This is a genomic window from Actinomycetospora lutea (genome assembly GCF_028737205.1).
GTDB lineage: Bacteria > Actinomycetota > Actinomycetes > Mycobacteriales > Pseudonocardiaceae > Actinomycetospora > Actinomycetospora lutea.
In genome coordinates this window covers 1-115,343 of the sequence record NZ_JAQZAL010000013.1, presented here as the reverse complement: position 1 = coordinate 115,343, position 115,343 = coordinate 1, and the positions used below count along the sequence as shown (strand labels likewise).

Below are 115,343 nucleotides of genomic sequence, written 5' to 3'. Positions count from 1 at the left end.
TCCCGTGCACGAGTGCCGACGTCACGTCGTCCGTGGGCCGGGCCTCCCGGCGAGCCGCCAGCTCCGTCATCAGCGCCGACAGCCCGGCGCCGGCGGCGAGGTAGTCACCGAGCGGGTTGTCCGAGGTCACGTACTCGGGATCGTCGCCGGCGAGGATGACGTTGGAGTGCGCGAAGACCTCGTCGCGGCGGGACTCGGGGATGCCCATCATCTCGCAGATGATCAACAACGGCATCGGGGCGGAGACGTCGCCGACGAGGTCGAACGAGCCGTCGCCCGCCAGGGCCTTCGCGCGCGCCGACGCGATCACCGACCGCGCCACACGCGTCACGTCGTCCAGCAGCGCCTCGGTCCGCCGGGGCGTGAACGCCTGCGCGGCGATGCGCCGGATCTTCGTGTGCCGCGGCGCGTCCATGCTGATCAGCGAGCCGAAGAACTCGCCGGCCTCGGGCGGCAGGTCGAGGATCGACACCGCGCCCCGCCCCGAGCAGAACAGGTCGGGGTGGCGGCTCACGTGCTCGACGTCGGCGTGCCGGGTCACCGCGCGGAACCCCGGCCCCGGCGGGAAGCCGGGGAACTCCGGCTCGGCGAACAGCGGCAGTCCCTCGCCGGCGCGCAGGGCCGCGAACGCCTCGTAGCGCTGCGCCCAGGGGGCCGCCCAGAACTCGCGGTTCCCGAGGTCCACCGAGGAGGCCGTCACCGTTGGCAGGCTGCCAGCAACGGGACGGCGGCGCCACGCGCGGGGACGTGACCGAGGCGACCCCCGAGGGGGTCGTGTTGTGCCCCGTGCCGGGCAGGCGGGAGGATCATCGCCGTGGTGCGGGCTGATCTCGAAGGGTTCTGGCCGAGTCGTCGTGTCGACGCGTTCGACGAGTGGTGTCGCTGAGGGGCAGCACCCCACCGGACGGCGAGCACGATCCGACATCCCCGAGTCACCGACGATGGAGAGCACCTCATGACCGACGCGAGCACCGGCTGGTCGTTCGAGACCCAGCAGGTCCACGCCGGCGCGGCCCCGGACACCGCCACGGGCGCCCGGGCCACGCCGATCTACCAGACGACGTCGTACGTCTTCCGCGACACCCAGCACGGCGCCGACCTGTTCAGCCTCGCCGAGCCGGGCAACATCTACACGCGGATCATGAACCCGACGCAGGACGTGCTCGAGCAGCGCGTCGCCGCGCTCGAGGGCGGGGTGGCCGCCCTCGCGTTCGCGTCGGGCAGCGCCGCCACCACGGCCGCGATCCTCAACATCGCGCAGTCCGGGGACCACTTCGTGTCCAGCCCGAGCCTCTACGGCGGCACGTACAACCTGTTCCACTACACGCTGCCCAAGCTGGGCGTCGAGGTCTCGTTCGTCGAGGACCAGGACGACCTCGAGCAGTGGCGCAACGCGGTGCGGCCGAACACCAAGCTGTTCTTCGCCGAGACGATCGCGAACCCGGGCTCGAACGTCCTCGACGTCGCGGGCGTGGCCGGGGTGGCGCACGAGATCGGCGTGCCGCTGGTCGTCGACAACACCGTGCCGACGCCGTTCCTGCTGCGCCCGATCGAGCACGGCGCCGACATCGTCATCCACTCGGCGACCAAGTACCTCGGCGGGCACGGCACCACGATCGCGGGCGTCGTCGTCGACGGCGGCACCTTCGACTTCGGCGCGCACGGCGACCGCTTCCCCGGCTTCACCGAGCCCGACCCGAGCTACAACGGGCTGAAGTACTGGGAGGCCCTCGGCCCGGGCGCCTACGCCGCGAAGCTGCGCGTCCAGCTGCTGCGCGACACCGGCGCGGCGATCAGCCCGTTCAACGCCTTCCTGATCATCCAGGGCGTCGAGACGCTGTCGCTGCGCCTCGAGCGCCACGTGCAGAACGCGCAGGCCCTGGCCGAGTGGCTCGAGGCGCGCGACGAGGTCGAGAAGGTGTACTACGCCGGCCTGCCGTCCAGCCCCTGGTACGAGGCGGCGAAGAAGTACCTGCCCAAGGGCGTCGGGGCGATCGTCTCGTTCGACCTGCGCGGCGGCGTCGAGGCCGGGCGCGCGTTCGTGGACGGCACCACCCTGCACTCGCAGCTGGTGAACATCGGCGACGTCCGCAGCCTCATCGCCCACCCGGCGTCGACGACCCACAGCCAGCTCTCCGAGAACGAGCAGGAGTCCGCGGGCGTGACCCCGGGCCTCGTGCGCCTCGCCGTCGGCATCGAGAACATCGAGGACCTCAAGGCCGACCTCGAGGCGGGCTTCACCGCGGCGAAGTCGGCCCAGTGAGAGATCTGGCGGCGTGACGGACACAGTGCAGACGGTCCCGGTCCTCCCTCCCGCCACCGGTGCGTGGCGGGAGGGGGACCCGGTCGGTGACCGGCTCTTCCTCGACGTCGGCGCCGTCACCCTCGAGAGCGGCGAGACGATCCCCGACGTGCGCGTCGCGTACGAGACGTGGGGCCGGTTCGACGGGTCGAACGCCGTGCTGGTGCTGCACGCGCTCACCGGCGACAGCCACGTCACGGGGGAGGCGGGGCTCGGGCACCCGACGCCGGGCTGGTGGTCCGGCCTCATCGGGCCGGGCCGGGCCGTCGACACCGACCGCTGGTTCGTCGTCGCGCCGAACGTCCTCGGCGGCTGCCAGGGCACGACCGGCCCGTCGACGCCCGCGCCGGACGGGCGGCCGTGGGGGTCGCGGTTCCCGCGGACGACCGTGCGCGACCAGGTCGTCGTCGAGGAGAAGGTCGCCGACGCGCTGGGCATCGACCGCTGGGCCGCGGTGCTCGGCGGCTCGATGGGCGGCATGCGGGCGCTCGAGTGGGCCGTGATGTACCCGTCGCGGGTGGAGCGGCTGCTGCTGCTGTGCTCGCCGGCGGCGGCGTCGGCGGACCAGATCGCCTGGGCGTCCCCGCAGATCGCCGCGATCGTCGAGGACGCCGGCTGGCACGGCGGCGACTACCACGACCTCGCCCGCGGCGAGGGCCCGCACCGCGGCCTGGGCGTCGCGCGGCGGATCGCGCACAACACCTACCGGACCGCCGAGGAGTACGACACGCGGTTCGCGCGGCGCCCGCAGCCGGGCGAGGATCCGGACGCCGGCGGACGCTTCGCCATGGAGAGCTACCTCGACCACCACGCCGAGAAGCTCGTGCACCGCTTCGACGCCGCCAGCTACGTCGAGCTCACCCGCGCGATGAACGGGCACGACGTCGCCCGCGGGCGGGGGTCATCGGCCGAGGTGCTGGCGGGCGTGACGGCGCGGACGGTCGTCGCGGGGTCGATCTCCGACCGGCTCTACCCGCTGCACCAGCAGGAGGAGCTCGCCGCCCTGATCCCGGGCGCGGGCGAGGTGTGGCGCATCGAGTCGCCGTTCGGGCACGACGCGTTCCTCATCGAGGCGCGCCGGCTCACCGAGATCCTCGGGGAGCTGTTCAGAGCCTGACGGGGTGCTCGACGACCTCGTGCAGCAGGGCGTGCACGGTCTCGTCGGCGAGGCGGTAGCGCACGACCCTCCCGGCGCGCTGCGTGGCGACGAGCCCCTGGGCGCGTAGCAGCCGCAGCGCCTGGGAGGTCGTGGTGTCCTTGAGCCCCGCGGCCACGGCGAGGTCGGACACGCAGATCTCGCCGGCGGCGTGGATGCAGAGCAGCAGCGTCAGGCGCGTCGGGTCGGCGAGCAGCGCGAAGCGGGTGACCCACGCGTGCATGGTCTCGCCGCTCGGCAGGGCGGCGATCGCCTCGCACACACCGTGGTTCTCGTTCAGCGCGCGGTGGCGCTGCTCGAGACGGGCGGCGTCCTCCGACGTGCCGTCCGGGGGTTCGGTGAGGTGCACCGAACCATGGTGTCATCCTCACGCCGCTGCCGGTCGGCGGCACGGATCACGGCAGGAGGTTCCCGGGTGACCGGACCGACCGGGCTGGCCACGCGGAAGACCACCCCGGACCTCGCGCGCGGGCTCCTGCTCGTCCTCATCGCGGTGGCGAACGCGCACCTCTACCTGGTCGACCGCCCCATCGGCTACCGCGGCTACCCCGCCGGGCTCAGCGGCGCCGACGCCGTCGTCGCCGTGGTGCAGATGGTGCTCGTCGACGGGCGGGTCTTCCCGTTGTTCGCCGCGCTGGTCGGCTACGGCGTCGCGCGGCTGGCCGAACGGGCGCCGGAGGCGGTGGTGCGCCGGCGCGGGCTGGTGCTGATCGGGATCGGGGCGCTGCACGGCCTGCTGCTGTTCCCCGGCGACATCATCGGCGCCTACGGGCTGGTGATCCTGCTGATGGCGCCGGCGGTCGCCGTCGGGGCGTCCTCGTCACGGGGTCTGCTGGCGGTCGCCGGCGCGATCGCCGCGTTCGCGGTGCTGCTCTCGTCCGGCGCGAGCGGGCCGCAGGGGGTCCCGACGGTGCCGTCGATCGCGGCGCCGACCCTCGGCGCGTTCCTCGCCGCCCACCCGACGGAGTGGCTCGCGACCACGATCTTCTCCGCGCTGCTCACGGCGCCCGCGGTGCTGGTGGGCGTCGTGATCGGGCGCTCGGGGACCCTCGACGACCCGGCCGCTCACCGGCGCCGGCTCGCCCTGTGGGCGGTCGGCGGGCTGCTCGCCGGCGTCGCGCTGGGGCTGCCGCTCGCGCTCGCCGTGGCAGGGTGGTGGGCACCGACGGGCGCGGTCGGCGCGGTGGTCGCGGCCGCGCACGTCGCCGGCGGGTACGCGGGCGCGCTCGGCCTGCTCGGGCTCATGGGGCTGCTGGGCAGCGTGTCCTGGCCGGGGCGGGACCTCGTCGCGGCGGCGGGGACGTGGTCGATGACGCTGTACCTGTCGCAGTCGGTGGTGTTCGTGGCCGTGTTCGCGACGATCGCCGGCGGGCGGGGGTCCACGGCGAGCCTGACCACGGCGACGCTGGTGGGGCTCGCGACCTGGCTCGTCGGCGTGCTCGTCGCGGGCCTGCTCGCCCGCGGCGGGCACCGCGGCCCCTTCGAGCTGCTCGTGCGGCGCCTGACCTATCCGCGGGCCGCACCCGGCTAGGCCGTTGGGGTGATGGGCCCAGGTCTCTTCTCGGCCCGCGTTCGGCTTCCTACGTTGCTCCCCATGACCATGTCATCGGCGCGGCGAGGGTCCGCGAGGCCGGGCCTGCTGGCGCGGCACCCGGTCGTGGCGTTCTTCGTCATGGCCTACGCGTTCTCGTGGATCGTGTGGTCGCCGTGGGTGCTCGGGCAGGACGGCGCCGGGCTGCTGCCGGTGCGGATCGATCCCGGACTGGTCGGCTACCTCAACGCGGCGGCGATCCTCGCCGGCCCGACCGTGGCCGGGCTGGTCATGGCGACGGTGACCGGCGGTCGCGGCGGGGTCCGCGCCCTGCTCGCGCGCCTCGTGCTGTGGCGGGTCCCGCCGGTCTGGTACCTGGTCGCGCTCGTCGGCGTCCCGGTGATCATGCTGCTGGGCACGATGGTCTACGCGGGCACCGCGCCGTCGTCCGGCGCCCTCGGTGGTCCCTCCTACCTGCTGAGCTACCTCGTCTCGTTCGTGCTGGTGACGGTCCTGGGCGGTCCGCTGTTCGAGGAGATCGGCTGGCGCGGGTTCGCCCTGCCGCACCTGCAGCGCTCGCTCGGTCCGCTCGGGGCCTCGCTGCTGCTCGGGGTGCTGTGGGCCCTGTGGCACCTGCCCGAGTTCCTCGTCCCGTCGTGGGCGGCATCCTCCGGCGGCGGCGGGCTGTCGGGCATCGTGCTGTTCACGATCACGGCGGTCACGTTCACCGTCGTCATCACCTGGGTCTTCAACAACACCCGGGCGAGCGTGCTGCTCGCGGTCCTCGTGCACTCCTCGATCGACACCTTCACCGGCACCCTGGGCGCGATCTTCCCGCCCGAGGCCGTGGCCAGCGCGTTCCCGTACATGATCGGCTTCGGGGTCGTCGCGCTCGTCCTGATCGCCGTGACCCGGGGCCGGTTGGGCTACCGACGTCTCGAGGAGACCGCTGACGTGCCGTGACCGTGCCGGAGCCGCCGGTCACGGCCTCCGGCGCGGTCTCGACCCGCATCCGGCGGCGTGCCACCGTGATCACGTGGACCTCGGGGGGCGACGGTCGAGCGCGGCGACGCGCACCCTGCGCCTGGCCCTGGTCGCGCTCGTCGGCGCGGTGGTGCTGTGCGCGGCGATCGAGATGGTGCTGCTCGTCGGCAGCCCGGAGGGTCCGTACGGCGTCCTCGTGCTGCTCCCGCTCACCGGCGTCGTGTACGCGGGGGTCGGGGCGGTGGCGTGGGCGCGGCGCCCGAGCAACCGGACCGGCGCGATCCTCGTCGCCGGCGGGCTCGCGTGGCTCGCGGCGGCCCTCGTCAACACCCTCGTCCCGGCGCTGATCGCCGTCGGCCAGATCACGGCCTGGATCCCGATCGCGATCGTGCTGCACGCGCTGCTCGCGTTCCCGTCCGGGCGCCTGGGCGCCCCGGGCCCGCGGGCGCTGGCGGCGGCCGGCTACCTCGTCGCGGTCCTGCCGCAGCCCGCGCGCTACGCGTGGCGGCGCCTGGCCCCGCCCTACGACCCGCTGGTCGTCGCCGACCGGCCCGACCTCGCGGCGGCGGCGACGCTGGCCCAGACCGTGGCGGCCACCGCCCTGCTCGCGGTGGTGGCCGCGGTGCTGGTGCGGCGCCTGGTCGTCGCCGACCGCGACCGCCGCCGGGCCCTGCTGCCGGTGTACGCCTACGGCGCGGTGGCGGTCCTGGGCATCTCGGTGCTCAGCGCGCTCACCCGCTACGCCGGCGCCGACCCCCTGCTCGCCCCCGTGCTGCAGCTGCTCGCGCAGGCCGGGGTGCCGGTGGCCTTCGCGGCGGCGATGCTCCGCGGTGGGTTCGCGCGCACCGGGGAGCTCCAGGAGCTGGCCGCCTGGCTGGCCCGTCCCGGGCGCGAGGGCGATCTGCGCGGCGCGCTGGCCCGCGCGCTCGGCGACGAGTCCCTGCGGCTCGCGTTCCCGGTGGAACGCCCCGAGGGGCCTGGCGGGTCGTGGGTCGACGAGGCCGGCACCCCGGTGACGCTCCCGCCGCCGGGCGGGGACCGGGTGGCCGTCCCCGTCGTGCTGGGGGAGCGCGAGGTGGCCGTCGTGATCCACGACCGCGCGCTGCACCCCGACCCCGAACCGGTGCGCGCGGCCGGCAGCATCGTCGCGCTCGCCGCGGACCGGGAGCGGCTGACCGCCGACCTGCTCGCCAGCCGGGAGGACCTGCGGGCCTCGCGCGCCCGCCTCGTCACCTCCGGCGACCGGGAACGCCGTCGGCTCGCCCGCGACCTGCACGACCGCCTGCAGAGCCGGCTGGTGCTGCTGGGCGTCGCCGCGTCGCACGCCTCGGTGGCCGAGGAGGGGTCGCTGGCCGCCGTGCGCCGGGGGATCGAGGACGCGGTCACCGAGCTGCGCGACCTCGTGCAGGGGGTGCTACCGGCGCTGCTGATCGAGCGGGGCCTGGTCGCGGCGGTCGAGGATCTCGCGGAGCGCAGCCCGCTGCCGCTCGTGCTGACGGCCGAGACGGGCGCGGACGACGACCTCCTGCCGGCGGTCGAGAGCACCGCCTACCACGTGGTCGTCGAGGCGGTCACCAACGCGGTCAAGCACGCCGGGGCCACGAAGGTCGCCGTGGACGTCGCCCGGGTGGCCGACCGGCTGCGTGTCGAGATCGCCGACGACGGGGTCGGCGGCGCGGAGCCCGGCCGGGGCGCCGGCCTGCGCGGCGTCGCCGACCGGGCCGGGGCGCTGGGCGGGGCCGTGGCGCTCGACAGCGCCGAGGGGCGGGGGACCCGGCTGGTCCTGGAGGTGCCGTGCGGGTCGTGATCGGCGAGGACGAGGCCCTGCTGCGCGAGGGTCTCGTCCTGGTGCTGGAGCGGTCCGGGATCGCGGTGGTGGGCAGCGCCGGGGACGCCGACGAGGTCGTCGCGCTCACCCGGCAGTGCCGGCCCGACGTGCTCGTCACCGACATCCGGATGCCGCCGACCGGCACCGACGACGGGCTCCGCGCCGCGGTGCGCGTCCGCGCCGAGGTGCCGGGCACCGCGGTCGTCGTCCTGTCCCAGCACGTCCAGCGCCGCTACGCGCGCGAGCTGCTCGGGGACTCCGCGGCGGGTGTGGGCTACCTGCTCAAGTACCGGATCGCCGACGGCGCGGGGTTCTGCGACGACCTCCGCCGCGTCGCCGCGGGCGGCACGGCGCTCGACCCCGAGGTCGCCGCGGCGATGATGTCCCGCCGCGACGACGTCATCGCCGACCTGGGCCCCCGCCGGCGGCAGGTCCTCGCCCTCATCGCCGAGGGCCGCACCAACAGCGGGATCGCCCGCCGGCTCGGCATCAGCGAGAAGGCCGTGGTGGCGCACTCGTCCGGGATCTACGACGCCCTCGGGCTGGCGGTGACCGACGACGACCACCGCCGCGTCCTGGCCGTCGTCCGTTACCTCACGTGCTGACGGTTATGCCGAACGAGTGATGCTCGCCGCCGTCGGACCAAGGGGCGACCACACTGGGCGACCCGTGGCGTCACCAGCCGCGGAGAACAGGAGACCCGCAGAGGAGATCGCGATGCCCGCCATCGAGCACCGGAACATGGGCGCGCCCGACGAGACCCGGACGCCCGACAAGACCACCCTCGAGGTCGTGCAGCTGGGCGACGCCAGCGTCGCCCGCCTCACCCTCCAGCCGGGATGGCGGTGGTCGGAGTGCATCCGTCCGGTGGTCGGCGGGGAGAGCTGCCAGGCGGCGCACCTGGGCTACCTGGTGTCGGGCACGATGCACATCGTCGCCGACGACGGCACCGAGGCGGACATCACGGGGGGCGAGACCTACCGGCTCACGCCCGGCCACGACGCCTGGGTGGTCGGTGACGAGCCCGCCATCGGCCTCGAGTTCGAGACCAAGACCGCCGAGACCTACGCCCGCAGCTGACCTGGTCATGTGAGCGGACTTCGGGGCTATAGCCCCGAAGTCCGCTCACATAGGGTCGGGTCGTGAGGGAGCTGCCGCCGCCCGTGCGCTGGTGGGGACGTCCCTTCGGCGAGGCCCGGCTGCACCTCGAACTGACCCGCCTGCTCCTGTCCGGCGTCTGGCGCGGCGAGGACGTGCCCCACGGCACCGGCGCACCCGTCCTGCTCGTGCCGGGGTTCCTCGCCGGCGATCTCTCCCTGGCCGTCCTGCACGACTGGCTGCGCCGCATCGGCCACCGCTCCTACCGGTCGGGCATCGCCTGGAACGTCGACTGCTCCGAGGCCGCCGTGCGCCGCCTCGAGCGCCGTCTCGAGGAGGTCGCCGACCGGGCCGGCGCGCCCGTGACCCTGATCGGGCACAGCCGCGGCGGCCTGTTCTCCCGCGCGCTCGCCGCCCGGCGTCCCGACCTGGTCCGGCGGGTCGTGACCCTCGGCAGCCCGCTGGCCTCCCAGCTCGACGCGTCGGTCCTGACCCTCGCCGCGGTCAGCGGGGCGCGGGTCGCGCAGAACCTCGTCCGCCCGCACCGGCCGCACTGCCTGACCGTGCGCTGCCCCTGCGCCTTCTCCGCGGACCTGGTCGCCCCGGCGCCGCCGCCCGTCGTCGCGATCTGGAGCGCGCAGGACGGCATCGTGCGCCCCTCCTCGTGCCGCCCCGACGACGCCGAGGGGATCGAGGTCCGCGGCAGCCACGTCGGGCTGGGCGTGAACGTCGAGGTCTACCGCCGGCTGGCCGAGATCCTCGTGCGACCGTGACCACCGTTTGGATCAGCAGGGCGCCGGGCACTGGACCGGCATGACCGCGTGGACCCCCGCCGACATCGGCGACCAGTCGGGCCGCACCTTCGTCGTGACCGGCGCCAACTCCGGGATCGGCCTCGAGGCCTCCCGCGACCTCGTCCGGGCCGGCGCGCGCGTCGTGCTCGCCGTGCGCGACACCGAGAAGGGCGCGCAGGCCGCCGCCGAGATCGGCGCGGGTGCGCGCGGCACCACCGACGTCCGCCGCCTCGACCTCGCCGACCTCGCCTCGGTGCGCGCCTTCGTCGCCGACCTCGACGGCCCGGTCGACGTGCTGATCAACAACGCCGGGCTGATGGCGGTCCCGGAGCGGCGCACCGCCGACGGCTTCGAGATGCAGGTCGGCACGAACTTCCTCGGCCACTTCGCCCTCACCGGCCTGCTGCTCGACGTCCTCACCGACCGCGTGGTGACGCTGTCGAGCGTCGCCCACCGCCTGGGCAGCATCGACCTCTCCGACCTCAACTGGCGCCGCCGCCGCTACCAGCGCTGGCTCGCCTACGGGCAGTCGAAGCTCGCCGACCTCATGTTCGCCTACGAGCTCGAGCACCGGTTCGTCGCCGCCGGCTCGCCGCTGCGCTCGATGGCCGCGCACCCCGGCTACAGCGCCACCAACCTGCAGAGCCGCACCGAGTCGGTGCAGGACGCGGTGATGGGCGTGTTCAACAAGATCGTCGCGCAGGGGCCGGCGATGGGCGCCCAGCCGACGCTCTACGCGGCGACCATGCCCGACCTGCCCGGCGGCACCTTCGTCGGCCCGAGCGGGTTCCAGGAGATCTCCGGGCCGCCGGTGCCGGTCGGGTCGACGGTCGCCTCGCACGACCGCGAGACCCAGGCCGGGCTGTGGGACCTCGCGGTCGAGCTCACCGGGGTGACGCCGCGCATCCGCGCCGGCGCGCGGTCCTGAGCACCGCCCTCGAGGCGCCGCTGGCGCAGCTGCAGCGCTGCGTCGACGACGACCTCGCGCTCGCCCCGGTGCACGCCGTCGTCGGCGCGCGCCTGCGGGCGATCACGCCCGGTCGCGCCGTGGCCACCGTGCCCGCGCCCGACGTCGGTGATCTCGACGCCGGGGGTCTCGACGCGGCGCTCTGGCTGCTCGCCGACTTCGTCTCCGGGCTCGCGGTCACCGGCACGCTGGCCGCGGGGGAGCGGATCACGACGCTGCGGCTGACGGTGCACGTCCTGCCACGGCATGCCGTGACGGGCGGACTGCACGGCGTCGGCACCCTCGACGAGAAGGCCGACGGCCCCGGGAGCACGGCCCTGAGCACCGCGGTGATCACCGACGAGGCCGGGCGGACGGTCGCGCGCGCGGTCGGGCGCAACGCCGTGCTGGCCGACGAGGTGGCCACGGCGACCCGGCCCGGAGCCGCGCCGGACTGGTCCGAACCGCCCCGGCGCGCCGCCGACCTCGTCGTCGACGGCGCGCCGCCGGACCCCCTCGCGGTCAACTACGCGGGCGTCGTGCAGGGCGGCGTCCTCGCGTCGCTGCCCGTCGCGGCGCTCGGCGACGTGCTCGGCGGGCCCCCGGACGAGGCGACGGCGACGTTCCTGCGCGCCGTGCCCGCCGACGGCCGCGCGGTGCACGTCACCACCGAGGTCGAGCACGGCGGGCGGCGCCTGCGCAGCGGCCGCGCCGTGCTGCGCAGCGCCGGCAGAGGGGACCGCGACCGCACCGTGCTGACCGTGACCGGCCTGCGCTATGCCGCCGGCGGGTGACGTTCCTCCCGGCGACGCACGGCGGCCCGCATGATGAGGTGGCGCGGTGAGCGTGACCGTGGTCGGCATCGGTGCCGAGGGCTGGCCCGGGCTGGGTGAGCCCGCCCGCCGGGCCCTCGAGAAGGCCGACGTCGTGCTCGGCGCGCCCCGCCAGCTCGCGCTGCTGCCCGCGCTGTCGGCCGAGCAGGTCACGTGGCCCACGCCGCTGGTGCCCGCGCTACCCGGCCTGCTCGCCGAGCACGCCGACCGGGAGCTCGCCGTCCTGGCCAGCGGCGACCCGACGTTCTACGGGATCGGATCGTCGGTCCTCGCGCACGACCCGACCGCATCGGTGATCCCGGCGCCGTCCTCGGCCGCGCTCGCCTGCGCCCGCCTGGGCTGGGCCGCCCAGGACGTCGAGGTGCTCTCGACGGTCGGGCGCCCGCTCGCCGCCGTCCGCGCGGCCCTGGCTCCGCGCCGGCGCCTGCTCGTGCTCGTCCCCGACGGCGAGGCGCCCGCCGCGCTCGCCGCCGCCCTCACCGCCTGGGGCTACGGCGCGGCGACCCTGACCGTGCTGGCGTCCCTCGGGGCTCCCGGGGAGAGCCGGGTCGACGGCCGCGCCGACGCCTGGGCCCACCCGGCCGGCGACCCGCTCGCCGTCGTCGCCGTCGCGTGCCCCTCGGCTCCGCAGGACGCGCTGCTCGGGCGCGCGCCCGGCCTGCCCGACGACGCCTACGCCCACGACGGCCAGCTGACGAAGGCCGAGGTCCGCGCGCTGACCGTCGCCGCGCTGCGCCCGGTGCCCGGCGCGCTGCTCTGGGACGTCGGGGGCGGGGCGGGCAGCGTCGGCATCGAGTGGATGCGCCACCACCCGGCGTGCCGCGCGGTCAGCGTCGAGGTCCGCGAGGACCGGGCCGCGCGCATCAGCGCCAACGCCGGGACCCTGGGCGTGCCCGGGCTGCGCGTGGTGGTCGGGCGGGCCCCGGAGGCGCTCGCGACGCTCGACCCGCCCGACGCCGTGTTCGTGGGCGGCGGTGCCTCGGCACCCGGCATGCTGGACGCCGTGTGGGCGGCGCTGCGCCCCGGCGGGCGCCTCGTGGTCAACACCGTCACCGTCGAGGGCGAGGCGGCGCTCGTCGCGTTCCGGAGCGCGCACGGCGGGGCGCTGCGCCGGATCGGCGTCGAGCGCGTCGCCCCGGTCGGGCGCTTCGGCGGCTGGCGGGCGCTGGCCGGCGTGACCCAGCTGATCCACCGGAAGGACGCCTGAGTGACCGTCCGCTTCGTCGGTGCCGGCCCCGGCGCCCCCGACCTCATCACCGTGCGGGGGCTGCGGGCGCTCGCCACCAGCCCCGTCTGCCTCTACGCCGGCTCGCTCGTACCCGAGGAGCTGCTGGGGCAGTGCCCGCCGCACGCGCACAAGGTCGACACGGCGCGGATGACCCTCGACGAGATCACCGCCGAGCTCGTCGCCGCCCACGAGGCCGGGCACGACGTGGCCCGCCTGTGCTCCGGCGACCCGGCGGTGTTCTCCGCGGTCGCCGAGCAGACCCGCCGCCTCGACGCCGCCGGCGTGCCGTGGGAGATCGTGCCCGGCGTCCCGGCCTTCGCGGCCGCCGCGGCGGCGCTGCGCACCGAGCTGACCGTGCCCGGCGTCGGGCAGTCCGTGGTGCTCACGCGCGACGCGGCGAACGCGACGCCGATGCCGGCGGGGGAGTCGCTCGACGTGTGGGCGGCGGCGGGCGGGACGCTGGTGCTGCACCTGGCCGTGCAGCGCTGCGCCGCGGTGGTGGAGGCGCTCCGGAGGCACCGCCCGGCGTCCGAACCGGTCGCGGTCGTGGCGCGGGCGTCCCGCGACGACGAGGTGGTGCTGCGGGGGACCCTCGCCGACATCGCCGAACGGGTCGAGGCCGCCGGGGTGCTGCGCACCGCCGTGATCGTCGTCGGCCCCGTGGTCGGCGTCGCCGAGGGCTGCGACTCGCACCTCTACTCCGCGACGCGCGCCCGGCCGTGAGCCGCCGGGTCCTCGTGCTCGGCGGCACGGCCGAGGCGCGCGAGCTCGCGACGCGGCTCGCCGGGCGCGGCGACGAGGTCACGACCTCGCTCGCCGGGCGCACGCGCCACCCGCGTCTGCCCGGCGGCGAGGTGCGCACCGGCGGCTTCGGCGGCGTCGACGGGCTCGCCGCGGCGCTCGGCGACGTCGACGTGCTCGTCGACGCGACCCATCCCTTCGCGGCGACGATGACCGCGCACGCGGCGGCCGCGGCGGCGCGCACCGGGACGCCGCTGCTCGTGCTGCGCCGGCCGGGCTGGACCGCCGGGCCGGGGGAACGGTGGACGCGGGTGCCCTCGCTCGCGTCGGCGGCGCGCGCGATCCCGGCGGGCGCGCGGGTCCTCCTCGCCACCGGCCGCCAGGGTGTCGAGGCGTTCGTCGACGTCAACGCCTGGTTCCTCGTGCGCGCGATCGAGGCGCCCGGCGTGCTGCCGGCGCGCGCCGAGCTGGTCCTCGCCCGCGGCCCGTTCGCCCTCGACGACGAGCGCGCCCTGCTCGACCGCCACGCCATCACCGTCGTCGTCGCCAAGGACTCCGGCGGCCCCACCGAGGCCAAGCTCGTCGCGGCGCGCGAGCGGGCGCTGCCGGTGCTGCTCGTGGACCGCCCGCCGCTCCCGGACGGTGTGGACGTCGTGACCTCGGTCGAGGCGGCGCTCTCGAGGACGGCGCCCTAGAACGCCAGCCCGACCGCGAGGATCGCGGCGACGACGAGCAGCAGCACGAGGTCGCGGCGCCCGGGACGCTGGTCGGGGCCGGCGATGGCGCCCAGCCCGCCGCGCGCCGTGATCGCCTCGCCGGTCTCCGCGGCCCGGCGGGCGGCCATCGCGCAGGCGAGCATCGCCGTCCGCACCCCCTGGCGGAGCTGCTCGCGGGCCGGGACGGTCGCGCGTCTCACGGGGCGGCGCTGGCCCAGCAGCAGCCAGGCGGTGCGCCCCTCGGCCAGCAGCAGCGGCACGAGGCGCAGGCCCAGCGCGATCCCCGTCGCCGGCGTCCGCAGCGGGATCCGCAGGCGCCGCCCGGCCCGGACCACGCGCTCGAGCAGCGGCGGGAACGCGCCGAGCGGCGTGGTGGCCACGAGCAGCGCCGCCCCGAGCAGCGAGACCAGCGTGGTCGCGAGGAACAGCACGACCCGTTCGAGCCCGCCGATGCTGAGCTCGGTGCCGAGCACGTCGACCAGGGGCGGACGCGTGCCGAGCGTCGACAGCACGATCGCTGGCAACCACAGCAGCAGCCAGCGCGGCGGGCGCGGGACGGCGCCCCGGGGCAGGCGGGCCGCCACCGCGCCGACCAGCAGCACCGCGGTCGCGGCGCCCAGCGTCGGCCAGGTCGGATCGATGAACAGCGCCCCGGCGACCCCGACCAGCGCCGCGATCTTCGTGCCCGCCCAGGCCCGGTGCAGCGGCGACGGCCGGGGCAGCGTGCGCACCGCACCGAGGGCGCCGCGGACCCGGCGCTCGGGTGCGGCGCGGTCGACCGGCGAGGTCCCCACCAGCGACGCCGGGCCGTGCACGACCCCGTCCTCGACGCGCAGGACGGCGTCGGCGAGGTCGGCCACCGGCGCGGTGTCGTGGGTGACGATCACGAGCGTGGTGCCGGCCGCGCTGGCGGCGCGCAGGGCCTCGCGCACCGCGCTCGCCGCGTCGGCGTCGAGGCCCGCGAGCGGCTCGTCGAGCACCAGCACGCGCGGCCCGGCCCCGAGCAGCCCCGCGAGCAGGACGCGGCGCTGCTCGCCGCCGGAGAGCTCGTCGACGGGGCGGTCGCGGTAGACGGCCGGGTCGAGCCCGAGCGCGGCGAGCGTGGTGTCGGCGGTGCGCGGGCCGACGCCGGCGGCGTCCTCGACCTCCTCGCCGACGGTGGGGCGCAGCAGCGCCGGGCGGGCGTGCTGGACCGCGAGCAGCGCCCCGTCGCGCCCGTTGCGCAGCGGCGCGCCGTCGAGCGTGACGGTGCCGCGCGCCGGGGTGGCGAGCCCGGCCAGGAGCCACGCGAGGCTCGTCTTGCCGGCGCCGTTCGGGCCGGTGACAAGCACCGTCCGCCCGGCGGGGATGCGCAGGTCCACGCCGTGCAGCACGGGGCGCCGCCACGGCGTGCCCGCGTCGTGGACGACGTCGACCCCGCGCAGGCGCACCGCTCCCCCCGATGGCGGGCGGGGCGGGCCCCACGAGCCCGGCGCGGACGCGGGCGGCAGGTCGGGTCCGGGCAGCGCGACGGTGACGTCCGCCGAGCCGGGGTCGTGGTGGGTGATGTGCAGGGCCGCGACGCCCTCGGTGCGCGTGAGGCTGCGCAGCAGGTCGGTGACCTCGGCGCGGCCGTCCGGGTCGAGCATCGCGGTGCTCTCGTCGCTGACCACGACCGCCGGGCGCCGGGCGAGCAGCGCGGCGACGGCGAGGCGCTGGAGCTCGCCGCCCGAGAGCGTCGCCGTCTCGCGGTCCCCGGCGCCCTCGAGCCCGACGCGCGCGAGCAGCTCGTCGACCGGCACGGGATCGCCGGGCGGGAGGCCCCAGCGCAGGTCGTCCGCGGCGCGCACGCCGAGCACCTGGCTGTCGGGGCGCTGGAACACCATCCCCGTCCCGCCGACCACGCCGAGCCCCGCGTCCCCGGGCCGCTCGGCGGTGCCGCCGGTCGGCGGGCGTCCGGCGACCACGCGCCCGAGCGTCGACTTGCCGGCCCCGTTGGGCCCGGTGACCACGGCGAACGTGCCGGCGTCGAGGTCGAGGTCGACCGACGGGCCCGACGGCAGCACCACGCCGCGCAGGTGCAGCGGCAGCGGGGCGACCGGGTCGGTGCCCCGGCGGGTCGGCAGGCGCCCGGCGAGGTCGGTGGGCAGCAGCCGCTGCACCGCGCACAGCGGGCGCGCCAGGACGAGGGCCGCGATCGCCACCCCGAGCAGCGTGCTGACCACGGCCAGCGCGGGCAGGGTCACCCACCAGTAGTCGGTGATCGCCTGCACCGCGCGGTCGCCGTCGGCGACGAAGCCGGGAGCGACGCCGCGCAGCAGGCGCGCGATCCCGCCCCACGAGGTGCGCAGCTGGTCGAGGACGAGCTCGCGGTAGTCGGCGAGCAGGGCCAGCAGGAGCATCCCGACCGCCGAGGTCGGCAGGGCGAGGACGAGCACCCCGGTCAGCGCGGTGCGCACGGTCGACCACCCTCGCCGCGTCCCGACCCCCAGCAGCCAGCCCAGCGACGCGGCCGTCGCCGCGGCCCCGGCGGGCCCCACGCCGCCGGTCAGGAACGCGACCACCACCGCGACCAGCACCCCGATCGGCCCGGCCCGCCCGGGCCGGCGTGCGGACAGCACCGCCGCCGGGAAGGCGGCGATCACCGTGCCCAGCGGGCCGATGGGGAACAGGCGGGTCAGGACGCAGACCACCGCGACGAGGTCCCCGAGGGCCGCCGCCTCGGCGAGCTCGACCGCGTCGAGGGGCCGGCGCGGAGGCGACCGGCGGAAGCGCCGCACGCGTCGAGTATGCCCGCCCCAATCTGTCGGTTGACGCTAACGAAAGCTATGACTAACGTTAGCGTCGTTCCGCACACCACCACCGAGGAGATCACCATGGGCCGGCCCGTCGCCTACTTCGAGATCACCAGCACCGCCCCCGAGAAGATCCGCGACTTCTACACCGCGCTGTTCGGGTGGACCGCCCACGCCGACCCCTCCATGGAGGGCTACGCGATGGTCGACACCGGCGCCGGGCCGGACGCCGTCGGTGGCGGCATCGGCCCCTCGCAGGCCCCCGGCGACACCGGCGTGAAGATCTACGTGCGGGTCGACGACCTCGAGGAGGAGCTCGCGCGGGCCGGCGAGCTGGGCGCCGAGACCCTCGCGCCCCCGATGGACCTGCCCGAGGGCTACGGGCGCATCGCGGTCGTCGCCGACCCCGACGGCAACCCCGTCGGCCTCTGGGCATGAGCACCGAGCGCCGCGTCCTCGTCGCGCTCTGGGGCGCGGCGCTCGAGACCGCCCGTCAGCTCGTCCACAGCTCACCCCGAGGAGGAACCGTGTCCCGCGTCCTGTTCCAGGTCGTCCACTACCCCAAGCCCGAGTACCGCGACGACATGCTGGAGGCGATGTCGGTCATCCGCGAGACGTCGGCGCGCATCGACGGGCTCGACGAGATCGGCGCGTTCGAGGAGCCCGACCGCTCCCGCATCGTCGCCATCTCGGTGTGGGCCTCGCCCGAGGCCCTGCAGGCCGGCGCCGCCGAGCTGTTCGCCTCCATCGCCGACCTCCCGTTCGACGTCTGGGAGACGCGCCCCGCCGAATCCGCGACCCTCACCCAGGTCGCCTGACACGATCGTGTCCATGGCTGACGATCGGTGGCTGTGCCTGGGCGGGCTCCAGCACGCCTGGGTGGTGACCAGCTGGGACAGCGGCAACGAGTTCATGGCCGCCGACGAGCTGTTCTGCCCGACCTGCGGACGCCTCGTCGCCCGCGACCGGCCCGACCAGGACTGGAACTGGATCCCGCTCGAGGGCGATCAGCCGTAGCGGCGTGGCGTGTAGACCGTGCCCGGCGCGGGCCAGCGCGACGTCGACGCCCCGACGATGAGCAGGGTCCGCATGTCGACCTCGGCGGGCACCAGGTCGGCCAGCCGCACCACGCGCACCGACTCCTCGGGGCCGTCGACGTCCCGGCCGACCACCACCGGCGTCGACGGGTCGCGGTACTTGAGCAGCAGATCGCGGGCGGCCTCGACCTGCCAGGTCCGCGAGCGCGACGCCGGGTTGTACAGCGCGATCGCCATGTCGGCGTCGGCCACCGCGGCGAGCCGGCGCTCGACGACGTCCCACGGCTTGAGCCGGTCGGACAGCGAGATCATCGCGTAGTCGTGGCCCAGCGGGGCGCCGACGCGGGCGGCGACGGCCTGGGCCGCCGACACGCCGGGCACGACGCGCACGGGCACGTCGGGGTAGTCGGCGGCGGCGACCTCGACCACCGCCGACGCCATCGCGAACACCCCGGGGTCGCCGGACGACACCACGGCCACGCGCCGTCCGCCGCGGGCGAGGTCGAGGGCGAAGGCGGCGCGCTCGGACTCGACCTTGTTGTCCGAGCCGTGCACCCGCTGGCGGGGGTTGGGGGGGACCCGCGCGGTGTAGGTCGTGTAGCCGACGACGTCCTCCGCGGCGGCGAGGGCCGCGGCCGCCTCCGGGGTCAGCCGCTCGCGGGCGCCGGGACCGAGCCCGACGACGACGACCTCGCCGCGCCGGGTCCCGTCGATGGCCGCCGCGGTCTCGGCCCGCGCGGTCGGCTTGGTCTGTGCGTGCACCCGCGACGGGACCAGCCCGACGCTGAAGTAGGGCACCGAGGCCGGGTCGACGTCGGCGAGCGGGGCCGTGCGCTGGTCCGCGGTCGAGGCGCGCTCCACGTAGTGCGCCTCGTCGAGCCGGCCCGACGTCGCGAGGGCGGCGCGCACGCCGGTGAACGTGCGCCCGAGCTTCATCACCGCGGCGGCGTCGGTCGCGGCGAGGCGGGCGGCGAGCTCGTCGGGCGGCAGCGTGCCGGGCAGCACCGTGAGCACCTCGTCGCGCTCCACCAGCGGGCGACCGAGTGCGGCCGCCGCTGCGGCCACCGAGGTCACCCCGGGCACGACCTCGGTGGGGTAGCGGTCGGCGAGGCGCTTGTGGAGGTGCATGTAGGAGCCGTAGAAGAACGGGTCGCCCTCCGCGATCACCACGACGTCGCGGCCGGCGTCCAGGTGCGCGGCCAGGCGGGCGGCGGCCTCGGCGTAGAAGGCGTCGAGCCGGCCCTGGTAGTCGTCGGTCTCCTCGGTCGTGACCGGGTAGGTGAGCTGCTCCTCGACCTGCTCGCCGAGGTACGCCGCGACGATCGCCCGCGCGTTCGAGCGGCCGTGCCGCGCGCAGTGGTAGGCGACGACGTCGGCGCCGCGGACGAGGTCGACCGCGCGCACGGTCATGAGCGAGGGGTCGCCCGGGCCGACGCCCACGCCGTAGAGGGTGCCGGTCACGCGCCGGCTCCGGGGGTCGAGCTCCGCTGCGCTGCGTCTCCCGCTCCGAGGGCCAGCGCGTTCACGGCACCCACCGTCATCGCCGAGCCGCCGCGGCGGCCGTGCACCACGACGTGCTCCAGCCCGGCGGGGTGGGCCACCAGCGCCGCCTTCGACTCCATCGCCCCGACGAACCCGACGGGCAGCCCGAGCACGACCGCGGGCCGCGGCGCGCCGTCCTCGATCATCTCGAGCAGCCGGAACAGCGCGGTCGGGGCGTTGCCGATCGCCACGACGGCGCCGTCGAGGTGTTCGCGCCACAGGTCCAGGGCGGCGGCGCTGCGGGTGGTGCCCGCCGCCGCGGCGAGGTCGGGCACACGCGGGTCGTTCAGCGTGCACAGCACCGCGTTGCCCGCGGGCAGGAAGCGCCGGGTGATCCCGCTGGCCACCATCTCCGCGTCGCAGAGCACGGGGGCGCCCGCGCGCAGGGCGCGGTGCGCGGCGGCGATCGCGCCGGGGGAGACCTCGGTGTCGGCGGCCAGGTCGACCATCCCGCACGAGTGGATCATGCGGATGACGGCGTCGTGGGCGTCGGCGGGCAGGTGCGCGAGGTCCGCCTCGGCGCGGATGATCGCGAACGACCGCCGGTAGATCTCCGGTCCGTCGGCGATGTAGGAGGGGACGGCGGACGATCTCGTCCCCGTTCCCGTCGGACCGGCGCTCACGGGCACACCTTCCCTGCTCGGACGATCGTGCGATAGGTGCCGCCGGGCGTGCCCTCCACCACGGCCACGGGGCCGGCCGGCGTGCCGCAGGCCCGCGCGCAGCCGACCCAGTGGGCGGGCAGCGACCCCCCGGCGCGCCCTGCGGCGACGGCGCGGGCGAGGTCGCCGCGGACGTCGGTGTGCGACTTCGCGCAGCGGGGCGCGCCGACGCAGGCCGAGAGCGTCGACCACGGCGACGGCCCCGTCTCGACGAGTCCCGCGAGGCGCCGGCGGGCGTCGGCGGGCGCATCGCGCAGGACCACCGTGCGCCAGGGCGTCACGCGCAGCACCGCGCCGGCGTCGCCGAGCTCGGCGAGCACCGCGGCGGTGCTCGTGTCGACCTCGCCCAGTCGCGGGAGGACCTCGAGGGTCTCGTCGCACTCCGGGGCCGCGATTACTGGCTGGTATCGCTCGCTCGGCGAGCGATACCAGCCAATAACCGCCTCCGCGACGGCGGCGGCGCCCACCTCGGCCACGCGCCAGGCGTCACCGCGCACGGCGAGGAAGGCCTCGACGGCGGCGAGGGCGAGGGCGGCGGGCTCCCCGGTCAGCCCGGTGGGGGTACCGGCGAGGTGGAGGGTCCCGCCGAGGACGACCGTCACGTCGGCGTCGAGCCCGAGCACGTCGCCGGAGCCGTCGTCGAGCGCGACGAGCAGGCGTCCGGGCACGTCGGTGCGCCCGCGCAGGGCGTCGGCGACCGTCCGGGCCGGCGCGTCGAGGGCCGGCGAGCGCGGGGACGCCACGACGCTGCACGGGACGTCGCGGCCCCGGGCGTCCAGCAGGGGAGCGGCGCCGCCGACCCGGGAGAGCGCGGCGGCGAGATCGTCGGCACCCTGGTCCGACAGGCCCCGTACCTGCCACGATCCCCGGGAGGTCACCTCCAGCGGAGCGGTGCCGGCAGCCGTGCCAGCGGCACGGGCCAGCAGGCGCAGCTCCGCGGGTGCGATCGCCCCGCCCACCGGGCGGAACCGTGCGAGCGCGCCGTCGGCGGCCTCGTGGCGCCGCCAGGCACCGGGGCACGCGTCCGGACGGTCGCGGACCGCGGCCGGCGAGGCGGCGTCACGTCGTCGGGCTGCGGACATCCGTGACAGAGTAAGGGTGTTAAGCCCTCAACATCTATCTAGGTGTTCAGACATTCACGCCTGGAGGCGCGGTGCTCCTGCTGCTCTCGACCTCGGACACCGACCTGCGCTCGGCGCGCGCCGGCAGCCCCGAGGAGGGCGGTGGCTGGCGCTGGGCCAACCCCGCGCGGGTGGCGGTCGGCGACGAGCTGGACGCGCTGCTCGACGGCGTCGACCTCGTCGTCGTGCGCCTGCTCGGCGGCCGGCAGGCGTGGGAGGCCGGGCTGGACGCGCTGCTCGCGCCGTCCCAGCCGCGCCCGGTCGTCGTCCTCGGCGGTGAGCAGAGCCCCGACGCGCAGCTGATGGAGTCGTCGACGGTGCCGGTCGGTGTCGCCACCCAGGCGCACCTCTACCTCGCGCAGGGCGGGCCGCAGAACCTCACCCAGCTCCACCACTTCCTCTCCGACACCGTCCTGCTCACCGGCCACGGGTTCGAGCCGCCGGCCGAGATGCCGAGCTGGGGGCGCCTCGAGGGCTGGGACCCCGCCGGGGACGCAGCGAACGGCGCGTCCGCCGCGCACGAGAGCCGCCCCCGCGTCGCGATCGTCTACTACCGCGCGCACCACATGGCCGGGAACACCGCGTTCGTCGACGCCCTGTGCCGGGCCGTGGTCGAGGCCGGCGGCGTGCCCGAGCCGGTGTTCTGCTCGTCGCTGCGCAGCCCGGACGACGACCTGGTCGCCGTGCTGCAGCAGGCGGACGTCGTGATCACCACCGTGCTGGCCGCCGGCGGGTCCAAGCCCGCGACCGCCAGCGCGGGCGGCGACGACGAGAGCTGGGACACCGGCGCGCTCGCCGCGCTCGACGTCCCGATCCTGCAGGCCCTGTGCCTGACGCGCAGCCGCGACGAGTGGCTCGCCGACGACGACGGCGTGAGCCCGCTGGACGCCGCCAACCAGGTGGCCGTCCCGGAGTTCGACGGCCGGATCATCACCGTGCCGTTCAGCTTCAAGGAGACCGACGCCGACGGGCTGCCGGTCTACGTCGCCGACCCCGAGCGGGCCGCGCGCGTCGCGGGGCTCGCGGTGAGCCACGCCCGCCTGCGCCACGTCCCGAACGCCGAGAAGCGGATCGCGCTGGTCCTCTCCGCCTACCCGACCAAGCACGCCCGCATCGGCAACGCCGTCGGTCTCGACACCCCGGCGTCGGTCGTGCGCCTCCTGGGCGCGATGAAGGACGCGGGCTACGGGATCGGCGACGTCCCGGGGCTCGCCGAGGGCGACGGCGACCTGCTCATCCGCGCCCTCATCGACGCCGGCGGCTACGACCAGGACTGGCTGACCGAGGAGCAGCTCGCGGCGAACCCGGCGCGCGTGCCCGTCGAGGAGTACACGCGCTGGTTCGCGAGCCTGCCCGACGACTTCCGCGAGGGCGTCGAGGAGCACTGGGGCGCCGCGCCCGGCGCGATGTTCATTGACGACTCCTCTGGCAACGACCGCGCGATCACCGTGGCGGCCCTGCAGCGCGACAACGTCGTCGTGATGATGCAGCCACCGCGCGGGTTCGGCGAGAACCCGAACGCGATCTACCACGACCCGGACCTGCCGCCCTCGCACCACTACCTGGCGGCCTACCGGTGGCTGCAGACGACGTTCGGCGCGCACGCGCTGGTGCACGTCGGCAAGCACGGCAACCTCGAGTGGCTGCCCGGCAAGACGGTCGCGTCGAGCGCCTCCTGCGCGCCCGACCCGATCCTCGGGGACCTGCCGCTGGTCTACCCGTTCCTCGTCAACGACCCGGGCGAGGGCACGCAGGCCAAGCGCCGCGCGCACGCCACGCTCGTCGACCACCTCGTCCCGCCGATGGCGCGCGCCGAGTCGTACGGCGACCTCGCGCGGCTCGAGCAGCTGCTCGACGAGTACGCGTCGATCCAGGCCATGGACCCCGGCAAGATCACCGCGATCCGCGGGCAGATCTGGCAGCTGATCCAGGCCGCGAAGCTCGACAGCGACCTCGGCGTCTCCGACCAGCCCGACGACGAGCGCTTCGACGACTTCGTCATGCACCTCGACGGCTGGCTGTGCGAGATCAAGGACGCGCAGATCCGCGACGGCCTGCACGTCCTCGGGCGGGCGCCGTCCGGGCAGGAGCGCGTGGACATGGTGCTCGCGGTGCTGCGGGCGCGGCAGCTGTGGTCGGGCACCCAGTCGCTGCCGGGGTTGCGCGAGGCGCTGGGGCTGGTCGAGAACGAGGCCCCGCGCGCCGAGGTCGACCGGGTGGAGGAGCTCGCGCACTCTCTCGTGCTGGGCATGGAGAAGCGGGACTGGGCCCTCGACGTCCCCGCGCCGGTGACGCTCGAGGTGCTGGGGCGCGCGGACCCGACCGTCACCGACATCCTGACCTTCGCCGCCACCGAGGTCGTGCCGCGCCTCGACGCGACCACCGGTGAGATCGACAGCGTCCTGCACGCCCTCGACGGCGGGCACGTGGAGGCGGGGCCGAGCGGGTCGCCGCTGCGCGGGCTGGTCAACGTCCTGCCGACCGGGCGGAACTTCTACTCGATCGACCCGCGCGCGGTGCCGTCGCGGCTGGCCTGGGAGACCGGGCAGATGCTCGCCGACTCGCTGCTCGAGCGCTACCGCGCGGACCACGAGGGGGAGTGGCCGACCAGCGTGGGGCTCTCGCTCTGGGGCACGGCGGCGATGCGCACGAGCGGCGACGACGTCGCCGAGGCGCTCGCGCTGATGGGCGTGCGGCCGGTGTGGGACGAGGCCTCGCGGCGGGTGACGGGACTCGAGGTCGTCCCGTCGTCGGAGCTGGGGCGCCCGCGCGTCGACGTCGTGCTGCGCATCTCCGGGTTCTTCCGCGACGCGTTCCCGCACGTCGTGGCGACGATGGACGACGCGGTGCAGCTGGTGGCCGGGCTCGAGGACGAGGCCGACGAGGACAACTTCGTCGCCGCGCACGCCCGCGCCGACCGGGCGGCCGGCTCGGACTGGCAGGCCGCCACGACCCGGATCTTCGGCTCGCCGCCCGGGGCGTACGGGGCGGGGCTGCTGCAGGCGATGGACTCGCGCGAGTGGCGCGGCGACGCCGACCTCGCCGAGATCTACACGACGTGGGGCGGGCACGCGTACGGGCGCGGGCGCCAGGGCGAGTCGGCGGTCGACGAGATGCGCGCGGCGTACCGGCGGATCGCGGTGGCGGCCAAGAACATCGACACCCGCGAGCACGACATCGCCGACTCCGACGACTACTACCAGTACCACGGCGGCATGATCGCGACGGTGCGGGCGCTGACCGGGGCGGCGCCGGCGGCCTACGTCGGCGACTCGACGCGCCCGGAGAACGTGAAGACGCGCTCGCTGATCGAGGAGACGGCGCGCGTGTTCCGGAGTCGCGTCGTCAACCCGCGGTGGATGGCCGCCATGCGCCGGCACGGCTACAAGGGCGCGTTCGAGATGGCGGCGACCGTCGACTACCTGTTCGGCTGGGACGCGACGGCGGGCACGGTCAGCGACTGGATGTACGGCTCGCTGACCGAGAACTACGTGCTCGACCCCGAGAACCGCGCGTTCCTGCGCGAGGCCAACCCGTGGGCCCTGCACGGCATGGCGGAGCGCCTGCTCGAGGCCGTCGACCGCGGACTGTGGGCGTCGCCGGACCCGGCGATGGTCGAGCAGCTCCGCGAGGCGTTCCTCGAGGCCGAGGGCGACGCGGAGGGTTAGCCCGAACGTCGTATGTGAGCGATATTCCGGGCTATAGCCCGGAATATCGCTCACATACGCTGAACGGCTCAGTAGGGGGCATAGGCCCATCCCAGCGGGCGGCGGAAGCGGCAGCGGACATCGGTCACCTCCGTCGCCGGCCCGGTCGGGGAGCGGGGGAGCGTGACCGGGCCGTGATGCGGCGGAGATCAGCCCACCATTCTCGGTGCGCCACCGCGAGATATCATTCTTTCCGCCATCGCGGGCGACGCTTGAACAGTTCTTGAGAATTCAGGCGCGGGCCGCGGTGTCCCGGTTGACCCAGCTCATGTCGCCGGTGCGGTTCCCGGTCGGCACCAGCGAGGACAGGGTGGCGACGTCGTCGGCGTCGAGCGCGACGTCGCGGGCGCCGAGGTTCTCCTCGAGATAGGTCCGGCGCTTGGTGCCCGGGATCGGGACGACGTCGTCCCCCTGCGCCAGCAGCCACGCCAGCGCCACCTGCGCCGGCGTCGCGCCCCGACGCTTCGCGACCTCCCGGACCTGCTCCACCAGCGCCAGGTTCTCGTCGAGGGCGCCCTCGGCGAAGCGGGGCAGGGTGCGGCGGAAGTCGTCGCTCGCGAGGTCGCGCACCGACGCGTCGGTGAGCATCCCGCGCCCGAGCGGGCTGTACGGGACGAGCCCGACGCCGTGCTCGCGGGCGGCCGGCACCACCGAGTCCTCGATGTCGCGGCTGAACAGCGACCACTCCGACTGCAGCGCCGCGATCGGCGCCACCGCCGCCGCCCGGTGCAGGGTCGCCGCCGACGCCTCGGACAGCCCGAGGTGGCGCACCTTGCCGGCGGTCACGAGCTCGGCCATCGCGCCGACGGTCTCCTCGATCGGCGTCGCCGGGTCGGGCCGGTGCAGGTAGTAGAGGTCGACGTGGTCGACGCCGAGACGCGCCAGCGACGCGTCGATCGAGCGCCGGACGTACGCCGGCGACCCGTCGACCCGGCCGTCGGGGTAGCCGGTGGTCGGGTCGGTCTGGATGCCGAACTTGGTCGCCAGCGTGACCTCCTCGCGGCGCCCGGCGATCGCCTCGCCGACGAGGCGCTCGTTCTCGCCGCCGGCGTACACGTCGGCGGTGTCGAGGAACGTGACGCCGAGGTCGAGGGCGCGCCGGACGGTCGCGATCGACTCGTCGCGGTCGGCGGGCCCGTAGGCCCAGTTCAGGCCCATGCAGCCCAGGCCCGGTGAGGGCACGGACAGCGGGCCGAGACGGCGGTCGGACATGTTTCTCCTCCGGGGCGGCGGGCGCCTACGAGCCGCAGGCCCCGCCGTAGGTCGTGATCTTGTAGTCGACGACGGCCAGCGCGGCCTGCAGGTCGTGCAGGCGGTTGAGGATGTCGTCGCGATGGGCCTCGAGCAGCGCCAGGCGCTCGGGCTCGGTGTCCCGGCCACGCTTGACCAGCTCGACGTAGCGGGCGATGGCGGCGATCGGCATGTCCGAGTCGCGCAGCCGCGTGATGAACACGACCCGCCCGACGGCGTCGCGGTCGTAGAGGCGGCGTCCCGCGGCGTCCCGCGGCACCTCGACGAGCCCGATGCGCTCGTAGTAGCGCAGCGTGTGGGCCGACAGGCCGGTCAGCTCGGCCACCTCGGCGATCGTCATGTGGTCGGGGATCTCGAGGTCGCGGACCAGCTCGACGGTGAGCGGGGGGAGCTCGCCCTCCGTCGTCTCGATGAGGCCCCGCAGCCGGTCGGTCGTCACGCTCACGACAGCGACCGTAGGACTTCGAGCGCGCTCGAAGGCAAGCGTGCCCGGGCAGGATGGTGCCCGTGAGCCAGGCCACCGCGGTCTTCACCGAGCAGCGCCCCCGCCTGTTCGGCCTCGCCTACCGGATGCTCGGCTCCGCGCACGACGCCGAGGACGTCGTCCAGGACGCGTGGCTGCGCTGGGCCGGGCACGGCGACACGGTCGACAACCCCGCGGCCTGGCTCACCACCGTCGTCACCCGGCTCTGCCTCAACCGCCTCGACTCCGCCCGCGCCCGCCGCGAGACCTACGTCGGTCCGTGGCTGCCCGAGCCGATCCTCACCACCGACCCGGCCGCGGGCCCGGCGGCCACGGTCGAGGAGCGGGAGTCGGTGTCGCTCGCCCTGCTCACCACGCTGGAGCGGCTCACCCCGCCCGAGCGTGCCGTCTACGTGCTGCGCGAGGCGTTCGGGCACAGCCACGCCGAGGTCGCCGCGGTCCTCGACGTCACCGAGGCCGGGTCACGCCAGCTGCACACCCGCGCGCGACGGCACCTCGCGGCCGTCCCGACGGTGTCCACGGTGTCCACCGCCCCCGCCGACGTCGGGCCCCTGCTCGCCCGGTTCGTCGCCGCGGCCCGCGAGGGCGACCTCGCCGGTCTCGAGGACCTGCTGGCCGCGGACGTGACGGTGTGGTCCGACGGCGGCGGCAAGGTTAGCGCGGCGCGCCGGCCAGTCCGCGGGCGCGACGCGGTGGCGCGGTTCCTCGTCGGCATCCTCGGGCCCGGCCGATGGCGCGGGACCGGCGCGGCGGTCGAGATCAACGGCGCGCCGGCCGTCGTCGCGTTCGTCGACGGCGAGCTGGCGGGCGTCCTGACGATCGAGGGCGACGGCGCCGTGCAGACCGTCCGCATCCTCCGGAACCCCGAGAAGCTGGCGTTCCTCGCCGGGCAGCTGTCACGTTCGGCGGGGCTGTCCGGTCGACCCTCCTGACGGGCGCCGCCGGGGCGCTCCAGACACCGGGAGGACGTCGTGACCGTGCTGGTGACCGGGGGGACGGGGACGCTGGGACGCGCGCTCGTGCCGCTGCTCGAGGAACCGCGGGTGCTGAGCCGCCGGGACGGGCCCGGGCGCGCCGTCGGCGACCTCGACACCGGCGAGGGGCTCGACGCCGCGATGGCCGGGATCGAGACCGTGCTGCACCTGGCCGGCCGCCCGAGGCGGGACGCCGCGTCGACCGGGCGCGTCGTCGCGGCCGCGCGGCGCGCCGGGGTGGGGCACCTCGTGCACATCTCGATCGTCGGCGCGGACCGCATCCCGCTGGGCTACTACCGCGAGAAGGTGCGCAGCGAGCAGGCGGTCGCGGACTCGGGGCTGCCCTGGACGATCCTGCGCGCCACCCAGTTCCACGACCTGCTCGCGGCGCTGTTCGCCACCACCGCCCGCGCCGGGTTCCTCCCCGTGCTCGCCGGGGCGTCGTTCCAGCCGGTCGCGGTCGCCGACGTCGCCGCCCGCCTCGCCGCGCACGCCGTCGGCCCGCCGCAGGGCCGGGTGCCCGACCTCGGCGGACCGCGGATCCGGACGATGGCCGACCTCGCGCGCACGTGGGCGCACGCCACCGGGCGCCGCCGCCCCGTGGTGCCGCTGCGCGTGCCCGGCGCGGTCGCGCGCGGGTTCCGCGAGGGCGCGAACCTCGCGCCCGCGCACGCCGACGGCGTCGGCACCTTCGAGGAGTTCCTCGCCGCGGAGGTGGCCCGGTGATCACCCGCGCGCTCCTCGCGGTCCTCGCGGCGTTCCAGGTCGTCATCGGCTCCTGGGCGCTGCTCCTGCCGCAGGCCTTCTACGACGCCTTCCCCTACGGCGGCACGCCCTGGGTCGCCCTGCTCCCGCCCTACAACGAGCACCTCGTGCGCGACCACGGTGCGGGCACCCTCGCGCTCGGCGTCGTCCTGGTGTTCGCGGCGTGGTGGCCCGAGCGCCGGCTGGTCATCGCGGCGGTCGTGGCGTTCCTGGTGTTCGCGGTGCCGCACGCCGTGTTCCACACGTTCCACCTGGCGCACTTCCCGCTGATCGACGCCGTCCTGCAGCAGGGCGCGTTCGCGGTGGAGATCGTGCTGGCGGTGGCGGTGCTCGTGCTCCTGGGCCGCGAGCGGGTCAGGACGCGGTGAAGCCCCGGACGACGTCGCCGATCGAGGCCCGCAGGCCGGCATCGTCGCGCGGCGGGCGCCCGGCCCCGGCGAGCTGATCGAACGCGAGGCCGTCGAGGCAGGCGACGAGGTCGTCGGCGCGGCGCCGTGGCTCGGCGATCCCCAGCGCGGCGAGGGTGTCGGCGACGCGCTCGCGGATCGTCGCCCCGGCGGCGCGCAGCGCGGTCTCGAGCTCGGGGCGCCGGGTCGACTCCAGCGCGAGCTCCCAGCGCGCGAGCAGCCGTTCCCGGTCCTTCGCGAGCCAGTGCCCGACGGTCGCGACGCAGGCGCCGACGAGCTGATCGACGGTCGTGACCGCGGGCGTGCCCGTGGTCATCTCCTCGAGCGTGCGGGCTGCCATCCGCTCCACGCAGGCCTGCAGCAGCGCCGAGCGGGTGCGGAAGTAGTACGAGCTCGTGCCCTCGGCGAGGCCGGCGGCGGCGTCGACCGCGCGGTGGGTCAGGCCCCGGCTCCCGGCCCGGGCCAGCACGGTGATCGCCGCGTCGGCGAGGACGTCCCGACGGTCCACGGCGGCCCTTCCCCTCGTTGCTCTACAGTCGTAGAGTACAAACTACTACAGACGTAGAGGAGCGTGGGGTCATGGCGCGGGCCGTCGTGGTAGGAGCGGGGCTGGGTGGTCTGGCGAGCGCGATCGCGCTGCGCCGGCGCGGCTGGGACGTGACGGTCCTCGAACGGCGGGCGCACGCCGCCGAGGCCGGCGCGGGCATCGCGCTGTGGCCCAACGCCCTGCGCGCGCTCGACGTCCTCGGGCTCGGGGCGCGGACCCGCGAGCTGGGCACCGTCGAGATCGGCGGCGGCATCCGCACGTCGTCGGGGCGCTGGCTCGTGCGCACCGACGCCGCGGACCTGGCCCGCCGCCAGGGTGACGGCGTCGTCGTGCTGCCGCGCCCCGAGCTCCACGCCCTGCTCCGCGCGGCCGCCCCCGACCTCCGGGAGGGCCTCGGAGTCCGGCGGGTCGATCCCGGGGGTGCGGGGGCGCCCGCCGTGGTCCACGACGAGGCGGGCGGGCGGCACGAGGCCGAGCTGGTGGTCGCCGCGGACGGGGTGCGCAGCACCGTGCGCGCCTACTGGCCCGAGGCGACGGTGCGGGACACCGGGCACACCGCGTTCCGCCTGGTCGCCCGCCACCGCCTCGACGCCGGGGGCGAGAGCTGGGGACGCGGCGACCTCGTCGGGCTCGCGCCGCTGCCGCGGGGCCGCACCTACCTCTACGCCATGGTCCCCACCGCCGACGTGTCCGCGGGCGACCCGCTGCCCTGGCTGCGCGCGCGCCTGGCGGGCTGGCACGACCCGATCCCCGCGGTGCTCGACGCCGTCGACGGGCGCGTCCTCGTGCACCGGCTCGAGGACCTGCGCCCGCCGTCGTCGTGGCACCACGGCCGGGTCGCCCTGCTCGGCGACGCCGCCCACGCGATGACCCCGAACCTCGGGCAGGGCGCCGCGCAGGCCTTCCTCGACGCGGTCGTCCTCGCCGAGGAGGCCACCGCCGACCCCGCGTCGCTGGCGGCCTACGAGCGTCGGCGGCGCCCGGTCGCCGAGGCCGTCGCGCGCCGGTCCCGCGCCGCGGGCGACGTCGCGGCCTGGCGCTCGCCGCTCGCCGTCGCGCTGCGCAACGCCGTCGTCGGGGCCCTGCCCGCCGCCGCGTCCGCACGGGCCCTCGACCACCTGCTCGGCACACCAGCGACCACGAAGGAGATGGCATGACCAGCACGCACGTCGTCGTCGGCGCCTCGGGCGGCATCGGGCGCGCCGTGTGCGCGGAGCTCGTCCGCCGCGGTCTGCCCGTCCGGGCCGTGACCCGGTCCGGCACGCCGGTCCCGGGCGCCGAGGCGAGCGCCGCCGACGCCACCGATCCGCCGGCGATGCGCGCGGCCTGCCGCGACGCCGCGGTCGTGTACCACTGCGTGAACCCGCCGTTCGCGATGTGGCGCTCGGCGTTCCCGGCAGCGACGCGCGCGCTGCTCGAGGCGGCCGGCGCGGCCGGGGCCCGCCTCGTCCTCGCCGACGACACGTGGATGTACGGGCTGGTCGACGCCCCGATGCGCGAGGACACGCCCGTCGCGCCCGTCTCCGGCAAGGGCGTGCTGCGGGCCTGGCTCGCCGAGATGGTCCTCGCCGCCCACGCCCGCGGCGACGTCGAGACGGTGATCGGCCGGGCGCCGGAGCTCTGGGGGCCGGGCGTCGAGTCGCTGATCGGCGCGGGCATCTTCGCGAGCGCCGCCGAGGGCCGGACCGCGCGGTGGCCGGGCGACCCCGACCTGCCCGTGACCGCCGGCTACACCCCCGACGTCGGCGCCGCCCTCGTCGAGCTCGCCCTCGCGCCGGCGAGCGCGACGGGCCGCGTCTGGCACACCCCGGTGCCGCCGCCGACCACGGGGCGCGCGCTCGTCGAGCGGGTGTTCGCGGCGGCCGGCCACCCGCCGCGCCTCGGGCGGATCACCCCGGCGATGGTGGCGGGCCTGCGCCTCGTCTCCCCGGTCGCGCGGGAGGGCGCGGAGCTGCTCTACCAGTTCGAACAGCCCTTCCTCGTCGACGACTCCGCCTTCCGTGCGACGTTCTCGACGCGCGCCACCGGCTGGGACGAGGGGATCGCGGCGACGCTCGCCTGGTACCGCGCCGACCCCGCCCGCCGCCGCCTGGTGCCGGCGTGAGCGGCGTCGGCGCGCGCGTATCCGAGCGAAGGGCACCTTCGTTCGGATGGACGGGCGAGGGGCGCCCTTCGCCGGATGCCCCCGGCGACCGAACAGCCGGCGAGAGGCGCATCGCGCATGATCGACACGCGCCGCGACCTGCGCACCGTGCCCCTCGACCCCCGTCGCGTTCGCGAGGGGTGGCGGCTCCTGGTGCCCGCCGCGCGGGCGCCCGCCGGGTCCCGGAAGGCCGCCCCGGGGTGGGCGAGGACAATCGACACCGTGAGCACGCCCCTGGTCCTCGGCATCGAGACGTCCTGCGACGAGACCGGCGTCGGTCTGGTGTCCGAGGGCCGCCTGCTCGGCGACGCGCTGGCGTCGAGCATGGAGGAGCACGCACGGTTCGGCGGGGTGGTGCCCGAGGTCGCGGCGCGGGCGCACCTCGAGGCGATGGCGCCGATGGTGCGCACGGCCCTGCAGCGCGCGGAGGTCGACCTCGCCGACGTCACCGCCGTGGCCGTCACCGCCGGGCCCGGGCTGAGCCCGGCGCTGCAGGTCGGGCTCGCCGCGGGCAAGGCGTACGCGCTGGCCGCGGGCGTCCCGCTCTACGCCGTGCACCACCTCGCCGGGCACGCCGCGGTCGACGTCCTCGACCACGGCCCGCTGCCGGAGCGCTGCGTCGCCCTCATCGTCTCGGGCGGGCACACCTCGCTGCTCAGCGTCGGCGACCTGGCCCGCGACGAGGTCGTGCACCTCGGCGACACCGTGGACGACGCCGCCGGCGAGGCGTTCGACAAGGTCGCGCGGCTCATCGGCCTGCCCTACCCGGGCGGCCCGGCGATCGACCGCGCCGCGCGCGAGGGCGACCCGCACGCCATCGCGTTCCCGCGCCCGCTGACCGGGCCGTCCGACCCGCCGTGGACGTTCTCGTTCTCGGGGCTCAAGACCGCGGTCGCGCGCTGGGTGGAGCGCCGGGACGGCCCGCTGCCCGTGCCCGACATCGCGGCGTCGTTCCAGGAGGCGGTCGCCGACACGCTGGCGCGCAAGGCCGTCGCCGCCTGCGCCGACCAGGGCGCCGACACCCTGCTCATGGTGGGCGGGGTCGCGGCCAACTCGCGGGTGCGCGGACTGGTGGAGGAGCGCTGCGCGGCCGCCGGGATCACCCTGCGCGTCCCGCCGATCCGGCTGTGCACCGACAACGGCGCGATGATCGCCGCCCTCGGTGACCTGCTCGTCCGCGCCGACGTCGAGCCCGACCCGCTCGACGTCGCGGCCGACCCGCGCGCGCGGCTCACCGGCGCGCTGCTCCACGGGACACGGGCGTTAGCCGTCGGCTGAGATCGACGTTGTCGGACCCCTCACGTTGTCCCCCGCACGGTGCACCGGTACCCGTGGAGGCGTGCCCGGTTTCCGCGCGGTCCTCGACGAGGAGCGCTTCCCGCTGCGGCGGTGGCAGATCCTCGCGGTCGCCGACGACTACGGCGTCGACGCCCGCACCCGCACCAAGCTCGAGCAGATCCCGGACCGGGACTACGCCGACGCGGGCGACGTGATGATCGCGCTGGCGATGACCCCGGCCCACCTGGCGGCGCGCACCCCGCTGTAGAGCTAGCCGGCGGGGGCGAGCGCGAGCAGCACCGCGGTGGCGTTGTCGTGGCCGCCGTCGTCGAGGGCCGCCTCGACCAGCGCGCAGACCCCGGCGTGCACGCTCTCGGCGTCGGTCGGCATGCCGTCGAGCAGGGCGGCGAGCACCGCGGGGTCGGGCAGGTGGTTCCACACCCCGTCGCTGCACAGCAGCAGGACGCCGTGCTCGTCGAGCTCCCAGGTGCGGTGGCGCGCCACGACGTCCGGGGCGTCGGCGGCGAGCCAGCGCGTGATCACGTGCGCGCGGGGGTCGGACAGCGCGTCGTCGGCACCGACGATGCCGGCCGCGACCATCTCGGCGGCCCACGAGTCGTCCTCGGTGAGCACGGCGGACTCGTCCGGCGCGCCCGGGCACAGCCAGTACGCCCGGCTGTCGCCCGCCCAGCTCACGACCGCGCGGCCCGCGTCGAGCACCGCGGCGACGTAGGTGCACGCCGGCGACTGGCCCGTGGCCGGCGCCAGCGCGGCGACCGCCGTGCGGGCCGCCTCGGCGGCGGTGGCGGCGGCGTCGTCGAGGTCCTGGCCCCCGGTCAGCGCCTCGTGCCCGGCCGCGACGGCGACGTCGCACGCGGTGCGCGAGGCGGTGTCGCCGCCCGGGACCGAGGCGACCCCGTCGCAGACGACCGCGACGACCGTCGCCGTGCCCTCGGGCGTGGTCGCGCGGGTGAGCGCGAAGGAGTCCTCGTTGCGCCGGCGGCGGTGCCCGCGGTCGGTGACGCCCGCGCCCAGCACGACCGGCCCGTGCGACGTCTCGGGCGCGTCGAGGACCTCCTCGGCGTGCTCGGCACCCGCGAACGACGGGGACGACGCGGGTGATGCGGACGCGGGCTCGATCGGCACGGGCACTCCCTACACCCTCGGGACCCGGTGCACCGGGACGACGCGGTGGGGTGGGCCGGGCGTTGCGCCCAGCGGGTGAGTGACGACGGGGCCCGGTCGCCGGACGGACGAGCGGGACGGCGAACCGATCACGGACGCCCCCTTCCACCGGCGGCCCGGCCGCGCCGGGTCGCTGCATCGGAGGGTAGCCGTTCCTGCGAACGGGTGGAGGGGCGCGGGGCGGTCAGTTCCAGCCGTAACCGCTGCGCAGCTCCGCGGCCACGCGCTCGAACCGGTCGGCCGGGATGACCGCGCCCTCCCGCCGGATGCCGTGCTCCGGGATCTCCAGCACGCGGTCGAGGCGGACGAACGAGTCGCGGCCCTCGCGGTCCCACGGCCCCGAGCCGACGGGCAGCCAGTTCTCGTCGTCACGCCGGTGCTCCTGGCTGGAGAGCATGAGCCCGAGCAGGTCGCCGTCCTCGGCGCGCGCCACCACCAGCACCGGACGGTCCTTGCCCTGCGAGGCGTCCTCCTCGTAGGGCACCCAGGTCCAGACGATCTCGCCCGGGTCGGCGGCGCCGTCGAGGTCGGGCTGGTAGGAGACGGTGCGCGCCCGGTCGCGGGAGGGCGCCGCGCGGACCCCGCCGTCCGGCGCGGACGGTCGCCCGCCCGCGGGACGGCGCTGCCGGCCGTCCACCTGCTTGTTCAGCAGGTCCAGCCCGGCCTGCAGTGCCCGCCCCACGACATCCCGGAATCCCGCCACGGCGCACAGCTTGCCGGGCCGCGTCGGCCGGCGGCCGCCGGGGTCTGCGGCGCCCGGGTCCTCCCGGCGACGAGGAGACGGCCCGACAGCCCTGCCGCGACGCGGGGGACCGCGCCGACTACGAGCAGCGCCTCGAGACCCTGCGGGCCGGTGGGGCCTCAGCGCCCGAGCACGCCGCCGAGCGCCTCGACCGCCGGGCCGAGCACCTTCCTCGGCGCGGTGGTCGTGGTGGTGGTCGTCGTGCCGCCGGCGGCGGACGACGTGGCCTCGGACGTCGCCGCATCCGAGGTCGCGGCCTCGGAGGTGGTGGCCTCGGAGGTGGTGGCCTCGGAGGTGGCCTCGGAGGTGGTGGCCGGCGACGTCGTGGGGCGCTCGGACTCGGTGGCGCCGGGCGTCGTGCGCGTGGTGCCGCCGGGTACCGGCACGGTCGGCAGCGACGGCACGCCGGGCAGGAGCGGCTGCCGGGAGGCCGAGGTCGAGGTCGAGCTCGGGGTCGGTGAGGACGACGAGGACCCGGTGGGGGAGGTCGTCGACGACGTCGGCCGGGGCGTGGTGCTGCTCGGCTCGGGAGGGGCGCTCGACGCGGACCCGCCGTCGGTGACCGGTGCCGTGCTGGGCGCGCGCTCGGCCATCGCCTGCCGATCGCTCCGGGCGTCGTCGGAGCTGCGCGTCCGGTCGCCGTCGTCGTCGGAGGAGCTCGAGGATCCGGAGGACGAGTGCCCGCCGCCGCCCACGGAGCCGCCGCCGGGGTCGGCGACGACCTCCGCGGTCGGCGGCGGCACGGTGGCCGCCGGGGGCGTCGCGGTGTTGACGCGGTCGACCGTCCAGGCCGAGGCCACGACGACCCCGCCCGCGAGCAGCACCGCGGCGGCGACGGACGCGGCGACCATGAAGCCGCCGGCGTCGGCCAGCCGGCGGCGACGGCGCCGCTCCGGGACCGCGGTGAGGTCGAGCGGCGTCTCGGCGTCGAGGGCGCGGGCGGCGTCGCCGGCGGTCGCGGCGACGGGGCGCAGGTTCGCGGTGGTCGCGTCCGGGGTCCCCGCGCCGACGATCGGGGCCATCGCGTACGGCGGCGTGGCCGTCTCGGCGGCCAGAGCGGCCCGGCGCAGGCCGATGCAGACGTTCTCGGCGGTGGGCCGGTGCGCCGGGTCGTCGGCGGTCATCGCCTCGAGGAGGGCGACCACCTCGAACTCCAGGCCCGCCGGCATCTCGGGTCGGCGCTCGAGCCGGGCGCGGGCGGCCTCCAGCGGCGCGCCCCCGAAGGCCGGGCGGGCCGTCAGCGCCTCGATCATCACGAGCCCGAGCGCGTACACGTCGGCCGGCGCCCCGACCGTCTCGCCGCGCACCTGCTCGGGCGCGAGGTAGGGCGCGGAGCCGACGACGATGCCGGTGTCGGTGATCCGCGGGGCGTCGGCGACGAAGGCGACGCCGAAGTCGGACAGGTGGGCGCGCCCGTCGCCGTCGAACAGGACGTTGCGCGGGGTGACGTCGCGGTGCAGCACCCCGCCGCGGTGGACGTGGCTCAGGCCGTCGGCGACGGAGGCGACCGCGAGGAGCGTCTCGCCGACCCCCAGGGGGCCGTCGGCGAGCCGGTCGGCAAGGCTGCCGCCCTCGAGCAGCGCCATCACCACGAACGCGCGGCCCGCGTCGTGGCCGACGTCGTAGACCGGCACGAGGCTCGGGTGGTCCATCGACGCCATCAGCCGCACCTCGCGCCGGATGCGCGGGTCGTCGGCCACCGGGAAGATCTTGACGGCGGCCTCGCGGTCGAGCAGCAGGTCGTGGGCCCGGAAGACCTCCGAGCACGTGCCGCGGCCGATCAGCTCACCGAGCTCGAAGCGCTCGCCGAGACGGTCGGGGAGCGGGCCGGGCGCATCGGACGCGGGCAGGGGCGGTCGGACGTCGGTCATCGACTCGATCCCCCCTCCGCCTTCCGCAGATCACCATCCTTCCACCTCTCATACCCGGATCGGGGCACAACGACATACCGGATTCCTGAATTCGGGTGATCGACCGGTGATCGACGACCGGGCGTCGCCACCCGGTCGCGCTGGGCTCATCCCCGGGTGGCCCACCACGCTCCGGTGAACCCGGTCGCACGCCCTGCGGGAGCATTGACAGAAATTGCAGTCGCGAGTAGAACTTCGGGACGTCCGCCCTGCTCATGGTGGGTCGGACTGTGCAGAGCACGAACGCAAGGACGCGACGGAAGCCGTGGGCGCCGAGAGCCTCGACGACGAGGAGACCCCCGCTCTGACCACCGGTCGGGCGGCGGAGTTCCTCGGGGTTCGACCGGCGTTCCTCCGGAGTCTCGACGCGGGTCGGATGGTTCGCCCGGAGCGCTCCGCAGGCGGACATCGGCGCTGGACGCGCCGGCAGCTGGCCCTCGCCGCCCGGATCCGCGAGCTCTTCGACGAGGGCCTCACCCTCACCGCGGCCGCGATGGTCGTGACCCTGCAGGACGAGGTGGCCCTGATCACGCGCCAGCGCGATCAGGCCCACGACGAGCTCGAGCGGACCCGGCGCGAACTGTCACGGGTGCAGCGAGAGCTCGCCGCGGCCCGGGAAGAGCAGACCGTTCGACCCGTGCCGTCCGCACGCACCCACCGTGCGTGCGGGCCCGGAGTGCCCACGACCGCTCTTCGACCGCCCTTGCCGACCCCTCCACCTCAACGGACTCCTTCGACATGAAGCTCATCGACCACCGTCGGTCCCACCGTCCCCTCCTCCGCGCGCCGATGCCGCCCTCGCTGGCCCGCGTCCCGCTCGTGGACCTGTGCAGCTGCAAGCACCCGCGCGAATCGCACGAGCACTACTACCTCGGCGACGACTGCGCCCAGTGCGAGTGCGCGCACTTCCGCCGGGTCGACCCGGCCCGCGCCTGAGCCGCGCCTCCCGCGCCACCGCCACCGGCCCCGCCACCTCCCAGCAGGTGGCGGGGCCGCGTGCTGCCGGCGTGCGACTGAGGGCCAGCCCACGCCCGGTGCGGCGGCCGGACCCCCGGTCCGCGCTTACGCTGGAGATCGTGGAGCGCACCGGGCGTGAGGGACAGCCGCGGGCGCTCGTCGTCGGCGCCGGCGTCGCCGGCCTCGCCGCCGCCACCTCGCTGCACCGGGCCGGCTGGTCGGTGGTCGTCTGCGAGCGCGCCGGCGCCCGCCGCACCGGCGGGTACTTCGTCCGGCTGGCCCCGGAGGGTCTCGCCGCCGCCGACCGCCTCGGGGTCTCGCACGCGCTGCGCACCCGGCTGCCCGCCGACGGGATCATCACCGGGGTCGACGGCCGCGGCCGCACGGTCTCGCGCGTCGAGGCGTCCCTCGCCGAGGACCCGGACGCGCTCGCCCTGGTCCGCGGCGACCTCGAGGCGGCGCTGTGGGCCGCGCGCCCCGAGGAGGTCGCGGTGCGCTTCGCCACCGTGCCCCGCCGCCTCGACCTGCGCCGCGACGGCGTGGACGTCGTCCTCGACGGACCCGACGGGCCCGCCCCCGAGCGCTTCGACCTCGTCGTCGGCGCCGACGGGGTCCGCTCGGCGGTGCGCGGCATGGTGTTCGGCCCCGAGTCCGAGTTCCGTCACGAGTTCGACCACGTCGTGATCTCCGCGGTCCTGCCGCGCCTGCCGGGCGGGCTGCGCGAGGGCGACTACGTCGTGCCCGCCGAGGTCGGGCGCACCGCGCACCTCATGGCCGTCGAGGAGCACGCCCCGGTCGTGTTCTTCACGTTCCGGGCCGACCTGCTGGGCGCCGACTGGCGGGACGCGGCGGGCCGGGCGGCCGCCGATCCGGTGGGCGCCCTGCGGCGCGTGTACGGCGACTTCGCGGGGCTGATGCCCGAGATCCTCGACGGCGTCGAGGAGGCGGGCACCACGCACGTCGACACCGTCGCGCAGATCCGTCTCGGGTCGTGGCGCCGCGGCCGGGTCGTGCTCGTGGGCGACGCGGCATGGTGCCCCACGCTGTACTCCGGGCAGGGCTCGGCGCTCGCGCTCGTCGGCGGCGAGACGCTGGGCACGCACCTCGCCGCCCACCCCCACGACGTCGAGGCCGGGCTCGCGCGCTGGGAGGAGGCGCACCGCCCCGCCGCGCTCGCCGCCGGCAGCGCGGCGCGGCGCTCGCGGCACTTCTTCCTGCCCGGCAACCGCCTCGTCGCGGCCGTGCGCCGCGCCGCCCTGTCCGTCGCCTCCTGGCGACCGGCGGGGCGCCTGCTGCACTCGCTGGCGTCCCGGGCCGCGGGGCCCGGCGGGCCCGGGTCCGGCGGTGGTTCCGGTGCGGGTTCCGGTGCGGGCTCCGGTGCGGGCTCCGGAACGCCACCCGATCGGCGCGACGTTCACCCGACGGCCACGTCCGGGACGGGCTCGCTACGACCTTCGAGCGTGGCCCGACCGTAAGCTGTGGCACGCCGGGTACCGGATACTGCGCTGTCCGTACCCGCGGGTGTGCACCCGGCGAGCCGAGATCGGGTACGTCGTCGCGTACCCCCGGTCCACCCAGCCCGAGCCGACGAGAGGACCACAGCCACCCCCATGGCTTCCCACCCCGCACCCCGTCCGTCCCGCGGCCTCCTCGCCCGCGTGGTGGATCCGCTCGGCATCGCGAGCGGCGTGCTCGACCGCGTCGATCCGTCACGGCACCGCGGGCGCCGGGTGTGGCGTGGGGCGGGGCGGGTGCAGATCGGGGTGCCGGCGGCCGTCCGCGAGTCCGGGACCGAGCTGGCGCGCGCCGTCGAGAAGGCCCTGGCCGCGCACCCGCAGGTCGAGTGGGCCACGGTCAACGCGACGCTCGGTGCGGTGGTCGTGGGCCTGCTGAGCGAGGGTGACGGTCCCGCCGGGCTCCCCGACGACGCGGTCGTCGACGACCTCGTCGACCTGGTCGAGATCCTCGAGGAGCGCGAGGGCGACCACGCCGTCGCGCTCGCGGGCACGGCGTCGATCGGTCCCGCGCAGCAGGCGTTCACCGTGCTCGCCGCCGACATCGCCGGGCTCGGTGTCGCCGCGATCGGCCGCGTCCTGCGCCGCACGCCGCTGCCCACCGAGCTCGCGTCCTCGGCCACCTTCGTCGACCACCAGCCCCGCCTGCGCGCGGCGGTCGAGCGCGCGCTCGGCGAGGACCGCGCCAGCGTCCTGCTCGCGCTGTCCAACGCCGCCGCGCAGGCGCTCGGCCAGGGCACCACGGGCCTGCTCGTCGACGCCGCCTACCGCGCCCTGCAGGTCGCCGAGGCCCGGGCGCGCACCGGCACGTGGTCCGGCGCGGAGCCGCGCCTGCTCGAGACCGCCGACCACGCCGCCGCGCCCGCCGACGACGACCTGCTCGACGAGCGCCCGGTGCCGCTGCCGTCCGGGCCGATCGAGCGCCACGGCGACCAGATGGGCATGGCGGCCGCCGGCGGGTTCGCGGCCACCGCGGCCGCCACCGGCGACGTGCGCAAGGCCGCCGGCGTCGCGCTCTCGACGCTGCCGAAGGCCGGCCGGCTCGGGCGCGAGGGCTTCGCGACGACGTTCGGGCGGGTGCTCGCCAAGCGCGGCGCCGTCGTCGTCGAGCCGAGCGCGCTGCGGGCCATGGACCGCATCGACACCGTCGTGCTCGACGCCGAGGCGCTGACCACCGGCGTGCTCATGCTCGGCGACCTCGTCGCGCTGCCGGGTCCCGACGGCACCGCCGACCCGCTCGACGAGCTCGTCCCGCGGGTCCACGAGCTGTTCGACCCGGACGAGGCCACCGCGCCGCACCGCCTCGTCGCGGACGACGGTCACTGGCTGCTCGCCGGGCTCGACGACGTCCCGGACGGCGACACCGTGGCGGCCGTCGAGGCCGCGGGGGCGCTGGTCGAGGACGGCGCCACGCTCGTGCTGGGCCTGCGCCGCGACGACCGGCTCGCCGCCGTCGTCGGCGTGCTGCCCGAGCCCGCCTCGGCCGCCGAGGCCCTGGCCGCGGCCGCGCGCCGCGCCGGGGTCACCCTGCTCGTCGGGGGCGAGGGAGGGGGCATCGGCGATCGCGCGATCCCCGGTGGCGAGGCCCTGCGCTCGTCGGTGCGCGACCTGCAGGCCGCGGGCTGCGGCGTGCTCGTCGTGTCCCGCGACCGGCGCGCCCTCGCGGCCGCCGACCTCGGCGTCGGCGTCTCCCGCCCGGACGGCGTCGTCCCCTGGGGCGCGCACGTCCTCGTCGGCGACGACCTCGGCACGGCCGCGCTGCTCATCGAGGGCGTCAAGGTCGCGCGCGGGGTGTCGCGCCGGTCGGTGAACCTGGCCCGCGCCGGCACCGTGCTCGGCGCCGTCATGGCCACCGCGGGCACGACGCCGCGCGGGCCCGGGCTCGCGGGCCTCGCGGTCAACGGCGCCGCGGGCGTCTCGCTGGGCGCCGGTGCGTGGTCGGCGACCGAGCTGGGTCGCCGTGTCGTCGTGCCCGGCGTGAGCCGCACGCCGTGGCACGTGATGCCCACGAGCACCGTGCTCGCCCGCCTGGACGTCACCGAGCGCGGCCTGACCAGCGCCGAGGCCCACCGGCGCCACCGCGACGACCCGGCCGCGGCCGAGACCTCCACGACGCTCGGGCGCGCGTTCCTCGACGAGCTCAACAACCCGCTCACCCCGGTGCTCGCCGGTGGCGCGGTGCTCTCGGCCGCCATCGGCGCGGTCGTCGACGCCGCGATCGTCGTCGGCGTCACCGCGTTCTCGGCGCTGATCGGCGGCGTGCAGCAGGTCGCCACCGACCGCGCCGTCGCCGGGCTGCTCGAGCGCTCGTCGATCCGGACCCGGGTGCAGCGCGACGGTCACGCCCGCGGGATCGCCGCCGACGAGGTCGTCGTCGGCGACGTCATCGAGCTCGGCCCCGACGACGTCGTGCCCGCCGACTGCCGTGTCATCGAGTCCGACGCCCTCGAGATGGACGAGTCGTCGCTGACCGGCGAGTCGCTGCCCGTGCTCAAGACCCCCGCGCCGGTGATCGCCCGGACCGTCGCCGACCGCCGCTCGATGGTCTACGAGGGCGCCACGGTGGCCACCGGCCGCGGGCGCGCCGTCGTCGTCGCCACCGGCTCGAGCACCGAGGTCGGCCGCTCCACCGCGGCGGCGAGGGCGAGCGCGCCGGTCGCCGGCGTCGACGAGCGCCTGGCGGGGCTGACCCGCATCACCACGCCGCTGGCGGTCGGGTCGGCGGCCGCGGTGGTGGCCGCCGGCGCGCTGCGCGGGCTGCCGTTCCAGCAGAACCTGCACTCCGGGGTCGGCCTGGCCGTCGCCAGCGTCCCCGAGGGCCTGCCGTTCGTCGTGTCCGCCGCCCAGCTGGCGTCGGCGCGGCGGCTGTCGGCGGAGGGCGCGCTGGTGCGCAACCCGCGCACCATCGAGGCGATCGGGCGCACCGACGTCCTGTGCTTCGACAAGACCGGCACGCTCACCGAGGGCCGCCTCGCGCTCTCGGCGATCTCCGACGGCATCAAGCTGCGGCCCACCGACCGGCTGCGCAAGCGCCAGCGCCGCGTCCTGGCCACCGCGCTGCGCGCCACCCCGCGCCCGGCGCCGGGGGAGCGGCTCGCGCACCTCACCGACCGCGCGGTGGTCTCCGGCGGCCAGCAGTTCGACGTGGACCCGGCCCACAAGCGTGCGGGCTGGTGGCCGGTCGCCTCGCTCGACTTCGACCCGTCCCGCGGCTACCACGCCACCCTGGGCGAGATCGACACGCCGGAGGACGCGAGCGAGGGCGACGGGCCGTTCCGCCTGGTGTCGGTGAAGGGCGCGCCCGAGGTGGTCATCGCCCGCGCCACGAGCTGGGCCGGCACGCCGCTCGACGAGCAGGCGCGCCAGGGCCTCGTCGAGCACACCGAGCTGCTCGCCGGTCAGGGCATGCGCGTGCTCGCGGTCGCGGAGAAGGTCCTCACCGCCGAGGAGCACGCCGCCCGCGCGGCCCAGCGCGGTGCCGACGGGGCCGACGGTGGCGACGAGAACGACGTCCTCGACGACGACGACGTCGCCGACCTCGAGTTCACCGGCTTCGTCGGGTTCACCGACCCGGTGCGCGCGGGCTCGCAGGCCACGGTGCGCGACCTCCGCGACGCGGGCGTCCAGGTCGTCATGATCACCGGCGACCACCCGAGCACCGCGGAGGCGGTCGCCGAGGAGCTCGACGTGCTCAACGGCGGGGTCGTCGTCACCGGCACCGAGCTCGACGAGCTGGACGACGACGCGCTCGACGAGCTGCTGCCCAAGGTCCGGGTGGTGGCGCGCGGCACGCCGTCGCACAAGGTCCGCATCGTCCAGGCCTTCCAGCGCCTCGACCGCACGGTCGCGATGACCGGCGACGGCGCCAACGACGCCCCGGCGATCCGCCTGGCCGACGTGGGCATCGCGCTCGGCCGCCGCGGCACGCCCGCGGCCCGGGCCGCCGCCGACCTCGTCATCACCGACGACCGCCTCGAGACGATCCTCGCCGCGCTGGTCGAGGGCCGGGCGATGTGGGCGTCGGTGCGCGAGGCGCTCGGCGTGCTCGTCGGCGGCAACCTCGGCGAGATCGCGTTCACGGTGCTGGGCGCGACGACGACCGGCACCTCGCCGCTCAACGCGCGCCAGCTGCTGCTGGTCAACCTGCTCACCGACCTCGTGCCCTCGCTCGCGCTGGCCGTGCGCGCACCCCAGCCCGAGTCGGCGGCCGAGCTGCTCGCCGAGGGTCCCGAGGCCTCGCTGGGCGAGGCCCTCAACCACGAGATCGGCCTGCGCGCCATGGCCACGGCGGGCGGCGCCAGCCTCGCCTGGCTGCAGGCCCGGGCCACGCCGTACGGCAGCCCCGCCCGGGCGCGCACGGTGGCGCTGACCGCGCTCGTCGGCACCCAGCTCGGCCAGACCATCGTCGCCGGCGGCGGCCGCAGCCCGCTGGTGATCGGCGCCAGCGTCGTCTCGGCGGGCGCCCTGGTCGCGGTCGTGCAGACGCCCGGCGTCAGTCACTTCTTCGGCTGCGTGCCGCTCGGGCCGGTGGCGTGGGCGCAGGCGGCGAGCTCCGCGGGCGTCGCCACCGCCGCCTCGGTCGTGGGCCCGGAGCTCGTGCGGCGCTACGGTCCTGTGGTGGTGCCGGAGGGGTCGCCCCAGGCGGGGTGGATGGAGCGTCTGGGCGAGGTCCGCGACCAGGCGACCCAGCGCTACCTCGAGCTGCAGCACCGTGCGGCGGATATGCTGAACGGGTGATCGAGGTGTCGGTTACTGGTGCGTTTGTGCAGGTCGTGGCCTGGGCATCAGATCCGTCGAAGACACCGTCGAACAGGAGTTGAGACCGTCATGGCCGACCGGTACGTCGTTCCCACCGAGGACGGCTGGCAGGTACAGAAGAAGGGTGCCCAGCGAGCCAGCGCCAAGGCGGCGACGCAGGGCGAGGCCGTCGAGCGCGCCACCGAGATCGTCACCAAGGACGGTGGCGGCAAGGTCGTCGTGCACGGCACCGACGGGAAGGTCCGCGAGACCCGCGAGGTGAAGGCCGGGACGGACAACCCTCCCGCCGAGGCGGCCAAGGCCACTGCGAAGGCGAACGCCGAAGGTGCCCGCGCGAAGGCGCAGTCGGCGTCGGACAAGGCGTCCACCAGCGCGAAGAAGGTCGGCGACGACGCCAAGGCCACCGCGCAGAAGGACGCCGACCGGGTGCAGGAGTCGGCGAAGAAGGCCGCCGCGCAGGCCGAGGCCGGTGCGAGCGGAGTCGCCGACCAGGCGTCGAAGGCCGCGTCCGGCGACAAGTCGCCGTCGGCGGCGGCCAAGGACGCCGCCACCGTCGCGCAGGTCTCCGGCGAGCAGGTCGCCACCACCGCCTCGCGGGCCGGCGAGCGCGTCGCCAAGGACGCCACCCGCGTCGCCCAGCACGCCGGCTCGGAGGCCAGGGCCCGCGCCGACGAGGCGGGCGCCTCGGCCGCCGAGGCGGGCGACCGCGCCGCCACCGTGTCCGCCGGCGTCGCCTCGGAGCTCGAGGGCGCGGGCGACACCGCGGCCCAGCGGGTCAACCGGGCGAGCGAGGCCGCCGCCCAGCAGGTCGACCGGTCCGTGCGCGAGGCCGCCGACCAGGTCCGCGACAACGCGCCGACCTACAACCCGGTGCGCATCGTCGGCAACGCCGCCTCGATCGCGGTGAAGACCGGCTTCAGCCTCGCGGGCGCCGTGATCTCCACCGGGGGCCAGGTGCTGCAGTTCGCGGCCCGGAAGGTCACCGGGCGGGGCTGAGTCCGCCCGCACGCCGTCACGACGAAGGGCCCGCCCCCCGGGAGGGGGACGGGCCCTTCGTGTGTGCGCTGCGGCCGTCTCAGGCGGCGTGCGGGCCCGCCACGGAGCCGACGCGCGCGGCGCGGCGCATGGCCCGCCGGTCGTCCTCGCTGGTGCCGCCCCAGATGCCGGCCTCCTGGCCGGTGTCGAGGGCCCACTGCAGGCAGCCCCGCTGGAGCGGACAGCTGTGGCACACGGCCTTGGCCTCGGCCACCTGGGCGGAGCCCGGGCCGTGGGTGGTCAGGGGAAAGAACAGTTCGGGGTCGTGGTCGCGGCAGGCCGCGAGCTCCCAGTCCATCGTCGTGCTCGTCCAATCTCGCTCGTCGGGGTCAGCTCGGCCGTGCCTGCTCGGGCGAGCAGGGCGGCCGTGGTGCCGCCGGGCCCGACGCGGGACGCGCACGCGCGCATCTCGCGACGGCCCCTGCGGCACGGGTCGTGCGCCGGGCGTCGGTTCGTATCCGGGGGTCGTGCGGGTACGGTCCTCGGAGCGGCCCGGGGAGGGCCCGCGCCCCGGGGTCCGGAGCACCTCGTTCGCGCCTCTGGGTACTCATCTATGACGTCGAGGCGACCGGAACGGTTCCCCTCGGCCCGCGACGTGTCGTCACGGACACGGCCTCCGGGCATGCCGGTGCCGCGTATCAGCGAGCCCCCATGATCTATCCGTACAGCGCGTCGGGCAAACGCATTTGATCCGCGCCACCCTGACGAACGTGTGTGTCGTTTGTCACAGTGTCTGCTCACGTTCCGCCAACAGATCCTCGCGAACGGGTGGGGACCGATGTCCTGTGGAGCGATGCGCTGCGATTCCGTCCCCTGCGCGCGACACTGGAGCGGTCGGTTTCCCCGATCGGGCGACGGTCGGGCCGAGACCTCTGCGGGAGGGCGGACCGGTGAAGACAGCGCGACGGGCAGCACGCGACATCGTCATCTGGGTGACGATGACCGGCGGGATCGTCGCCCTGGTCCTCGGCCAGACGGTGATCGGCCTCATCGTGCTCGCCTTCGCGATCTGGCAGCTGGTGCTCGTCACCCGGCGCGGCGGCGGGCTGTTCGTCGACCAGCGTGCGGCCGACCGCCCGGGCAAGCCCACGGTCAGCTAGGCGGAGAGGTCACCCGGGGGTGCCGGGGTGATCGGGCGCGCTCCAGGATGGCGGCATGCGCTGCGCGGTGATCGGGGGGACGGGGTACGTCGGCGTGCGCCTCGTGCGGCGCCTGCTCGAGGAGGATCACGACGTCGCCGTGCTCGTCCGCGACCGCGCGAAGCTCGCGGCCACCGGGTGGGACGAGCAGGTCGACGCCGTCGACGGCGACCTGGCGGACCCGGCGGCGGTCGCCGCGCTCGTCGCCGGCGCCGACGCGGTGGTGCACCTCGCCCACGCCCTCGAGCGCCCCGACTTCCCCGAGCGCGACCGCGCCGCCGCCTGGACGGTCAGCACGGCGGCCGCCGACGCGGGGGTGCGCCGCCTGGTCTACCTCGGCGGGTTGCGGCCTGCATCCCCGGACCCCTCGCGGCACCTGTCCTCCCGCGCGGAGGTCGCCGACGTCTTCCTCGCCGGGGACGTCCCCGCCGCCGCGCTCGAGGCCTCGATCGTCGTCGGATCCGGCTCGGCGAGCTTCGAGATGATCCGCTACCTCGCCGAGCGCGTCCCCGTGCTGCCCGCGGTCCCGTGGCTCGCCCACCGCACGCAGCCGATCGCGATCGCGGACGTCCTGCACTACCTCGTGGGCGCGCTCCACCTGCCCGCCGACGTCAACCGGCGCTTCGACGTGGGTGGCCCGGACGTCCTGAGCTACCTGGAGCTCATCCGCCGCTACCTGCGCCTCGCGGGGCTGCCGCAGGGCGTCGTGGTGCCGGTCCCCGTCCCCGTTCCGCCGGGCGGGCCCGCGCTCGCCGGCCGGGTCGTCGAGGCCCTCACGCCCCTGTCGCGGCAGCTGGCGACGCCGCTGATCGAGTCCCTCGCCGACGACCTGGTCTGTGCCGAGGAGGACGTGCTCACCGTCATCGGGCCGCCGCCGGGCGGGCGCACGACCTACGACGCCGCGGTGCGCGCGGCACTCGGCCGGCGTGACGAGCCGCCGGCCCCGGACGACGACCCCGCCCTCGCCGGACCCACCGACCCCGCGGGCTCCGGGGGCACGGTGTACCGCTGGAGCACCACGGAGCCCTCGCCCGCCGACGTCACGGAGCTGTGGGCGGTGGTGGACGGCATCGGCGGCGAGGCGGGCTGGTTCGTGCCACTCGGCGTGTGGACGGTGTGGGGCTGGACCGACCAGCTCCTGGGCGGCGTCGGCGGGTACCGCGGACGACCCGCGCGCCGGGCGCTGGCCATGGGCGACGTGGTCGACGGCTGGTGCGTCGAGGTCGTCGAGCCGCGCGTGCGCCTGCGGTTCCGCTCGGAGATGCGCGCGCCCGGCCGGCTGACCCTCGAGCTCGCCGTCGACCCCGACGTGTCGGGCCACGGCTCGCACCTGCGCCTCGCCGTGCGCTTCGTCCCGACGGGCCTCGCCGGCCTGGTCTGGGGTCGCGCGCTGCTCGCCGGCGCGCCCGCCGTCTTCGGCGCCATGGCCCGCGGTATCGCCGCCCGCGCCGCCGTCATCCCCCTCGCGCCCCCCATGTGAGCGAAATTCCCGGCTATAGCCGGGAATTTCGCTCACATACGCCGAACGACCTACCCGGGCAGGAAGCGCGCCACGGCGTCGTGGACCGCGGCCGCGGGGTCGCCGCCGGCCCGGCCCGTGGCCGCGCGCTGGCGCGCCGCGCCCGTGCCGTCGGCGAGCAGGCGCGCGAGGCCGTCGCTCGCGCGCTCGTGGTCGCCGGCGTCGGTGAGCGCGTCGGCGACGTGCTCGCGCAGCGCCTCGAGCACCGCGGCGGCGGGCGCCGGGCGGCCGGTGCGCGGGTCGACGAGGTGCTCGCCGAGCCCCCGGCGCGACGCCCGCCAGTGCGCCAGCCGCAGCGCCTCGACCGGCGTGGCGGGCAGCGGGCCGCCCTCGCGGTGCTCGCGCGCCGCGGTGAGCACGAGCGCGCGGGCGAGCACCGCCACCAGCACGGCGTCGTCGACCTCGAGCGCCACGTCGGTCACCCGGATCTCCACGGTGCCCAGCTCGCGGGACAGGCGGGCGTCGAAGTAGACCATCGCGTCGTCGAGCACCGTGTCCGTCGCGAGCATCGCCGCGACGGCCTCGTCGTACGCGGCCAGCGACCCGAACACCCGCGTCGGGCCCGCGGACGGCCAGCGCGACCACACCACCGACCGGTAGCTCGCGTAGTCGGTGTCGTGGCCCCGCCAGTGCGGGGAGTTCGCGGCGAGCGCCCGCAGCGCCGGCAGCCAGGGACCCACCCGGTCGAGCACGCCGACGCCCTCCTCCGGCGAGGCCACCTCGACGTGCACGTGCTGCCCGCTCGTGAGCTGGGAGGTCGCGATCGCCCCGAAGCGGTCGGCGATCCGCCCGTAGCGCCCCTCGGAGACCGCGCCGGGCTCGCTCTCGACGTCCGGGGCGACCGGTGAGGTCGCGAGCCCCACGACGTCCACCCCCGACGCGCGGGCGGCCTCGCGGGCCTCGCGGCGGCGCCGGCGCAGGTCGTCGGCGAGGTCGTCGGCCTTGTGGTGCGGCGCGGTGGCCGTCTCGACCTGCTCGGTGCGCATCTCGCCGTCGAGGTCGCCGTCGGCCTCGTCGCGCACGGTGCCGGCCCGCCCGCGGGGCGCGCCGCTCGCGGGGTCGACGAGCAGCAGTTCTTCCTCGGCCCCGAACGGGGGCACCTCGGTCATGGTCTCCGTCTACCCGCTGGCGCTCGCCCGTCCTGCCCCCGCACGCCCGACGGCCTAGCGTGATCGGTGTGCGGGGAGACATCGAGGGGAGCACGCCGATCGGGGAGCGGAGCTCGACCCGTGGACGGGGTGACGGCGACGGCTGGGTGGTCTGCGACGCCGGGCACCGGCACTGGGGCCGGTACGGCGCGGCCGGGCTGCTGCTGCGCCACGGCGACTGCGTCCTGCTCGCGCACCGCGTCTGGTGGAGCCACCACGGCGACACGTGGGGCATCCCGGGCGGTGCGCGCGACAGCGGCGAGACGGCGCACGACGCCGCCCTGCGCGAGGCGGTCGAGGAGACCGGCGTCGACGCCTCCCGGGTGCGCACCACCGGCGAGACCGTCGACGACCACGGCGGCTGGTCCTACGTCACCGTCCACGCCCGGCTCGAGACCGGCGACCCCCCGGCGCTCGCCCCGACCGACGGCGAGGCGACCGAGCTGCGCTGGACGCCGGCCGACCAGGTGTCGGACCTGCCACTGCACCCCGGATTCGCGGCCTTCTGGGCCGGTGAGGACGCCGTCGACCGCCTACCGTGAGGGCATGGCGCCCGCAGCTCCCGCCCCCAGCGACTTCCTCGCCGTCGACGCCGACCTGAGTGCCGAGGAGCGCGACATCCGCGACGCGGTGCGCGACTACGCCGCCGCGGAGCTCTCCCCGCGCATCGCGGAGTGGTACGAGTCGAACACCCTGCCCCGCGACATCGCCAAGGGCCTGGGCTCGCTGGGGCTGCTCGGCATGCACCTCGAGGGCTACGGGTGCGCGGGCACCAACGCCACGAGCTACGGGCTGGCCTGCCGCGAGCTCGAGGCCGTCGACTCGGGTCTGCGCTCCTTCGTCAGCGTGCAGGGCTCGCTCGCGATGTTCGCCATCCACCGCTGGGGCTCCGAGGAGCACAAGCAGCGCTGGCTGCCGTCGATGGCCACCGGCGACGCGCTCGGCTGCTTCGGGCTCACCGAGGCCGACGCGGGCTCCGACCCGGGCTCCATGCGCACGCGCGCCCGCCGCGACGGCTCCGGACCGGACGCCGACTGGGTGCTCGACGGCTCCAAGATGTGGATCACCAACGGGACGCTCGCCGACGTCGCCGTCGTGTGGGCCCAGACCGACCCCGACGCCGGCTCGGCGGGCAGCAGTGGCATCAGGGGCTTCGTGGTGCCCACCGACACCCCCGGGTTCACCGCCAATGAGGTCAAGCACAAGCTCTCGCTGCGCGCGTCGCTGACCGCCGAGCTCGTCCTCGAGGGCGTCCGGCTGCCCGCCGACGCCGTGTTCCCCGAGGTCAGCGGGCTCAAGGGGCCGCTGTCGTGCCTCAACGAGGCGCGCTACGGCATCCTCTGGGGCGCGGTGGGCGCGGCCCGGGCCTGCTTCGAGTCGGCGCTCGCGTACGCGACCGACCGCGAGCAGTTCGGCCGGCCCATCGCCGGGTTCCAGCTGACCCAGCGCAAGCTCGCCGACATGGTCGTCGCGGTCAACCAGGCCGGGCTGACGGCCGCGCGGATCGGGCGGCTCAAGGATGCCGAGCAGCTGCACCCGGCCCAGGTCAGCTTCGGGAAGATGGCCAACGTCCGGGCCGCCCTCGACGTCGCCCGCACGGCGCGCACGGTGCTCGGCGGCAACGGGATCACGCTCGAGTACCCGGTGTTCCGGCACATGACCAACCTCGAGACCGTGCTGACCTACGAGGGCACCGAGGAGATGCACGCCCTGTCGATCGGGCAGGCGCTGACGGGCATCGCCGCGTTCCGCTGAGCCACCGGACCTAGCGCGGGGGAGCGCACTCCACGCGGTTGCGCCCCCCGTGCTTGGCGGCGTAGAGCGCGGTGTCGGCGCTGACCATGAGGCCGTCGAGGTCGTGCGAGGCCTCCGGGTACGACGCCGTGCCGATCGAGGCCGTCAGGCCCCGCACGACGCCGCCGCCGAGCGTGGGGGAGACGGCGACCTCGCACTCGCTGATCCGCCGGCGCAGGCGTTCGGCGGTGGCGCCGACCTGCTCGCGCCCGGCCTCGGCCACGAGGACGACGAACTCCTCGCCGCCGAAGCGCCCGACGGCGTCGTAGGGACGGACCTCGGTGCGCAGGGTGTCGGCGACCGCGCGCAGGACGGCGTCGCCGACGAGGTGCCCGTACCGGTCGTTGATCGCCTTGAAGGCGTCGATGTCGACCATGATCACGCCGAGCTCGCCGCCGCGGCGCCGCAGGCGGGCGAGCTCGCGGTCGGCCTGGTCGCGCCACGCCGACGCGTTCGCGAGCCCGGTCTTGGGGTCGGTGCGCGCGGCGCGGGCGAACTGCTGGATGAGGAAGCCGCGGTGCATGCCCATCACCGGGATGAGCAGCACCGGCAGCAGCCACGGCGTCGTCAGCGCCACGACGGCCAGCGCGGCGCCGAGGGCGAGCGCGCCGAGACCGATGAGCGTGTCGGTGGGCGCCCCGAGCCGCTTCCACCACGGCGTGCCGGGGGCGTTGAGGCAGATCATGAACACGACGAGGCCGTGGTTGACGACCCAGCGCGTCAGACCGGCGGCGACGAGCACGGCGAGCCCCACCGGGCCCGCGACCTTGGCCAGCAGGCCGCCGGGCATCAGCTCGAGCACGCCCCACGCGGCGACCGAGGCGATGAGGACGGTCGCCGCCGAGTAGGTCCACCGGTGCACGACGGGGCGTTGGCTGACCCGGAGCCACCAGTACGCGAACGTGATGACGACCAGGGCGAGCGCGAGCCCGAGGGGGAGCAGCAGCAGGCCGGCGAAGCTCCACACCGACTTGAGCTCGATGTAGGGCTGCCCGTCGGCGACGATCTCGCGGCGCCGCTCGATGCCGCGGGCGGTCTCGACGTGGACGACCAGCCCGAGGACGAGCAGGGCCAGCGCGCGCCAGTCGGCCGTGCCGATCGGCTCGAGCCCGGCGACTGCCACCGAGAGCGCGACGGCCAGGACGTCGATGACGAGCACGGCGACGACGACCCGGCGGGGTGCCTGCCACAGGCTCCAGCGCCGGGGGTCGAGGCGACGTCCCGGTGTGGTCTGCGCGACATCGGGCGTCGCGGACGAGCCGGACCCCGTGCCCGACCCGGTGGCGCCGTGACGGTGCCGACGAGCGGGACGCCAGGGACGCACCGACCCGCCCGGACCGGCCGGGAGGTCGGCGTCGGTGACTGCGCGTACCGAACGATCGGGCGGGACTGCTCCGGGCGCGGGAGTGAGCGCGGACCCGGGGTCGATGGGACCCCTCCAGGGTTCACGCGCCGTCACGATGAGTGACCTCCTCCCGGTCCGGCGGCACTCGCCACCGGTGGTGTCCGCGTGCGGAACACGGTACCGACGACCTGTGGATCTCGGCAGGAGGCGTCACCCATTGGGAAGAGATCACTCCGATGGTTGACGCCCAGTCGCCGTCTGGTCACACACCGCTTCTTTGACCAACATCGAGGGGCGGACGTGACGCGGAGTGCGGCCGGATGTGACAGTGCGGTCGCTCTCCGTCAACGCTGCGCGACCTGCGCACGGCGCTCGACGCCGTACTCGGGTTCACCACTCAGCGTGTGCGTTGGGCCACTTCCGTGTCGGCGGGACGACCCGTCCCGGCCGGCGCCGCGATCCCGACGAAAGGAACTCCCGTGGCCGACTCGAACTGGCACCGCGACTCCAACTGGCACTACGCGGACTCGAACTGGCACCGGGACTCGAACTGGCACTTCGCCGACTCCAACTGGCACTAGGAGTCGTGGCAAGGCCCCGCGTCGCGCGCCCCTCGGGCGACGCCGGCCCACCGTGGGAGCGAGGGACGCCCTCACTGCGCCCGACGCAGCGAGGGCGTCCCTCGCGTCACCCGGCCCGGGCACGCGCCCACGCCCTGGCGCACCCGAGCGCGACGAGCACGCCCAGCGCGCCGGCCAGGGCCACCGCGACCGCCGGTCCCGTCGCCTCGGCGAGCACGCCGGCGAGCAGGACGCCGAGGCCTTGGGTGACGCGCAGGGCGGTCACCGCGAGCCCGAAGGCCTGCCCGCGGTGGGCGTCGGGGACCGCCGCGACGAAGGCCGCGTTCGCCGGCACCTGGTAGGCGCACGCCAGCCCCGACACCACCCACAGGGCCACGACCCCCGCGAGCGGCGGGTCCAGCGCCGAGGCGATCAGCGGCACGCACGAGGCGACCGCGAGCGGGCCCAGCAGACGGTCGCGACGCCCGGGCGGCACGAGGCGCGCGAGCAGCACGATGCCCAGCGCCGCGCCGAGCGGGTTCGCCGCGAGCAGCAGCCCCACCGCGACCGGGCCGCCGCCCAGCGCCGCCGCGTACGGCGCCGCGAGCCCCTCGATCGTCACGACGAACGCCGACACGCAGGCGAGCGCCACCAGCGCCCGCAGCTTCCGGTCGCCCACGACGATCCGGGCGCCGTCGCGCAGGCCGGCGGCGCGCTCGGAGGCCCCGGTGGCGCGCTGCTCGCTCACCCCGAACTGCAGGATGGCCGCCGAGACCACGAACGTCAGCGCGTCGCCGAGCAGCGCGACCGGGACGCCGACCAGGGCCACCAGCGGTCCCCCGAGGGCGAAGCCGAGGACCTGGCCGCTCTGGTACGTCGTGCCCGAGACCGCCGAGGCGACGACGTAGCGCTCCCCGGTGAGCACGTGCGGCAGGATCGCCGCGCGGGCCGCCGCGAAGGGGGCGGCGATGAGCTGGCCGGCGACCACGAGCAGGCACAGGGCCCAGAACGGCACGCCTGGCACGGCCATCAGCGCGAGGATGCCGGCGCGCAGGAGGTCGCTGACGACCATCGTCAGCCGCCGCGGCGCCCGGTCCGCGATCCCGGAGAGCAGGGGGCCGGCGACGAGGTCGGGGAGGAAGGTCAGCGCGTAGGTCAGCGCGGTCAGGCCCGCCGACGCCGTCTCGGTGAAGACGAGCACCGCGAGGGCGACCCGCGCCACCTGGTCGCCGAGCACCGAGAGCAGCTGGGCGAGCCAGAGCGCGAAGAACTGGGGGTCGGTGAGGACGTCCCGGAACCGCGCACCGCCCGTGTGCGGACCGTCATCCTCGGTCACGGTGGGACGACTCTACGGTTCCCGGCGGCGACACGCCCGGAATCCGGTGACACTGGCGCCACAACAGCATCACGGTGCACACTGCACGGCGGTTGCGATCAGTTCGATCTCTGCCCGCGGACGAGGACGTTGGGGAAGACGCTTCTCGTCGAGTCGGAGGTCAGCAGTGAGCACCCGTGGCGTGATCTACGTCCACTCGTCGCCGTCTGCGGTCTGTCCGCACGTCGAGTGGGCGATCTCGGGCGTCCTCGACGCCCGTGTCGTGCTGGACTGGACCGCCCAGGAGGCGGCGCCGGGGACGGCGCGTGCCGAGGTGTCGTGGGCCGGGCCCGTGGGCACCGCGGCCCGTGTGGCGACCGCGCTGCGCGCCTGGGGCATGGTCCGCTTCGAGGTCACCGAGGACCCCTCGCCGGGCACCGACGGCGAGCGCTTCAGCCACGTCCCGGGGCTCGGTCTCTGGCACGGACGCACCAGCGCGAACGGCGACATCGTCCTCGGTGAGGACCAGGTCCGCGCCGCGCTCGCGGGCGCGAGCACCCGCGAGGCGCTCACGCGACGCATGGACGACATGCTGGGCACACGCTGGGACGACGCCCTCGAGGAGTTCCGTTTCGCCGGTGAGGGCGTGGCGCCCGCGCGGCTGCACCAGGTCGGCTGACCACGCGGCGCAGGACGCCCACCGATCGTGTCGGGGGAGGCTGGCAGGCTGGACGGCATGCTCGGGCGGCTCCGTGACGGTGCGCTGGCGGACCGCCTGCGCCCGGGAGTCGTCCTGCCGGTGGTCCTCGCCGTTGCGCTCGTCATGATCGTGATCGCCGGCGCCCTGCTCGGGGCCCGTGCCGCGGCCGTCGGCCGGGCGGCGGTGGGCGACACCGGGCCGGTGCTCGTGGGCGCCGAGCTGCCCGCGGACGGCTCGGCGGGCTCGCCGGCCGTGGTGCTCTCGCCGGCCGCCGCCGTCCACCCCGACTCGGCCGCGGTGCGCGACCTCCTCCAGCGCTGGACCGACGCCCGCAACGCCGGCGATCTCTCGGCCTACCGCGAGACGCTCGTGCCGGACGCGCGGATCGACCCGACGACGTTCGCCGACACGGCGCGCACCCAGCGGGTGGGCTCGGTCGTGATCCGGCGCATCGACCCGGTCGCCGGCGGCGAGCTCGTCGTGCCGCTGGGCTACGTCACCACCCAGGACCCGGCGGTCGCCCCGCCGGACGTGCGCGTGCCGCGCCTCTGCTGGCAGATCAGCGCCGTCGTCGAGACCGCGGGCGGCCGGCCCCGCCTGCTCGACCCGCGGCCGGGCAGCCAGCTGCGCTCGCCCTGCTAGCCGTCGGGCGGACGCAGGACGAGCGCAGCGAGCTCGGGCGAGGCCTCAGGCCGGCGTGATCGCCAGGCAGACGTTGTGCCCGCCGAAGCCGAAGGAGTCGCTGATCGCGGCGTCCAGCGACTGCTTGCGGGCCTCGCCGGCCACGACGTCGAGGGTGACGTCGGGGTCGAGCTCCTCGAGGTTCGCGGTGGGCGGGATGAGCCCCTCGCGCACCGACAGGATCGTCGAGATGGCCTCGACCGCCCCGGCGGCGCCCAGGAGGTGACCCAGCGAGCCCTTCGGCGCCGTGAGCACCGGGTGGTCGCCGATCGACTTCTTGACGGCCACCGTCTCGGCCACGTCGCCCACGCTCGTCGCGGTGGCGTGGCAGTTGACGTGACCGACGTCGGAGGGCTCGAGGCCCGCCGTGCGCAGGGCCGCGGCGATGGCGCGGGACTGCCCCGTGCCCTCGGGATCCGGGGCGGTGATGTGGTACGCGTCGGCGCTGGTGCCGATGCCCGCGAGACGCCCGTGCACGGTCGCGCCGCGGGCCTGCGCGAACTCCTCGCGCTCGAGCACCACGATGCCCGCGCCCTCGCCGAGCACGAAGCCGTTGCGGCCGGTGTCGAACGGCCGCGAGGCGCGCTCGGGCTCGTCGTTGCGCAGCGCCATGGTGCGGGCCTGGCTGAAGCCGGCGAGCGTGATCGGGTGGATGCACGCCTCGGTGCCCCCGGCCACGACGACGTCGACCTCGTTCGCCATGAGCATGCGCCAGCCCCAGGCGATGGCCTCGGCGCCCGACGCGCAGGCCGAGACGGGCGCGTGCACGCCCGCCGCCGCCCCGAACTCCAGGCCGACGTGCGCGGCCGGGCCGTTGGGCATGAGCATCGGGATGGTCAGGACCGCGACCTTGCGCAGGCCCTGCTGCTCGAGGATGTCGTCCTGGCCGAGCAGGGTCAGCGCCCCGCCGATGCCGGTGCCGACGATGACCGCCAGCCGCAGCGCGTCGACCTTGGGCGACCCGTCCTCGGCGTTCGGGTAGTCACCGAGGTCGGCGTGCTGCCAGGCCTCGCGCGCCGCGATGATCGCGGTCTGCTCGCTGCGGTCGAGGCGGCGGGCCTCGACGCGCTTGATGACCTCGGTGGGTTCGACGGCGAGCTGCGACGCGATCTTGACGGGCAGTTCGAACGTGTCGACCCAGTCTTCCTCGATCTTCGAGGCGGCGCCGCGACCGGCCAGGAGGCCGTCCCAGGTGGTCGCCACGTCGCCGCCGAGCGGGGTCGTCGCGCCCATACCGGTGACGACGACCCCCTGGCCGGTGCTGCTCACGAAGTCGCCCTCTCTCAGGAGTGGTTCGAGATGTAGTTGACGGCGTCCTGGACCGTCGTCAGCTTGGCCAGCTCGTCGTCCGGGATCTTGACCCCGAACTTGTCCTCGGCCTGGACCGCGATCTCGACCATCGAGAGCGAGTCGATGTCGAGGTCGTCCACGAACGACTTCTCCGCGGTGACCTCCGCGGCGTCGACGCCGGCGACCTCCTCCACGATGCTCGCGAGGTCGGGCAGGATCTCTTCGTTGGTCGCCACGGGCTCCCTTTCTTCGTGCGGACTTCTCAGGACGGCAGTGCTCGGGTCGGCACCGTAGGGCAGATCAGGGCAGGACGACGACCTGTGCCGCGTACGACAGGCCGGCGCCGAAGCCGACCAGCAGCGCGACGTCGCCGGACTTCACGCGGCCGGCGCCGCGCATGTGGTCGATGGCCATCGGGATCGAGGCCGACGACGTGTTGCCGGAGTACTGGATGTCGTCGGCGACGCGCAGGTCGTCGCGGCCCCCGACCTGGCGCAGGCGCTTGGCGATGGCCTCGACGATGCGCAGGTTGGCCTGGTGGGGGACGAGCACGTCGATGTCGGAGGGCTGCAGGCCGGCCGCCTCGACCGCGCGCAGGGCCACCGGCGCGATCTTGGTGGTGGCCCAGCGGAACACGGCCTGGCCCTCCTGGCGCAGCGCGTCGGTCTCGTCGATGTGGATCGTCGAGACGAGGTCGCCCGCGGCGCCCCAGATGACCGGGCCGACGCCGACCTCCTCCTCGGTGGCCGCCGGTCCGATCACCGCCGCGCCCGCGCCGTCGGCGAAGATGATGCAGGTCGAGCGGTCGTTCATGTCCAGCCAGTCGGAGAGCTTCTCCGAGCCGATGACCAGCACGTGCTTCGCGGTACCCGAGCGGATCATGTCGCCGGCCAGCCCGGCGCCGTAGCAGAAGCCGGCGCAGGCGGTGTTGACGTCCATCGCGCCGATGCCGTTGACCCCGATGCGGTCGGCGGTCTGCGCGGCGGCGTTGGGGATCGGCTTGGACATCGTGCAGGTCGCGACGATGACGGCGTCCAGGTCGGTGGGGGCGAGGCCCGCGTCGGCCAGGGCCTTCGACCCGGCCTCCACGCCCATCGACACGACCGAGTCCTTCTCGGAGCCGAACCGCCGCTCGACGATGCCGACCCGGCTCTGGATCCACTCGTCGTTGGTCTCGACGATCTTCTCGAGGTCGTGGTTGGTGATGACCCTGTCGGGCTGCATGCTGCCGAGCCCGAGGATGCGGGCGCCGGGCGCCTGCGGGGTGAGCTGGAGCCTCACGAGTGCTCCCTGATCAGTTGCACGGCCTTCTCCAGGTCGTCGGGCGTGTTGATGTTGTGGGTGGGCGTCCCCTTGACCTGGCGCTTCACCATGCCGGACAGCGTGCCGGCGGGGGTCAGCTCGATCGCCGCGCCGAGGCCGCGATCGCGCATGGTGTCCATGCAGGCATCCCAGCGCACCGAGCGCGTCACCTGGGCGACGAGGCGGTCGAGGAACTCCGACCCGCTGGTCACCACCGCGCCGTCGGCGTTCTGCAGCAGCGGGTGCAACGGGTCGGCGGGGGCGAGCTCGCCGCGGTGCTCGGCGACCCACTCGCCGAGCGCCTTCTCGGCGGGCTCCATGAAGCGGGTGTGGAAGGCCCCGGCGACCGACAGCGGCCGGACGCGGGCGCCCTCGGGCGGCTCGGCGACCAGCTGGTCGACCGACTCCTGGGGGCCCGCGGCGACGACCTGCCCGGAGCCGTTGCGGTTGGCCGGCTCGAGGTCGAGCTCGGCGAGACGGGCGAGCACGGCGTCGGCGTCGCCGCCGAGGACCGCGGCCATCGTGGTCGGCTCCTGCGCGCACGCGGCGGCCATCTCCCTGCCGCGCACGGCGGCCAGGGCGACGGCCTGCTCGGCGTCGATGACCTCGGCGATCGCGGCCGCGGCGAGCTCGCCCACGGAGTGCCCGGCGACCAGCGCGTCGTCGGGGACGGTGACCTCCAGCCGCAGCTGGTCCCAGGCGAGCAGCGCCGAGGCGACGAGCAGCGGCTGGGTCACCGCGGTGTCCTCGATGGCGGTCGCGTCGGCCTCGGTGCCGAGGTGGACGAGGTCGAGCCCGGCGGCGTCGGAGAAGGCCTCGAGCCGCCCGCGGGCCTCGGGGCGGTCGAGCCACGGGGCGAGCATGCCGGGCTTCTGGGCGCCCTGACCCGGGGCGAGGATCGCGATCACGTAGGCCACCTCATCACGGCTCGGGGTCGGTCCGAAGGTGTCGGGGCGACGAACTCCGGTCCGTCGCGGTTGTCGAGTTCCCACAATGCCCTGGCTCACACACCTCGCGCGAGACCTCCGCCCGCGCCGTGTCCGCCCTGCTCAGGGCTCATTCGGGGTGTCCGTCCGGGTGGAGACGGTCGAGCCCGATCGCCAGTCGCAGGACCAGCGCACCGCGCGCCTCGCCGGGGTGCACGCCCGTGAGTTCGGCCACGCGGCGCAGGCGGTAGCGCACGGTGTTGGGGTGCACGAAGAGCGCCCGGGCAGCTGCCTCGAGCACGCCGGCGACGTCGAGGTAGCACTCCACGGTCGCCGCGAGCTCCCCACCGGCCTCGCGCAGGGGCGTCGCGACCTCGCGCCGGAGCTGCTCGACGGCCTGCGCGTCGCCGTCGAGCACGCGCTCGGGCAGCAGGTCGTCGGCGGCCACCGGACGCGGCGCGCCGGGCCACGCCCGCACCGCGCGGTGCCCGGCGAGCGCGGCGGCGGCGCTGCGGTGGGCCTCGGTGAGCCCGGCGACGGTCGGTCCGGTGACGACGGCACCGGGCCCGAACGACGTCGAGAGCTGCGCCAGCGGCGCCCCCGGCCCGGCGATCATCACCAGGCGCGCGCCGTGGGTGCCGAGCAGGACCGTCGCGCCCGCCCGGTGCGCCGCGCGCCGCACGGCGTGCAGCGGCTCGGGCGGCTCCTCCGACGGCGGTTCCCCGACCACCACCGTCGCCTCGGCCGCCGGGTCCCAGCCCAGCGCCGAGGCGCGGGAGAGCAGCGTCGCCTCCGCCTCGCCGAGCACCACGGCGTCGACGACCAGTGCCTCGAGCCGGGCGTCCCACGCGCCGCGGGCCTCGGCGGCGCTCGCGTAGACCGTGGCCGCGGAGAACGCCACCTCGCGCCCGAAGCGCAGCACGGCGTGCACGAGGGCGGCGCGCTCGGCCTCGTCGGCACCCAGCGGCGGGATGCTCTCCTCGAACACCTCGATGGCGATGCGCACCAGCTCGACGGTCTGGCGCAGCGTCACCCGGCGCGCCAGGTCGAGCGGGGCGGAGCGGAAGGCCTCGGCGGTCAGGCGCGGGGTGGCATCGGGGTCGCGCAGCCAGGCGGCGAAGTTGCCGGCCCCGGTCTGGGTCACCAGCAGGACCCCGGAGCGCTGCTCGGCGGTCAGCCGGCCGAACCACGCCAGCCGCTCGGCCATCGCGGCGACCCCGGCGGCGGCGATGTCCCCGGACGCCTTCTCGACGCGCCGCAGGGTGGTCAGGCGGACGCCCGCCCGCGCCGCGGCGCTGTCCATGACCGGGGAGCATGGCACGGATGCCGACCGTGCGACGCCTCCCGAGCAGCGAGCGCCCCGTCACCGAGGGGGGCGGCGTGTGCTCGCGGCACGGGCTGTCGTTCGGGCACCACTACGACCCCGCGCGCACCTCGTTCGGCGCCCTCGTCGCGCACAACGACGACGTGCTCGACGCCGGCGTCGCCTACGGCGCCCACGAGCACCGCGACGTCGAGATCCTGGCCTGGGTGCTCGACGGCACGATGGTCCACACGGGCCCCGACGGGACCGAGACCCCGGTGCCCGCCGGCACCCTGCAGCACCTCGTCGCCGGCACCGGCTGGCACCACGACGAGCGCGCCGCCGACACCGGCCCGGCGCACCTCGTCCAGGTCTGGGTGACGCCGGGGATGGACGACCCGCCGCCCGGGGAGCCGTCGCTGACCCACCACCGCGTCGACGGCGACCTCACCCTGGCGCTGCGCCGCCCGGGCGTGACGGTGACGATCGCCCGGATCGGGCCGGGGGAGTGGAGGCCCGGCGACGGCACCTTCCGGCACGTGCACGTCACGCGGGGCTCGCTGGGCGACGCCGTGGCCGGCGACAGCCTCGAGATCACGGGCGCCGGCCCGGTCGCGCTCGACGCCGGCCCCGACGGCGCCGAACTCCTCGTCGTCACCACCGCCTGACCGCGCGGGGCGGGGGCGGGGCGAGGTCACCCTCGCTGCGTGCCACGCACTCAGGGAGCCCACCACCCCGAGCGCGCCCGCCACCCCGAGCGCGCCCGACCCCGGACACACGACGGGGGCGGTGCGTCTCCCGACGCACCGCCCCCGTTTTCGAGAGGTAACTCCGCTGGTTCTGCTTACAGCGGCGTGACCTGAACGGCCTGCAGGCCCTTCTGGCCCTGCTCGACGTCGAACGAGACGCGCTGACCCTCGTCCAGGGTGCGGAAGCCGCGGGCCTGGATGGCCGAGTAGTGGACGAACACGTCAGCGCCACCACCGTCGGGAGCGAGGAAGCCGAAGCCCTTCTCGCTGTTGAACCACTTGACGGTGCCTTCTGCCATTCCTGCTCCTCATACCGATGTCACGAGGCGATGTTCTTCCGCCCCGACCTTCAGATCCGCCGCCGGAGCCGTGGCTCCCTACGTCGGAGTCCCGCTGCTCGGATCGTCCGGGGACGTCCGAGCGACGTGACGCCGACAGCCTATCCGGAAGGACGGGGGCCTCTGCCAGCCCCGATCGCCGATCTCGCGACGAACGGTCACCGCACGATCACCGCTCGCCCCACGAGGGGCCTCAGGCCACCCCCGAATCCGAGGTCTGCGGACCCGCGGCCTGCGGGTCGTCGATCTGGTACTGCTCGGCGGCGCGGATCACCGTGTCGCGGCCGACCTCGCCGCGGCGGGCCAGCGCGGCGAGCACGCCCACCGTGATGTTCTGCGGGTCGACCCCGAAGTGGCGCCGGACCGCCGGGCGGGTGTCGGAGAGCCCGAAGCCGTCGGTGCCGAGGACGGAGTAGTCGCCGGGCACCCACTTGCGGATCAGGTCCGGCACGGCCTTCATCCAGTCCGACACGGCGAGCACCGGGCCCGCGGCGTCGGAGAGCGCCTCGGTGACGTACGGGGTGCGCACGTCGGCCTCGGGGTGGGAGTGGTTGTGCTCGTCGCACTCGACGCCGTCGCGGCGCAGCTCGCCCCACGACGTCGCCGACCACACGTCGGCCTGCACGCCCCACTCCTCGGCCAGCATCCGCTGCGCCTCGAGCGCCCACGGCATCGCGACACCCGATGCGAGGATCTGCGCGCGGGGACCGGGGCCGCCCGGGGCCTGGGCGTAGCGGTAGAGCCCGCGTAGCAGGCCGTCGACGTCGAGGCCCTCGGGCTCGGCGGGCTGCCGGTAGGGCTCGTTGTAGACGGTCAGGTAGTAGATGACGTTCGGGTCCCGGTGAGGGTCGGCCTCGCCGTACATGCGCGCCAGCCCGTCGCGCACGATGTGCCCGATCTCGAAGGCGTACGCCGGGTCGTAGGCCACGACGCCGGTGTTCGTGGCCGCGAGCAGCAGCGAGTGCCCGTCGTTGTGCTGCAGGCCCTCGCCGACCAGCGTCGTGCGCCCGGCCGTGGCGCCGAGCAGGAAGCCGCGCGCCATCTGGTCCGCGGCCGCCCAGATGCCGTCGCCGGTGCGCTGGAACCCGAACATCGAGTAGAAGATGTAGATCGGGATCATCGGCTCGGCGTGGGTGGCGTACGACGTCCCCACCGCGGTGAACGAGGCGACCGACCCGGCCTCGTTGATGCCCTCGTGCAGCAGCTGGCCCGCCTCGGACTCGCGGTAGGCGAGCAGCTGGTCGTGGTCGACCGAGGTGTAGAGCTGGCCCTGCGGGTTGTAGATCTTCAGGTTGGAGAAGAACGAGTCCATCCCGAAGGTCCGCGCCTCGTCGGGGATGATCGGCACCACGCGCTTGCCGACCTCCGCGTCGCGCGTGAGCTCCTTGACCAGGCGGACGAACGCCATCGTCGTGGCGATCTCCTGCTTGCCCGAGCCGCGCTTGACGACGTCGTAGACCTTGTCGCCGGGCAGCACGAGCGGCTTGTTGCGCAGGCGGCGCTCGGGCAGCGGGCCGCCGAGCTGGCGCCGCCGGTCGAGCATGTACTCGATCTCCGGCGCGTCGGCGCCCGGGTGGTAGTACGGCGGCAGGTAGGGGTCGCGCTCGAGCTCGGCGTCGCTGATCGGCACGCGGACCTCGTCGCGGAACGTCTTGAGGTCCTGCAGCGTCAGCTTCTTCATCTGGTGGGTCGCGTTGCGGCCCTCGAACGTCGGGCCGAGCGTGTAACCCTTGATCGACTTGGCCAGGATGACCGTCGGGCGGCCCTGGTGCTCCATCGCCGCCTGGTAGGCCGCGTAGACCTTGCGGTAGTCGTGCGCGCCGCGCTTGAGGTTCCAGACGTCGGCGTCGGAGAGGTCCTTGACCAGGTCCTTCGTCCGCGGGTCGCGGCCGAAGAAGTGCTCGCGGACGTAGGCGCCGTTGTTGGCCTTGTAGGTCTGGAAGTCGCCGTCCGGGGTGGTGTTCATCAGGTTGATCAGGGCGCCGTCGCGGTCGGCGTGCAGGAGCCGGTCCCACTCGCGGCCCCAGATGACCTTGACGACGTTCCAGCCGGCGCCGCGGAAGAACGACTCCAGCTCCTGGATGACCTTGCCGTTGCCGTGCACCGGCCCGTCGAGGCGCTGCAGGTTGCAGTTGATGACGAAGGTCAGGTTGTCCAGGCCCTCGGCCGCGGCGACGTGGATGGCGCCGCGCGACTCGGGCTCGTCCATCTCGCCGTCGCCGAGGAACGCCCAGGTGTGCTGCTGGGAGGTGTCCTTGATCCCGCGGTTCTCGAGGTAGCGGTCGAAGCGCGCCTGGAAGATCGCGTTGATGGGGCCCAGGCCCATCGAGACCGTCGGGTGCTCCCAGAACGCCGGCATGAGGCGCGGGTGCGGGTACGACGGCAGCCCGCCGCCGGGCCCGGCGTGCGAGAGCTCCTGGCGGAACCCGTCGAGGTGCTGCGCGCCGAGGCGGCCCTCGAGGAACGCGCGGGCGTAGATGCCGGGGGAGGCGTGGCCCTGGATGTAGACGTGGTCGCCGCCGCCGGGGTGGTCCTTGCCGCGGAAGAACCAGTTGAAGCCGACCTCGTAGAGGCTCGCCGCGCTCGCGTAGGTCGAGATGTGGCCGCCCACGCCGACGCCCGGCCGCTGCGCGCGGTGCACCATCGCCGCCGCGTTCCACCGGATCCAGGCCCGGTAGCGCCGCTCGGTGTCCTCGTCGCCGGGGAACCAGGGCTCCTGGTCGGTCGGGATCGTGTTGACGTAGTCGGTGGAGTACAGCGACGGGACCGAGACGCGGCGCTCGCGGGCGCGCTGGAGCAGCTGCAGCATGATGTAGCGGGCCCGCTGCTCGCCCTGGCCCTCGAGCATCGCGTCGAACGACTCGATCCACTCGGAGGTCTCGTCCGGATCGATGTCCGGCAGGTGGGACGAGAGCCCGTCGCGGATGATGTGGACCCGGCCGGTGTCCGCGCCTGCGGAGCCCTTGTGGGTGGTCACGGATCGCTCTCCCTGTCGCTGGTTCGTCGACGGCGCGCGGCCGAGCCCGGATCGCGGGCTCCGGCCGGATTTCGGAACCGATTCTGCCCGGTGGTCCCCGGTGGCGCCGCGCCGCTGATGGTCGTGCTGACGTGCCTGGTCACCCCATCGTCACCCGCGATGACCTCCGCGTCACGTCTACCCGCGAGTAGCCCGGTGCGGGTCGTCGGCGGTGGTTCCGCGGCACGGACACGGGCACCCGACCCGCGTGGCTGGTTGCGCCCGCTGCGGCAGCCGTGTTCGCTGGGCGCTTCACACGGGTGACGTGCACCGCACGTGACCCCCGGACGAGGAGGAGGCACCGCGCGTGGTGGCGGCCACGGGGGATTCGGACAAGTCCGATCTCGCCGGCAAGCTCGGCATCGAACCGGGCATGATCGTTCAGGAGCTGGGCTGGGACTCCGACGTCGACGACGAGGTCCGGTCCGCCATCGAGGACCGATGCGGTGAGGACCTCCTCGGGGAGGACGCGCAGGAGGTCGTCGACGTCGTCCTCCTGTGGTGGCGCGACGGGGACGGCGACCTCGTCGACACCCTCATGGACGCCCGCTCGCCGATCACCGACGACGGCGTGATCTGGGTGCTGACGCCCAAGACCGGCAACGACGGACACGTCGAGCCCTCCGACATCGCCGAGGCGGCGCCGACCGCGGGGCTCTCGCAGACCTCGAACATCAGCCTGTCCGAGGGCTGGGTCGCGACCCGTCTCGTCGCACCGAAGGCCTCCGCCCAGCGCCGTCGCTGACCTGCGCATCTCGTAGGCTGTCCGGCCGGTGACCCGGACGGACAGGAGACAGGTCGACATGACCGTCGAGGTGGGCGCGCAGGCCCCCGACTTCACGCTCAAGAACCAGGACGGCCAGGAGGTCTCCCTCAAGGACTTCCGCGGCGAGCGGGCCGTGCTGCTGGTGTTCTTCCCCTTCGCGTTCTCGGGCATCTGCACCGGCGAGCTGTGCTCGGTGCGCGACGACCTCCCGTCCTTCCAGAACGACGACGTCCAGGTCGTGGGCGTCTCGTGCGACACCACCTGGTCGCTCAAGGTCTGGGCGCAGCAGGAGGGCTACGAGTTCCCGCTGCTCTCGGACTTCTGGCCCCACGGCGCGACCGCCGAGAGCTACGGCGTCTTCAGCTCCGACCTCGGCTTCGCCTTCCGCGGCACCTTCCTGATCGACAAGGACGGCGTCGTGCGCTTCGCGGAGCACAACGGCCCCGGCGACGCCCGCGACCAGCAGGGCTGGCGGGACGCGCTGGAGCAGCTGGCGGGGTAGAACTCGCTCGCCTCCGGAGCGGACGTGGGGTTCGCTGCTCCTGTACAGCGGAAACCCCCATTTGCTCCGGACCGGGGCGCGTAGCTCAGCGGAAGAGCACCGGCCTTACAAGCCGTCGGTCGCAGGTTCGAATCCTGCCGCGCCCACGCAGGTCAGAGGCTTATCAGCCTCTGACGATCAAGCTTCGTGTCATCAATCGTGGTGCGAGCCGGCGCCAGGGTCGCATCATGACGTCCTCCTCGGCCCCGGCGCGGCGCCGTCGCGGGACAATCCAACAGCTGCCGAGTGGGTCGCTCAGGGTCCGGGTCTACGCGGGCTATGACTCGGTCACGAAACAACGGCACTACCTCACCGAGGTCGTGCCGGGCGGTCCGAAGGCCGCGACGCAGGCGACGCAGGAGCCGGTCACCGGGCCACCGGGCGGCGCGCTCGGTGGCCCACCGGCTCTGGTTCGTGCTCGTCGCGGCGCCGCTGTGCCTGACCGGCCTGCTGCTGGTGGCGACCGACCTCAGCCGCACCGTGCTCATCGTCGGGGCCGCCGCGTACTTCGTCGGGCACTTCGCCTACCTCACGCCGTACGAGGCGCTCTACCCCGACCTGGTCCCGAAGGAGGTCAGCGGCCGATCCCGGACCGCCGCCTCCTCCTGGCGCTTCGCCGGGTTGGGCGCGGCCCTGGTCGGCGGTGGTTTCCTGCTCGACCTCTGGGCGCCGGCGGTGTTCCTCGTGGCGGCGGGCGCCGTGGCGATCGGCACGGTCGCGCTCCTCGCGGGACTGTGGTCCTCCCGTCGGGAACCGCTGGCGGGCGCGGCGCCCTCGTCGGGCGGGCTGCGGGCGGTCGTGCGGCTTGCGGGACCGGGAGGTCGCCGTCGTCCTGGGGGCGACCCTGCTGTGGAACGTCGCGCTCCAGGGCCTCAAGGTGTTCGTCGTCCTGTTCTTCACCGTCGGGCTCGGGCGTAGCGCGAGCTTCGTGTCCGGGGTGGTGTTCCCGCTCGTCGCCCTGGGTCTCGTCGTCGCGGTGCCCCTGGCGGGGCGGGTCGCCGACACCATCGGGCACCGGCGGGTCCTCGCCGTCGCGTCGGCGGTCTACGGTGCGGGGCTGATCGGCGCGGGGCTCTCCCACAGCGCGTGGATGATCGTGCTGGTCCCGCTGCCCGCAGCCGGTGCGGGTGTCGTGATGACGCTGAACTACTCCGCGCTGATGCAGGTGCTGCCCGCCGAGCACCACGGTGGCGCCGCCGGCCTCTTCCTGCTCAGCCGCGGCACGGGATGCCTGGTCGGGCCGCTCGCGGTCGGCGCCGCGGTGTCGCTGGCGGCCCCGTTGTTCCCCGCCACCCAGGGCTACAACGCGATGTGGTTCGTCATCGGACCGGCCGTGCTGGCCGCCGTGCCGCTGCTCCTGTGGGCGCGCGGGAGCCGGACGTGACCGGCGGCGTCGAGGACCCGGGGCGGGAGCTCGTCCCGCGATGGTTCCGCCGTGCCGTCGTCGTCTGCGCCGGCCTGTTGGTCATCGGTGCGACGGTGTGGGTGCTCGGGTGAATCGCCTGCAGCTGGCCCTGGTCACGCTGTCGGTGGCGACGGCGCTGCTCCTAGACCGTATGGAGGCCGGCGCCTCCGCTCGTAAGTTGGCGCGGGTCACCGTCGCTGGTGGCGGTGCCGCATTTACGGGGAGGCGCCGGTGCCTGGCAAGGGTAGTTGGGGCGGGTTGGACGTTCACGCGCGTTCGGTGGTGGGCTGCGCGATCGACGAGTCGACCGCTGAGATCCGGACCGCGCGGATCGGAGCGCGGACCGAGCAGATCGTGGACTGGGTCAGAGCCCAGCCCGGCCCGGTGGTGGCCTGTTACGAGGCCGGGCCCACGGGGTTCGGGCTGGCCAGAGCGCTGAGCGCCGCCGGGGTGCATTGCGATGTGGTGGCGCCCTCGAAGCTGGAACGCCCGGCCGGGGACAGGGTCAAGACCGACCGCCGCGACGCGGAGCGGCTCGCCCGGCTGCTGCGCATCGGTGAGGTTCCGGGGGTGCGGGTGCCCACCGAGGCCGAGGAGGTCGCCCGGGACTTGGTGCGGGCCCGCGAGGACTGTCGGTCGGACCTGATGCGCGCGCGCCATCGGCTCTCGAAGCTGCTGCTGCGCCAGGGCCTGATCTGGGACCGCTGCGCCTGGACCGGCGCGCTGAAGCGCACCGGGTCTGGTGGAGGCTCTGATCCCACGGGAAGGTGGCGATCGTGCCGGCGCCGAGGAAGTTCAGCGAGGAGATGCGTCAGCGGGCCAAGCGGTTGGTGCGCGAGGCCCGCGAGCAGGAGCCCGGCCTGTCGGTCAACGAGGCCTGCAAGCGGATCGGGTCGCAGCTGGGGATCGTCCCGGACACCCTGCGCGGCTGGTGCAAGCAGGCCGACATCGACGACGGGCTGCGCCCAGGTCCGACGACCAGCGAGCACGACGAGCTCAAGCGGCTGCGCCGGGAGAACGCCGAGTTGCGGCGGGCGAACGAGATATTGAAGACCGCGTCGGCGTTTTTCCGCGGCGGAGCTCGACCGCCATACCCGTTGATCGTGGACTACATCGATCAGCACAAGCACCGGTTCGGGGTCGAGCCGATCTGCGATGCCCTGCAGGCTCAGGGCGTCGCGGTCGCTCCGAGCGGCTACTACGCCCACAAGTCCCGCCCGCCGGCGCCGCGGACGCTGTCCGACGCCGCCCTGGCTGAGGTCATCGAGGCGACGTTCTGGGACCGCGGCAAGGGCCGCGGGGTCTATGGGGTCCGCAAGATGTGGCACCAGCTGCGCCGCGACGGCGTCACCGGCCCCGACGGGAGCTCGGTCGCGCGCTGCACCGTCGAACGCCTGATGCGCACGCTCGGGCTGCGCGGCGTGCGCCGAGGCCGATCCACGATCACCACCCGACCGAACCGCCAGTCCGAGCGGGCCCCGGATCTGGTCGACCGGGACTTCCACGCCCAGCGCCCCAACCAGCTGTGGGTGGTCGACCTGGAGCGCCACGAGGCGCTGTCGAACCGAGTGGAGGTGGGAGACCTTCGCCGCCGTGTCGTCGCAGCGGCGCGGTGAAGCTGGGGGCAGTCCTGCTCTCCGGGACGGGAAAGCAGGGCGGTAAGCAGCCCCAACAACGACGAGACGGACCAGCACTGCCAGATGGTCCGGGCTCGGCAAGCAGGACGGGACGGTGTACGTGAGGAACCAGCGCCTGAACGCCTCTCAAGCGCACCCACCAGCTCCAACCTGGCGGATATGGGCTGGTCAGCGGTTTGTCCCCGCGGTGATGTCGCGGCGGGGAACTCCTGGGGCGGGTCAGATCGCCGCCCGGGAGACCACGGTGAAGGTCTGCGGCGTAGCCGTGGCAGGGCCGCAGGGGCATAGCTGGGCACCTCGCCCGTCGAGCGGTTCGACAGTGAACGTGGGAACCCATCGGGCGGTCCCCGACCCGCGTCGCGGCCAGCGGCGTGGAGGGAAGGCTCGTCGTCGGCTGATGCCGCCGGGTGGGGGCGGAGGACCCGTAGTAGTCCGAGGTCGGGAAAGCCGGCCACATGGCGAAGGGGTCCAGCGGATTCGCGGTAGGCAACGCATCGCCGGGAGGCCGCTGGTGAATACCGGCGCGTCGTGGCCGGACCTGGATCAGGCGTGGCTGCGGGTACGGCAGATGCAGCGCAAGCTGCACCAGTGGGCGACCGAGGACTCGGGTCGCCGGTTCGATGATCTGTTCAACCTCGTCTATGACCCGTCGTTCCTGGTGGTGGCCTGGGACCGGGTGCGCAGCAACCGCGGCAGCCGTTCGGCCGGGATCGACGGGGTCGCACCCCGCCAGGTCGGTCTTCGGTCGGGGCGGATGCTCGCCGAGCTGCGCGAGGAGCTCAAGACGCGGCGGTTCACCCCCGTGGCGGTGCGGGAGACGATGATCCCGAAGGCGAACGGCAAGACCCGCCGACTGGGCATCCCGACCGCGACCGACCGGGTGGTGCAGGCCGCGCTCAAGTTGGTGCTCGAGCCGATCTTCGAGGCGGACTTTGCGCCATCGTCGTATGGCTTCCGCCCGAGGCGCCGGGCCCAGGACGCGATCGCCGAGATTCACTACCTCGCTTCACCCACCCGTAGCTACGAGTGGGTGTTCGAGGCCGACATCGCGGCGTGCTTCGACGAGATCGACCACAGCGCCCTGATGAGACGGGTGCGGGACCGTGTCTCCGACAAGCGGGTCCTGGGGCTGGTCAAGGCGTTCCTGGCCGCCGGGGTCCTCGGTGAGGACGCCGTCCGGCGGGACACGATCACCGGCACTCCGCAAGGCGGGATCCTCTCGCCGCTGCTGGCCAACATCGCCCTGTCCGCCCTCGACGAGCACTTCGCGCGCAAGTGGGAAGCGCTCGGCCCGGAGTGGACGCGCGCCAAGGCGCGTCGCGCCGGTCGCCCGGTCATGAAGCTCGTGCGCTACGCGGACGACTTCGTGGTCATGATCGGGGGCCGTCGTGAGCACGCCGAGGCGCTCTGGGACGAGGTCGCGGCGGTGCTCGCCCCGATGGGCCTGCGCCTGTCGGTCGAGAAAACCAGGGTCTGCCACATCGACGAGGGCTTCGAGTTCCTGGGCTGGCGCATCCAGCGCCAGACCAAGCCGGGAACCATGAAGCGGTACGTCTACACCTGGCCGTCGAAGAAGTCGCTGACCTCGATCACGGCCAAGGTGCGCACGTTGACGCGCCGGAACCGTCATCGCACGCTCGCCGACCTGCTGCGGCAGGTCAACCCCGTCCTGCGGGGATGGTGCAACTACTTCAAGCACGGGGTGTCCAAGCGCACGTTCAGCTACGTCGACCACTTCACCTGGTGGCGCATCGTCGGCTGGCTACGCAAACGACACCTCGGCCTGAACTGGGGAACCCTGATTCGCCGGTTCCTTCCCGGATGGAAGATCGCCGACGGTCAGGTCGAGCTGTTCCGACCACCCGCGGTCGCGGTCACCCGCTACCGCTACCGGGGCACCCGAATCCCCACACCATGGGCGAGCCCGGCCACCGAACCCACCGCCACACCGGCATGAACCCGTGGAGAGCCGGATGCGCGGAGACGCGCACGTCCGGTTCGGAGGGCGGGCCGCGGAAACCCACCGGCCGAGAGACCGGCAGGGCGCCGCGGCCCGACCCCTACACCTACGTGCCCACCTGGTCGGGGACGGTGTTCACCGCGTTCGTCTCCGACGTCTACTCCCGGCGCATCGTCGGGTGGCGCTGCGCGGCCACGATGCCCACCGAGCTGCCCCTCGACGCCCTGGAGATGGCGCTGTGGACCCGCGAACGCGCAGGCCACACCACCGCCGGGCGCCTCGAGGGGCTTGTTCATCACTCGGATGCCGGCAGCCAGTACACCGCGATCCGCTACGGCAACCGGCTCGCCGAGGCCGGCGCCGTCGCCTCGATCGGTTCGGTCGGCGACAGCTTCGACAATGCGATGGCCGAGTCGGTGATCGGGCTCTACAAGACCGAGTGCGTGCGCCGCGACGGTCCCTGGCGCACCGTCGACGACCTCGAGCTCGCCACCCTGTCCTGGGTGCACTGGTTCAACACCCAGCGCCTACACACCGGGATCGGCAACATCCCGCCGGTCGAGCACGAACAGACCTACTACCGTCAACAACAAGCCCGAGAAGATCCGATCTCGGGAGAACCCAGCCTCCACTGAACCCGGTGCGCTTCACTCGGGAGAGCCCGCCGGCCACCGCGGCGTCCCTGCTCGCCGACGCGCTGAACCTGTGGCGCGGCGAGCCGCTGGGTGACGTCGCCGGCAACCTGGCGTTCGCCCCCGATGTGGCGCGCCTCGGGGAGTGGCGCGCCCACCTGCTCGCCGACTGGCTGGAACTGCGCCTGTCGCTCGAGCCCGTCGCCGAGCTGCTCCCGGAGCTCGAGCACGCCGCTCGCACGCACCCGCTGCGCGAGCGGATGCAACTGCTGCTCATGCGCGGGCTCCACCGCGACGGGCGGACCGCTGAGGCGTTGGCGGTGGCCGACGGCTACCGGCGCGCGTTGGCCGAGGAGTCCGGGCTCGATCCCGGCCCGGAGATGAGGGAGTTTGCCCAGCGCTTGCGCACCGAGGACGCCAGGACGCCCCGCACCCGGCCGACGGCCTCGCCGACCACGCCGATCGTTCGACGCCGGCACGCGCCGCTGAACCGGTTCGTCGGCCGGTCCGCGGAGCTCGAGCGGCTGGCGGGGGCTGTCGGGTCCCCAGGGCTGGTGACGATTACCGGCCCGGGTGGGGTGGGCAAATCCCGGCTCCTGCGGGAATTCCTCGACCGGCGACCCCACGGGGAAGCGACGGTCCTGGTTGCGCTGGGCGAGGTGCTCGCGCCCGGCGACGTCGCGACGGAGGTCGCGGCGGGGCTCGGGCTGCAGGCGGCGATCGGCGGTGCGGCCGTCGCGGTCGCCGAGGTGATCGGCGCGCAGCCGCTCGTGCTCGGCCTGGACAACTGCGAGCACGTCCTGGCTGCTGTCGGCCGGTTGGCCGGGCACCTGCTGGCGTCGTGCCCGCAGGTCCGGTTGGTGGCGACGTCCCGCCGGCGCCTGGGCGTGCCCGGTGAGCGGGTGCAGCGGCTCGGACCTCTTGCCCCCGCCGAGCAGGTGGAGCTGTTCGTCGACCGGGCGACGCGGCTGCGCAGCGACTTCGACGCCGCCCGTGCGTCGCCCGAGGTGGAGGCGGTGTGCGCCCTGGTCGACGGCCTGCCGCTGGGGGTCGAGCTCGCGGCCGGGCGCGAGGCGGTGTTCGGCGTGACCGCCCTGCGAGAGCGGCTGGCCGGCGGGCTGGCGGTCCTTGAACCCGCGTCCGGCGGGGACAGGGCGACCGCGCTCGGAGCCACCGTGGAGTGGTCGTACCGGCTGCTCGGGCTCGATGCCCGGGCGCTGTTCGATCGCGCGGTCGTCTGCCGCGGGGGTTTCGGGTTCGAGGCCGTCGCCTTCCTCGCTCCGGGCGGCCACGCCGAGGGCGCGCTCGCCGAGCTCGTCGAGGCGTCGATGGTGGTGGTCGACCACGATGTCGACCCCCCGCGGTACCGGGTGCTCGAGACGATGCGCCGGGCGGGCCTGGGGCACCTGGATCCCGGCCGGCGTGAGGACGCGGTCGACGCGCACACGCGGTGGATGCAGGCGCACGTCGAGACCGTTCGCGCGCGACAGGACGAACGCTCTCCCGACGCGGCGCGCCTGCTGCGTCGGGAGAGGGCGAACCTCGCGGAGGCGTTGGCCCACTCGATCGAGCTGCGGGATTGGGACGCCGCGGGCCGGCTCGGGGCGCCCCTGGCGGTCGCGGTGTCCGACGACCCGCACCTTGATCTATTGGCGCAGCTGTCCCGGCTGGAGTCCGCGCCGAGCGACGTGGCCGGGGACGCGGCGCTGTGTCCCCTCGCGGCGGGGGCCGCGGCGTGGCTGGGCGGCGACACCGGGCGCGGCGAGCACCTGCTCACCGCCGCTCTGGAACGGTTGCCGCGGGATCATCCACAGCGCTGGGCCGGGCGGTGGTTCCGGGCGATGACGAGGGTCTACGCCGGCGACACGGCGGCGGTGGAGGCCGACACGGACGAGCTGCTGGGGGATCCGGCGGCGCCGGGCTGGGTCCGCGCCACAGCGATCTGCAACGCGGCGCTGATCTGCCTGTTCACCGGCGACCGCGCGGCCGCGGAGGCGTGGCTGCAGGCCCATGCCGGGCTGCTGGCGGAGGTCGGGGAGGTGGACGGTTTCGTCGCGTACACGCGCGGTGAGCTCGCCGCCGAGACCGACCCGGACGCGGCGTTGGCCTGGTTCGACCTCGCCCACCGCCGCAACGACGAGCGCGGCGACACGTTCAACCGTGAGGTCGCGGGGATCGGACGTGCCGCGGTCCTGCTGCGGCTGGGCCGACACGATGAGGCGGCGGCCGCGCTCCGGGAGCTCCTCGAGTCGCTGCGCCGCCTCGGGATGTGGCCGCAGGTGTGGACCACGCTGCGGTTGGCCGCCGAGCTCCTGGCCGAGCTCGACCATCCCGGGCGAGCCGCGGCGCTGCTCCTGACCCTCGAGCAGCTGGCAGCTGCCTTCCGCGGGTCGGGCGGCATCGACTACGCCACCCTCCCGGCCTCGATGTTCGAGGGCGTCGAGCGCTTCTTCCGCACGGCCTACACCCACGAGATGGCCTCGGTGTGGTTCCCGGCCGTGGAGGGGCTCGTCGAGCGGTTGGAGAGCGGGGCCCGGGTGGCCGACGTCGGCTGCGGCCACGGGCAGTCGAGCCTGCAGGTCGCCGGGCACTGGCCGGCGTGCACCGTCACCGGCTTCGACGTCCACAGGCCGTCGGTCCTCATCGCCCGGGCCGCGGCGATCGAGGCCGGGGTGGACGACCGGGTGGGCTTCGTCGTCGCCGACGCCTCAGAGATCGGCCCGGGGCCCTTCGACGTCGTGCTCTTCTCCGACGCGCTGCACGACATGGGCGACCCGCCGGCGGCCCTCCGGCGCGCCCGTGAGGTCCTCGCCGACGACGGCGTCCTCGTCATCGTCGAGCCCTGGTCGGTCGACCGGCTCATCGACGGCATCGGCAACCCGTCGGTGCGCCTCGACTACGCGATCTCGACGTCGGTCTGCACGCTGGGCTCACTGGCCCAACCCGGGGCCTACGGGCTCGGGACCCAGGGCGGTCCGACGGTGCGACTGCGGCTGCTGAGCGACGCCGGGTTCCGCGACCCGCTGCTCTCCGCCGACACCGGGGCCAACCTTGTCCTCGCGGCGAGGAAGTGAGATGACGACCGTGGACACCGAGACGATCAATCCCGCCGTGGGCGCCCGCGACCTCGCCGTGGTTGCCCGCGGGCTCACCTTTCACGTCCGTGAGCTCGGCAATCCTGCCTCCCCACCGGTCCTGGTTCTTCACGGCATCATGGGCCACGTCCGCGAGTGGGACCCGCTCACCGACGCCCTCGCTGCCGATTTCCACGTCCTCGCGGTCGACCAGCGCGGCCACGAGGAAACCCCCTGGGCTGCCGATTACACCGCCACCGCACTGGCGGACGACGTGGCAGAACTGATCTGCGCGCTCGGCGTCGGTCGGGCCCACTTGGTCGGGCATTCGATGGGTGCCATGGCCGCCTCGCTCTGCGCGGCGCAGCATCCCGACCTCGTCGACCACCTGGTCCTGATCGAACTCCCACCCGACGTGCCCGACACGGAGTTCGCGACGCGAGAGCTGCCCGCGATGCTGACCGCGTTGGCCGGCGCCTCCTACGCCGGCGTGGAGGAGCCGTTCGAGGAGTGGCTCGCCGCGAACCCGCTGGCGAACCCCGGCCACCTGCGCCACTACCTGCGGCACGGCCTCGCGCCTCGGGACGACGGCCGGCTCGCATGGCGCTTCGACGGGCACGGCCTCGCTCGCTTGGTCACCGACGGGGTGACCTCGGCGCAACTGTGGGCTGGTCTCGACCGGCTCACGGCACCAACGTTGTTGATCCGCGGAGAGCACAGTCCCCTGCTCCCGTGGAGCACCGCGCTCGGGATGGTCCGGCGGCTCGGCGGGGGCAGCCTCGTCGAGATTCCAGGCGCGGGCCACGACCTCGGCGTCGAGCAACCGGCGGCGGTGGTCGCGGCAACCTGCGCCTTCCTCCCCGGGCGCACCTGAGAAGCGTGGTCGGGCCCCGGGGCGAACGGCGATCGTCGCCGAGGCCGAGGACGCGCACGGCGTCGCCATCATGGCGGTCGACCCCGACGACCCGACGACCGTCGAGATCCCGGCCTCGGTCGGTGCCATGGAGCCGTGGTCCGGGCGGCGCATCCCGCGGAAGAACTCGATCACCCACGAGGTGGTGGCGAGCGGTCGTCCGTTGGTCATCGCCGATGCCGTGACGGACCCGCGCGCGGCGGGGTGCCGAGCGAGTCCCTGAGGTCGGCCCGGTCGCGGCCGACCCGTCATCGATGGCGACGGAGGGACGCTCGAGGCGGCGCTGATCGTCGCGCGGACCCACGAGCAGGCTCCGTTCGATGACGCGGAGACCGAGATGGTGGGCGTCCTCGCCGCTGAGGCCGGCGCAGCGCTCGCCCTGGTCCGAGCGCGTCACAACCGTGCGCAGCTGCGGCGGTTCGAGGAGAGGGAGGAGCTCGCCACCGAGCTCAACGAACGACGTGCAACGACTCATAGGGGGTCGAGGTCGCCCTGTCGGGCCTGCTGGCCACCTGCCCGGCGCCGGAGACCACCACCGACGACTCACTCGCCAAGTTCGAGGAGGTCAGTGACCTGGTGAAGGACATACGCAGGACGGTCTTCGAGGCGATCAACCACCGGGACCCGCCCGGCACCTCGTTGACAGGCTCCGCTGTCTCCGGCTCCTGCACTGAGCGTGGAGGGCCCGTGCGCATCGGTTTCACCCGTTCGGGACAGGCGCCGGCGCCAGGAAGCGCACTTGGTGCCGTTCGACCAGGTCCAGGAAGGACGCGGGCTCGACGTCCGAGTCTCCTCGCGGCGCCTGCGCTCGGCGGCCAGCGGTACCGCCGACCGATCGGGCGGTGCCCGAAACACAACTGGCGCCTGGTCGATGTTGACCGGCGCGACGAAGGCCATTCGCGACCCGACGCCGCCATTCGGGGTCGACGCGGAGGGCGGCCGTTCGTAGCCTCGCCAGCACGCCCGACGATCCGGCCTCGGAACGAATCGTCCGGTTTCCGGGCTGAGGGGAGCGCGGCTTGCGGGTGGGGATGGCCCTGCTGCTGGCCCGCGCCGGCGCGCGGGTGCAGCTGGTCGAACGCGAGACCTCGCCGGGTGGGGTCTTCCGCGGCGAGGGCCTGATGCCCCTCGGGCTCGACGCTCTCCTGCAGATGGGACTGGCCGAGGTGCTCTCCTCGGCGCCGCAGCGTGTAGTGCGCAGCTGGCGGATCTAGATCGACGGCGAGGAGGTCCTGCGCGTCCCGGAGACCGCCGAGCTCGGTGACCGCGCCTTTCGGGTCGTCTCGCCGAGGGCGCTGCTCGAGGGGGTCCTCCGCGAGGCGTCCTGTCACCCGGACCTGGCCTACGATCCCAGCACGCGATTCACCGGGGTCCTGCGGGACCCGACGGGCCGGGTCGTCGGCGCCCGAGTGGTCCGCAACGGCGGCCACCTGGAGCTGCCGACCGACCTTCTGGTCGGGTGCGACGGGCGCGGCTCCTCGGTCCGCACGCACGCCGGGCTGGCCCTGGCGCCGGCCCGCGAGGCCTACGACGTGCTGTGGTTCAAGGTCTCGCCCCCGCCGGATGAGCTCGAAGCCTGTGACTTCCACATCAGTGTCCGCAGCGGGCAGCACCCGTTGGTTGCCTACACCTCGTGGGACGGCCAGTGGCAGTGCGGGGTGATCATGCCGAAGGGCGGCATGGCCGAGTTCCGAACGGCTGACTGGCTCACACCGGCGCTACGGGCGGCTCCCACCGCGTTCGCCGAGCACGTGCTGGCCCACCGCAACGCGGTGTCTCGTCCGGTTCGGCTGAACGTGACGGTGGGACACGCCCCGTCATGGAGCGCGCCGGGGGTGTTGGTCCTCGGCGACGCCGCGCACCCGATGTCGCCGGTCCGGGCTCAGGGCATCAACCTCGCGCTACGGGACGCCGTGGTGGCCGCGAACCACCTCGGGGGCTTGGCGGCGGGTCGTCCGACGCCCGATGCGGTCAACCAGGCGTGCGCGGCGATCCAGGCCGAGCGCGAGCCCGAGATCCTGCGCGCGCAGCGCCTACAGCGCCGGGAGGCGAGGGGACAGGGCGACGCCCGGGCGGGCACATGGAGATTCACCCTCGCCAAACGGGGCGCACGCGCCGTCGGCCGATACCGGTGGGCCCAGCGCGCGTGGCTGAGCCGCCAGCGCGGTCTGCGCTTCGGGACGACCCGTGTGGTGCTCGACGCTCTGCCCGACACATGAGCCACGTGCCTGCGCCCCGGCCGCGTGCCAAGTGTCGTACGCGACGACCTGGCTCGCGCCGCACCTGCCCCGGCTCCAGGCCGAGCACCCGAGATCGACCTCCGACTGGTGTGCTCGGTCTGGTGAAAGCCTTGTAAGAAGCCTCGTCCCTGGCGATGGTCGACATCCACCAGGGCGGCGGGGCCTGGCCCGGCGTCCACGCCCAGCTGTGCATCACTACGACGCCGTCGTCGTCTACGGACCCGGCCACCTCGAGCGCTGGGGGCCGATCGGCGACGCCGCCGACCGCGCTGCACGACCCCGCATCCAGGTCCTCGGCGTCGACGACGTCTGGCAACGCCTGCTGCGCGCGAACCGACGAGCCCTCCGCCGGGCCGGGCGACCACCGTCGACTCCACCATCGCCGCCCTGGAACTGGTCATCGCGGGTGAAGCGTGCGCCGTGGTTTCCGAACGCTTCGCCCGCACGCCGTGCCGTGCGGGGCGGGTCGTTCTGAGCCTCGCGCAGTCCTTCCCCATGCGTCAGGCCCACTACCTGCTAAGACCCTCGGCGCCCCCGCTCCCCATCGACGCACGCGCGGACCTTCGTCGCCTGGCTCGCCCGCCTCGGCCGGGAGCACCCTCGTCCTCGTACCGTCCGCTCCCTCGCTGTTAGGGAACGGGCCGGTCAGCACAGGTCCCGCCGTGTGTAGCCGACGAGGCCGGCCAGACCGAGGATGACCCCGATGCATGTCAGGATGGCCACCCCCGCCCGGTCCGGCGGCTGGTCGGGGACGGCGGCGAGGTGGGCGAACGGGGAGATCGTGGCGACCCAGGCTGGAGCGCCGGAGCTCTCCGCGGTGACGTGCAGGAGGAAGCCGCCGACGGCGGGCAGCGCGCCGAGCGCGGCGACCGCTCGCGGGACCCACCCCAGGGCGGCGACTGCCGCCCCGAGGCAGAGCACCGCCACGGGGAGGACGTTGAGCGTGCCGGAGAGTGCGGCGGGCCACGTGAGAGGCGCACCGACGATCGCGGCACCGAGCGTGCTCGCCGTCGCGGCCGTGACCGCGAGCCCCACCGCGCCGAGCAGGGTGGCGACCACCTCGGCGAAGAGCAGGGTGAGACGGCGGACCGGTCCGGTGAGCAGCAGCCACAGCCGCCCGGCCACCTCGTCGTGGGCGAGCGCGGCCATCCGCACCGCGACGAACGCCCCGAGCGGGATGGCCAGCAGGGCGAACAACGAAGCGACGTAGCCCTCGACCCTCACGAGCCCCCCGAACCCCGCGGCGTCGGCCAGGGCGGCGAACCGTGGGTTGTCGCGCAGGAACGCGGGCATCGACGCCGCGAGCAGCCCGATGAGCAGGAACCAGGCGGCGATGCCCGTCGCCCACCCGAGGAACGGTCGTGTCGCCCGGCGCAGCGCGAACGTCCACAGGGAGCCGAGCAGCCACCGACGGGGGCGACGGTGGGTGGGCGTGGAGAACCAGGCGCCGCGGACGTCGCGACGCGCGGCGAGCACCGGGGCCAGGCCGATCGGGACCACGGCGAGGACGCCGAGCACCACCAGCGGGAGCGGATCATCCTCGCTGTAGGGACGGGTGAGAGCGACCAGACCAAAGGGCGTCGCCCACCGCGCCCACGCCAGGGCCTCCACACCGTCACCGACGACGCGGGCGAGCAGGGCGAGGCCGAGGACCGCCGCACTCGCCCCCGCGGCCGCGCCGCGGGAGGACAGCAGCTGGGCGGTCACCGCACCCGTGCCCGCGAAGACGGCCCCCACGAGCGCCAGCCCCAGGCCGTGCAGCACAGCTCCGGTCGCTGCGGTGCCTGCGGCCACCAGGGCGCCAGCCGCCGCCGCACCGGCGAGGACGTCGGCGGCCACGAACACCGCGAGGTGGCGCGACACGATCGCGGGTAGACTCACGCGGCCCGCCAGCAGGAGGTCCCAGCGTCCGGCGTCCTCCTCGCCGCGGGTCACGCTCACGACACCCAGGAAGCTCCACGCGGCGAGGACGACCGCCAGGGCAGTCCCGGTGCGCCAGACCGTGAAGCCGCCGGCGCTGTCCAGAGCCACCGGCTCCCCGAACAGGGTGCGGATCGCCGGGCTCCCGGCGAGCGCGGCCAGGGCCTGCGCGTCGAGGTCGTCGCCGACCGTCGCCCGATAGCCGGTCGCCACCACGGCCGTCATCGCCCCGGCGAGCAGCACGACGACCAGCGCGCCGCGCCAGGTCTGTCGCACGGCCAGGTGGACGACCGCGCGGGCGGCGCCGCGCCCGGCGCGGGTCGTGTGCCGGGGCGAGGCCGAGGGCGCCGACACAGTCGTGGCGGCGGCAAGGTCGGTCACGACCCACCGGTCCCGTAGTAGGTGAGGAACACGTCCTCGAGGCTCGGTTCCGTGATCCGCAGCGTCGTCACGTCGGTCGCGGCGAGGGCGGCCATCGCCGCGCCGGGCGGACCGCTGAGCAGGAAGCGGACCCGGCCCTCACCGAGTGCCTCGAGGCCGTCCACCCCCGGGACCGCCTCGAGGGCGGGCACGACGCCGGCGAAGCTCGCCTCGACCTCGCTGCGGTGCAGGCGGCGCAGATTCGCCATCCGGGCGACCTCGACGAGCCGGCCCGACCGCAGCACTGCGACGCGGTCGCAGAGGGCCTCGACCTCGTTGAGCTGGTGGGAGCTGAGCAGCACGGACTGCCCGTTCTCCCGTGCTTCGCGCACCACGGCGCGGAACACCTGTTCCATGAGCGGGTCGAGCCCGCTGGTGGGCTCGTCGAGCAGCAGCAACGGCGCCCGGGTGGCGAACGCCGCGACCAGGGCGACCTTCTGACGGTTGCCCGTCGAGTAGGTGCGCGCCGGACGGTCGACGTCCAGCTCGAAGCGGGCCACGAGCTCGTCACGGTAGGCGCGGTCGGTGCCCGGCCCGATACGGGCGAGTAGCTCCAGGCACTCCGCGCCGGTCATCCCCGGCCACAACGCCACGTCCGCCGGCACGTAGGCCAGCAGCCGGTGCGCGGCCTCGACGTCGCCGGCGGCTCGATCGAAGATCCACGCGCGTCCCGACGTGGGCCGGGCGAGGCCGAGCAGTAACCGCACGGTGGTCGACTTGCCGGCACCGTTCGGACCGAGGAGCCCCAGCACCTCACCGACCGCGACCTCGAGGTCCAGCCGGTCGAGTGCTGTGATGCGCCCGTAGCGCTTGGAGAGGTCCACCGTGCGCAGCGCGGGTCCGGACATGGGGTGCTCCCTGGTCAGCAGGATCACGTGTGCCGACCAGGCTTCCCGGCGCTCCACCGAGGACGGTACGCCCGCCGATGACGGGCGGGAAGACTCCTCGGCGCCGCGCCGGGCCGCCCCGAGGAGGCCTTGACCAGCGGTCGGCCCGGAGTACCGTCCGCCTCGGTGTGCCGGGAAGCCTGGTCGGCGTCCCTGTCGGATATCCCGGACGGAGCGCACCATGGGCACCCTCACCGTCGGCCGGACCGTCGTGGATCTCGCCGAGGTGGACTCGACGCGAACCGACCTCGTCGGCGGCAAGGCCGCGGGGCTGGCGGCGCTGGTCCGCGCCGGCGAGCGCGTGCCGTCCGGGTACTGCGTTACGGCTCCGGCGCAGGAGGGCGCAACGGAGACCGTCGGTGTCGCGGTGCGCCGGGAGATTGTGGAGGCCTACCGGCGTCTCGGCGCGGGACCGGTCGCGGTGCGGTCGAGCGCCACCGCCGAGGACCTGCCGCACGCCAGCTTCGCCGGCCAGCACGAGACCGTCCTGGACGTCCGGGGCGAGGCCGCGCTGATCGACGCCGTGGAGCGGTGCTGGGCGTCGTTGACCGGTGAACGCGCGGTCGCCTACCGCGAGGCGACGCCCGTCGGCGGGCCGGTGGCGATGGGTGTCGTGGTGCAGCGCATGGTCGAGCCGGCCGCGGCCGGCGTGATGTTCACCGCCAACCCGATCACCGGGTGCCGCACGGAGATGGTCATCGACGCCGTGCCCGGGCTCGGTGATGCCGTCGTCGACGGCAGCGTGAGCGCGGACCACTACGTCCTGCCGGAGGGGCGGCCGGTCGAGGAGGCGGGCGGTTGCCTTGACCCGCACCGGCTCGCGGAGCTGCGGGCCGCCGGCGAGCGGCTGCAGCGCCTCGCCGGCGCCCCCCAGGACGTCGAGTGGGCGTTCGACCGCGACGGCGTGCTCTGGCTGCTCCAGAGCAGGGCGATCACCACGTTGTTCCCGCTGCCCCGGGCACCCCGCCCCGGCGACCGCGTCTACCTCGAGGCCGGGCACATGCAGGGCATGCTGCGGCCGTTCACGCCGATGGGCATGTCCGCGATGCGGGTCGCGACGGCGCAGTACCTGGAGAGCATCGGCGTCCCGAGCGACCCGTTCGGCCACCCCCTGATCGTCGACGTGGCCGGACGCATGTACCTCGACATGACCAGCGTGGTCCGTTGGGGCCGCGTCCGGACCCGGCTCCCGGCCGCCATGACGATCTACGGCCCACGCGTGACCGCGGCCCTCGAGCGCGTGCTCGAGGACCCCCGTTTCGCTCCGGTGCGGGGCCGGCCCTTCCGGTGGCGGGCGGTGGCGCCGGTCGCCGCCCGGGTGGCGCCGGGCCTCCTCGTCGGGTTGGTCGGGGCTCTCGCCCGGCCACGTCGCGCCCGGGCCCGGGCGATGCGCGCGGCGGCGCAGGTCCGGCACGACAGCCGGCCGCCCGCGGGCCTCGCCGACGCCGCCGACCGCGTCCGCTTCGCGATGGCGGTCCAGGGCGCCTTCCTGCGGGCTGGGATGGGCGACATGCTCGGGCCGATCTACGCGATGATGGTCTGCCGATCGGCGGCGCTGGCCCTGCTCGCGGGCGTGGCCACCGAGAGCGAGGTCGACGAGACATTGCGGGGGATGTCGCACAACGTCACCACCGAGATGGACCTGGCCCTGTGGCGGCTGTCCGCGGACGCGGGCGAGCACCGCGACCTGCTCCTCGCGACCACACCCGCCGAGCTCGCCGCCCGTTACCGCGCCGGGGCGCTGCCCGACCTCGGGCTCGACGAGTTCCTGGCCCTGTACGGGCACCGCAGCGCCGCCGAGATCGACGTCGGCGTGCCGCGCTGGAGCGAGGACCCGACCCCCGTGTTCGCCGCGATCGCGAACTACCTGCGCCTCACCGATCCCACCCAGGCACCGGACCGGCGCTTCGCCGCCGCGTCCCGCGAGGCGGAGGCGAAGATCGACGAGCTGGTGCGTCGGGCCCGCCGCACCCGCCCGGTCCGGGCCGTCGGTGTCGCGTTCTTCCTCCGCCGGTCCCGGGCCCTCGCCGGGCTGCGTGAGCTGCCCAAGTTCACGTGGCTCCATGCCTTCGCCGAGATGCGCCGCCAGCTCCTCGCGGTCGGGGAGGAGCTCTACGGACGCGGGCTGCTGGATCGGGCCGACGACATCGTGTTCCTCGATCTCCGGGAGGCCCGCGACGCCGTGGACGGCGTGGACCTGCGGGCGCTCGTCGGCGACCGCCGCCGCGAGTACGCGCGGGAGAGCGGGCGGCGGAGCGTCCCCGGGCTCCTGCTGTCCGACGGCACCGTGCCCGAAGCCCTCGCCCCGGCCGGCCCGGCCGCGGACGGGAGCCTGGTCGGGGCCGCCGCCGCGCCAGGGGTCGCGGTCGGACGGGCGCGCGTCGTGCTCGACCCCGGCGAGGCGCACGTCGAGCCAGGGGAGATCCTCGTCGCCCCGACCACGGACCCCGGCTGGACGCCCCTGTTCATGACGATCGGCGGCCTCGTCACCGAGACCGGGTCACCCATGGCTCACGGTCCGACGGTGGCCCGGGAGTACGGCATCCCCGCCGTCATCTGCGTCCGCGACGCGACCCAGCTGATCAGGACCGGACAGGTCATCAGCATCGACGGCGCCGCCGGCACCGTCGTGGTCGAGGAAGGCGACTGACGCCGACTGACGTCGGCGGGCGCGCAGCGCGGCCTCACCAGAGGCGACCCGGCAGGTCCTTGGTCAGCTCGGCCAGCTCGGCCGTGTCACCGCGGCGTGCGCCGAGACCGCGCGGCTGTCGAACTCCGCGAGGCTCAGCCGCCCCTGTCCGAGCGCGCGGTGAGCCGTTCGACGACCAGCTCGCGCTCGCGATGCGACGCGCGGACGTCGTCCTGGTGAGCCGGTTCCATCTGTGGACCTCCAGCGGCTCGGCTGAGGGCACGGACAGCAGGACCTCAACTCGACCGCTCCACGCTCAGTCGTTTCTTAGACACGAGGAGCACACTCGACAGCGGAGTGCCGGGAAGTCTGGTCGGCGTCGCCGTTGTCGCGCGCCGAACGGGACGGGTCGTACCTGTCGCCCCACCTCGATGCGTCCTCGACGGTGATGCCTCTGCACATCGACGGGGTGGGTTCATGAACAGCGTACTGATCGTGCTCTTAGTGGCCGTGCTGGCGGGTCTGCTGCTGGTCGCGTCGAGCGTGCGGATGGTCCAGCAGTACGAACGGGGAGTCGTCCTGCGCTTCGGACGTTTGCTGCCCCAGGTCCGGCAGCCGGGCCTCCGGGTGATGGTCCCGATCGCGGACCGCATGCGGAAGGTCCCGGTGCAGACAATCGTGCTGGACGTCCCGTCGCAGGGGACGATCACGCAGGACAACGTCACGATCGGGGTCGACGCGGTCGTCTACTTCCGGGTGGAGGACCCGGTCCGCGCGGTGATCAACGTGGACCACTACCTGCAGGCGACGTCGCAGGTGGCCCAGACGTCGTTGCGGTCGGTCATCGGTCGGGCCGACCTCGACACGTTGCTCTCCGACCGGGACCGCATCAACGCCGAGCTGCGCGACGTCATCGACGCTCCCACCGAGGACTGGGGAATTCACGTCGACCGCGTGGAGATCAAGGACATCTCCCTGCCCGAAGGGATGCGCCGCTCGATGTCCCGCCAGGCCGAGGCCGAGCGCGACCGGCGCGCTCGGGTGATCAACGCCGACGGCGAGCTGCAGGCCTCGGCCAAGCTGTCTCAGGCCGCCGCGGCCATGGGGGAGACCCCGGGGGCCCTGCAGCTGCGGCTGCTCCAGACCGTGACCGACGTGGCCTCGGACAAGAACAGCACGCTGGTGATGCCGTTCCCGGTGGAGATGCTGCGCTTCTTCGAGCACGCCGGCGGTACGTCGAAGGGTGACGCCCCCACGGGCGGACCTCGGGAGCTCGCGGAAGACCTCCCCACGGTCGGCCTCCCACCGGCCGCGCCGGAGCCTGCTGAGCAGGCGGACCACCGGTAGGACGGCGCAGCGGCGGCGCGGAGGTCAGAGCATGCCGCGCCGCATCGCCCACAACGCGGCGCCGAGCGGGCCGACCAGCACCATCACCGCGACCAGGCCGCCCAGCCATCCGCTCGGCAACAGCAGCACGGCCAGGACGACGACCACCACGACCTGGATGATGAGGTCCCGCACGCGGGGGCTCACGCGGCGCCGCGGGGGCAACGACGCCGCGAGGTGGTCGAACCACTCCGGATCGTCACGTCGGGTGTCGGCGGCGAGCCTCGACAGCGCGGCCTGCTCCCGTTCAGTGAGCGGACGCGAAGGTTCAGGTGGTGTCGGTGCTGCTGCGCCGGTGGTCATCGGTCGCCGTCCTCGGTTCGTGCTCACTCCCGTCACGCCGACCAGACTTCCCGGCACACCACGCACCAGTGTGCCTCCTCCCGCCGTGAAACCCCAGCGAAGTGCCTTCGCACGGATTGTCGAACGTGGGGAACTTGTCCGGTTCTGGCTCGGGGGCGCGTGGTGCGGTGACGAGTGGAGGGCGCGATGAGCGAGGTCCAGACGGATGCGCCCACGGCGGGTCCGAAACCCGGAGCCCGGATCAAACCGATCGTCTTCTACGGGTCCGCCGCGGTGACGCTCGCGGTCGCGATCTGGGCGATCATCGCTCCGACGTCGGCCGCGGACACCATCGGCGCCGTGGTGAGCTGGACCTCGGAGTGGTTCGGCTGGTTCTACATCCTGCTGACCACGCTGGTCCTGGTGTTCGTGATCGTCGTGGGCGCCTCCCGCCTCGGGCGGACCCGGCTCGGGCCGGAGCACTCGCGACCCGAGTTCAGCACGTTCGCGTGGGCGTCGATGCTGTTCGCCGCCGGCATCGGCACCGATCTGATGTTCTTCGCCGTCGTCGAGCCGGTCACCCAGTACCTGACGCCGCCACGCGGCGAGGGCGGCACCCTGCTCGCGGCCGAGGACGCGACGGTGTGGACGCTGTTCCACTACGGGATCAGCGGCTGGGGGCTCTACGCGCTGATGGGCATGTCGCTGGCCTACTTCGCCTACCGCCGCAACCTCCCGCTCGCGATCCGGTCGGCGTTGTATCCCATCTTCGGCAAGCGGATCCACGGCGGCATCGGCACCGCCGTCGACCTCGCCGCCGTACTCGGGACGATCTTCGGTGTCGCGGCGTCGCTCGGGATCGGGGTGGTACTGCTCAACTACGGGCTCACCTTCCTGTTCGGGATCCCGGAGGGCACGGGGGCCCAGATCGGGCTCGTGGCCCTCGCCGTGGTCATGGCCACCGTGTCGGCCGTCAGCGGGGTCGACCGCGGCATCAAGCTGCTGAGTCAGCTCAACGTGCTGCTCGCGATCGGGCTGGCCCTGTTCCTGCTGGTCGCCGGGAACACGGTGTTCCTGCTCAACGCGCTCGTGCAGAACGTCGGTGACTTCGTCAGCTCCTTCCCCGCACTGACGCTCGAGACGTTCGCCTACGACCAGCCCGTCGACTGGCTCAGCTCCTGGACGCTCTTCTTCTGGGCGTGGTGGATCGCCTGGGCGTCGTTCGTGGGGCTGTTCCTGGCCCGCATCTCCCGGGGCCGCACCATCCGCCAGTTCGTGGCCGGGACGCTGATCATCCCGTTCACCTACATCGTCATGTGGATCTCGATCTTCGGAAACAGCGCGATCGAGATCATCCGCAACGGCGACGTGGCCTTCGGGCAGAACACCCTGGACAACAACGCGCAGGGCTTCTACCAGCTGCTTGCGCAGTACCCGGCGGTGCCGTTCATCGCCGGGGTCGCGACCTTCGTCGGCCTGCTGTTCTACGTGACCTCGGCCGACTCGGCGGCCCTCGTCATGGCCAACCTGAGCTCCCACCTGAAGACCCCGCAGTCGGACGGCTCGCGGCCGGTGCGGATCTTCTGGGCCGTGGCCACCGGTCTACTCACGGTGGGGATGCTGGCCGTGGGCGGCGTGCCCGCGCTGCAGAACGCCACGATCATCATGGGCCTGCCCTTCGCGTTCGTGCTCCTGCTGGTGATGTACGGCCTCTACAAGGCGCTGCGGTGGGCGGCCGCCGGGGGACGTCGGCCGCCGCCGCAACGGTCGGGCGGGAACGGGTCGCCCCTCGACGCCCGGGAGGTGGTCGTAGAATTGGGACTCGTCGCACGCGGCGGGCAGCAGCTTCGAGGTCGAGGACTGCACGCCGATGCCGATGACGCGCTTGTCCATCTCGCGCAGCTTGTGCATCAGCGAGGACATGCACGCGGCAGCCAGCAGTACGCCCTGCGGTCGTCCATCTCGGGTCGCAGCCCGGCCGACGGGCACCACCACGGTGGGCTGGGGTGGCGGCAGCAGTTGGACCGGGCGATGTCGTTCCCCGGGAAGGACCGTGCGGAGGAGTTCCTGGAGGAGGTGGCGTTCCCGGCCGTGGAAGAGGTGGCCACGCACCTGCGAGAGCGCTGCGTCGAGGCCGAGGCGCGGACGGACCGCGACGCGGACGGCACGACGATCGTCGAGCTGGTCGCCGAGCTGGGGGAAGGGCATCAGTTCCTGTACCGGATCCGGCCGCGCGAGGTCTCCATCCCCGTCTACGGCCACGCCGTCCTGAAGGACACCGACACGTACTGCCGCCTCGAGGTGCACCTCCAGGCTGGCGGCCAGGACTACGACGTCATGGGCTACACGTACGGGCAGCTCACCGACGACATCCTCGATGAGTACGAACGGCACCTGGAGTACGTCCGCATCCAGCAGTTCAGCAGCTGAGTGACCGCTAATCGTCCTGGGTTACGTCGTCGGTCGCGCCGCGCTCGGGGTCGAGGTGCGTCGTCGTCTGCGGCTGACAGTCGTGATCGACCCCGGCCTGAGGGGCCATCGACGCGCCCAGGTCGACGTGCTCGGCGACGGTGAGCAGCCCAGGGGTCGGGGCGTGGTGGCGTACGCCGACGCCGACCGAACGCAGGAGGCTGGCGACCGTGTCGAGGTTGGCGGCGAGGTCGGTGGCCGGGGTCTTGTAGGCGGTCTCGGTCAGGTCGGCCTCGGTGGTGCCGACTCGGCGGACGTTGAGCGCCTGCGTGGCTTCGCGGAGAGCGGCGTTCGCGCTGGTGTGGGTCTCCGAGGTGCGCATGAGCTGTCCCCTCGCGATGATGATCGCGTTCTGGGTCGAACCCCGTCGTGGTGGAGGCCATTTGCCATGGTGCCTTCGCTTCCCTCGTGCGTGCGGCGACGCGTACGGGCTACGCGGCGGACGAGGCGGCGCTCGAGCTCGCTCTCGACGCCCGGCGAGCTCTGCAGGTCCTGACCGTTCGTTGCGGGCTCCTCGCACGGGCGCTGGCCGGGGGCGGCTCAGGGGGCGGACATGAGCGGTCGCCGTCCGGGAGATCGCCGATCAGATCGCGCAGGTTGCCCAGCGGGCTCATGGCGCACCTCTCCACATCGGGTTCGTTCGTCTCGGGTCGCCGGGGATCCGCCCCCACAGGGCACCACGAGCATCGCCGCCACCGGCTTGCAACGACCTGACGATCTTCGGGACCTCGTCCGGGGCTCGGTCCGTCTCATCAGCACGGGCGCGGCCAAGGCGAACGAGTCGGGTGCTGACGGCGTGAGCGCCCGTCGTCTTGCGATCCCCTGACGTCCGGCGACGGCGGTGGCGCCGCAGGTGCCGCGGGCGGTGGACTCGACCGGACGACGAGGAGTGGAGCGAGGCATGCGCACCGCCGGCCCGGCACGACGCCGGTTCTCGCGCGCCGTCGTCCGGGCGCCGATCCTCGTCTACCGCTGTGGCCTGGGCTGGGTGTTCGGCAGGCGTTTGGTGCTGCTGACCCACGTCGGGCGCCGGTCGGGGCGGCCGCGGCAGGTGGTGCTCGAGGTCGTCGGACGAGGCTCGACACCCGGCTCGTACATCGTCGCGTCGGGCTACGGGTCGCGCGCGCACTGGTACCGCAACGTGCTCGCCCACCCCGAGGTCACCTATCAGGTCGGCCGTCGACGGCGGGACGGCTGGGCGTACCCGTTGCCGTCGGCAGAGTCGGGTCGGCGACTCGCCGAGTACGCGGGGCGGCGGCCCCGCAGCGCGGCTGCCCTGATGCGGATGCTCGACCGCGACGTGGCCGGCTCGCGGGCGACCTACGAGCGCCTCGGCGCCGACGACGAGGCAGGCGTGCCCCTCGTCCTGCTCGCCGCGACTCCGCCACCGGCCCGCGAACGACGACCGGCCCGAGAGAGGACCTCGCCGTGATCCGCTATCTCCGCGAGCACACCAGCCCGCCGGTGTTCCTCTCGTCGGCGATGATCGCGCTCGCGCTCGTGTTGTGGGGCGTGCTGTCGCCGGCATCGCTGTCGTCGGCGGCGAGCGCGGTGAACGCCCTCATCGTCACGAACTTCGGCTGGCTCTACATCTTCAGCGCCAGCGGGTTCCTGGTCTTCGTCGTCATGCTCATGGCGTCGCGGTACGGACGCATCCGTCTCGCGCCCGCCGACTCGACGCCGGAGTACGGCACGACGTCGTGGTTCGCGATGTTGTTCACCGCGGGGATGGGCATCGGTCTCGTGTACTACGCGGTCAGCGAGCCGGTCAGCTACTTCCAGGAGCCGCCGGTCGACCCGGGCGGCGGCCCTGAGGCCGCGACGAACGCGATGTTCCTGACGTTCTTCCACTGGGGCCTGCACCCGTGGGCGATCTACATCGTGCTCGGCCTGGCGCTCGGGTACTTCGCGTTCCGCAAGGGCCTGCCGCTTCGCCCGGCGTCTGCGCTCTACCCGCTGCTCGGGGACCGCATCAACCGCTGGCCGGGCTTCGTGGTCGACGTCCTCGCGGTGTTCGGCACCCTGTTCGGCCTGGCCACCTCGCTCGGTCTCGGTGCCCAGCAGGTCGGTGCCGGCCTGGAGACGCTGTTCGGCATCAGCAACACCACACCGCTGCAGATCGTGCTGATCCTCGGGATCACCGCGATCGCGGTGACCTCGGTGATGCTCGGCATCGACAGGGGCATCCGGAACCTGTCGCTGATCAACTTGTGGCTCGCGTTCGCGTTGATGGTGTTCGTGTTCGCGTTCGGGCCGACCCGGAACCTGCTCAACACGACGGTCAGCAATGTGGGGACCTACCTGCAGGACCTGCCGGTCCAGAGCTTCCAGACCTACCCCGGCAATCCCGCGGCGCAGGAGTGGCAGGCCAGCTGGACGCTCTTCTACTGGGGCTGGTGGATCTCCTGGTCGCCGTTCGTCGGCATGTTCCTGGCGCGCATTTCCTACGGGCGCACGATCCGCTCGTTCATCGGCGGGGCGCTGTTCGCGCCGGTCGGCGCGTCCATGGTGTGGCTGACCGTGTTTGGCGAGTCGGCGCTGAACGCGCTGCAGCAGGACCCGGCCAACCCGCTGGCCCAGGCGTCCACCGACACCGGGATGTTCGTGCTGCTCCAGCAGCTGCCGGTCGGGGCGATCGCCGCCGCCCTCGCATCGGTGGTCGCGATCATCGTGGTGGTGCTCTTCTTCGCGACCTCGTCGGACTCCGGCTCCCTCGTGGTCGACATCCTCACCAACGGCGGCGACCCGCGCCCGCGCTGGCAGCAGCGCCTGTTCTGGGCAGTGATGGAGGGCGTGATCGCGGCGGTGCTGCTCGGCGCCGGTGCGGTCAGCGGTGCCGACGCCCTCAGCGCCCTGCAGACCGCCTCGATCCTCGCCGGACTGCCGTTCTGCCTCGTCCTGATCGCGATGTGCGTGGGGCTGGTCAAGGCGCTGTCGACCGAGCGGTTCGTCGTGCGGTTCCCGTCCGAGGCGTCCCCGATGCCGGGCCTGCGGGCCGCGGCCCGGCCGGCAGGTGCGGTGCTGAGCACAAGGGGCGCCGGCGAGGGCAGGCACCGCGAGGACACATCGGCGCTCGAGGAGCCCGCCGATGGCGCGGGCCTCGACGACGAAGAGGTCGACCCGTCGCTGGCGGAGACCACGGTCGCCGAGTTCTCGCAGGTCCCGGCGGCGTCGTCGCGGCAGGACTGATCTACAGGAGACACCGACGCTCGAGGAGGAGCGATGGAGCAGGAGAACCGGCGCGCCGCGGAGCGCGCCCACGACAACGTCGGGCTGCCCGACGAATACTACGACGACGAGGGCCGTCCTGCGGCCGCCCGTGCTCGGGAGGCCGATCCCCCGGAGCGGCGGCGTGAGCACACCTCGCGGTCGGACGACGAGGCGTCCGGGGAGGGCTGAGGGCGTCACCGGTGCAGCGGCGGGGATCGACGCCACGGCTGATGTCGTCAGCCAACTGCAAGGTGCGGAGCGGGGTCGCGGGCCCCTGTGGTTGAGAAGGTCCGGGCGTGGATCCGTCGCACGGGGCGTGGCGTCAGCCGCGCGTGGGCGGGCAGAGGCCCGACGGACTCCCGCTGGCGCGCGGAGCTCGGCCGGCCCGGCGGATGAACCCCGCGGTCCCGGGATCACCCCGACCGAGCAAATCCTCGTCGGCCCTCGGCGCGGACCGGACCTCGCCCGGTCGGGGGGCCTTCCCGCCGGTCGACGGCGAGCCCCGGGGGTGCCACCGGTACCTCGGGACGTTCCGCTCCTGTCCTCACCGCGGACCCGGCCGCCCCAGCTGCCGACAGCTCCGCGTGCGCGAACTCTCCCGTTCGTCGCGACGGCCGTCGGCGCCCTCGCCGTCGGTGTGCTGATCGGTGTGCTGGTCGCCTGGGCCATCGGGGCGGCGGCCGGCCCGCTCCGACCCGGCGGCGACGCGGTGCCTGCCCGGGTGGACCACGAGCCCACCGCCGACGTCGGGCGGGCGCCTCAGCCATGGCCTCCCTGATCCCGCCGATCTCCGTGAGGAATCGGGAGGCGGCGCCGGGCCAGCGCGGCGGCGGGGTGCTCGATCGGGTCGTAGCTCGCCGGGGCCCGCACCATGCCGGCCAGCAGCGCCGCCTGGGGCACGGTGAGCTCTGCGGCGGTCGTCGCGAACCAGGTCCGGGCGGCGGCCTCGATGCCGTAGGCGCCGCGGCCGAAGTAGACGAGGTCCAGGTAGCGGGCCAGGATGGCGTCCTTGTCGAGGCGGTCCTCGACGCGGTGGGCGAGCCGGACCTCGGTCAGCTTGCGCGCGACGGTGTCGGCGGTGGCGACGCGGCGTTCCTCCGCGGTGTCGGCGAGCGTGTAGAGCCGCTGGTTCTTGACGTACTGCATGGTGATCGTTGACGCGCCCTGGCCCTCCAACGGCGTGCGGCTGTCCAGTCGTCGTGTTACCGCCGATCGGTCGTCTAGATGACCTTGTTTGAGCCTTGCCAGCTCTTGCTGCGCCCGGCCCAAGGTCCTCGTGGCGGCGGCTCGCGGTCAGTGAGGCCGGGCGTGGCTGAGCAGCCATCGAGCGCAGGGTTGAAGTCGGCGCGGCCTCTCCAAGGATGAGGGCCGCAGTCCAAGATTCGCGTCCGGCGGGCGTCCTCCTCAGCTCGCGGGAGTGGAAGGCTTGACGACGATGCAGGGCGCTATGTGTGAGCCGCTCTCGCTGCGTGCGCACGGTCGGGTGTCAAGGGCCGCACTAGATCGCGACGTGCGCGCGGCGTGGCATTCACGCGCGGAACCGCACGCGGCTCGTGGTGCGGGTCGTGGTGCGAAAGACCCGCTATGGGTGGGGCATGGTGCGGACCGAGAGATCGAGGCCGACACTGTTGTTGCTGGTAGAGCATGCAGTGGCCGGGTAGCGGTGATCTTTTAATCCGTTGATTGTGGGTTCGAGTCCCACGGGGCCCACCCCATCCAACCGCGGGCTTGCGTTGCGCTGCGCGCCTGACCAGCACGTCGATGCGCGACGAGGCGCGCTGGGGAAGGTCGTCCCACAGGCGGGACGGCACGTCGCTGCGGTGCGGAATACGTCTCGACGATCTCTGAAGGTCGCGGCCTTCTCCTGTCGTTGCGCCGGAAGGGCGGCCGGCCACAGGTAGGACTCGCTCCGACCGACGAGCGCGGCAAGGGCTCCCCGATGGTCCCAGCCTTGGTGTCGAAGTCGGGGGGTTTCGTTCGTCGAGGAGGTGAGAGCACGCCGACCCGCGAAGGGAGCCGATCATGACCACGACGACCCACGAGCCGCTCAGTCAACCGTGATCGCGCGGTCCTGCGCGCGGTGGCGGGCGGTCGCTGCCGGCACTCCGGGGAGATCGGCACGCCGCTGCTCGTCGACGGCGTCTACTGCGCCGACCAGCTCGTCGGTCACCGGCTCGCGGCCGCCGGGCTCATCGCCGAGGAGCCCGGCCCGGGCGTCCCGAGGATCACCGACAGCGGTCGGGCGGTCCTCGCCGCCGCGTAGCGCGGGGCGGCCCAGCGGCTCACTGCTGGGCGAGACCGGCCGGCGCGAGTCGCTCCGAGAGCACGCGGTCGACCGCGGCGGCGCCCGAACCCGACCAGAGCAGGAACACCATCGTGAGCAGCAGCAACGGCGCGACGCCGAGGTGGAACGCGCCGCCCACCTGGACGCCCGCGGTCGCGACGGCACCCGCCATGTTCGCGGCCAGCCCCAGCGCGGCCAGGCGGGTCGCCACGCCGAGTACGAGCATCAGCCCGGCGACGAGCTCGAGGGTGCCGACGAGGTAGACGATCGCACTCGCGTCGGGGAGCCCGTAGCGGACGAACTCGGCGAGCTCCTCCTCGTGGCGCAGGAACTTCGGCAGCGAGAAGAGCACGAACACCGCCCCGGCGACGATGCGCAGTGCGGCGGTGGCCGACGCGGCACGGCCCTGGACACGGGTCGTCAGGAATCGCTGGATCCCGCGGGGCCGTGGAAGGTCGACGTTCCCGTTGCCGCTCATCACGTTCTCCCGCCTCTCGGATCCCCGCGAGCCGCGGTCAGCGTCGTCGTCCGGGTACCGGTGAGCAAGAGAGTGCGCTGCGCGGTGACGGGTCAGCGCGCGCGGATGCGGTTGTTGCGGCTGTTGTGCTCGAGCTCGGCGAGACCGAGGGCTTCGAGGACGGGAGGGACGTAGTTGCCGAAGCGGCCGCGCAGTCCCTTCTTCAGGCCGTACCACCCGCCGACAGGGTTGTCGGCCGACCGCCCCCACGCCTCGACCGTGTCGGGCTTCGCCGGCTTCTGCTCGTCGGCGTTGCCCAGCGGCATCCAGTCCCTGCGGGCGACCAGCATCTGGTGCAGGTCGTCGATGCAGCGCAGGTGGTAACGAAGCTCGGTCGTCCCGACCCTCACCACCAGGGCCGGGGGAGCCGCCTGCGGGTCACGGTAGCTCTCGAACTGCGAGGTGCCCGGTGGTGTGGACAGCACCCAGGGGTCCACCGGGGTTCCCGATCCTTCGACGTCGACAGCGGTCATGGTCACGTCACCTTCTCCGCGGGGGAATCGATCGCTCCGGCACGCTAGACGCGGTGGGTGACATCTCTTGTCACTCACTTCGCAGGGCGGCACACTCAACCAATGCGCGCCGGCCGGTTGGTGGCCCTGGTGTCGTTGCTGCAGAGCCAGGGGCGCCTCACCGGCGCGGAGCTCGCCGCACGCCTGGAGGTGAGCCGGCGCACGGTGTTGCGCGACATCGAGGCTCTTTCCGAGGCTGGCGTGCCGATCTACTCGACGCACGGGCCCCGCGGCGGGTTCGCGTTGCTCGACCAGCACCTGCCGCTCCCCGCGGTCGGCTTTGGTTGGCGGGCACCACGGCGGCAGCCCCGGCGGGCATGCGCGCTGATAGCGCCGCAGGGCGCCACGATGGCGGCGGTGCTCGGCCGCCTGCAGCCCCTCCGGTCGCGATCTGACGCCGTCGCCGACACCCGCGGGTGGACGGAGGTCAGCTTCCGGTGGCACTCCCTCGAGTACACCGCGGCCGACGTGCTCTCCCTCGGGCCTCTGATCGAGATCACGCATCCACCGGAACTGCGAGACAGCGTCGCCGCCCTCGCCGGCCGCACGCACGCGCTCTACGGCCCGGCCGCAGACACACAGCAGCGGCCCGGCTTGCGCTGAAGCGGCCGAGCAGGTCGCCCGCTCCGGTCAGAGCGCCAGCGTGACACGGCTCGCGATAAGGGACACGGGCCAAAGCGACGGCGGCTCGACGGGCTGCCACTCGCGATCGAGCTGGGCGCGGCCCGCGCCCGGACCTTGGGACTGGACGGCCTCGCCGGACGGCTGCGCGAGCGGCTCGACCTCCTCGCCGGTGGGCGCCGAACCGGGGCCGCCCGCCACCGCACGCTGCGCGCCGTCGTGGACTGGTCCCACGAGCAGCTCACCGCCGAGGACGCGCGGCTGTTCCGCCGGCTGGCGGTGTTCCCGGGTGCGTTCTCCCTCGAGCAGGTCGAGGCCGTCTGCGTGGACGTGCCGCCGTCCTCGGCCGCCGTCGCCGGTGTCGTCCGCCTGGTCGAGCAGTCCCTGGTCCAGGCCGGCGACGGGCGGTTCTGGCTCCTCGAGACACTGCGAACCTATGCGCAGGAACAGCTCGCCGCCGCGGGGGAGGAGCGGGTCATCCGCGGGCGGCACGCTCACGACACGGCCGCGCGACTCGCCGAGCTCGCCCGCGCGATGTGGACCCCTGCCGAACCGTCGGCCGTCGCGGCCACGAGCCGGCTGCTCGCCGACCTGCAGGTTGCCTGGGACCACGCCGTTGAGCACGACCGAGCCCTCGCCGTCGGGCTCGCCGGGGACGACTACGACTACGCGTACGGCCGCCAGCGTCTTGACCTGCTGGCGTGGGGGCGGCGCGTCGCCGAGTGGGACGTGGCCCACCCGTGCCGACCGCGCGCCTTGGCCGCGGCCAGCGCGGCGGCGTGGGCGGGCGGGCGGCTGGCCGAGGCCGACGAGCATGCGGCGGCCGGGGTCGCCGCCGCCGAGCCGGACCCGCCCGCGGGCGCTCGCGGGCTGACCCAGCGCGGCAACATCGCCATGTTCCAGGGTCGCGTCGACGACGCGCTCGCGTACTTCCGCGCCGGCGGCGAGCTGCACCGGGCGGCGGGGGAGGAGGGCCGCGCCCTCGCCGACGAGGTCTCGGTGGCCCAGACCCTGGTCTACGCCGGTCGCGCCGCCGAAGCGCGGGAATTCCTGGACGACATCCTCGCCCGGAGCTCGCGCGCTCCGAGCCCGAGCCTGCTGTCCTGGTCGCACTACATTGTCGGCGAGGCGTTCACTGACACCGACGTCGAGCGCGCACTCGCCGCGTACGCCACCGCCATCGCACACGCCGGCGAGGCCGACTGCCGCCTGTTCGAGACCCTCGCCCGAGCGTCTTCGGTGGCCCTGGCCTGCCGTAGCGGTGCCCCGGCGGCGACGCTCGACCGGTTCGACCAGTTGTTCGCGCAGCAGGAGCAGGTCGGCAACGAACTCGTCGAGCTCTGGCTGTTGCGATTCCTCGTCGTGCTCCTCGAACGGCTCAACGCCGCCGACGACGCGATGGTGCTGGCAGGCGCGCTCCTGACCGTGCAGGACCGGTACCCGAGCTTCGGGCCCTACGCATCCCCGATCGAGTCGGCTGTCGAGCGCCTCCGGGCACGGCGAGGCGCAACAGCGACCGACGAGGCGCTGCGCCGCGGTGCCCGCCTCACCCCGACCGAGACCGTCGCACACGCCCGCCGTGCCATCCGCGCCGCGCGCAGCGCGATCCCGCACTGACTCCGGGCCCTGCGCCGCAACGACAGCACGCTGCGATAGGGCTAAGTCTGTGACGACCCAGTCACACGGACGGCCTCGCAGCATGATCGACTGAAGTGACTGCGGAATCTGACAGCGAGTGAGACGCGACTGAGGGCAGCACAAGCAGAATCGCCGTCGCGTAGGTCATGGTGAGCAGCAACAACTACCGCAACCGCCGCAGAGCCCCGCTCCCTACCCCGTAGGTTGCGGGTTCGGGGCCCACTTCGCACGATGGTCTGCCGGGAGGCTGCACCGATGAGCTCGCAGGTCGTCCATGACCACGGAGGACGGCCCCTAGAGATTGAGTACACGAGTTGCAGCCGATCCGACCGCAGTGGAGGACCTCTGGGGTGCCGCACGCACCCCCCGGTGGGCTGCCCACGCCAGCAGCGGCGCCCGATGACCCCCGCGGTCACGCGCCGCGACCGCATGACGGCATGACGGCGTGACGGCATGACCGACGCCGCGGCCGGCCGTCGCCCGTGGATCCGCAACGGGGCCGATGGGACGGTCGGCCCACTTGGCGGAGAGCCTTCATCACAGAGGGCAGGCTGCGGGACGGCCGACTTGTTCGATGATCGACTCCACGGCGCGATCGATCTGGAAGCGGTGAATGGCACCTCGGCGTGACTTCTGGCGTTGCCGCTGTCTGCTTGCTGGTAGAGGTCCGCGGGCCCTCCGATGCCTGCCCTGGACAAGCTCGCCAAGCGCGTCCAGCTGACCGGGCATAGGCACATCGTTCCGTCAGCCCGGGTCGCTGTCATGGCGGCCAGGCTGCCGGAATCGTTCTGGCGTGCTCCGTCCATCACCCATCCCCACTCACTCGTGGTGAGCGTCCAGGTCCCGACCGTGATCGTTATTCCCTGCACAAGATCACGCGAGCATGCTGGGTGGCGCAAGCGGTCGAGGAGGTGCGCGGGATGTTCGTCCAGGTGATCGAAGGCCGGGTGGGTGATCGCGAGGGCTTGCGCCGCCAGATGGACCGGTGGATGACCGAGCTTCGGCCAGGAGCTGCCGGGTACCTCGGAACGACCGTTGGGATCGCCGACGACGACCGGGGCTACGCCCTGGCGCGTTTCGAATCCGCCGTGGCTGCGAAGGCCAACAGCGAACGACCGGAGCAGGGCCGTTGGTGGGCCGAGGCCGAGAAGTGCTTCGACGGGGAGGTCACGTTCGCCGACTCGAAGGAGGTCGACACCTTCCTGGCCGGTGGCTCCGACGCCGCGGGATTCGTCCAGCTCATGAAGGGCACCGCACCGGACCGCGAGCGGCTGCGGCACCTGGACTCAAGGCTCGCCGAGCATGCCGCCGCGTTCCGGCCCGACCTCATCGGCGGAATCCGGATCTGGACAGGCGCGGACACGTACGTCGAGGCGGCGTACTTCACCAGTGAGGCCGACGCGCGGGCCAACGAGACCAACGAGCCCCCCGCCGAGCTCGCAGCGGAGATGAATGAATTCTCCGAGATGATGGCGAACATCGAATTCATCGACCTGCGGGAGCCCTGGTTGTATTAGGCGCCATCGGTCACCTGACAGCGGCGCGCCGGTTCCGGCAGTGCTTTGCGGGCTCACCGAAGAGCCACGACGGCTCGGCGCGGATATTGAGGACAGCGGACAGCGGACAGCGGAGCGCGGAGTTGAGAAGGTCGTTCATCCGAGCGTTGGTCGCCGCGGTGATCTGTGTACTGCTCATGGCAACGGCGTGCAGCTCGGCGGCGTCGAGCGCACCACGTCCTGGGAGCGATGAATTCGCTGGCCTCGTCGATGTCGGCGGCAGGAGGATGTACCTCGAGTGCCGCGGCACGGGCGGCCCGACCGTCGTCCTGATCGCCGGCTACGGGAATCGCGGCAGCGCATGGAGCGCGCTGTCCCCTGGTGTGCCGTCACCGGCGGTCCTCCCGGGAGCTTCCGGGTTCACCCGGGTCTGTGCCTACGACCGGCCCGGTACCGTCGGTGAGTCGGTCGACGACCCGGCCGAACGCAGCCGCAGCGACCCGGTGCCTCAGCCTCGCTCGGCCGAGGACACGGTCGCCGACCTGTATGCCCTGCTACACGCTGCCCGTGTCCCCGGCCCCTACGTGCTCGCGGCCCACTCACTGGGCGGCCTCTACGCCCGCCTCTACGCCGCTGCCCATCCCGAAGACGTCGTCGGGATGGTCCTCGTCGACGCCGCCCACGAGCGGTACAACTCAGAGCTGCGGCGCCTGTTGACCCCCGAACAGCTCGCCGAGGTGCAGGGTGGGCCTTCCTCCCTGCGAGAGCAGTATCCCGACTTCGAGCTGGTCGACGCCGACCGCAGCGACGCCCTGCTGGCCCAGACCCGGACGGCGGTGCCGCTGCGGCCGATCCCGTTGGCCGTGCTCACCCGGGGCCAGGCGGTCGAGGTCCCCATCCCGGGATTCCCGGTCGCGGAGCTGGAACGGAGCTGGCGGACGTTGCAGGACGACCTCGCCACGCTCACCCCGGCCGCTCGACACAGCATCGCCGCCCGCAGCGGCCACGACATCTACCAAGACGATCCCGCTCTGGTGGTGGAGGCGATACGGCAAGTGGTGACCGGAGCCCGCGACCCCGGCACCTGGTACAGCCTCACCTCGTGCTGCGCGCAATAGAACGACGTACCAGAAGTTCCCACCGCAGCCCGAAGGAATACGCAATGCGTCGTGGCGGTGGTCGACGTGCTCCCCCGGTCGCTGGCGCCTACCCGCCCCGCGAGCGCCATCGACATCTTCACCACGCCAGCCGGAGCGAACCGTCAATCAGGGCTCAGGCCGATGATGGTCTCGATTCACGAGCTGATGCACGAACAGCATCCCTCTAACTTCATGTCTCTTGACTTGCCCGGGTGCCTTGCCTGCCCCCCGACCTTGAGATGGCCCTGCATCGTCAGCTGAACTGTCTTGCGGCCGGGCTTCCCTCGGCGATCGTCTAATGGAACAACCGGCGGACCGCGTCAGGCTGGTCGTCGAGCTCGCCCGTCGTGAAAGGCGGCGAGAGGACCGCACGACCAGGTGGCTCTCGAAGTCAGTGGCACTCACGGTGCGCCTCCGCTTCCAGGTCCACGTCTCTGTGTCTCGCGTCGTGCTCCTTGCGACGAGCGCCGCGGGGACGGCCGAAGACGTCGAGGGTCACCGCAGGAAGGGCGAAGTGGCTCGGTCAGCGGTTGTCCGCGACCGGCGTTGGTGGAGCCTTGAAGCCCCTGACGATGAGGTACACGCCGAACGACAGCTCCCAGATGAACTCGGGGATGGTCGCCAGGCCCTGCACGGTGCCGCCACGATCGATCACGTCGAACATGACGGCCACACTCGACAGGACGAGCAGCGGACCTCCGACCAGTCCCACCACGGCCAGTCCTCGCGGTACGAGTCCTGACCGGTACATGAGCAGGCCGAGGATCATGCCGTTCGCGACGCCCGCGAAGATTCCCGGGCCGATCAGGAAGGCGCGATCATAGATCGCCGCGAAGACCAGTCCCAGACCAGGGTCGGCAACTGCAGCGCCTTCCTGTCGCATGAAGATGAACGTCAGCGCGCTGACGATGCCGATGGCGATGAAGACGGCCTCGACCAGGCGAGCAGCGACGTAGCCCAGCGCGAGGCCTTCGCTGTACCGCCGGAAGATCGCGTACGGCACGACAGCTGTGCCGATGTTGGCGACGATCAGGATGAGCTCGAGGAGAGCGCCCAGCGCAATACTGGCCGTGGGATCGATGCCCGACCCCGAGATGGACTCGGGAGCCTCCCGCAGAGGTGCGTAGAAGAAGAAGTACGCCGGTATCGATGTGACAAAAGTGATCACCATCAACCAGCCCGTCAGACTGGCGAGCCTGCGCGCATTCCTCGGCGGTTGTTCGGTGGTCTCCCTGGGGGCAGTGGTGGTCATGATCGCCCTTCCCGGCGCTGCACTCCGTGTTCGCACGGGAGGTGACCTGGGAACGCCCTTCTGGCCGTCGAGACCGCGATGGGCAGTGACCGACCACGACGATCGTGCGTCAACGCGACATACCTGGTTCAAGGTCCCGCTCATCGGACACCGTGCCTAGCCACCGTCTGGCCGAAGGACGGCGCGAAGCCACACCGAAACTCGCGGAGCGTCATGGCGCGGTGGCCCACCGCACAGACTTCTCACCGTCAGGAAATGATGCGATACATGCCGTGATTGAGGCGGTCTAGACTTTTCGAGCTGGTCGCCCTCTTTTCGCTCGTCGCCGTGAGGAAGGAGAAGACAGCGGGGCGCTCGCCACCCCCTCACTCCAGGCGACCTCCGGGGAGGGGCACGGCTGGTCTCCCCGCCGGCCACCGCGAGGGCGTGGAACGCCCTGGGGCGCTCCAGGAGGACCTGGTCGACGTGGAGACCAGCCACCCGCGATGAGGTGTGACCGACGTCGAACTGCTTCGGGCAGCGTGCCGGACATGAGCGGGGAGGAACGGACTCAACCCCAGGGCGAGCAAGACGCCCAACTGCGCTCGCTGAGGCCACTGGCAGATCGCCGGCGGCGGGATGCTGACCGCGCGGCCGCTCGCGGAGGGGTCCCGAGGGCCGACCCGGTTGAGGAGAAACCAGGGGGACGTGCAGCAGCCGGTAGAGCGAAAGCATCCCGGCTATCACGAGCAGAGCGCCCGCGAACTGGACGGTGTGGCCCGTGATCCAGGCGGCTGCCTCGACTGCGCCATCAACCGTCGGGAGCTCGTAGACCGTCAGGGTCGAAGGTCCCTGACCGACCCGATCGCACGGACAGTTCCTGACGGTGCAAATCCGGTCGTCTGGCCCTCCTGGAGGCATCCGAACGGCCGTGCAATCACTGGTCGTGGTGGCTCCTCACCACACCGGACGAGGGCGGCCCCGCCTCGGTCAGGAGAGCGACATGACCACCATGAAGGCCATCGTGCAGGACACCTATGGGTCGGCCGAGGTCCTCGAGCTGCGCGAGATCGACCAGCCGACTGCAGGGGACGGTGAGGTGCTGGTCCGGGTGCACGCGGCCGGGGTCAGTCGCGGGGACGTGCACCTGATGACCGGTGAGCCCTACCTCGTGCGGTTGCTCGGCTTCGGCGTGCGCAGGCCGAAGAACCCGGTTCTCGGCCAGGACGTCGCCGGAGATGTCGTCGCCGTCGGTCCGAACGTCACCCGCTTCGGCGTGGGCGACGAGGTGTTCGGCATCGCTCGCGGCTCGTTCGCCGAGTACGCCGTCGCGCGGGAGGACAAGCTCGCCCACAAGCCCAAGAGGCTGAGCTTCGAGCACGCAGCTGCCATGCCCATCTCCGGACTCACGGCGCTGCGCGCGCTCGACGCCTCCGGCGTGACGGACGGACAGTCTGTCCTGGTCCTCGGGGCCTCCGGCGGTGTCGGCACCTACGCGGTCCAGCTCGCCGTCGCGGCCGGGGCGACCGTCACCGGGGTCGCCAGCACGCCCAAATTGGCGCTCGTGCGTGACCTCGGAGCCACGGAGGTCATCGACTACACGCAGGAGGACATCACCGATGGCTCGCGCCGCTTCGACGTGATTCTCGACATCGGCGGCGTCACGCCGATCAACAGGCTGCGCCGCGCCCTCGCACCCACCGGCACCCTGGCGATCGTCGGCGGAGAGAACGGCGCCAAGTGGAGCCCCGGCATGGGGCGCCAGCTGCACGCCACGCTGCTCAACCCCTTCGTCTCCCAGCGGCTGGTCATGGTCACCAACAAGGAGCACTTCTCCGGCCTTGATCGTCTCGCGGCGTTCGTTGACGACGGGGCCGTCGCCTCGGCCATGGACCGTTCTTTCGCGTTGGGCGACGCCCCCGAAGCGGTCGAGCGCCTCGCGGCCGGCCGCGTCATGGGCAAGGTCGTGATCACTGTCTGAGTTCGACTCTGACCTCGGCAAGTTGCCTTCTTCCCGATCATGGACACATGCCCGACGTCGTTCGGGGCTCCTTCCCACGGACCGACAGCAGGGGTCCGTCTGAACGTGGAACAACAGGTTCGGGCCCAGGGTGAGCAGGATGCCGCGATCGCGCTCGCCGAAGAGGACCACTGGCAGATCTCCGGCGGCTCGCTCACCGTGCGCCCGGCCGAGCAAACGGTCCCACGAGCCCCCCGGGGGGTGGGCCTACCTCGAGGCGTCGCGCTCCGCCGGCGTTCGGCTACCGGCCGCTCGTCATGGACAGAGGTGGATCGGGCTCGGCTTCGGCGCCCCGGCGACAGGAAGACGAGACCTACTTGACGCCATGGACAGTGCATCCGGTCGCCAACAGGCCGCTCATCCCCAGGGAATGTCGCCTGCCACGAGCATGGGACCGGGTGAGCCCTCGTTCTGCCACGGGCATGGGACCACTTGTTTGCCAGTGATGGGACCACCCGGCGTGGCTCCCGTCCGGTAGGTCGCGCGGCCGTTGTGGTCGCTGCGTGTCCTACCGGGAGGTGTCCGTGGTCGAGGTGAAAGAGATCCTTCGGTTGTGGCTGGACGGTCGCTCGCTGCGGGATGTGACCCGACTGGCCGCGGCGGACCGCAAGACCGTGCGCCGCTACATCGAGGCCGCCCAGGCCGCCGGCGTGGATCGCGACGACGGGCCCGGCCAGCTCGGCGACGAGCTGTTGAGCACGGTGATCGCCGCCGTGCGCCCGGACCGGCCCCGGGGCTACGGCACCTCCTGGGAGACCATCGCCGCGCACCGCGAGCAGATCAACACCTGGATCGAGCAGGGCCTGACGCTGACCAAGGCCCATGTGCTGCTCGAGCGCCGCGGCGTCGTGGTGCCGTATCGCACCCTGCACCGGTTCGCGGTCACCGAGCTCGGGTTCGGACGACGTCGTGCGACGGTGCCGATCGCCGACGGCGATCCCGGCGTGGAGCTGCAGGTCGACTTCGGTCGGCTCGGGCTGGTGCCCGACCCGGTCCGCGGGACCCGCCGGGTCACCCACGGGCTGATCTTCACCGCGGTCTACTCCCGGCATGTGTTCGTGTTCCCGACCCACCGCCAGACCCTGGAGGCGGTGATCGCCGGGTTCGACGCGGCGTGGGCGTTCTTCGGCGGGGTGTTCGCGGTGGTCATCCCGGACAACCTCAAACCGGTCGTGGATCGGGCCGACCCGCTCGAGCCGCGGTTCAACGACGCGTTCCGGGAGTACGCCCAGGCTCGCGGGTTCGTGATCGACCCCGCCCGGGTGCGTCATCCGCAGGACAAGCCCCGCGTCGAGCGCACGGTGCAGTACGTGCGGGGGAACTTCTTCGCCGGGGAGGACTTCGTCGATCTCGCGGACTGTCGCGCCCGCGCCGAGGCGTGGTGCGCCCACGTCGCGGGGATGCGCATCCACGGCAGCACCCGCACGCGGCCTGCCGAGGTGTTCGCCGCCCAGGAAGCGCCGCTGCTGGCCCCGGCGCCGCAGGCGCCGTTCATGATCCCGGTGTTCAGCACACCCAAGGTGGCCCGGGATCGACATGTCGAAGTGTCCCGGGCGCTCTACTCGGTGCCCGGCGAGCTGATCGGCACCCGGATCACCGCGCGGGCGGACGCGGCCACGGTCAAGCTCTATCACCGCGGGCAGCTGCTCAAGGTCCACCCCCGTCAGGAACCCGGCGGGCGCTGGACCGACCCGGCCGACCTGCCCGACGAGGTCAGCGCCTACGCACTGCGCGATCTCGACGGGCTGGCCCGCCGCGCCGCGGGCTACGGCGAGCACGTCGGCGCCTACGCCACTGCGATCTTGGAGCACCCGCTGCCCTGGACCAAGATGCGTCAGGTCTATCGGCTGCTCGGGCTGGCTCGCCGTCACGGCGCCGCCGAGACCGACACCGCCTGCGCCCGCGCCCTCGAGGTCGAAGTCATCAACGTCGGGCTCATCGAACGCATGCTCACCCGCGGCCTGGCCGGCATCGACACAATGGCTCGCGCCGAGCCGGCACCGCCCGATGATCAGATCACCAGCACCGACGCGACCACCGATGCCGCAGTGGTTGCGGCCGCGGGACGGTTCGTCCGCGATCCCGGCGAGTTCAGCACCCGGCGGCCCTCATGACTGCAGCTGGCAAGCAGCCCGCCCGCAAGACCACCAGACCCGCCGGCACGGCGACGACGGCCGCGGGCCCGGGGCGCATCGAGCCCTCCGCAGAGCTCAAGAACCTGATGCGCCGGCTCAAGCTCGGCCGGCTGCTCGACACCCTCCCGGAGCGGCTGGCGCTGGCCCGCAGCGGGCAGCTCGCCCACCACGACTTCCTGGAGATGCTGCTCGCCGACGAGGTATCCCGCCGCGACCGTCAAGCCGCGCACCTGCGCGCCCAGAAGGCCGGGCTCGACCCCGCGATGATGCTCGAGGCCTGGGACGACACCACCACCGTCGCGTTCGACCGCGCGCTGTGGTCGGAGCTGTGTTCGCTGCGTTTCCTCGCTGATGCCCACAACGCGCTGGTCATGGGACCGGTCGGGGTCGGCAAGACGTTCCTGGCGACCGCGCTCGGGCACGCCGCGGTCCGCCGCAAGCATTCGGTGCACTTCGAACGCGCCGACAAGATGTTCAAGCGTCTGCGGGCCGCCCGCCTCGATCAGACCTACGACGAGGAGATGCGCCGCCTGCAGCGCGTCGATCTGCTCATCCTCGACGACCTCGCCCTGCACCCTCTCGGACCGACCGAGACCAGCGACTTCTACGAGCTCGTCGTCGAGCGTCACCGCAGCGCCTCGATGATCACCACGTCCAACCGCGACCCGGGCGAGATCGTGACCATGATGGCCGACCCGTTACTGGCCCAGTCCGCGATCGACCGGCTGCAATCCGCGGCCTACGAACTCGTCGTCGAAGGCCAGAGCTACCGCCAACGTCAGAAGCCCGTCCCCGGCTCCGCCGCCGACGACTCCGACACCGCGAGTTGACCACCGGCGCCACCACCGCCACGCTCCACACCACGGCCCGCGACCACCGAGGTGGTCCTTAGCTCGTGGCAGAGACGCGGTCCCTTCTCGCTGGCAGGCGACAGGGAACGGCCACCGCGTGCGAGATTGATATTCAGTGATGATGACAGGCCGAATGGGGTCAGTTCGGCTCAGTCACTCACACGTTCAACGCAGACACCACAAACAATAGTTGCACTATGCTGCTTCATTCTCGATGGTGAGCCGGCCTGTTCCGGCTCGGCGGGCCGCCACCGACGATCGACCCTGGTGGGGTTCGTCATGGTTCCCGAGCACCAACAATGCGCCCGGTGCATCTGTCACGAGCGCCGCAGCGCCGAGAGCGAGGACCGGTACTGCTCGCAGGGCTGCCGGACGATCTCGCGAGCGGTCAACGGCCCGCCGCTGCCCAGCCTGACCGAATGGTCCTGGGCCCCGCGCCGCCCACCGCGTACCTCGGCCGGCATCGAGCTGGTGAGCGCGTGGCACGAGCGGTTGCTCGCCCATATGTGAGCGGAGGTCCGGGCTGTAGCCCGGAATCTTCGAGTGCCCAGGTCGTGGGCGGCGGCGGCATTGTGGACGTCGGCAGCCATGGCCGCCGGCACCACCCGCCCACCAGTAGATCGTCGAGAAGATGCGCGTCAACGGGATCGAGGACCCGAGTACGACGTAGGGTCGATAATGAGCGACCCGGCCTCCTCCCCCCCGAGGTCGGGCCGCTCACCTGCTAGTTCGGGTCCCGAGCGGTTCGCGTTCCCCGCGGGGGTGAAGTTCATACGGATGCCTCTAATCCGCTCGCGGGCGACCCAACGAACTCACCCGGGACGGTGATGCTGGCCGGCGTTCAAGGCGAGATGAGACGCTGACCTGAGCCGCGCGAAAGAGCACGCTAGTGGACACGCACTGCTGCGGGGACGCGGTGCCAGTTCCGTCGGGAAGGCCGCGGCTAAGCCTGTAGGACGTCGCCCAGGGCTGGTCGCCGCGACGAACTCGAGCAGCTCGAGGAAGACCTCGCCGCAGCACCGAACCTGGCCCCACGACCAGGCAAGTACAGCCAGCGGTGATACGGACTCGTTGACCCGGACGGAGACGAGGACCAGCCGTTCGACGGCTATCTGCGCCGCGGTAGCAGGGACCAGTCCTGGGTCGGAGAGAGCGTGTTCAGGTACCAGATACAACATAGTGTCGTGGGCGCACGACCCGGTCCCGGCCCCTGTGGAGCGGGTCGTTCCCTCCAAACGGCCCCCACCTCCGTGTGACCTTCCCCCAGTTCCGCGGACGGGTGCGGTTGGGGGATGAGGCCGCTGCGGTAGCGACCGGTTGGAGGTTCTCGTACTCGACCGGGCTGCGGTAGCCCAGTGCGGGGTGCCGGCGGCGCGGGTTGTACCAGGCCTCGATCCACTCGAAGATCGCATTCGCGAGCTGCTGACAAGTGGCCCCGCTGCGGCGGTCGTGTAGCTCGACTTGCAGGCTGGAGAAGAAGCTCTCGGTCAGGGCGTTATCGAGGCAATCCCCGATGCTGCCCATCGAGCCCAGCAACCCGGCGGTGCGAAGCCGTTGCCCGAAGGCCCACGAGGTGTACTGACTGCCGTGATCGGCATGGACGATCGTGTTCTGGCCTGCGGTTTGCGGCGCCAGCAGGCCATGTCCAGGGCGTCGACGACGATCTCGGTGCGCAGGTGGTCAGCGATCGACCAGCCCACCACCCGGCGCGAGTACACGTCGAGCACGACCTACCCAAGATCCTGGCGCCGCAGTACACCCAGCCCTCGCCGGTGCGGTGCTGAGTGTAGGGGCGCAGCACCACAGCTGATCGGGCGCCTCGGCGCGGAAGCGACGCTCGACCAGGTCGGCGTTCGGCGCGGCGGCCGGGTCCCGTCTTGTGACTTCACCGCGGCGCCGGCGGTGCACCCCGACGATCCCGTGGACGCGCATGAGGCGCTCCACGCGGTTGCGGCTGACCGTGAGCGCCGGGCACCCAGGCGCACCTCGGCGTGCACCCAGGGTGCGCCGTAGGTTCCGCGCGAGTCGGCATGGATGGTCTTGATGACCTCGACCAGCTCGAGGTTCGATCGCTCCCTCGGGCTGGCGGGGCGGTCGCGCCAGGCGTAGTAGCCCGAGGTCGACACGTGCAGGACCCGGCAGGCCGTCGCGACGGGAACACCGTCGGCGGCGAGCTCACGGACCACCGGGTAGATCATTTTGGGAGGACGTTCTCCCGCGCGATGTAGGCCGCAGTCCGGCGCAGGATCTCGTTCTCCACCTCGAGGCGGCGCTTGTCGCGCCGCAGCTGGGTCAGCTCGCTGCGCTCGTCGCGGCTCACACCCTCGACCCGGCCGGTGTCGACCTCGTCCTGGGCAGCCCAGCGCCGCAGGCAGGACTCCGAGATGCCGAGCTCGGCAGCGAGCTGGGCGACAGGCTTCTCGCGTTCGTGGAACAGCTCGACAGCACGGCGCCGGAACTCCGGCGGGTACGCAGGAGGCACGAGGACATCCTTCCCGGCGACCACCGTCGCCTCAGGGTAGGTGTCCGCAGAACCGGGGGAAGGTCAGGAAGTGTTTCGGGCGCTGCCCAGGACTCGAGGCGGGGGATCAGCGCGCCAGTCGACCTCCGTGAGCTCCGATAACCGGCTTCTACGTCGACAGCGACGTTGGCGCTGGCAGGACCCGGTCCGCCACCGGCTGAGCCTGAAGTCAGCCGTATAGCGTGACCTTGTGGCGGTGCGCGAGCTGGCCTTGGTTGTGGTGATCGTGGGACGAGGCGTACCTACGAGATGAAGATCGCGACCTACAACGTGAACGGCGTGAACGGGCGGCTGCCGGTCCTGCTGGAGTGGCTGGGGGAGGCCGGGCCGGACGTCGTCTGCCTTCAAGAGCTGAAGGCGCCGCAGGAGAGGTTTCCTGCGGCCGCCATTCGCGACGCCGGGTACGAGGCTGTCTGGCTGGGACAGAAAAGCTGGAACGGGGTCGCGATCCTGGCTCGCGGCGAGTCGCCGACCGAGACCCGCCGCGGTCTCCCGGGCGAGCCCGATTCGCGGCAGTCGCGCTACATCGAGGCGACGGTGAACGGCATGTTGATCGGCTGCCTCTACCTGCCCAACGGCAACCCGGCTCCCGGTCCCAAGTTCGACGACAAGCTGGCCTGGTTCGAGGCGTTCATCGGCTACGCCGCGAGCCTGCTCGCAAGCGGCGTTCCGGTCGTCCTGGCCGGCGACTACAACGTGATGCCGACCGACCTCGACGTCTACAAGCCGGAGCGCTGGGTCGATGACGCCCTGTTCCGCCCCGAGGTGCGCGACGCGTTCCACCGGCTCGCCGCGCAGGGCTGGACGGACGCGCTGCGGACGCTGCACCCGGGCGAGCGGATCTACACCTTCTGGGACTACTTCCGCAACGCGTTCGGTCGCGACGCGGGCCTGCGGCTCGATCACCTGATGCTCAGCCCGGCCGTCGCGGCCCGGCTCGTGGCCTCCGGGGTCGACCGCGACGTCCGCGCCAAGGAGAAGACCAGCGACCACGCGCCGACCTGGATCGAACTGACCGACCCGCTATAACGCGCCCACGTCGCGCGCTGCAACGGACCTGTCGACTGGCCGGCCCTGGTCGGGGTCGCGCGCGCTCCACCGGGCGGCCGCCGATGCCAGGCCTTCGCCGATGTCCGCGCCGGGGCGTCGGGTGCGGACCCTGTGCTCGGCGAGGGCAAGGGCGGCCTACTGAGCTTGACGATCTCCGTGTGGTGCGGGTCGTGGTGCGGTAACGGCCACTGCAAGCCCGTGGTTCGGTCGGAGTGGTTGGCTCCGACACTGTTGTTGCTGGTGGAGGGCGTAGTAGCCGGAGTGCGGTGATCTTTTGATCCGTTGGTTGTGGGTTCGAGTCCCACGGGGTCCACTGCGGTCCGTTTGCTCAGGCGACGCAGGCCCGTGGCATCGCCGACGCAGGCGGTGCTCATATCCACTTCCTCACGAGTGGGGCTCGGGGACCCGCGCTCTCAGAGGGCAGCGAGTTCGCCGATTCGGCGGGCCATGGCCGTCGCGCCGCATTCTTCCGCCGCCCGTGCTGTGTCGGCCGCCCACGCGGCGCAGCGGGGGTCACCGCGAGCGGCGGCGAGCTCGATCCGTGCCCAGCGGGCCTCGTGCTGTCCGAGCCTCGGTCCGGTGCGCAACGCGAGCCTCACGTTGGCCTCGGCGTCGTCGAGCCTCCCTTGCGCGACGGCGACCAGTGCGGACCGCGCGGCGGCCCAGGAGGCGAACAGGCTCAGTGCGTCGCCGGCGACGGCGGCCGACTCGGCGAAGGCCACGGCCGCTGCGTCGAGGTGGCGTCGGGTCTGCTGAGCGATGCCCAGGGCCCGGAGGGCGGTGGCGGTCCAGCCGCGGTGCCCGGCATCGCGGGCGAGCCGCAGCGCCTCGAGGGCGTCGGCCTCGGCCTCGTCGGGCAGTCCGAGCGCTGAGTAGGCCTCGGAGCGGTGCCACAACGCGTAGGCCTGGCCTTCCGGGCTGCCGAGCTCCCGAGCGAGTAGGAGGGCGGCGTCGGCCTGGGCGCGTCCCTCGGCGGGGCGGTCGGCGAAGACCAGGCCGTGGCCGCACGTGGAGCGTGGCGTGATCACCCGCAGCAGGTCACCGGAGTCGGTGAACAGCTGGGCTACGCGGGCGAACAGGGCGACGCCGTCGCGGACCCGTCCGTCGAGGAAGGTGGCCATCGCGCGGCCGTCGAGGATGCGGGCGACCCCCCTGCCGTCTCCGAGCTGCCGATACAGCTCGAGGGCCTCGTCGGCGCGGATGCGCGCTCGGTCGGTGTGCTCGAGGTTCATGTCCAGGATCGCGGCGGTCTCGAGGGCGACAGCCCGTTCGCCAGGCTCGTCGCCGGCCTCGACCAGGGCGAGCTCGACCAGCTCGCCGGCGCGGCGCAGGTCCCGGGCACCGGAGGTGTGCATCGCGAGCCGAGCCATCCGGTGAGCTCGGCCGGGCGCGTTCTCAGCGAGGGCGTCGTGGAGGTCCGTCAGAGCGCCGTCGAGGTCTCCGAGCGCTGCGCGTGTCTCCGCTCTGACGTCGAGCAGCTCCGCGCGCACCGCTCGCTTCGGGTGCAGCACCAGCCCGGCCGTGGCGAGCTCACCGGCCTCCCGGAGGGCGTGCTGGTCCAATGCTTGGCGAGATGCCCGACCATAGGCGCGGGCCGCGGCGACGACATCGCCCGCGTCTCGATGGTGGGCCGCGATCTCGGCGTCGTCCGCGCCCTCCGCCTCGAGGGCGGCGGCGAGCTGCCCGTGCAGGTGTGCGCGTTCACCGGGCTCGAGCTCGACGTCGACGGCTTCGCCCACGAGGTCGTGCGCTGGTGCCCAGCCGAGTTCGCCGAGACGCAGGAGCCCGACGTGCGCAACCTCCGAGAGCTCGGAGAGCGTCGTGAGCGGATCGCTGTCGGTGGCGGCCGCCAGGGTCCGCGCCGGCGCCTCTCGCTTCAGGAGAGCGACGAGCGCGAGCAGGGCGTAGCGGGCGGTGCCGAGACGGTTGACGCGGCGGACGATGGCGCGTCGCTGGCCTTCCCGGCCGAGCAGGGCCGCCAGCCGAGCAGCATCGGGAGTGTGCAACACGCCGCGGACGGTGAGCTCGCGCAGCACCTCGACGATGGCGAACGGTGTGCCGTCGGTCGACGTCCGAAGGGCCAGGGCGAGTTCCGGGTCGTCGACCAACCCCTCGATCGCCCCGGGAGGCAGGGCGCCGAGCGGGAGCATGGTCACCACGCGGTCGCCGGTGATCTCGGTGAGGACGGTCGGATCGAGCTCATCGGGCCGGTAGGTCAGTACGGCCGCGAGACTGGGCAGGCGAGCCAATGCGGAAGCGAGCAGGGTGATGCTGCTGGGGTCGGCCCACTGGAGGTCGTCGATGACCAAGGCCGTCCCGTCGCCGACGACCCCCTCGAGGACCCGCAGCGCCGTGGCCAGCAGCAGCGCGCGTCGGCTCTCGCCGTCGGCAGGCGTGGGCGTCTCGGTCGCGGTCTCGGGCAGCAGCCAGCCCAGGACGTCCCGCATCCGGGGCGGAAGGCGCTCGATGACCGTCAGGTCGAGCGCCGCGGCCTCACCGAGCACGCTCCGAGCGAGCGCCCAGGACTCCGCGCGCTCCGAGGCGAACGCTCGTACCGCCACCACGGGTACAGCGGAGCCGCGCAGCGCCTCCGCGACGAGCCGGGACTTCCCTGACCCCGCCGAACCGGGGACGACGAGCACCGCCCGCTCGGCCACGCCACGACGCAGCGCGACGATCTCCCGGTCGCGGCCGGTGAACGGGAGCCCCTCGAATGTCGCGGCCGTGTACGGACCCTCGGCGGGCACCGAGTGCGGGTCGCCGCGCAGCAGCGCCGCCTGCAGGTCGTCGAGCGATGACGACGGGTCCAGCCCGAGCTCGTCGGCGAGCCGTCCTCGGAAGCGGGCGATGGTGTCCAACGCCGCCGCGCGGTCGCCAGCAGCGTCATAGGCCCTGGCCAGGAGGTGTACGGCCTGCTCGCGAAGAGGCTCCGCGGTCACCGCCTCGATCGCCACCGCTGTGGCCGCCCGGGCGTCGCCCACCGCCAGGGCTGCCTCCGCGGCCAGCTCGCAGACCTCGAGACGCTCCCGGCGAAGCCGCTCCCGGAACTCCCGCGCCCAGTCCGAGTAGGTGTCCTCGACGAGCGGCTCGCCCCACAACGCCAGGGCCGTCGTGGCCGCACGCAGCACGGCGGCCGCGTCGCACGCGCGCCTCGCCTCCCGAACGGCGGCCTCGAACTCGTCGAGATCACAGGACACCGAACCCAGGGCGTACCCGGACGTCCCGGTGATGATCACGGCGGGGTCACCAACCGCACGCCGCGCTCGGTTGACCAGAACGTTCAGGTTGGCGACCGGATCGGCAGGCGGCCGGTCCGGCCACAGGGCCTCGACCAGCACGTCGTGAGGCACGAGATTCGGGCGGCGCACAGCGAGCACCCGCAGCAGGGCGCGGACCTTGCGGCCGCCGAACGCGGTGGGGGGCACCTCGTCGCCCTCGCGGCGCACCTGGAAGCGCCCGAGGAGCTGGAGGTGCACCTGCGGCACGGCACCAGTGTGGGCCGCCGCCAGGGAACCGCAAGGTGCTGTCCCTAGCGTGCGTGAGCGTCCGATCCCGCTCGATACGGAGGACGTCATGGGCACCAGCTACGAGCAGCAGGACTTCGCCGAACCCGCCGAGACGCGCGAGTTCCCGCACGGGCGGGTCGACATCGTGCGCATCGGAGGAGCCGAGATCGGCCGGCTCACCCTCGCACCGGGTTGGCGGTGGTCGAACGACGTCCGGCCACTAGCGGGCACCGAGCTTTGCGATGCCCCGCACTTCCAGTACCACCTCGCCGGCACGTTACGGATCCGGATGATCGACGGCGAGGAGTTCGACGCCACACCCGGACAGGTCACCGCACTGCCGTCGGGCCACGACGCCTGGGTGGTCGGCGACACCCCAGTGGTCGTCGTGGACTGGTGGGGCGCCTCGAACTACGCCCGGACATGACCGCCGATACCGGCCACCAGCCGACCGACGCCGTACTCCGCTTCCAGACCGCTTTCGACGCCCGCGACATCGACGGCGTCATGGCCGCGATGACCGAGGACTGCGTCTTCGACGACACCACGCCACCCGACGGAGTTCGCCACGTCGGCTCGGGCCCGGTGCGGACGGCATGGGAGCGGCTGTTCCACGCGTCACCAGATGGTGTCTTCGACACCGAGGAAATGGTCGAGGCCGCCGACCGGGTCGTCGTGTTCTGGCGCTACACCTGGGGCGACGGGCACGTGCGGGGCATCGACGTCTTCACCGTTCGAAACGGCCTGGTCTCCGAGAAGCGCGCCTACGTGAAGGGTTGAGACCGACATCGCCGCAGATACAGCCGATGGAGAAGGACATGGACCACGACACAATGCTGCATCTCTTCCGGAGGCACCGTGACGCCGAGGCTGCCCGCGACATCGACGCGATCATGGCCACGTTCGTCGACGACTGTTACCTCGATACCGTGGCTCTCGGGCTCCGACGAGACGGTCAGGCAGGAGCCCGAGCTGCGTACAGGAGCTATTTCACGGCGTTCCCGGACTTGGCGCCGGAAGACGACGCCTTGGCGTTCGGGCACGACACTGTCGTCACCTGGGGCACACTTCGCGGAACCAGCAACGGCGATTGGCTCGGAATCCCTCCGTCGGGACGGTCCTTCGCCGTTCGATTCGTCAATGTCGCTCCGGTGCGTGGCGCGTTGATGGCCGGGGAGAGCATCTATTTCGATCTTGCGACACTGTGTGAGCAGGCCGATCTACCGCTCGATGCCATCAGGGAAGCCGCCGCGAGAGCGCGTGCCCCGGCTCCGGGCGCTCTCGAGTGAGGCCGACGAGCGGGCGCTTGCACCGGACCCCACGCCGCCGGACGGCCCGCACAGAACGTGCGTCTTCCTCCCGAGCCGATGACCGGCTTCTCCGTCGCGCCGATCGCGAGGCCGCGTCCTCGAGACCGTATAGCTCGATCCGCCGGACCTGCACCCACCGCCATCTCCGTCACGCGTGACTGCCCTGGGCCGCCGTCGAGGTTCGGAGACCCGGGGTGGGTGCCCCAGTCGTCGAAGGTCACCCCACAGCGCTCGACGATACCGTCCAGAGTCGAAAGATCCTCGTCGGTCAGCTCCGCGGCCGCGGAGTACCCGTGGAGCCACCAGGCCCCGTCCCTATCGCGCGGCTGACCCTTCACCAGGTCGCCGGCACACTCCAGGCGGACTCTCAGGCGCAGGAGCGGTCTTTTCTCCTGGTCACTCCGACCGCGACGACCGCACCACGGCCGGCGACCGGTAGCGCGAGAACGACGGGTGCAACCGTGGCGCCAGCGTCGCGGAGCCCGCCGGGGTGAGCTCGGATTCGATCTACACAACCACGTCTCGTGAGACGAAACGACGGCGACCCGGTGTTGACGACGCCGACGGTTGGACCAGGCTTGAGCACGTTGCTGATCGAGGCCCCGCTCAACGCATCTCGGGCGACTGGGCTGGCAGGAGGCTCTGCATTCGCCCGGCCTCGACCGTCTTCCGTGCCACCACACAACACCTCGTGAGCGTCCGACTCCCTACGGGAGTCACAGCCACGGTCGGGCGGGAAGTCCACTCCCTTCGGCATCGCGGTCTCTACGAGTCCGGGCAACAGCGAGCGAGTCCGGGGCACCTCGATGGGTCGCAGAGGGTCGTCCATGCAGCAACAAGTAGCGCACGGCTCACAGTGTGCGCCTGCAGCTGGGCTGTTCGTGTGACGCTGCTCGACCTCAAAGTCCGCAGGCGCGCACGCTTCGCACCGAAGGTGTGATGGGTACCGCCGTCGACGGGGAGACCTCATGACGAGAGCACCGTCGGGGTCCTGACGGCCGAGTGTCGCGGCCCCGATCTCGCGCCCACCATCGCCGCTTCGCTCGAGAGCGGCACTTCGCTCGCTCCGCATCCCCCAACTCACGTCCGCGTCCCGCGGATCGCCAGCCTGGGTGATCCCTTTCGTGTCCTGCGTGCGGCACAGTCGATTCTGTATCGAGGTGAAAACGATGTCCGATTACTACTCGGAAGAGCTCCACGGACCCCACCAGTACTTCGATCTGGGCAACTATGAGCTCGAGAGCGGCCTCACGCTGCCCTCCGCCCGGCTCGCCTACAAGGTTCACGGGACGTTGAACGAGGCCCGGGACAACGCCGTGCTGTTCCCGCATATGTGGTCGGGTACCCCAAAGGCTATGGAGATCTTCATCGGTCCCGGACGGCCGCTCGACCCGGAGCGATGGTTCATCATCCTGCCTGGTCAATTCGCCAACGGGTTCTCGTCCTCACCGAGCAACACGCCCCCGCCGCTCAACGGCGGCGCCTTCCCGAACGTCACGATCGGCGACGACGTCCGGGCTCAGCACCGCCTCGTCACCGAGCAGTACGGGATCGAGCGGCTCGAGTTGGTCCTGGGCTGGTCCATGGGCGCCGAGCAGACCTACGAATGGGCCGTGCGGTACCCGGAGATGGTGCGGCGCGCGCTGCCCATTGCCGGCACCGCGAAGACCACCCCGCACGACTACCTCTGGGTCCGCTCGCACGAGGACGCCCTGAAGTCGGACCCCGCCTGGAACGACGGCTTCTACGAGCATCAGAGCGACGTCCACGTCGGCCTGCGCAGACACGCGCAGCTGTGGTCAGTGATGGGACTGTGCCCCGAATTCTACAACACTGAGGCGTGGCGTCCTCTCGGCTTCACATCCCTCGACGACTTCAACCACCGTTTCTGGGAGGCCTACTTCGCGCCGATGGACCCGAACAACCTGATCTGGATGGGCTGGAAATGGCGGCACGGCGATGTCAGCCGCCACACGAACGGCGACCTGCCCGCTGCGCTGGCGCGCATCAAAGCGCGCACTCACGTGGTGGCCTTCTCGCGCGACATGTTCTTTCCTCCCGCAGAT

At 73.7% G+C, this 115,343-nt stretch carries 101 protein-coding genes, 1 tRNA gene, 2 pseudogenes and 1 other annotated feature (1 of these 105 running past the window's edge); of the genes and pseudogenes, 70 read left to right on the top strand and 34 right to left on the bottom strand.

The genetic code is table 11. From position 1 onward, the window contains the following. Positions 1 to 700: the 5' portion of a cytochrome P450 gene (locus PHK61_RS15980; RefSeq protein ID WP_274281984.1), read on the bottom strand. 575 nt of this gene lie to the left of the window's left edge; only the first 700 of its 1,275 coding nucleotides appear in the window; its start codon is at positions 698 to 700; the stop codon falls past the left edge of the window. 255 nt (positions 701 to 955) lie between these two features. Between PHK61_RS15980 and PHK61_RS15975 the strand changes: the two genes are divergently transcribed. Both PHK61_RS15975 and metX read left to right on the top strand, forming a co-directional pair. Continuing rightward, positions 956 to 2,263: a bifunctional o-acetylhomoserine/o-acetylserine sulfhydrylase gene (locus tag PHK61_RS15975; RefSeq protein WP_274281983.1), complete on the top strand. Its 1,308-nt coding sequence runs from the start codon at positions 956 to 958 to the stop codon at positions 2,261 to 2,263. A gap of 13 nt (positions 2,264 to 2,276) precedes the next feature. Next, positions 2,277 to 3,419 carry a homoserine O-acetyltransferase MetX gene (gene metX, locus PHK61_RS15970; RefSeq protein ID WP_274281982.1) on the top strand — a complete coding sequence of 381 codons (1,143 nt, stop codon included), beginning with the start codon at positions 2,277 to 2,279 and terminating at the stop codon, positions 3,417 to 3,419. On the opposite strand, the gene PHK61_RS15965 is transcribed toward metX, so the two are convergent. After that, positions 3,409 to 3,681 (bottom strand): ArsR/SmtB family transcription factor, encoded by a 273-nt coding sequence (locus PHK61_RS15965; protein ID WP_274282047.1) that lies wholly within the window; start codon positions 3,679 to 3,681, stop codon positions 3,409 to 3,411. The genes metX and PHK61_RS15965 overlap by 11 nt on opposite strands. Before the next feature lie 192 nt (positions 3,682 to 3,873). On the opposite strand from PHK61_RS15965, the gene PHK61_RS15960 reads away from it, so the two are divergent. The 11 genes from PHK61_RS15960 (at position 3,874) to PHK61_RS15910 (ending at position 14,136) form a co-directional block, all read left to right on the top strand. Further along, positions 3,874 to 4,989 carry a DUF418 domain-containing protein gene (locus PHK61_RS15960; RefSeq protein WP_274281981.1) on the top strand — a complete coding sequence of 372 codons (1,116 nt, stop codon included), beginning with the start codon at positions 3,874 to 3,876 and terminating at the stop codon, positions 4,987 to 4,989. Positions 4,990 to 5,052: 63 nt separating this feature from the next. Then, positions 5,053 to 5,952 carry a type II CAAX endopeptidase family protein gene (locus tag PHK61_RS15955; protein WP_274281980.1) on the top strand — a complete coding sequence of 300 codons (900 nt, stop codon included), beginning with the start codon at positions 5,053 to 5,055 and terminating at the stop codon, positions 5,950 to 5,952. A gap of 73 nt (positions 5,953 to 6,025) precedes the next feature. Continuing rightward, positions 6,026 to 7,780: a sensor histidine kinase gene (locus PHK61_RS15950; protein WP_274281979.1), complete on the top strand. Its 1,755-nt coding sequence runs from the start codon at positions 6,026 to 6,028 to the stop codon at positions 7,778 to 7,780. Next, positions 7,768 to 8,406, top strand: coding sequence for a response regulator transcription factor (locus PHK61_RS15945; protein ID WP_274281978.1), 639 nt, complete (start codon positions 7,768 to 7,770; stop codon positions 8,404 to 8,406). The genes PHK61_RS15950 and PHK61_RS15945 overlap by 13 nt, the downstream gene beginning before the upstream one ends. Before the next feature lie 112 nt (positions 8,407 to 8,518). Then, positions 8,519 to 8,881: a cupin domain-containing protein gene (locus tag PHK61_RS15940; RefSeq protein WP_274281977.1), complete on the top strand. Its 363-nt coding sequence runs from the start codon at positions 8,519 to 8,521 to the stop codon at positions 8,879 to 8,881. Between the two features lie 62 nt (positions 8,882 to 8,943). Then, positions 8,944 to 9,672: an alpha/beta hydrolase gene (locus PHK61_RS15935; RefSeq protein ID WP_274281976.1), complete on the top strand. Its 729-nt coding sequence runs from the start codon at positions 8,944 to 8,946 to the stop codon at positions 9,670 to 9,672. 40 nt (positions 9,673 to 9,712) lie between these two features. Next, a complete protein-coding gene (locus PHK61_RS15930; protein ID WP_274281975.1) occupies positions 9,713 to 10,621 on the top strand; it encodes an oxidoreductase in 909 nt (302 codons plus the stop codon). Then, a complete protein-coding gene (locus PHK61_RS15925) occupies positions 10,558 to 11,433 on the top strand; it encodes a PaaI family thioesterase (RefSeq protein WP_274281974.1) in 876 nt (291 codons plus the stop codon). Before PHK61_RS15930 ends, PHK61_RS15925 begins: the two co-directional genes overlap by 64 nt. Before the next feature lie 46 nt (positions 11,434 to 11,479). Continuing rightward, a complete protein-coding gene (cbiE, locus tag PHK61_RS15920; protein ID WP_274281973.1) occupies positions 11,480 to 12,679 on the top strand; it encodes a precorrin-6y C5,15-methyltransferase (decarboxylating) subunit CbiE in 1,200 nt (399 codons plus the stop codon). Beyond that, the gene (cobM, locus tag PHK61_RS15915) at positions 12,680 to 13,423 is read left to right on the top strand and encodes a precorrin-4 C(11)-methyltransferase (protein WP_274281972.1); all 744 of its coding nucleotides are present in this window, start codon (positions 12,680 to 12,682) and stop codon (positions 13,421 to 13,423) included. Further along, positions 13,420 to 14,136, top strand: coding sequence for a cobalt-precorrin-6A reductase (locus tag PHK61_RS15910; protein WP_274281971.1), 717 nt, complete (start codon positions 13,420 to 13,422; stop codon positions 14,134 to 14,136). Before cobM ends, PHK61_RS15910 begins: the two co-directional genes overlap by 4 nt. Here the strand turns inward: PHK61_RS15910 and PHK61_RS15905 are convergent. Then, a complete protein-coding gene (locus tag PHK61_RS15905) occupies positions 14,133 to 16,916 on the bottom strand; it encodes a DUF2232 domain-containing protein (RefSeq protein WP_274281970.1) in 2,784 nt (927 codons plus the stop codon). The two genes, PHK61_RS15910 and PHK61_RS15905, sit on opposite strands and share 4 nt — an antisense overlap. A 48-nt stretch (positions 16,917 to 16,964) precedes the next feature. Between PHK61_RS15905 and PHK61_RS15900 the strand changes: the two genes are divergently transcribed. From PHK61_RS15900 to PHK61_RS15890, 3 genes are read left to right on the top strand one after another with little or no spacing between them, the layout of a single operon-like run. Further along, positions 16,965 to 17,369 (top strand): VOC family protein, encoded by a 405-nt coding sequence (locus PHK61_RS15900; RefSeq protein ID WP_274281969.1) that lies wholly within the window; start codon positions 16,965 to 16,967, stop codon positions 17,367 to 17,369. Further along, positions 17,366 to 17,749, top strand: a complete 384-nt coding sequence (locus PHK61_RS15895) for a hypothetical protein (RefSeq protein ID WP_274281968.1) — start codon at positions 17,366 to 17,368, stop codon at positions 17,747 to 17,749. Before PHK61_RS15900 ends, PHK61_RS15895 begins: the two co-directional genes overlap by 4 nt. Positions 17,750 to 17,762: 13 nt before the next feature. Next, the gene (locus tag PHK61_RS15890; RefSeq protein WP_274281967.1) at positions 17,763 to 17,948 is read left to right on the top strand and encodes a hypothetical protein; all 186 of its coding nucleotides are present in this window, start codon (positions 17,763 to 17,765) and stop codon (positions 17,946 to 17,948) included. On the opposite strand, the gene PHK61_RS15885 is transcribed toward PHK61_RS15890, so the two are convergent. From PHK61_RS15885 to PHK61_RS15875, 3 genes are read right to left on the bottom strand one after another with little or no spacing between them, the layout of a single operon-like run. Next, a complete protein-coding gene (locus PHK61_RS15885) occupies positions 17,939 to 19,429 on the bottom strand; it encodes a precorrin-2 C(20)-methyltransferase (RefSeq protein ID WP_274281966.1) in 1,491 nt (496 codons plus the stop codon). The genes PHK61_RS15890 and PHK61_RS15885 overlap by 10 nt on opposite strands. Continuing rightward, complete coding sequence (locus PHK61_RS15880; protein ID WP_274281965.1) at positions 19,426 to 20,133, bottom strand: precorrin-8X methylmutase; 708 nt, start codon at positions 20,131 to 20,133, stop codon at positions 19,426 to 19,428. The genes PHK61_RS15885 and PHK61_RS15880 overlap by 4 nt, the downstream gene beginning before the upstream one ends. After that, positions 20,130 to 21,254, bottom strand: a complete 1,125-nt coding sequence (locus PHK61_RS15875) for a precorrin-3B synthase (RefSeq protein WP_274281964.1) — start codon at positions 21,252 to 21,254, stop codon at positions 20,130 to 20,132. Before PHK61_RS15875 ends, PHK61_RS15880 begins: the two co-directional genes overlap by 4 nt. Positions 21,255 to 21,325: 71 nt before the next feature. On the opposite strand from PHK61_RS15875, the gene cobN reads away from it, so the two are divergent. Further along, the gene (gene cobN, locus PHK61_RS15870) at positions 21,326 to 24,961 is read left to right on the top strand and encodes a cobaltochelatase subunit CobN (RefSeq protein WP_274281963.1); all 3,636 of its coding nucleotides are present in this window, start codon (positions 21,326 to 21,328) and stop codon (positions 24,959 to 24,961) included. 270 nt (positions 24,962 to 25,231) lie between these two features. Here the strand turns inward: cobN and PHK61_RS15865 are convergent, their stop codons facing one another. Together PHK61_RS15865 and PHK61_RS15860 are read right to left on the bottom strand one after the other, a co-directional pair. Beyond that, complete coding sequence (locus PHK61_RS15865) at positions 25,232 to 26,212, bottom strand: aldo/keto reductase (RefSeq protein ID WP_274281962.1); 981 nt, start codon at positions 26,210 to 26,212, stop codon at positions 25,232 to 25,234. 25 nt (positions 26,213 to 26,237) lie between these two features. After that, positions 26,238 to 26,696, bottom strand: a complete 459-nt coding sequence (locus PHK61_RS15860; RefSeq protein ID WP_274281961.1) for a MerR family transcriptional regulator — start codon at positions 26,694 to 26,696, stop codon at positions 26,238 to 26,240. A 53-nt stretch (positions 26,697 to 26,749) separates the two neighbouring features. Here PHK61_RS15860 and PHK61_RS15855 point away from each other — a divergent pair, with 53 nt between their 5' ends. The 3 genes from PHK61_RS15855 to PHK61_RS15845 are packed head-to-tail and all read left to right on the top strand — an operon-like array spanning position 26,750 to position 28,842. Continuing rightward, positions 26,750 to 27,667 (top strand): RNA polymerase sigma-70 factor, encoded by a 918-nt coding sequence (locus tag PHK61_RS15855; protein WP_420791397.1) that lies wholly within the window; start codon positions 26,750 to 26,752, stop codon positions 27,665 to 27,667. A gap of 39 nt (positions 27,668 to 27,706) precedes the next feature. Beyond that, positions 27,707 to 28,435: an SDR family oxidoreductase gene (locus PHK61_RS15850; RefSeq protein WP_274281959.1), complete on the top strand. Its 729-nt coding sequence runs from the start codon at positions 27,707 to 27,709 to the stop codon at positions 28,433 to 28,435. Beyond that, positions 28,432 to 28,842, top strand: coding sequence for a DUF4345 family protein (locus PHK61_RS15845; RefSeq protein ID WP_274281958.1), 411 nt, complete (start codon positions 28,432 to 28,434; stop codon positions 28,840 to 28,842). Before PHK61_RS15850 ends, PHK61_RS15845 begins: the two co-directional genes overlap by 4 nt. Here PHK61_RS15845 and PHK61_RS15840 read toward each other — a convergent pair. Next, positions 28,829 to 29,389, bottom strand: a complete 561-nt coding sequence (locus PHK61_RS15840; protein ID WP_274281957.1) for a TetR/AcrR family transcriptional regulator — start codon at positions 29,387 to 29,389, stop codon at positions 28,829 to 28,831. The two genes, PHK61_RS15845 and PHK61_RS15840, sit on opposite strands and share 14 nt — an antisense overlap. A 71-nt stretch (positions 29,390 to 29,460) precedes the next feature. Here PHK61_RS15840 and PHK61_RS15835 point away from each other — a divergent pair, with 71 nt between their 5' ends. The 4 genes from PHK61_RS15835 to PHK61_RS15820 all read left to right on the top strand — a co-directional run bounded on the left by PHK61_RS15835 (position 29,461) and on the right by PHK61_RS15820 (position 33,117). After that, positions 29,461 to 30,585: an FAD-dependent monooxygenase gene (locus PHK61_RS15835; protein WP_274281956.1), complete on the top strand. Its 1,125-nt coding sequence runs from the start codon at positions 29,461 to 29,463 to the stop codon at positions 30,583 to 30,585. Continuing rightward, a complete protein-coding gene (locus PHK61_RS15830) occupies positions 30,582 to 31,532 on the top strand; it encodes an NAD-dependent epimerase/dehydratase family protein (protein WP_274281955.1) in 951 nt (316 codons plus the stop codon). The genes PHK61_RS15835 and PHK61_RS15830 overlap by 4 nt, the downstream gene beginning before the upstream one ends. A gap of 261 nt (positions 31,533 to 31,793) precedes the next feature. Further along, positions 31,794 to 32,849, top strand: coding sequence for a tRNA (adenosine(37)-N6)-threonylcarbamoyltransferase complex transferase subunit TsaD (gene tsaD, locus PHK61_RS15825; RefSeq protein ID WP_274281954.1), 1,056 nt, complete (start codon positions 31,794 to 31,796; stop codon positions 32,847 to 32,849). Between the two features lie 61 nt (positions 32,850 to 32,910). Further along, positions 32,911 to 33,117, top strand: a complete 207-nt coding sequence (locus PHK61_RS15820) for a DUF2795 domain-containing protein (protein ID WP_274281953.1) — start codon at positions 32,911 to 32,913, stop codon at positions 33,115 to 33,117. 2 nt (positions 33,118 to 33,119) lie between these two features. Here PHK61_RS15820 and PHK61_RS15815 read toward each other — a convergent pair whose 3' ends face one another. The 3 genes from PHK61_RS15815 to PHK61_RS15805 all read right to left on the bottom strand — a co-directional run bounded on the left by PHK61_RS15815 (position 33,120) and on the right by PHK61_RS15805 (position 36,647). Next, positions 33,120 to 33,995, bottom strand: a complete 876-nt coding sequence (locus PHK61_RS15815) for a PP2C family protein-serine/threonine phosphatase (RefSeq protein WP_274281952.1) — start codon at positions 33,993 to 33,995, stop codon at positions 33,120 to 33,122. A gap of 223 nt (positions 33,996 to 34,218) precedes the next feature. Beyond that, positions 34,219 to 34,737 carry a type II toxin-antitoxin system PemK/MazF family toxin gene (locus tag PHK61_RS15810; protein ID WP_274281951.1) on the bottom strand — a complete coding sequence of 173 codons (519 nt, stop codon included), beginning with the start codon at positions 34,735 to 34,737 and terminating at the stop codon, positions 34,219 to 34,221. 158 nt (positions 34,738 to 34,895) lie between these two features. Continuing rightward, positions 34,896 to 36,647 (bottom strand): serine/threonine-protein kinase, encoded by a 1,752-nt coding sequence (locus PHK61_RS15805; RefSeq protein ID WP_274281950.1) that lies wholly within the window; start codon positions 36,645 to 36,647, stop codon positions 34,896 to 34,898. A 304-nt stretch (positions 36,648 to 36,951) separates the two neighbouring features. Between PHK61_RS15805 and PHK61_RS15800 the strand changes: the two genes are divergently transcribed. The 5 genes from PHK61_RS15800 to PHK61_RS15780 all read left to right on the top strand — a co-directional run bounded on the left by PHK61_RS15800 (position 36,952) and on the right by PHK61_RS15780 (position 44,911). Continuing rightward, complete coding sequence (locus PHK61_RS15800; protein WP_274281949.1) at positions 36,952 to 37,428, top strand: helix-turn-helix domain-containing protein; 477 nt, start codon at positions 36,952 to 36,954, stop codon at positions 37,426 to 37,428. After that, a complete protein-coding gene (locus tag PHK61_RS15795) occupies positions 37,425 to 37,622 on the top strand; it encodes a hypothetical protein (RefSeq protein WP_274281948.1) in 198 nt (65 codons plus the stop codon). Before PHK61_RS15800 ends, PHK61_RS15795 begins: the two co-directional genes overlap by 4 nt. A 140-nt stretch (positions 37,623 to 37,762) precedes the next feature. Further along, entirely contained in the window at positions 37,763 to 39,118 is a 1,356-nt protein-coding gene (locus PHK61_RS15790) for an FAD-dependent monooxygenase (protein ID WP_274281947.1), read from the top strand. 183 nt (positions 39,119 to 39,301) lie between these two features. Then, on the top strand, positions 39,302 to 43,894 hold the full coding sequence (locus tag PHK61_RS15785) for a cation-translocating P-type ATPase (protein WP_274281946.1): 4,593 nt from the start codon (positions 39,302 to 39,304) through the stop codon (positions 43,892 to 43,894). A 90-nt stretch (positions 43,895 to 43,984) separates the two neighbouring features. Further along, positions 43,985 to 44,911, top strand: a complete 927-nt coding sequence (locus PHK61_RS15780) for a DUF2188 domain-containing protein (RefSeq protein WP_274281945.1) — start codon at positions 43,985 to 43,987, stop codon at positions 44,909 to 44,911. 79 nt (positions 44,912 to 44,990) lie between these two features. On the opposite strand, the gene PHK61_RS15775 is transcribed toward PHK61_RS15780, so the two are convergent. Beyond that, positions 44,991 to 45,248, bottom strand: coding sequence for a WhiB family transcriptional regulator (locus PHK61_RS15775; protein ID WP_274281944.1), 258 nt, complete (start codon positions 45,246 to 45,248; stop codon positions 44,991 to 44,993). Positions 45,249 to 45,840: 592 nt separating this feature from the next. On the opposite strand from PHK61_RS15775, the gene PHK61_RS15770 reads away from it, so the two are divergent. Both PHK61_RS15770 and PHK61_RS15765 read left to right on the top strand, forming a co-directional pair. After that, positions 45,841 to 46,050, top strand: coding sequence for a hypothetical protein (locus PHK61_RS15770; protein ID WP_274281943.1), 210 nt, complete (start codon positions 45,841 to 45,843; stop codon positions 46,048 to 46,050). Positions 46,051 to 46,105: 55 nt separating this feature from the next. Next, on the top strand, positions 46,106 to 47,569 hold the full coding sequence (locus PHK61_RS15765; protein ID WP_274281942.1) for a DUF2867 domain-containing protein: 1,464 nt from the start codon (positions 46,106 to 46,108) through the stop codon (positions 47,567 to 47,569). A 50-nt stretch (positions 47,570 to 47,619) separates the two neighbouring features. Here PHK61_RS15765 and PHK61_RS15760 read toward each other — a convergent pair whose 3' ends face one another. Beyond that, positions 47,620 to 48,717: a carboxylate-amine ligase gene (locus PHK61_RS15760; RefSeq protein WP_274281941.1), complete on the bottom strand. Its 1,098-nt coding sequence runs from the start codon at positions 48,715 to 48,717 to the stop codon at positions 47,620 to 47,622. Positions 48,718 to 48,785: 68 nt separating this feature from the next. On the opposite strand from PHK61_RS15760, the gene PHK61_RS15755 reads away from it, so the two are divergent. Continuing rightward, a complete protein-coding gene (locus tag PHK61_RS15755; RefSeq protein WP_274281940.1) occupies positions 48,786 to 49,298 on the top strand; it encodes an NUDIX hydrolase in 513 nt (170 codons plus the stop codon). A gap of 4 nt (positions 49,299 to 49,302) precedes the next feature. After that, positions 49,303 to 50,511: an acyl-CoA dehydrogenase family protein gene (locus tag PHK61_RS15750; RefSeq protein ID WP_274281939.1), complete on the top strand. Its 1,209-nt coding sequence runs from the start codon at positions 49,303 to 49,305 to the stop codon at positions 50,509 to 50,511. Positions 50,512 to 50,521: 10 nt separating this feature from the next. Here PHK61_RS15750 and PHK61_RS15745 read toward each other — a convergent pair whose 3' ends face one another. Beyond that, positions 50,522 to 51,709, bottom strand: a complete 1,188-nt coding sequence (locus PHK61_RS15745; protein ID WP_274281938.1) for a GGDEF domain-containing protein — start codon at positions 51,707 to 51,709, stop codon at positions 50,522 to 50,524. Between the two features lie 873 nt (positions 51,710 to 52,582). Next, on the bottom strand, positions 52,583 to 53,791 hold the full coding sequence (locus PHK61_RS15740; protein ID WP_274281937.1) for an MFS transporter: 1,209 nt from the start codon (positions 53,789 to 53,791) through the stop codon (positions 52,583 to 52,585). Between the two features lie 166 nt (positions 53,792 to 53,957). Here PHK61_RS15740 and PHK61_RS15735 point away from each other — a divergent pair, with 166 nt between their 5' ends. Then, on the top strand, positions 53,958 to 54,449 hold the full coding sequence (locus tag PHK61_RS15735) for a DUF3145 domain-containing protein (RefSeq protein WP_274281936.1): 492 nt from the start codon (positions 53,958 to 53,960) through the stop codon (positions 54,447 to 54,449). Positions 54,450 to 54,506: 57 nt separating this feature from the next. After that, positions 54,507 to 55,112 carry a hypothetical protein gene (locus PHK61_RS15730; RefSeq protein WP_274281935.1) on the top strand — a complete coding sequence of 202 codons (606 nt, stop codon included), beginning with the start codon at positions 54,507 to 54,509 and terminating at the stop codon, positions 55,110 to 55,112. 45 nt (positions 55,113 to 55,157) lie between these two features. Here the strand turns inward: PHK61_RS15730 and PHK61_RS15725 are convergent, their stop codons facing one another. The 5 genes from PHK61_RS15725 to PHK61_RS15705 form a co-directional block, all read right to left on the bottom strand. Beyond that, on the bottom strand, positions 55,158 to 56,420 hold the full coding sequence (locus tag PHK61_RS15725) for a beta-ketoacyl-[acyl-carrier-protein] synthase family protein (RefSeq protein WP_274281934.1): 1,263 nt from the start codon (positions 56,418 to 56,420) through the stop codon (positions 55,158 to 55,160). 14 nt (positions 56,421 to 56,434) lie between these two features. After that, positions 56,435 to 56,677, bottom strand: a complete 243-nt coding sequence (locus PHK61_RS15720; protein WP_274281933.1) for an acyl carrier protein — start codon at positions 56,675 to 56,677, stop codon at positions 56,435 to 56,437. 64 nt (positions 56,678 to 56,741) lie between these two features. After that, positions 56,742 to 57,722, bottom strand: coding sequence for a beta-ketoacyl-ACP synthase III (locus PHK61_RS15715; protein WP_274281932.1), 981 nt, complete (start codon positions 57,720 to 57,722; stop codon positions 56,742 to 56,744). Continuing rightward, on the bottom strand, positions 57,719 to 58,651 hold the full coding sequence (locus tag PHK61_RS15710) for an ACP S-malonyltransferase (protein ID WP_274281931.1): 933 nt from the start codon (positions 58,649 to 58,651) through the stop codon (positions 57,719 to 57,721). The genes PHK61_RS15715 and PHK61_RS15710 overlap by 4 nt, the downstream gene beginning before the upstream one ends. 148 nt (positions 58,652 to 58,799) lie before the next feature. Continuing rightward, a complete protein-coding gene (locus tag PHK61_RS15705; RefSeq protein WP_274281930.1) occupies positions 58,800 to 59,972 on the bottom strand; it encodes a PucR family transcriptional regulator in 1,173 nt (390 codons plus the stop codon). Positions 59,973 to 59,992: 20 nt separating this feature from the next. On the opposite strand from PHK61_RS15705, the gene PHK61_RS15700 reads away from it, so the two are divergent. After that, entirely contained in the window at positions 59,993 to 60,640 is a 648-nt protein-coding gene (locus PHK61_RS15700) for a pirin family protein (RefSeq protein WP_274281929.1), read from the top strand. A 176-nt stretch (positions 60,641 to 60,816) separates the two neighbouring features. Here PHK61_RS15700 and PHK61_RS15695 read toward each other — a convergent pair whose 3' ends face one another. Next, a complete protein-coding gene (locus PHK61_RS15695) occupies positions 60,817 to 61,020 on the bottom strand; it encodes a cold-shock protein (RefSeq protein WP_116710338.1) in 204 nt (67 codons plus the stop codon). A gap of 232 nt (positions 61,021 to 61,252) precedes the next feature. Then, positions 61,253 to 64,036, bottom strand: a complete 2,784-nt coding sequence (gene aceE, locus PHK61_RS15690) for a pyruvate dehydrogenase (acetyl-transferring), homodimeric type (protein ID WP_274281928.1) — start codon at positions 64,034 to 64,036, stop codon at positions 61,253 to 61,255. A gap of 349 nt (positions 64,037 to 64,385) precedes the next feature. Here aceE and PHK61_RS15685 point away from each other — a divergent pair, with 349 nt between their 5' ends. From PHK61_RS15685 to PHK61_RS15620, 14 genes and pseudogenes are all read left to right on the top strand, one after another. Then, complete coding sequence (locus PHK61_RS15685) at positions 64,386 to 64,820, top strand: DUF3052 domain-containing protein (RefSeq protein WP_274282046.1); 435 nt, start codon at positions 64,386 to 64,388, stop codon at positions 64,818 to 64,820. Between the two features lie 58 nt (positions 64,821 to 64,878). Beyond that, the gene (locus tag PHK61_RS15680; protein WP_274281927.1) at positions 64,879 to 65,343 is read left to right on the top strand and encodes a peroxiredoxin; all 465 of its coding nucleotides are present in this window, start codon (positions 64,879 to 64,881) and stop codon (positions 65,341 to 65,343) included. A 74-nt stretch (positions 65,344 to 65,417) separates the two neighbouring features. Continuing rightward, positions 65,418 to 65,489 (top strand) — tRNA-Val (locus PHK61_RS15675). Positions 65,490 to 65,775: 286 nt separating this feature from the next. Beyond that, positions 65,776 to 66,300, top strand: a complete 525-nt coding sequence (locus tag PHK61_RS15670) for a hypothetical protein (protein ID WP_274281926.1) — start codon at positions 65,776 to 65,778, stop codon at positions 66,298 to 66,300. Next, positions 66,188 to 66,766: an MFS transporter gene (locus tag PHK61_RS15665; RefSeq protein ID WP_274281925.1), complete on the top strand. Its 579-nt coding sequence runs from the start codon at positions 66,188 to 66,190 to the stop codon at positions 66,764 to 66,766. The genes PHK61_RS15670 and PHK61_RS15665 overlap by 113 nt, the downstream gene beginning before the upstream one ends. 252 nt (positions 66,767 to 67,018) lie before the next feature. After that, positions 67,019 to 67,456, top strand: a pseudogene (locus PHK61_RS15660) (IS110 family transposase); the annotation flags it as partial. A 107-nt stretch (positions 67,457 to 67,563) separates the two neighbouring features. Next, positions 67,564 to 68,403, top strand: a complete 840-nt coding sequence (locus PHK61_RS15655) for an IS3 family transposase (RefSeq protein ID WP_274281924.1) — start codon at positions 67,564 to 67,566, stop codon at positions 68,401 to 68,403. Further along, positions 67,848 to 67,977, top strand: a sequence feature (AL1L pseudoknot). (Overlaps the previous gene by 130 nt.) 532 nt (positions 68,404 to 68,935) lie before the next feature. Beyond that, positions 68,936 to 70,381 carry a group II intron reverse transcriptase/maturase gene (gene ltrA / locus PHK61_RS15650; protein ID WP_274281923.1) on the top strand — a complete coding sequence of 482 codons (1,446 nt, stop codon included), beginning with the start codon at positions 68,936 to 68,938 and terminating at the stop codon, positions 70,379 to 70,381. Positions 70,382 to 70,488: 107 nt separating this feature from the next. Further along, positions 70,489 to 71,019: pseudogene (locus tag PHK61_RS15645) on the top strand (integrase core domain-containing protein); the annotation flags it as partial. A gap of 5 nt (positions 71,020 to 71,024) precedes the next feature. Further along, positions 71,025 to 74,090, top strand: coding sequence for a BTAD domain-containing putative transcriptional regulator (locus PHK61_RS15640; RefSeq protein WP_274281922.1), 3,066 nt, complete (start codon positions 71,025 to 71,027; stop codon positions 74,088 to 74,090). 1 nt (position 74,091) lies between these two features. Next, the gene (locus PHK61_RS15635; RefSeq protein ID WP_274281921.1) at positions 74,092 to 74,964 is read left to right on the top strand and encodes an alpha/beta fold hydrolase; all 873 of its coding nucleotides are present in this window, start codon (positions 74,092 to 74,094) and stop codon (positions 74,962 to 74,964) included. 70 nt (positions 74,965 to 75,034) lie between these two features. Beyond that, entirely contained in the window at positions 75,035 to 75,226 is a 192-nt protein-coding gene (locus PHK61_RS15630) for a GAF domain-containing protein (RefSeq protein ID WP_274281920.1), read from the top strand. A 796-nt stretch (positions 75,227 to 76,022) separates the two neighbouring features. Then, positions 76,023 to 76,217: an NAD(P)/FAD-dependent oxidoreductase gene (locus tag PHK61_RS15625; RefSeq protein WP_274281919.1), complete on the top strand. Its 195-nt coding sequence runs from the start codon at positions 76,023 to 76,025 to the stop codon at positions 76,215 to 76,217. Beyond that, entirely contained in the window at positions 76,218 to 77,222 is a 1,005-nt protein-coding gene (locus tag PHK61_RS15620; RefSeq protein ID WP_337993968.1) for an FAD-dependent monooxygenase, read from the top strand. 666 nt (positions 77,223 to 77,888) lie between these two features. On the opposite strand, the gene PHK61_RS15615 is transcribed toward PHK61_RS15620, so the two are convergent. Further along, positions 77,889 to 79,544 carry a polyketide antibiotic transporter gene (locus tag PHK61_RS15615; protein WP_274281918.1) on the bottom strand — a complete coding sequence of 552 codons (1,656 nt, stop codon included), beginning with the start codon at positions 79,542 to 79,544 and terminating at the stop codon, positions 77,889 to 77,891. Further along, positions 79,541 to 80,431 carry an ABC transporter ATP-binding protein gene (locus tag PHK61_RS15610; protein ID WP_274281917.1) on the bottom strand — a complete coding sequence of 297 codons (891 nt, stop codon included), beginning with the start codon at positions 80,429 to 80,431 and terminating at the stop codon, positions 79,541 to 79,543. Before PHK61_RS15610 ends, PHK61_RS15615 begins: the two co-directional genes overlap by 4 nt. Before the next feature lie 220 nt (positions 80,432 to 80,651). On the opposite strand from PHK61_RS15610, the gene PHK61_RS15605 reads away from it, so the two are divergent. Both PHK61_RS15605 and PHK61_RS15600 read left to right on the top strand, forming a co-directional pair. Next, positions 80,652 to 83,120: a PEP/pyruvate-binding domain-containing protein gene (locus PHK61_RS15605; RefSeq protein WP_274281916.1), complete on the top strand. Its 2,469-nt coding sequence runs from the start codon at positions 80,652 to 80,654 to the stop codon at positions 83,118 to 83,120. A gap of 456 nt (positions 83,121 to 83,576) precedes the next feature. After that, positions 83,577 to 84,446, top strand: coding sequence for a slipin family protein (locus PHK61_RS15600; protein ID WP_274281915.1), 870 nt, complete (start codon positions 83,577 to 83,579; stop codon positions 84,444 to 84,446). 24 nt (positions 84,447 to 84,470) lie between these two features. Here PHK61_RS15600 and PHK61_RS15595 read toward each other — a convergent pair whose 3' ends face one another. Continuing rightward, complete coding sequence (locus PHK61_RS15595) at positions 84,471 to 84,788, bottom strand: DUF3040 domain-containing protein (protein ID WP_274281914.1); 318 nt, start codon at positions 84,786 to 84,788, stop codon at positions 84,471 to 84,473. A 186-nt stretch (positions 84,789 to 84,974) separates the two neighbouring features. On the opposite strand from PHK61_RS15595, the gene betT reads away from it, so the two are divergent. Further along, positions 84,975 to 87,197: a choline BCCT transporter BetT gene (betT, locus tag PHK61_RS15590; RefSeq protein WP_274281913.1), complete on the top strand. Its 2,223-nt coding sequence runs from the start codon at positions 84,975 to 84,977 to the stop codon at positions 87,195 to 87,197. A gap of 7 nt (positions 87,198 to 87,204) precedes the next feature. Here the strand turns inward: betT and PHK61_RS15585 are convergent, their stop codons facing one another. Continuing rightward, positions 87,205 to 87,558, bottom strand: a complete 354-nt coding sequence (locus PHK61_RS15585; protein ID WP_274281912.1) for a hypothetical protein — start codon at positions 87,556 to 87,558, stop codon at positions 87,205 to 87,207. Between the two features lie 579 nt (positions 87,559 to 88,137). Here PHK61_RS15585 and PHK61_RS15580 point away from each other — a divergent pair. From PHK61_RS15580 to PHK61_RS15570, 3 genes are read left to right on the top strand one after another with little or no spacing between them, the layout of a single operon-like run. Then, entirely contained in the window at positions 88,138 to 88,668 is a 531-nt protein-coding gene (locus PHK61_RS15580; RefSeq protein ID WP_274281911.1) for a nitroreductase family deazaflavin-dependent oxidoreductase, read from the top strand. Next, positions 88,665 to 90,425 (top strand): BCCT family transporter, encoded by a 1,761-nt coding sequence (locus PHK61_RS15575; RefSeq protein WP_274281910.1) that lies wholly within the window; start codon positions 88,665 to 88,667, stop codon positions 90,423 to 90,425. Before PHK61_RS15580 ends, PHK61_RS15575 begins: the two co-directional genes overlap by 4 nt. A 33-nt stretch (positions 90,426 to 90,458) precedes the next feature. Next, positions 90,459 to 90,635: a hypothetical protein gene (locus tag PHK61_RS15570; protein WP_274281909.1), complete on the top strand. Its 177-nt coding sequence runs from the start codon at positions 90,459 to 90,461 to the stop codon at positions 90,633 to 90,635. 570 nt (positions 90,636 to 91,205) lie between these two features. Here PHK61_RS15570 and PHK61_RS15565 read toward each other — a convergent pair. Further along, entirely contained in the window at positions 91,206 to 91,622 is a 417-nt protein-coding gene (locus tag PHK61_RS15565; RefSeq protein WP_274281908.1) for a transglycosylase domain-containing protein, read from the bottom strand. 904 nt (positions 91,623 to 92,526) lie between these two features. Here PHK61_RS15565 and PHK61_RS15560 point away from each other — a divergent pair. Then, a complete protein-coding gene (locus tag PHK61_RS15560) occupies positions 92,527 to 92,709 on the top strand; it encodes a hypothetical protein (protein WP_274281907.1) in 183 nt (60 codons plus the stop codon). Between the two features lie 19 nt (positions 92,710 to 92,728). Here the strand turns inward: PHK61_RS15560 and PHK61_RS15555 are convergent, their stop codons facing one another. Together PHK61_RS15555 and PHK61_RS15550 are read right to left on the bottom strand one after the other, a co-directional pair. Continuing rightward, the gene (locus tag PHK61_RS15555) at positions 92,729 to 93,208 is read right to left on the bottom strand and encodes a DoxX family protein (RefSeq protein WP_274281906.1); all 480 of its coding nucleotides are present in this window, start codon (positions 93,206 to 93,208) and stop codon (positions 92,729 to 92,731) included. 92 nt (positions 93,209 to 93,300) lie between these two features. After that, positions 93,301 to 93,720 carry a DUF6855 family protein gene (locus tag PHK61_RS15550; protein WP_274281905.1) on the bottom strand — a complete coding sequence of 140 codons (420 nt, stop codon included), beginning with the start codon at positions 93,718 to 93,720 and terminating at the stop codon, positions 93,301 to 93,303. A gap of 102 nt (positions 93,721 to 93,822) precedes the next feature. Between PHK61_RS15550 and PHK61_RS32055 the strand changes: the two genes are divergently transcribed. The 4 genes from PHK61_RS32055 (at position 93,823) to PHK61_RS15525 (ending at position 98,632) form a co-directional block, all read left to right on the top strand. After that, the gene (locus PHK61_RS32055; RefSeq protein ID WP_420791396.1) at positions 93,823 to 94,362 is read left to right on the top strand and encodes an HTH domain-containing protein; all 540 of its coding nucleotides are present in this window, start codon (positions 93,823 to 93,825) and stop codon (positions 94,360 to 94,362) included. Between the two features lie 135 nt (positions 94,363 to 94,497). After that, positions 94,498 to 95,997 carry an ATP-binding protein gene (locus PHK61_RS15535; RefSeq protein ID WP_274281904.1) on the top strand — a complete coding sequence of 500 codons (1,500 nt, stop codon included), beginning with the start codon at positions 94,498 to 94,500 and terminating at the stop codon, positions 95,995 to 95,997. Positions 95,998 to 96,938: 941 nt separating this feature from the next. Beyond that, positions 96,939 to 97,535, top strand: coding sequence for a hypothetical protein (locus PHK61_RS15530; protein WP_274281903.1), 597 nt, complete (start codon positions 96,939 to 96,941; stop codon positions 97,533 to 97,535). A 146-nt stretch (positions 97,536 to 97,681) separates the two neighbouring features. Further along, the gene (locus PHK61_RS15525) at positions 97,682 to 98,632 is read left to right on the top strand and encodes an alpha/beta fold hydrolase (RefSeq protein WP_274281902.1); all 951 of its coding nucleotides are present in this window, start codon (positions 97,682 to 97,684) and stop codon (positions 98,630 to 98,632) included. Positions 98,633 to 99,176: 544 nt separating this feature from the next. On the opposite strand, the gene PHK61_RS15520 is transcribed toward PHK61_RS15525, so the two are convergent. Continuing rightward, positions 99,177 to 99,905: a DUF4386 domain-containing protein gene (locus PHK61_RS15520; RefSeq protein WP_274281901.1), complete on the bottom strand. Its 729-nt coding sequence runs from the start codon at positions 99,903 to 99,905 to the stop codon at positions 99,177 to 99,179. 982 nt (positions 99,906 to 100,887) lie between these two features. Here PHK61_RS15520 and PHK61_RS15515 point away from each other — a divergent pair. The 4 genes from PHK61_RS15515 to PHK61_RS15500 all read left to right on the top strand — a co-directional run bounded on the left by PHK61_RS15515 (position 100,888) and on the right by PHK61_RS15500 (position 105,400). Continuing rightward, positions 100,888 to 101,865 (top strand): NAD(P)-dependent alcohol dehydrogenase, encoded by a 978-nt coding sequence (locus PHK61_RS15515; protein WP_337993967.1) that lies wholly within the window; start codon positions 100,888 to 100,890, stop codon positions 101,863 to 101,865. A gap of 563 nt (positions 101,866 to 102,428) precedes the next feature. Beyond that, on the top strand, positions 102,429 to 104,018 hold the full coding sequence (gene istA / locus PHK61_RS15510) for an IS21 family transposase (protein ID WP_274281900.1): 1,590 nt from the start codon (positions 102,429 to 102,431) through the stop codon (positions 104,016 to 104,018). Continuing rightward, positions 104,015 to 104,869, top strand: coding sequence for an ATP-binding protein (locus PHK61_RS15505; protein ID WP_274281899.1), 855 nt, complete (start codon positions 104,015 to 104,017; stop codon positions 104,867 to 104,869). Before istA ends, PHK61_RS15505 begins: the two co-directional genes overlap by 4 nt. Positions 104,870 to 105,157: 288 nt before the next feature. Then, positions 105,158 to 105,400, top strand: coding sequence for a hypothetical protein (locus tag PHK61_RS15500; protein ID WP_274281898.1), 243 nt, complete (start codon positions 105,158 to 105,160; stop codon positions 105,398 to 105,400). A 648-nt stretch (positions 105,401 to 106,048) separates the two neighbouring features. Here the strand turns inward: PHK61_RS15500 and PHK61_RS32050 are convergent. Both PHK61_RS32050 and PHK61_RS15495 read right to left on the bottom strand, forming a co-directional pair. Further along, positions 106,049 to 106,414, bottom strand: coding sequence for an integrase core domain-containing protein (locus tag PHK61_RS32050; RefSeq protein ID WP_420791395.1), 366 nt, complete (start codon positions 106,412 to 106,414; stop codon positions 106,049 to 106,051). Between the two features lie 670 nt (positions 106,415 to 107,084). After that, complete coding sequence (locus PHK61_RS15495; protein WP_274281897.1) at positions 107,085 to 107,372, bottom strand: transposase; 288 nt, start codon at positions 107,370 to 107,372, stop codon at positions 107,085 to 107,087. A gap of 288 nt (positions 107,373 to 107,660) precedes the next feature. Here PHK61_RS15495 and xth point away from each other — a divergent pair, with 288 nt between their 5' ends. Continuing rightward, positions 107,661 to 108,440: an exodeoxyribonuclease III gene (gene xth / locus PHK61_RS15490; RefSeq protein WP_274281896.1), complete on the top strand. Its 780-nt coding sequence runs from the start codon at positions 107,661 to 107,663 to the stop codon at positions 108,438 to 108,440. Between the two features lie 434 nt (positions 108,441 to 108,874). Here xth and PHK61_RS15485 read toward each other — a convergent pair whose 3' ends face one another. Beyond that, entirely contained in the window at positions 108,875 to 111,946 is a 3,072-nt protein-coding gene (locus PHK61_RS15485) for an ATP-binding protein (protein WP_274281895.1), read from the bottom strand. Between the two features lie 49 nt (positions 111,947 to 111,995). Between PHK61_RS15485 and PHK61_RS15480 the strand changes: the two genes are divergently transcribed. The 4 genes from PHK61_RS15480 to PHK61_RS15465 all read left to right on the top strand — a co-directional run. Further along, a complete protein-coding gene (locus tag PHK61_RS15480) occupies positions 111,996 to 112,394 on the top strand; it encodes a cupin domain-containing protein (RefSeq protein ID WP_274281894.1) in 399 nt (132 codons plus the stop codon). Further along, positions 112,391 to 112,747, top strand: coding sequence for a nuclear transport factor 2 family protein (locus tag PHK61_RS15475; protein ID WP_274281893.1), 357 nt, complete (start codon positions 112,391 to 112,393; stop codon positions 112,745 to 112,747). Before PHK61_RS15480 ends, PHK61_RS15475 begins: the two co-directional genes overlap by 4 nt. A 38-nt stretch (positions 112,748 to 112,785) precedes the next feature. Further along, positions 112,786 to 113,256, top strand: a complete 471-nt coding sequence (locus PHK61_RS15470) for an ester cyclase (RefSeq protein ID WP_274281892.1) — start codon at positions 112,786 to 112,788, stop codon at positions 113,254 to 113,256. 1,190 nt (positions 113,257 to 114,446) lie between these two features. Beyond that, a partial coding sequence (locus PHK61_RS15465) for an alpha/beta fold hydrolase (protein ID WP_274281891.1) occupies positions 114,447 to 115,343 on the top strand: 897 nt, incomplete at its 3' end.

What these genes read in the sequence shown, in the direction of transcription:
- PHK61_RS15975 (WP_274281983.1), top strand. Translation starts at nt 956, where the DNA reads ATGACCGACGCGAGCACCGGCTGGTCGTTCGAGACCCAGCAGGTCCAC.
- PHK61_RS15965 (WP_274282047.1), bottom strand. Translation starts at nt 3,681, where the DNA reads ATGCACGCGTGGGTCACCCGCTTCGCGCTGCTCGCCGACCCGACGCGC.
- PHK61_RS15955 (WP_274281980.1), top strand. Translation starts at nt 5,053, where the DNA reads ATGACCATGTCATCGGCGCGGCGAGGGTCCGCGAGGCCGGGCCTGCTG.
- PHK61_RS15940 (WP_274281977.1), top strand. Translation starts at nt 8,519, where the DNA reads ATGCCCGCCATCGAGCACCGGAACATGGGCGCGCCCGACGAGACCCGG.
- PHK61_RS15930 (WP_274281975.1), top strand. Translation starts at nt 9,713, where the DNA reads ATGACCGCGTGGACCCCCGCCGACATCGGCGACCAGTCGGGCCGCACC.
- PHK61_RS15900 (WP_274281969.1), top strand. Translation starts at nt 16,965, where the DNA reads ATGACTAACGTTAGCGTCGTTCCGCACACCACCACCGAGGAGATCACC.
- PHK61_RS15895 (WP_274281968.1), top strand. Translation starts at nt 17,366, where the DNA reads ATGAGCACCGAGCGCCGCGTCCTCGTCGCGCTCTGGGGCGCGGCGCTC.
- PHK61_RS15890 (WP_274281967.1), top strand. Translation starts at nt 17,763, where the DNA reads ATGGCTGACGATCGGTGGCTGTGCCTGGGCGGGCTCCAGCACGCCTGG.
- PHK61_RS15875 (WP_274281964.1), bottom strand. Translation starts at nt 21,254, where the DNA reads ATGTCCGCAGCCCGACGACGTGACGCCGCCTCGCCGGCCGCGGTCCGC.
- PHK61_RS15865 (WP_274281962.1), bottom strand. Translation starts at nt 26,212, where the DNA reads ATGTCCGACCGCCGTCTCGGCCCGCTGTCCGTGCCCTCACCGGGCCTG.
- PHK61_RS15855 (WP_420791397.1), top strand. Translation starts at nt 26,750, where the DNA reads ATGGTGCCCGTGAGCCAGGCCACCGCGGTCTTCACCGAGCAGCGCCCC.
- PHK61_RS15835 (WP_274281956.1), top strand. Translation starts at nt 29,461, where the DNA reads ATGGCGCGGGCCGTCGTGGTAGGAGCGGGGCTGGGTGGTCTGGCGAGC.
- PHK61_RS15830 (WP_274281955.1), top strand. Translation starts at nt 30,582, where the DNA reads ATGACCAGCACGCACGTCGTCGTCGGCGCCTCGGGCGGCATCGGGCGC.
- PHK61_RS15805 (WP_274281950.1), bottom strand. Translation starts at nt 36,647, where the DNA reads ATGACCGACGTCCGACCGCCCCTGCCCGCGTCCGATGCGCCCGGCCCG.
- PHK61_RS15795 (WP_274281948.1), top strand. Translation starts at nt 37,425, where the DNA reads ATGAAGCTCATCGACCACCGTCGGTCCCACCGTCCCCTCCTCCGCGCG.
- PHK61_RS15780 (WP_274281945.1), top strand. Translation starts at nt 43,985, where the DNA reads ATGGCCGACCGGTACGTCGTTCCCACCGAGGACGGCTGGCAGGTACAG.
- PHK61_RS15775 (WP_274281944.1), bottom strand. Translation starts at nt 45,248, where the DNA reads ATGGACTGGGAGCTCGCGGCCTGCCGCGACCACGACCCCGAACTGTTC.
- PHK61_RS15765 (WP_274281942.1), top strand. Translation starts at nt 46,106, where the DNA reads ATGCGCTGCGCGGTGATCGGGGGGACGGGGTACGTCGGCGTGCGCCTC.
- PHK61_RS15760 (WP_274281941.1), bottom strand. Translation starts at nt 48,717, where the DNA reads ATGACCGAGGTGCCCCCGTTCGGGGCCGAGGAAGAACTGCTGCTCGTC.
- PHK61_RS15750 (WP_274281939.1), top strand. Translation starts at nt 49,303, where the DNA reads ATGGCGCCCGCAGCTCCCGCCCCCAGCGACTTCCTCGCCGTCGACGCC.
- PHK61_RS15730 (WP_274281935.1), top strand. Translation starts at nt 54,507, where the DNA reads ATGCTCGGGCGGCTCCGTGACGGTGCGCTGGCGGACCGCCTGCGCCCG.
- PHK61_RS15705 (WP_274281930.1), bottom strand. Translation starts at nt 59,972, where the DNA reads ATGGACAGCGCCGCGGCGCGGGCGGGCGTCCGCCTGACCACCCTGCGG.
- PHK61_RS15700 (WP_274281929.1), top strand. Translation starts at nt 59,993, where the DNA reads ATGCCGACCGTGCGACGCCTCCCGAGCAGCGAGCGCCCCGTCACCGAG.
- PHK61_RS15695 (WP_116710338.1), bottom strand. Translation starts at nt 61,020, where the DNA reads ATGGCAGAAGGCACCGTCAAGTGGTTCAACAGCGAGAAGGGCTTCGGC.
- PHK61_RS15680 (WP_274281927.1), top strand. Translation starts at nt 64,879, where the DNA reads ATGACCGTCGAGGTGGGCGCGCAGGCCCCCGACTTCACGCTCAAGAAC.
- PHK61_RS15635 (WP_274281921.1), top strand. Translation starts at nt 74,092, where the DNA reads ATGACGACCGTGGACACCGAGACGATCAATCCCGCCGTGGGCGCCCGC.
- PHK61_RS15630 (WP_274281920.1), top strand. Translation starts at nt 75,035, where the DNA reads ATGGCGGTCGACCCCGACGACCCGACGACCGTCGAGATCCCGGCCTCG.
- PHK61_RS15610 (WP_274281917.1), bottom strand. Translation starts at nt 80,431, where the DNA reads ATGTCCGGACCCGCGCTGCGCACGGTGGACCTCTCCAAGCGCTACGGG.
- PHK61_RS15605 (WP_274281916.1), top strand. Translation starts at nt 80,652, where the DNA reads ATGGGCACCCTCACCGTCGGCCGGACCGTCGTGGATCTCGCCGAGGTG.
- PHK61_RS15600 (WP_274281915.1), top strand. Translation starts at nt 83,577, where the DNA reads ATGAACAGCGTACTGATCGTGCTCTTAGTGGCCGTGCTGGCGGGTCTG.
- PHK61_RS15595 (WP_274281914.1), bottom strand. Translation starts at nt 84,788, where the DNA reads ATGACCACCGGCGCAGCAGCACCGACACCACCTGAACCTTCGCGTCCG.
- betT (WP_274281913.1), top strand. Translation starts at nt 84,975, where the DNA reads ATGAGCGAGGTCCAGACGGATGCGCCCACGGCGGGTCCGAAACCCGGA.
- PHK61_RS15585 (WP_274281912.1), bottom strand. Translation starts at nt 87,558, where the DNA reads ATGCGCACCTCGGAGACCCACACCAGCGCGAACGCCGCTCTCCGCGAA.
- PHK61_RS15580 (WP_274281911.1), top strand. Translation starts at nt 88,138, where the DNA reads ATGCGCACCGCCGGCCCGGCACGACGCCGGTTCTCGCGCGCCGTCGTC.
- PHK61_RS15570 (WP_274281909.1), top strand. Translation starts at nt 90,459, where the DNA reads ATGGAGCAGGAGAACCGGCGCGCCGCGGAGCGCGCCCACGACAACGTC.
- PHK61_RS15555 (WP_274281906.1), bottom strand. Translation starts at nt 93,208, where the DNA reads ATGAGCGGCAACGGGAACGTCGACCTTCCACGGCCCCGCGGGATCCAG.
- PHK61_RS15550 (WP_274281905.1), bottom strand. Translation starts at nt 93,720, where the DNA reads ATGACCGCTGTCGACGTCGAAGGATCGGGAACCCCGGTGGACCCCTGG.
- PHK61_RS32055 (WP_420791396.1), top strand. Translation starts at nt 93,823, where the DNA reads ATGCGCGCCGGCCGGTTGGTGGCCCTGGTGTCGTTGCTGCAGAGCCAG.
- PHK61_RS15530 (WP_274281903.1), top strand. Translation starts at nt 96,939, where the DNA reads ATGTTCGTCCAGGTGATCGAAGGCCGGGTGGGTGATCGCGAGGGCTTG.
- PHK61_RS15520 (WP_274281901.1), bottom strand. Translation starts at nt 99,905, where the DNA reads ATGACCACCACTGCCCCCAGGGAGACCACCGAACAACCGCCGAGGAAT.
- PHK61_RS15515 (WP_337993967.1), top strand. Translation starts at nt 100,888, where the DNA reads ATGACCACCATGAAGGCCATCGTGCAGGACACCTATGGGTCGGCCGAG.
- PHK61_RS15505 (WP_274281899.1), top strand. Translation starts at nt 104,015, where the DNA reads ATGACTGCAGCTGGCAAGCAGCCCGCCCGCAAGACCACCAGACCCGCC.
- PHK61_RS32050 (WP_420791395.1), bottom strand. Translation starts at nt 106,414, where the DNA reads ATGGGCAGCATCGGGGATTGCCTCGATAACGCCCTGACCGAGAGCTTC.
- xth (WP_274281896.1), top strand. Translation starts at nt 107,661, where the DNA reads ATGAAGATCGCGACCTACAACGTGAACGGCGTGAACGGGCGGCTGCCG.
- PHK61_RS15475 (WP_274281893.1), top strand. Translation starts at nt 112,391, where the DNA reads ATGACCGCCGATACCGGCCACCAGCCGACCGACGCCGTACTCCGCTTC.
- PHK61_RS15470 (WP_274281892.1), top strand. Translation starts at nt 112,786, where the DNA reads ATGGACCACGACACAATGCTGCATCTCTTCCGGAGGCACCGTGACGCC.